This window comes from Streptomyces sp. NPDC033131, assembly GCF_055578365.1.
In genome coordinates, this window is record NZ_JBVIPA010000039.1 from 1 (window position 1) to 99,864 (window position 99,864).

Annotated in this window: 84 protein-coding genes and 8 pseudogenes; 52 read left to right on the plus strand and 40 right to left on the minus strand. The window is 70.0% G+C overall.

What is annotated here, in order from left to right; genetic code table 11:
• Positions 1-90 precede the first annotated feature (90 nt).
• Positions 91-615: a hypothetical protein gene (locus ACZ5XS_RS35645; protein WP_468658451.1), complete on the minus strand. Its 525-nt coding sequence runs from the start codon at positions 613-615 to the stop codon at positions 91-93.
• 397 nt (positions 616-1,012) lie between these two features.
• On the opposite strand from ACZ5XS_RS35645, the gene ACZ5XS_RS35650 reads away from it, so the two are divergent.
• Positions 1,013-2,257 carry a helix-turn-helix domain-containing protein gene (locus ACZ5XS_RS35650; protein ID WP_468658453.1) on the plus strand — a complete coding sequence of 415 codons (1,245 nt, stop codon included), beginning with the start codon at positions 1,013-1,015 and terminating at the stop codon, positions 2,255-2,257.
• 193 nt (positions 2,258-2,450) lie between these two features.
• Here ACZ5XS_RS35650 and ACZ5XS_RS35655 read toward each other — a convergent pair whose 3' ends face one another.
• On the minus strand, positions 2,451-3,269 hold the full coding sequence (locus ACZ5XS_RS35655; RefSeq protein WP_468658455.1) for an SGNH/GDSL hydrolase family protein: 819 nt from the start codon (positions 3,267-3,269) through the stop codon (positions 2,451-2,453).
• Complete coding sequence (locus ACZ5XS_RS35660; protein WP_468658457.1) at positions 3,256-3,489, minus strand: hypothetical protein; 234 nt, start codon at positions 3,487-3,489, stop codon at positions 3,256-3,258. Before ACZ5XS_RS35660 ends, ACZ5XS_RS35655 begins: the two co-directional genes overlap by 14 nt.
• A gap of 571 nt (positions 3,490-4,060) precedes the next feature.
• On the opposite strand from ACZ5XS_RS35660, the gene ACZ5XS_RS35665 reads away from it, so the two are divergent.
• Positions 4,061-4,768, plus strand: coding sequence for a restriction endonuclease (locus tag ACZ5XS_RS35665; RefSeq protein WP_468658459.1), 708 nt, complete (start codon positions 4,061-4,063; stop codon positions 4,766-4,768).
• Positions 4,769-4,938: 170 nt separating this feature from the next.
• Here the strand turns inward: ACZ5XS_RS35665 and ACZ5XS_RS35670 are convergent, their stop codons facing one another.
• Entirely contained in the window at positions 4,939-5,115 is a 177-nt protein-coding gene (locus tag ACZ5XS_RS35670; RefSeq protein ID WP_468658461.1) for a hypothetical protein, read from the minus strand.
• Positions 5,116-6,217: 1,102 nt separating this feature from the next.
• Here ACZ5XS_RS35670 and ACZ5XS_RS35675 point away from each other — a divergent pair.
• Positions 6,218-7,801: a TIGR03086 family metal-binding protein gene (locus ACZ5XS_RS35675; protein ID WP_468658463.1), complete on the plus strand. Its 1,584-nt coding sequence runs from the start codon at positions 6,218-6,220 to the stop codon at positions 7,799-7,801.
• A gap of 68 nt (positions 7,802-7,869) precedes the next feature.
• Here the strand turns inward: ACZ5XS_RS35675 and ACZ5XS_RS35680 are convergent, their stop codons facing one another.
• On the minus strand, positions 7,870-8,526 hold the full coding sequence (locus ACZ5XS_RS35680; protein WP_468658465.1) for a response regulator: 657 nt from the start codon (positions 8,524-8,526) through the stop codon (positions 7,870-7,872).
• Positions 8,523-9,674 (minus strand): sensor histidine kinase, encoded by a 1,152-nt coding sequence (locus tag ACZ5XS_RS35685; protein ID WP_468658467.1) that lies wholly within the window; start codon positions 9,672-9,674, stop codon positions 8,523-8,525. The genes ACZ5XS_RS35680 and ACZ5XS_RS35685 overlap by 4 nt, the downstream gene beginning before the upstream one ends.
• Before the next feature lie 242 nt (positions 9,675-9,916).
• On the opposite strand from ACZ5XS_RS35685, the gene ACZ5XS_RS35690 reads away from it, so the two are divergent.
• The 3 genes from ACZ5XS_RS35690 to ACZ5XS_RS35700 all read left to right on the plus strand — a co-directional run bounded on the left by ACZ5XS_RS35690 (position 9,917) and on the right by ACZ5XS_RS35700 (position 15,576).
• Complete coding sequence (locus ACZ5XS_RS35690; protein ID WP_468658469.1) at positions 9,917-10,324, plus strand: hypothetical protein; 408 nt, start codon at positions 9,917-9,919, stop codon at positions 10,322-10,324.
• A 742-nt stretch (positions 10,325-11,066) separates the two neighbouring features.
• Positions 11,067-13,385, plus strand: a complete 2,319-nt coding sequence (locus ACZ5XS_RS35695; protein WP_468658471.1) for a protein kinase domain-containing protein — start codon at positions 11,067-11,069, stop codon at positions 13,383-13,385.
• A 709-nt stretch (positions 13,386-14,094) separates the two neighbouring features.
• Positions 14,095-15,576: a ricin-type beta-trefoil lectin domain protein gene (locus tag ACZ5XS_RS35700; RefSeq protein ID WP_468658473.1), complete on the plus strand. Its 1,482-nt coding sequence runs from the start codon at positions 14,095-14,097 to the stop codon at positions 15,574-15,576.
• Between the two features lie 262 nt (positions 15,577-15,838).
• Here ACZ5XS_RS35700 and ACZ5XS_RS35705 read toward each other — a convergent pair whose 3' ends face one another.
• The 5 genes from ACZ5XS_RS35705 to ACZ5XS_RS35725 all read right to left on the minus strand — a co-directional run bounded on the left by ACZ5XS_RS35705 (position 15,839) and on the right by ACZ5XS_RS35725 (position 20,380).
• Entirely contained in the window at positions 15,839-16,204 is a 366-nt protein-coding gene (locus tag ACZ5XS_RS35705) for a VOC family protein (RefSeq protein ID WP_468658475.1), read from the minus strand.
• A 201-nt stretch (positions 16,205-16,405) separates the two neighbouring features.
• The gene (locus tag ACZ5XS_RS35710; protein ID WP_468658476.1) at positions 16,406-17,302 is read right to left on the minus strand and encodes an SDR family oxidoreductase; all 897 of its coding nucleotides are present in this window, start codon (positions 17,300-17,302) and stop codon (positions 16,406-16,408) included.
• A gap of 530 nt (positions 17,303-17,832) precedes the next feature.
• Positions 17,833-18,312 carry a MarR family winged helix-turn-helix transcriptional regulator gene (locus tag ACZ5XS_RS35715; RefSeq protein WP_468658478.1) on the minus strand — a complete coding sequence of 160 codons (480 nt, stop codon included), beginning with the start codon at positions 18,310-18,312 and terminating at the stop codon, positions 17,833-17,835.
• An 11-nt stretch (positions 18,313-18,323) separates the two neighbouring features.
• Entirely contained in the window at positions 18,324-19,385 is a 1,062-nt protein-coding gene (locus ACZ5XS_RS35720) for an alkene reductase (RefSeq protein ID WP_468658480.1), read from the minus strand.
• Between the two features lie 89 nt (positions 19,386-19,474).
• Positions 19,475-20,380, minus strand: a complete 906-nt coding sequence (locus ACZ5XS_RS35725) for an NADP-dependent oxidoreductase (RefSeq protein WP_468658482.1) — start codon at positions 20,378-20,380, stop codon at positions 19,475-19,477.
• 759 nt (positions 20,381-21,139) lie between these two features.
• On the opposite strand from ACZ5XS_RS35725, the gene ACZ5XS_RS35730 reads away from it, so the two are divergent.
• The 12 genes from ACZ5XS_RS35730 (at position 21,140) to ACZ5XS_RS35785 (ending at position 34,626) form a co-directional block, all read left to right on the plus strand.
• A complete protein-coding gene (locus tag ACZ5XS_RS35730) occupies positions 21,140-21,466 on the plus strand; it encodes a carboxymuconolactone decarboxylase family protein (protein WP_468658484.1) in 327 nt (108 codons plus the stop codon).
• A gap of 150 nt (positions 21,467-21,616) precedes the next feature.
• Positions 21,617-23,053 (plus strand): DUF2252 domain-containing protein, encoded by a 1,437-nt coding sequence (locus tag ACZ5XS_RS35735; RefSeq protein WP_468658486.1) that lies wholly within the window; start codon positions 21,617-21,619, stop codon positions 23,051-23,053.
• 214 nt (positions 23,054-23,267) lie between these two features.
• The gene (locus tag ACZ5XS_RS35740) at positions 23,268-25,964 is read left to right on the plus strand and encodes a winged helix-turn-helix domain-containing protein (RefSeq protein ID WP_468658488.1); all 2,697 of its coding nucleotides are present in this window, start codon (positions 23,268-23,270) and stop codon (positions 25,962-25,964) included.
• A gap of 203 nt (positions 25,965-26,167) precedes the next feature.
• Positions 26,168-27,796: an MFS transporter gene (locus ACZ5XS_RS35745; protein ID WP_468658490.1), complete on the plus strand. Its 1,629-nt coding sequence runs from the start codon at positions 26,168-26,170 to the stop codon at positions 27,794-27,796.
• Between the two features lie 18 nt (positions 27,797-27,814).
• Positions 27,815-28,348, plus strand: a complete 534-nt coding sequence (locus ACZ5XS_RS35750) for a hypothetical protein (RefSeq protein WP_468658492.1) — start codon at positions 27,815-27,817, stop codon at positions 28,346-28,348.
• A gap of 163 nt (positions 28,349-28,511) precedes the next feature.
• Complete coding sequence (locus ACZ5XS_RS35755) at positions 28,512-28,709, plus strand: hypothetical protein (protein ID WP_069925412.1); 198 nt, start codon at positions 28,512-28,514, stop codon at positions 28,707-28,709.
• A gap of 402 nt (positions 28,710-29,111) precedes the next feature.
• Positions 29,112-29,771: an HdeD family acid-resistance protein gene (locus ACZ5XS_RS35760; protein ID WP_468658494.1), complete on the plus strand. Its 660-nt coding sequence runs from the start codon at positions 29,112-29,114 to the stop codon at positions 29,769-29,771.
• A gap of 118 nt (positions 29,772-29,889) precedes the next feature.
• Positions 29,890-31,239 (plus strand): hypothetical protein, encoded by a 1,350-nt coding sequence (locus ACZ5XS_RS35765; protein WP_468658496.1) that lies wholly within the window; start codon positions 29,890-29,892, stop codon positions 31,237-31,239.
• A gap of 3 nt (positions 31,240-31,242) precedes the next feature.
• Entirely contained in the window at positions 31,243-32,106 is an 864-nt protein-coding gene (locus ACZ5XS_RS35770; protein WP_468658498.1) for a YhjD/YihY/BrkB family envelope integrity protein, read from the plus strand.
• 146 nt (positions 32,107-32,252) lie between these two features.
• Complete coding sequence (locus tag ACZ5XS_RS35775) at positions 32,253-32,720, plus strand: SHOCT domain-containing protein (RefSeq protein WP_468658500.1); 468 nt, start codon at positions 32,253-32,255, stop codon at positions 32,718-32,720.
• A gap of 30 nt (positions 32,721-32,750) precedes the next feature.
• Positions 32,751-33,236, plus strand: a complete 486-nt coding sequence (locus ACZ5XS_RS35780) for a DUF7144 family membrane protein (RefSeq protein ID WP_468658502.1) — start codon at positions 32,751-32,753, stop codon at positions 33,234-33,236.
• 139 nt (positions 33,237-33,375) lie between these two features.
• Complete coding sequence (locus tag ACZ5XS_RS35785) at positions 33,376-34,626, plus strand: diacylglycerol/lipid kinase family protein (RefSeq protein WP_468658504.1); 1,251 nt, start codon at positions 33,376-33,378, stop codon at positions 34,624-34,626.
• Between the two features lie 1,063 nt (positions 34,627-35,689).
• Here ACZ5XS_RS35785 and ACZ5XS_RS35790 read toward each other — a convergent pair.
• Positions 35,690-36,629 (minus strand): annotated as a pseudogene (locus ACZ5XS_RS35790) (TerC family protein); the annotation flags it as partial.
• Between the two features lie 585 nt (positions 36,630-37,214).
• Here ACZ5XS_RS35790 and ACZ5XS_RS35795 point away from each other — a divergent pair.
• Complete coding sequence (locus ACZ5XS_RS35795; RefSeq protein ID WP_468658506.1) at positions 37,215-37,694, plus strand: winged helix-turn-helix transcriptional regulator; 480 nt, start codon at positions 37,215-37,217, stop codon at positions 37,692-37,694.
• A gap of 467 nt (positions 37,695-38,161) precedes the next feature.
• On the plus strand, positions 38,162-38,986 hold the full coding sequence (locus tag ACZ5XS_RS35800; RefSeq protein ID WP_468658508.1) for an enoyl-CoA hydratase/isomerase family protein: 825 nt from the start codon (positions 38,162-38,164) through the stop codon (positions 38,984-38,986).
• Positions 38,987-39,329: 343 nt separating this feature from the next.
• Here ACZ5XS_RS35800 and ACZ5XS_RS35805 read toward each other — a convergent pair whose 3' ends face one another.
• Positions 39,330-39,758: a VOC family protein gene (locus tag ACZ5XS_RS35805; RefSeq protein ID WP_468658510.1), complete on the minus strand. Its 429-nt coding sequence runs from the start codon at positions 39,756-39,758 to the stop codon at positions 39,330-39,332.
• Positions 39,759-39,876: 118 nt separating this feature from the next.
• Between ACZ5XS_RS35805 and ACZ5XS_RS35810 the strand changes: the two genes are divergently transcribed.
• The 3 genes from ACZ5XS_RS35810 (at position 39,877) to ACZ5XS_RS35820 (ending at position 41,473) form a co-directional block, all read left to right on the plus strand.
• On the plus strand, positions 39,877-40,491 hold the full coding sequence (locus ACZ5XS_RS35810) for a TetR/AcrR family transcriptional regulator (RefSeq protein ID WP_468658593.1): 615 nt from the start codon (positions 39,877-39,879) through the stop codon (positions 40,489-40,491).
• Positions 40,492-40,967: 476 nt separating this feature from the next.
• Positions 40,968-41,201, plus strand: coding sequence for a hypothetical protein (locus ACZ5XS_RS35815; protein WP_468658512.1), 234 nt, complete (start codon positions 40,968-40,970; stop codon positions 41,199-41,201).
• Positions 41,201-41,473: a hypothetical protein gene (locus tag ACZ5XS_RS35820; protein ID WP_468658514.1), complete on the plus strand. Its 273-nt coding sequence runs from the start codon at positions 41,201-41,203 to the stop codon at positions 41,471-41,473. The genes ACZ5XS_RS35815 and ACZ5XS_RS35820 overlap by 1 nt, the downstream gene beginning before the upstream one ends.
• Positions 41,474-41,569: 96 nt before the next feature.
• Here ACZ5XS_RS35820 and ACZ5XS_RS35825 read toward each other — a convergent pair whose 3' ends face one another.
• Positions 41,570-42,463: an alpha/beta hydrolase gene (locus tag ACZ5XS_RS35825; protein WP_468658515.1), complete on the minus strand. Its 894-nt coding sequence runs from the start codon at positions 42,461-42,463 to the stop codon at positions 41,570-41,572.
• A 272-nt stretch (positions 42,464-42,735) separates the two neighbouring features.
• Here ACZ5XS_RS35825 and ACZ5XS_RS35830 point away from each other — a divergent pair, with 272 nt between their 5' ends.
• Complete coding sequence (locus ACZ5XS_RS35830) at positions 42,736-43,284, plus strand: hypothetical protein (protein ID WP_468658517.1); 549 nt, start codon at positions 42,736-42,738, stop codon at positions 43,282-43,284.
• A gap of 89 nt (positions 43,285-43,373) precedes the next feature.
• On the opposite strand, the gene ACZ5XS_RS35835 is transcribed toward ACZ5XS_RS35830, so the two are convergent.
• Positions 43,374-44,054 (minus strand): nicotinamide mononucleotide transporter family protein, encoded by a 681-nt coding sequence (locus ACZ5XS_RS35835; protein WP_468658519.1) that lies wholly within the window; start codon positions 44,052-44,054, stop codon positions 43,374-43,376.
• A 440-nt stretch (positions 44,055-44,494) separates the two neighbouring features.
• Here ACZ5XS_RS35835 and ACZ5XS_RS35840 point away from each other — a divergent pair, with 440 nt between their 5' ends.
• Entirely contained in the window at positions 44,495-44,962 is a 468-nt protein-coding gene (locus ACZ5XS_RS35840; RefSeq protein WP_468658521.1) for a nuclear transport factor 2 family protein, read from the plus strand.
• A gap of 163 nt (positions 44,963-45,125) precedes the next feature.
• On the opposite strand, the gene ACZ5XS_RS35845 is transcribed toward ACZ5XS_RS35840, so the two are convergent.
• From ACZ5XS_RS35845 to ACZ5XS_RS35880, 8 genes and pseudogenes are all read right to left on the minus strand, one after another.
• Complete coding sequence (locus ACZ5XS_RS35845; RefSeq protein ID WP_468658523.1) at positions 45,126-45,992, minus strand: AraC family transcriptional regulator; 867 nt, start codon at positions 45,990-45,992, stop codon at positions 45,126-45,128.
• 223 nt (positions 45,993-46,215) lie between these two features.
• Positions 46,216-47,112, minus strand: coding sequence for an RNA polymerase sigma-70 factor (locus ACZ5XS_RS35850; RefSeq protein ID WP_468658524.1), 897 nt, complete (start codon positions 47,110-47,112; stop codon positions 46,216-46,218).
• A gap of 145 nt (positions 47,113-47,257) precedes the next feature.
• A complete protein-coding gene (locus ACZ5XS_RS35855) occupies positions 47,258-48,463 on the minus strand; it encodes an NAD(P)/FAD-dependent oxidoreductase (protein ID WP_468658526.1) in 1,206 nt (401 codons plus the stop codon).
• 429 nt (positions 48,464-48,892) lie between these two features.
• Positions 48,893-49,126 (minus strand): annotated as a pseudogene (locus ACZ5XS_RS35860) (lyase family protein); the annotation flags it as partial.
• Between the two features lie 140 nt (positions 49,127-49,266).
• Positions 49,267-49,845, minus strand: a pseudogene (locus tag ACZ5XS_RS35865) (NAD(P)/FAD-dependent oxidoreductase); the annotation flags it as partial.
• A gap of 56 nt (positions 49,846-49,901) precedes the next feature.
• Complete coding sequence (locus tag ACZ5XS_RS35870) at positions 49,902-51,341, minus strand: NAD-dependent succinate-semialdehyde dehydrogenase (protein WP_468658528.1); 1,440 nt, start codon at positions 51,339-51,341, stop codon at positions 49,902-49,904.
• On the minus strand, positions 51,338-54,232 hold the full coding sequence (locus ACZ5XS_RS35875) for an FAD-binding and (Fe-S)-binding domain-containing protein (protein WP_468658530.1): 2,895 nt from the start codon (positions 54,230-54,232) through the stop codon (positions 51,338-51,340). The genes ACZ5XS_RS35870 and ACZ5XS_RS35875 overlap by 4 nt, the downstream gene beginning before the upstream one ends.
• Positions 54,229-55,497 (minus strand): aspartate aminotransferase family protein, encoded by a 1,269-nt coding sequence (locus ACZ5XS_RS35880; RefSeq protein WP_468658532.1) that lies wholly within the window; start codon positions 55,495-55,497, stop codon positions 54,229-54,231. The genes ACZ5XS_RS35875 and ACZ5XS_RS35880 overlap by 4 nt, the downstream gene beginning before the upstream one ends.
• A gap of 271 nt (positions 55,498-55,768) precedes the next feature.
• On the opposite strand from ACZ5XS_RS35880, the gene ACZ5XS_RS35885 reads away from it, so the two are divergent.
• The 4 genes and pseudogenes from ACZ5XS_RS35885 to ACZ5XS_RS35900 form a co-directional block, all read left to right on the plus strand.
• A complete protein-coding gene (locus tag ACZ5XS_RS35885; RefSeq protein WP_468658534.1) occupies positions 55,769-57,394 on the plus strand; it encodes a PucR family transcriptional regulator in 1,626 nt (541 codons plus the stop codon).
• Between the two features lie 427 nt (positions 57,395-57,821).
• Entirely contained in the window at positions 57,822-58,637 is an 816-nt protein-coding gene (locus tag ACZ5XS_RS35890) for an oxidoreductase (RefSeq protein WP_468658536.1), read from the plus strand.
• Positions 58,638-58,773: 136 nt separating this feature from the next.
• The gene (locus ACZ5XS_RS35895) at positions 58,774-59,463 is read left to right on the plus strand and encodes a hemerythrin domain-containing protein (protein ID WP_468658538.1); all 690 of its coding nucleotides are present in this window, start codon (positions 58,774-58,776) and stop codon (positions 59,461-59,463) included.
• 244 nt (positions 59,464-59,707) lie between these two features.
• Positions 59,708-60,398: pseudogene (locus tag ACZ5XS_RS35900) on the plus strand (class I SAM-dependent methyltransferase); the annotation flags it as partial.
• A 231-nt stretch (positions 60,399-60,629) separates the two neighbouring features.
• Here ACZ5XS_RS35900 and ACZ5XS_RS35905 read toward each other — a convergent pair.
• Together ACZ5XS_RS35905 and ACZ5XS_RS35910 are read right to left on the minus strand one after the other, a co-directional pair.
• Positions 60,630-61,667, minus strand: coding sequence for an SPFH domain-containing protein (locus tag ACZ5XS_RS35905; protein WP_468658540.1), 1,038 nt, complete (start codon positions 61,665-61,667; stop codon positions 60,630-60,632).
• Positions 61,668-61,671: 4 nt separating this feature from the next.
• Positions 61,672-62,103: an NfeD family protein gene (locus ACZ5XS_RS35910; RefSeq protein WP_468658542.1), complete on the minus strand. Its 432-nt coding sequence runs from the start codon at positions 62,101-62,103 to the stop codon at positions 61,672-61,674.
• A gap of 535 nt (positions 62,104-62,638) precedes the next feature.
• Here ACZ5XS_RS35910 and ACZ5XS_RS35915 point away from each other — a divergent pair.
• A complete protein-coding gene (locus tag ACZ5XS_RS35915) occupies positions 62,639-63,820 on the plus strand; it encodes a PP2C family protein-serine/threonine phosphatase (protein ID WP_468658595.1) in 1,182 nt (393 codons plus the stop codon).
• A gap of 336 nt (positions 63,821-64,156) precedes the next feature.
• Here ACZ5XS_RS35915 and ACZ5XS_RS35920 read toward each other — a convergent pair whose 3' ends face one another.
• Both ACZ5XS_RS35920 and ACZ5XS_RS35925 read right to left on the minus strand, forming a co-directional pair.
• Entirely contained in the window at positions 64,157-64,507 is a 351-nt protein-coding gene (locus tag ACZ5XS_RS35920; RefSeq protein WP_468658597.1) for a DoxX family protein, read from the minus strand.
• Between the two features lie 21 nt (positions 64,508-64,528).
• Positions 64,529-64,776: pseudogene (locus ACZ5XS_RS35925) on the minus strand (VOC family protein); the annotation flags it as partial.
• Between the two features lie 440 nt (positions 64,777-65,216).
• Between ACZ5XS_RS35925 and ACZ5XS_RS35930 the strand changes: the two are divergent.
• Positions 65,217-65,303 (plus strand): annotated as a pseudogene (locus tag ACZ5XS_RS35930) (dihydrofolate reductase family protein); the annotation flags it as partial.
• A 102-nt stretch (positions 65,304-65,405) separates the two neighbouring features.
• Here the strand turns inward: ACZ5XS_RS35930 and ACZ5XS_RS35935 are convergent.
• Positions 65,406-67,127, minus strand: a complete 1,722-nt coding sequence (locus ACZ5XS_RS35935) for a serine/threonine-protein kinase (protein WP_468658544.1) — start codon at positions 67,125-67,127, stop codon at positions 65,406-65,408.
• Positions 67,128-67,344: 217 nt separating this feature from the next.
• Here ACZ5XS_RS35935 and ACZ5XS_RS35940 point away from each other — a divergent pair, with 217 nt between their 5' ends.
• Entirely contained in the window at positions 67,345-67,707 is a 363-nt protein-coding gene (locus ACZ5XS_RS35940) for a hypothetical protein (RefSeq protein ID WP_468658546.1), read from the plus strand.
• A 46-nt stretch (positions 67,708-67,753) separates the two neighbouring features.
• On the opposite strand, the gene ACZ5XS_RS35945 is transcribed toward ACZ5XS_RS35940, so the two are convergent.
• Positions 67,754-67,999: a DUF5133 domain-containing protein gene (locus tag ACZ5XS_RS35945; protein WP_468658548.1), complete on the minus strand. Its 246-nt coding sequence runs from the start codon at positions 67,997-67,999 to the stop codon at positions 67,754-67,756.
• A gap of 228 nt (positions 68,000-68,227) precedes the next feature.
• Between ACZ5XS_RS35945 and ACZ5XS_RS35950 the strand changes: the two genes are divergently transcribed.
• The 5 genes from ACZ5XS_RS35950 to ACZ5XS_RS35970 all read left to right on the plus strand — a co-directional run bounded on the left by ACZ5XS_RS35950 (position 68,228) and on the right by ACZ5XS_RS35970 (position 74,338).
• On the plus strand, positions 68,228-68,779 hold the full coding sequence (locus ACZ5XS_RS35950) for a GNAT family N-acetyltransferase (RefSeq protein ID WP_468658550.1): 552 nt from the start codon (positions 68,228-68,230) through the stop codon (positions 68,777-68,779).
• 206 nt (positions 68,780-68,985) lie between these two features.
• Complete coding sequence (locus tag ACZ5XS_RS35955; RefSeq protein ID WP_468658552.1) at positions 68,986-70,464, plus strand: Y4yA family PLP-dependent enzyme; 1,479 nt, start codon at positions 68,986-68,988, stop codon at positions 70,462-70,464.
• Complete coding sequence (locus ACZ5XS_RS35960) at positions 70,461-71,780, plus strand: pyridoxal-phosphate dependent enzyme (protein ID WP_468658553.1); 1,320 nt, start codon at positions 70,461-70,463, stop codon at positions 71,778-71,780. The genes ACZ5XS_RS35955 and ACZ5XS_RS35960 overlap by 4 nt, the downstream gene beginning before the upstream one ends.
• A gap of 6 nt (positions 71,781-71,786) precedes the next feature.
• The gene (locus ACZ5XS_RS35965; protein ID WP_468658554.1) at positions 71,787-73,019 is read left to right on the plus strand and encodes an aminotransferase class V-fold PLP-dependent enzyme; all 1,233 of its coding nucleotides are present in this window, start codon (positions 71,787-71,789) and stop codon (positions 73,017-73,019) included.
• A 551-nt stretch (positions 73,020-73,570) separates the two neighbouring features.
• Entirely contained in the window at positions 73,571-74,338 is a 768-nt protein-coding gene (locus ACZ5XS_RS35970) for a class I SAM-dependent methyltransferase (RefSeq protein ID WP_468658556.1), read from the plus strand.
• Between the two features lie 608 nt (positions 74,339-74,946).
• Here the strand turns inward: ACZ5XS_RS35970 and ACZ5XS_RS35975 are convergent.
• Both ACZ5XS_RS35975 and ACZ5XS_RS35980 read right to left on the minus strand, forming a co-directional pair.
• Entirely contained in the window at positions 74,947-75,828 is an 882-nt protein-coding gene (locus ACZ5XS_RS35975; RefSeq protein WP_468658558.1) for a universal stress protein, read from the minus strand.
• Positions 75,829-76,555: 727 nt separating this feature from the next.
• The gene (locus ACZ5XS_RS35980) at positions 76,556-77,638 is read right to left on the minus strand and encodes an alpha/beta hydrolase family protein (protein ID WP_468658560.1); all 1,083 of its coding nucleotides are present in this window, start codon (positions 77,636-77,638) and stop codon (positions 76,556-76,558) included.
• Between the two features lie 112 nt (positions 77,639-77,750).
• Between ACZ5XS_RS35980 and ACZ5XS_RS35985 the strand changes: the two genes are divergently transcribed.
• Positions 77,751-78,395: a GNAT family N-acetyltransferase gene (locus ACZ5XS_RS35985; protein WP_468658562.1), complete on the plus strand. Its 645-nt coding sequence runs from the start codon at positions 77,751-77,753 to the stop codon at positions 78,393-78,395.
• Complete coding sequence (locus tag ACZ5XS_RS35990) at positions 78,392-79,267, plus strand: PaaX family transcriptional regulator C-terminal domain-containing protein (protein WP_468658564.1); 876 nt, start codon at positions 78,392-78,394, stop codon at positions 79,265-79,267. The genes ACZ5XS_RS35985 and ACZ5XS_RS35990 overlap by 4 nt, the downstream gene beginning before the upstream one ends.
• A gap of 136 nt (positions 79,268-79,403) precedes the next feature.
• Here ACZ5XS_RS35990 and ACZ5XS_RS35995 read toward each other — a convergent pair whose 3' ends face one another.
• On the minus strand, positions 79,404-80,207 hold the full coding sequence (locus tag ACZ5XS_RS35995; protein ID WP_468658566.1) for an SDR family NAD(P)-dependent oxidoreductase: 804 nt from the start codon (positions 80,205-80,207) through the stop codon (positions 79,404-79,406).
• Between the two features lie 730 nt (positions 80,208-80,937).
• Here ACZ5XS_RS35995 and ACZ5XS_RS36000 point away from each other — a divergent pair.
• The 4 genes from ACZ5XS_RS36000 (at position 80,938) to ACZ5XS_RS36015 (ending at position 83,289) form a co-directional block, all read left to right on the plus strand.
• Complete coding sequence (locus ACZ5XS_RS36000) at positions 80,938-81,348, plus strand: VOC family protein (RefSeq protein ID WP_217241218.1); 411 nt, start codon at positions 80,938-80,940, stop codon at positions 81,346-81,348.
• Between the two features lie 191 nt (positions 81,349-81,539).
• On the plus strand, positions 81,540-82,061 hold the full coding sequence (locus ACZ5XS_RS36005; RefSeq protein WP_468658568.1) for a helix-turn-helix transcriptional regulator: 522 nt from the start codon (positions 81,540-81,542) through the stop codon (positions 82,059-82,061).
• Between the two features lie 5 nt (positions 82,062-82,066).
• Positions 82,067-82,735 (plus strand): glyoxalase, encoded by a 669-nt coding sequence (locus ACZ5XS_RS36010; protein WP_468658570.1) that lies wholly within the window; start codon positions 82,067-82,069, stop codon positions 82,733-82,735.
• Positions 82,736-82,806: 71 nt separating this feature from the next.
• Positions 82,807-83,289 (plus strand): iron chaperone, encoded by a 483-nt coding sequence (locus tag ACZ5XS_RS36015; RefSeq protein ID WP_468658572.1) that lies wholly within the window; start codon positions 82,807-82,809, stop codon positions 83,287-83,289.
• Between the two features lie 439 nt (positions 83,290-83,728).
• Here the strand turns inward: ACZ5XS_RS36015 and ACZ5XS_RS36020 are convergent, their stop codons facing one another.
• Complete coding sequence (locus ACZ5XS_RS36020; RefSeq protein ID WP_468658599.1) at positions 83,729-84,811, minus strand: endonuclease/exonuclease/phosphatase family protein; 1,083 nt, start codon at positions 84,809-84,811, stop codon at positions 83,729-83,731.
• A gap of 23 nt (positions 84,812-84,834) precedes the next feature.
• The gene (locus ACZ5XS_RS36025; protein ID WP_468658574.1) at positions 84,835-85,497 is read right to left on the minus strand and encodes a M15 family metallopeptidase domain-containing protein; all 663 of its coding nucleotides are present in this window, start codon (positions 85,495-85,497) and stop codon (positions 84,835-84,837) included.
• 129 nt (positions 85,498-85,626) lie between these two features.
• On the opposite strand from ACZ5XS_RS36025, the gene ACZ5XS_RS36030 reads away from it, so the two are divergent.
• The gene (locus tag ACZ5XS_RS36030; protein WP_468658576.1) at positions 85,627-86,325 is read left to right on the plus strand and encodes a response regulator transcription factor; all 699 of its coding nucleotides are present in this window, start codon (positions 85,627-85,629) and stop codon (positions 86,323-86,325) included.
• A 34-nt stretch (positions 86,326-86,359) separates the two neighbouring features.
• Positions 86,360-87,451, plus strand: a complete 1,092-nt coding sequence (locus tag ACZ5XS_RS36035; protein ID WP_468658601.1) for a sensor histidine kinase — start codon at positions 86,360-86,362, stop codon at positions 87,449-87,451.
• Between the two features lie 53 nt (positions 87,452-87,504).
• Here ACZ5XS_RS36035 and ACZ5XS_RS36040 read toward each other — a convergent pair.
• Positions 87,505-87,684, minus strand: a pseudogene (locus ACZ5XS_RS36040) (transposase); the annotation flags it as partial.
• Between the two features lie 232 nt (positions 87,685-87,916).
• Here ACZ5XS_RS36040 and ACZ5XS_RS36045 point away from each other — a divergent pair.
• The 3 genes from ACZ5XS_RS36045 to ACZ5XS_RS36055 all read left to right on the plus strand — a co-directional run bounded on the left by ACZ5XS_RS36045 (position 87,917) and on the right by ACZ5XS_RS36055 (position 91,454).
• A complete protein-coding gene (locus tag ACZ5XS_RS36045; protein ID WP_468658603.1) occupies positions 87,917-88,819 on the plus strand; it encodes a Ppx/GppA phosphatase family protein in 903 nt (300 codons plus the stop codon).
• A 332-nt stretch (positions 88,820-89,151) separates the two neighbouring features.
• Complete coding sequence (locus tag ACZ5XS_RS36050; protein ID WP_468658578.1) at positions 89,152-89,817, plus strand: maleylpyruvate isomerase family mycothiol-dependent enzyme; 666 nt, start codon at positions 89,152-89,154, stop codon at positions 89,815-89,817.
• Positions 89,818-90,275: 458 nt separating this feature from the next.
• Positions 90,276-91,454: a Cmx/CmrA family chloramphenicol efflux MFS transporter gene (locus tag ACZ5XS_RS36055; protein WP_468658605.1), complete on the plus strand. Its 1,179-nt coding sequence runs from the start codon at positions 90,276-90,278 to the stop codon at positions 91,452-91,454.
• A gap of 696 nt (positions 91,455-92,150) precedes the next feature.
• Here the strand turns inward: ACZ5XS_RS36055 and ACZ5XS_RS36060 are convergent.
• Together ACZ5XS_RS36060 and ACZ5XS_RS36065 are read right to left on the minus strand one after the other, a co-directional pair.
• Positions 92,151-93,038, minus strand: coding sequence for an aminoglycoside phosphotransferase family protein (locus ACZ5XS_RS36060; protein WP_468658580.1), 888 nt, complete (start codon positions 93,036-93,038; stop codon positions 92,151-92,153).
• Between the two features lie 120 nt (positions 93,039-93,158).
• Positions 93,159-93,626, minus strand: a complete 468-nt coding sequence (locus ACZ5XS_RS36065; protein ID WP_468658582.1) for an NAD(P)H-dependent oxidoreductase — start codon at positions 93,624-93,626, stop codon at positions 93,159-93,161.
• 246 nt (positions 93,627-93,872) lie between these two features.
• Here ACZ5XS_RS36065 and ACZ5XS_RS36070 point away from each other — a divergent pair, with 246 nt between their 5' ends.
• Entirely contained in the window at positions 93,873-94,823 is a 951-nt protein-coding gene (locus ACZ5XS_RS36070; protein ID WP_468658584.1) for an NAD-dependent protein deacetylase, read from the plus strand.
• A gap of 447 nt (positions 94,824-95,270) precedes the next feature.
• Positions 95,271-96,563, plus strand: a complete 1,293-nt coding sequence (locus ACZ5XS_RS36075; protein ID WP_468658586.1) for an MFS transporter — start codon at positions 95,271-95,273, stop codon at positions 96,561-96,563.
• 446 nt (positions 96,564-97,009) lie between these two features.
• On the opposite strand, the gene ACZ5XS_RS36080 is transcribed toward ACZ5XS_RS36075, so the two are convergent.
• Together ACZ5XS_RS36080 and ACZ5XS_RS36085 are read right to left on the minus strand one after the other, a co-directional pair.
• Entirely contained in the window at positions 97,010-97,303 is a 294-nt protein-coding gene (locus ACZ5XS_RS36080; protein ID WP_468658588.1) for a hypothetical protein, read from the minus strand.
• Between the two features lie 117 nt (positions 97,304-97,420).
• Positions 97,421-97,591, minus strand: coding sequence for a hypothetical protein (locus ACZ5XS_RS36085; RefSeq protein WP_217241233.1), 171 nt, complete (start codon positions 97,589-97,591; stop codon positions 97,421-97,423).
• 843 nt (positions 97,592-98,434) lie between these two features.
• On the opposite strand from ACZ5XS_RS36085, the gene ACZ5XS_RS36090 reads away from it, so the two are divergent.
• The gene (locus ACZ5XS_RS36090) at positions 98,435-98,899 is read left to right on the plus strand and encodes an ATP-binding protein (RefSeq protein WP_468658590.1); all 465 of its coding nucleotides are present in this window, start codon (positions 98,435-98,437) and stop codon (positions 98,897-98,899) included.
• The gene (locus tag ACZ5XS_RS36095) at positions 98,896-99,642 is read left to right on the plus strand and encodes a GAF and ANTAR domain-containing protein (protein ID WP_468658592.1); all 747 of its coding nucleotides are present in this window, start codon (positions 98,896-98,898) and stop codon (positions 99,640-99,642) included. The genes ACZ5XS_RS36090 and ACZ5XS_RS36095 overlap by 4 nt, the downstream gene beginning before the upstream one ends.
• A gap of 138 nt (positions 99,643-99,780) precedes the next feature.
• Here ACZ5XS_RS36095 and ACZ5XS_RS36100 read toward each other — a convergent pair.
• Positions 99,781-99,864, minus strand: a pseudogene (locus ACZ5XS_RS36100) (MerR family transcriptional regulator); the annotation flags it as partial.

Here is a 99,864-nt window from a genome sequence, read left to right on the forward strand (position 1 = left end):
GGGGGACCCCCATCGCGGCCGCTCCGGCGCCTTGCGATGCACGGCACCAGACCACGCGACCTGATCGGACGCTCATAGTGAAAGGACCCCTTAGCGGGCGCTCGTGGTGTTGATGTCGGCGATGTGGTTATACCGCTCCACCAGCACGAAGAGCTTGGTCTTCTGCGTCGTCTCCCCGCTGCCGAAGGCCAGGGTGACGACGACTTCATGGCCCGTACCCACGGTGCCGTTGTCGGTCACCGTCCACCGCGCCGGGACGTTCTGGGCACGAAGGACGCCGTCCACTCCGTTCTTCTCCTCCCAGGCCGCCAGCCGCTTGGCGAAGTCGGGCGTCAGGTAGTGCTTGCGGAGCGCCGTGGCCAGCGAGACGTCCGGGTCCGTGTAATCGCCCTTCGCGTCGACATACGTGCCATAGAAGTCGGCGACCCGGGTCACCACGTGGCCGGACGTGCCGCTGACCGACTGGGGTGCGGCGGTGGACGCCTTTGCGGGGGCGGGGACGGACGCCTGTGCCGACACCTGTGTCGACACACCGAGTCCGACAGCAAGGAGGAGGCCGGCAGCGACAGCCGCGCGGCGGCCCGGACGACGGTGTGTGGAGGAGTTCCTGTTCATGTGTGTCTTCCTTTGCTGTTCCGTAAGTGGTTGGGCATTGAGTAGTTCGTCTGCCACGGCAGCTGCAGATCGTGATTCGCTGCGGATGCCGCTGGTCAGCAGAGCGAGGCCGGTGCTACGACGAGTACGGCACGGGGCACCGTGAGCGTGTGTGACGACGCATCAAACGCGGTCCCCATGGGAGCAGCCGTCGTTGGATGTGTGTCGAACGTCGCCCAACGCCGGTTGGCCCTGCCGCCGTGGTCGGTGCGACACCAAGAGCATCGGCGGTCACCGGAGTTCAGCACAACGACCGCCGGCCCTTTGGCGACGGTGGAACCATTCCAGCCCCTCTGACGTGCAGGAACATGAGTGCCTGGATTACGGGATCGCAGGCGGACGGCGGAGGAACGGTGCGATGCGGGACGATGTAGAGGAGTTCGCGGCCCTGCTGCGCGAGCTGAAGGACCGCACGGACCGGAGCTACGGCTCCCTGGCCCGCCGCCTCAACATGAACACCTCCACGCTGTACCGGTACTGCGCGGGCGAGGCGGTGCCGCAGGACTTCGCCCCCGTTGAGCGGCTCGCGGCCTTCTGCGAGGCGACACCGCAGGAACGGCTCGAGCTGCACCGAGTGTGGTTGTCGGCGGTGGCGGCTCGGCAGCGGGTGCGTACGGCCGGTTCGCCGGAGGCGACGGTTGCGGCGCCGGAGGTCGACGGGGAGGCGGACGGAGACGGAGACGGAGACGGAGACACGGAAAGGGACGGGGACGGGATAGTCGTGGAGGAAGCCGGTTCCGCGGAGCAGCCCAGGGACGATCCCGACGCGGCCGAGGCCGCTCCCTCCCTCGCTCCCCGTCCCTGGTACCGCCGCCCACGTGTTCTGGTATCCACCGCCATCGCCTGTGCGCTGCTCGCCACTCTGGGCAGCACGGCCGCCCTGTCGGACGACCACTCCTCCGAGGCCGACGCCTCTCGCTCCGCCGGCCCGCGGACGACCGCCCCTGGCGCCCCTTCCGCGAAGCCGACCACCGGCCTGCCCTTCACCTGGAGCACCGACTCCCTCGTCTGGGACAAGGGCTGCGACCACGACTACGTCATCGACAAGCCGCCCGCACAGGTGCCTTCACCGCCGGTGGAGCAGGATGCCGGGGCGTGGGCGGCGACGCAGGGCGCGCTGCACGGGCGGCAGACGAGAGTGCAGATCTCGGTACAGGGACGGTCGTCCACGGCCGTGGTCTTGAAGGCGCTCCGCGTCCGCATCGTCAGCCGCGGCAACCCGGCCGCCGGGAGCGCGTACGCCATGGACCAGGGCTGCGGCAGCGACCTCACGCCCCGCCGCTTCACCGTGAACCTCGACGCCGACCGCCCCATCGCCCGCCCGAAGGACGGCGCCGACAGCGGACACACCATTCCGGCCGTGCACTTCCCTTACCTCGTCTCCGCCGAGGACCCGGAAGTGCTGCTGGTCGCCGCGACGACACAGACCTACGATGCCCGCTGGTACCTCGAACTCGACTGGTCCTCCCAGGGCCGCACCGGCACGATCCGCATCGACGACGACGGCCGCCCGTTCCACACCACCAGCGTCAAGGGAATGCCGCACTACTGGTACGGCACGAACGACGCAGGCGGGCGTGCCTGGGTCCCGTACCACGGCTAAGTGCCTCCCATGCCACCATCTGCCGAGCTCACGTGACACCACCAAGCACTCGAGGACTTGTCCGGGCGATCACGTGCTCAGCGGGTCAAAGAAGAAGGCCGAGCGAGATGGCCTACCTGCGCGAGGTGTCCTCGGTGCCGCTGCAGCAGTGCCTTCGGCTTCTGCGGGGTGCGTTCGTGAACCGACGCTGTCGCTACGCAGGTTCTGGTTGACCTTTGTCCGCCGCGGAGTCGGGCGTGGCACTCAACGGCAGGAGCTGGAGGCGTTTCGCGGTGCGTCCGTCGCCGGAGGACTGACCGCGCAGACGGCGTCCGAGCCAGGGACCGAGGTATGCGGCCGCCCATCGCAGTTCGGCTCCTGCTGCCTGCCAGCCCGTGGGAACCCTCTGTGGCGGGAGGGGGAGCCTCCAGGTGTCGTCGCTGCCGGGCAGGTGGATGGCGTGTGCGAGGGCTGCGGCGATGCGTTCGTGGCCGAGAGGGCTGGCGTGGAGTCGGTCTGCGGTCCACAGCCGTGGGTCGGTGGTGACGGACGGTCGGCTGGTTTCGGCGACTGCGACTCCGTGCCGGGCGGCCGCTGCGCGGATGCAGCTATTGAGGTCGAAGACGCGGGACCTGATGGGCCGGGCGATGGGCGCGATCTTCCCGAGATCGGGGAAGGTCAGTGTCACCACATGGGTCCCGGCACCCGTGAGCGCGGCGAACATCTCTTCCAGGTCGCCGGCCACCTCTGCGGCGTTGAACCGGGGCCGGAGCAGGTCGTTGACCCCTGCGACGACGGTGGCCAGGTCAGGGCGAAGTGCCAGGGCGGGCCCCAACTGCTCCGTGCGGACCTGGTCGGCGGTATGTCCTCGTACGGCCAGATTGGCATACCTGAGGCCGGGGTTGACGGCTGCGAGGTGCTCGGCGAGCCGGTCGGCGAAGCCGCGTAGGCCGACGGTGTCGTCTCCGTCGCCCAGCCCTTCGGTCTGGCTGTCGCCCAGCGCGACGTAGCGCGAGTATTCACCGTTCGGCATGAGTCGTCCGCCTTTCCCGCAGGACAGCTGCGATCCGCAGGCACCAGGCCTGCTGGTCCTGCTCGAAGGCGAGGCCGCGCAGCAGGTACGGCCCGATCCTCTCGCCTCGGCGCAGGAACTCCTCTTCGTCGGCATCGCCGCGCGGATGCCGCAGCAGCTCGCCGAGAAGCCCGATCCGGGCCTCGGCCGCAGACGCTCGCCCTTCGAGCTGTTCGATCACCGGCGCGGTGCCGATGCAGCCCCCTCCCTTTCCTTGCCCATCACTGCATCATACCCAAAAAAGTGACTAGTAATATTTTTGAGTGTAGCGTCCTTCCCGGCCATGCAGGCCTTGGGCGACCGCCGAGCACAACGGGTCACAGCCGGGCCGGAACACTCACATCTGCGGTGACCTGGCCTGTTCCCCTCTGGCGTGATGACAGTGCGCGGTGATGTGCTGACCCGTTGTCAGTGTCTGCGGCAACGACGGACGGTTGTGCGGGGATCACATCGCCGAGGGGGAGGCAGACGTTGCCTTGGGTCAGGGGTTACGTGCCCGCGGAAGCCACACCGGTACGCGCGTATCCATCGTGGGCTCCGAGTGTGCGCCGGGAGACGGTGATCTCAGCCGGGGGCGCGTTGGCAGTCGTGGTCGTGGGCAACGGTGGTGGGGCCTCGGGGGGTGGGACCAACCCGCGGACGCAGTCGAGGATGCAGTATCCGGTCGCGTTCGACACACCGGTCGGCGAGGTGCCGCGACCGCGGCCCGGGGTGTCGTATCAGATTCCGTGGGTGTGTGAGGACGGTGGCCGGTGACGCGACGGCGCTCGACCCGGCCGGCGCGGCGGCGCCCTGGCCGGCGGAGCAGGCGGCAGCAACAGGCTCAGGCGCAACTGACCGGCCTGGCGGTCGGGGCGGTTGTCCTGACCAGCCTGATCGTAGGGGTGGTGAACTGGTTGCTGGCGCACTGGTGGCTGCTCGTCATCGCCGGAGTGCTTGCCGTGGCGGCGGGCATCGGCTGGTTCTACAGCCGGCAGCAGCAGGCCCGGTGGGAGGCCGTTCGCGCGCAGGCCCTGCGCTACGGTCTGCCGCAGCTGGATGCCCTGCACCATTCTCGGTTCGAGGACGCCGTGCGGGACCTGATGCGCCGGGACGGCTGTCGGGACGCTGAACGCGTCGGTGGTCGTGGTGACCTGGGGGCGGATGTGAAGGCGACGGACCCGTTCGGGCGGCGCTGGGTGATCCAGTGCAAACACCGCCGCAACGGTGCCCGCGGTTCAGCGGTGGGTACGCCGGATCTGCAGGTCCTCAACGGCACGGCCAGGCAAGTCCATGGTGCGGACGTCGCCGTCATCGTGACCAACGGGCGAGTGACCGCGCCGGCTGTCGCCTTTGCCGCGCAGCAGCAGCTGCATGTGGTGGACCGCCAGACGCTGGCTGTGTGGGCATCGGGCTCACGCCCCCTGTGGGAGCTCTTGCGGGCACTCCCGCCTCCCCGACGGCCGACTCCGCTGAGCTGAAGAGCAGGCAAGCGGGCCTGTCTGAACAGCCTTGTACGCCAGGCGTTGCTTGCAAAACCGTCCCGCTGTTGGTTGTGGGCGGCAGATCGGGGCAACGCCGGGGGCGTCACAGTCGGTTCAGACGGTGACGCGGTGAGGTCGTGGACGCGTCCGCTGCGGAGTCCGCATCCCTATCCGTTGCGGCCGGCCCCGGCGGTGATCGCTTCGCCTGCGTGGATGATCGAGCTGAGCATGGTGTGGGCGGCCTGGAGTTGTTCGATGGAGCGGCTCAGGCGCTCGCGTTCGCGCTTGAGGTCCTGGGCCATTTCCTCGCAGGTTGGCGCCAGGATGGCTCCCTCGTCGGCCATGCAGGGCAGCACCTCACGGATCGCGGCGCGACGGCTCCTTCTACGAACCCCGCGTCCCCCGGTACAGCCGCATGAACCATGCCCACGGACAGCTCGGCCCACATCACCATCCTGTGTCGTGGGCCCACGCCGTAATCTCCGCGGTACCCCGACGGACCGCTTCCTTTGGGTCCCGGGCGAGCTGCTCGCAGACCGCCGCGACGTCCAGCACACCGTCCGTTCCCGCATGCGCGTCCTGCACCCCGGTCTGCATCCAGTCGGCCTGACCGCCGTCAGCGTCGGCAACCGCGAGAGCGATGAGCCTTAGGGGTCCTTTCACTATGCCCGTCCGGGTCGCGCGGCCTGGCACCGCACCTCGCCGCGTTGCCGAAACGCCCACGTGGCTCCTCCCCCACGCTCGAACAACCTCGCGCGGGGGGACCCCCATCGCGGCCGCTCCGGCGCCTTGCGATGCACGGCACCAGACCACGCGACCTGATCGGACGCTCATAGTGAAAGGACCCCTTACTGAGGCCACCGTCCCCACCCGGGCCAGAGCCTCTGCCGTCTGCCGGGTCACCGCCGTGTCCTCAACGTCCAGCAGCAGCCCCAGCAGCGCTTCCGCAGCCTCGGGAACATCAGCGAAGGAAGCGAGGTCATGCCCTGCACGAACACGGTGCGACCAGGAAGGAGACGAGGCCCCGACCAAGGCCGCCTCCCAACCACTCATCATCTCCGACACGACAAGACAGTCTCACGCCCTCGACACAGATCGAGCCAGGGCCGAAGCGGCCCACGCACTCTACGAACGACGTGGAGGCACCCCCCGGCGGGCGGGTCCGGTCGGCGTGGGTTCGCCGACGAGCATCCACCCCCAGCCGGGTGCGCGGCAGCCGGGGCGCGCACCCGCTCCCGAGTGCGGTCACCGGTTCGATCGTCACGCCGCCCCGCCCTTCCGGCCGTGCCGCAGTACATGCGTACACCTCGGCCCGGCGACCGGAAGGGCCCGGCGCGGGACACGACGATCACGGCAGGGGCCCGCCGCAGTGAATCCGGCATCTGCTCCGGCAGGGATGGGAGGCTGCTTGACTCTCCCACGAAGGGAGAGTCGAAGGTGGAGCACATGCGCATGGACGACACGTCGCGGCCCACGTGGAGCATCGGGGCCGTGGCACGGCAGGTTGGGCTGCCGGTGAAGGTGGTCAGGCACTGGTCGGACGTGGGCGTCGTGGCGCCGGTCGGCCGGACCGCCGGCGGCTACCGCCGCTACGACACCGCCGGCGTGGCCCGGCTGCACCTGGCCCGAACTCTGCGGGACCTGGGACTGGGGCTCGGTGGAATCCGGGCCGCCCTGGACCGCGAGGACGGGCTCTCAGAGGTGGCGGCCGCGCACGTCGAGGCGCTGGAGGCACAGATCCGCCGCCTGCGGACCCACCAGGCCGTCCTGCGCACCGTCACCCGTCGCACCACCCATGAAGGACTCGCTCTCATGACCCGTACCGCCCACATGTCTCCCGACGAACGTCGCAAGCTGGTCCACGATTTCCTCACCGACACGCTTGGCGATCTGGATGTACCCCACTTCCGCGAAGGGCTCCTCACGGCCAGCTCCGACCTTCCCGAAGATCCCACCGATGAGCAGGTTGAAGCGTGGCTGGAGCTGGGCGAGCTGGTCGCCGGCGGGGAGCTGCGTCCCGCCATGCGTCGTATCGCGGAGTACGCCGCCCGTCATGGCCAGGGAGCGCAGGACTCCGCCGTGGCGGAGGAAATGCGCGCCCTCACCGACACCTGGACCGCACGCGTCCGCACGGCGATGCAAGCCGGCACGGCAGCGGACTCCCCGGCTGCCGACCAAGTCGTCGCGGACATCGTCGCCGCCTGGCTGCTCAGCCGCGCGAACACCGCCCCCGCCGTGACCTCCGACGGCGCCTCGGCACGCACACTCCTGCTCGCCCAGCTCACCGCGGCCGACGAGCCCGCCGTCGAGCGCTTCTGGCAACTGCTGTGCGTTCTCGGCGGCCGCCCCGCACCCGCCGGGATCGCCGAGGCAGGGCAGTGGCTGACCACCGCGCTGCGTGCCAACCCCGCGCCCGGCGCGCGCGACGCCCGGCTCGAAGCCCTCTACACGGACGACACCGACCCCTGGCCTGGCGGTGTCCTGGACGCTTTCACGCGCGTGCAGGACACCGTCGGCACGCTCGTGCGCGCAACGACGCCGGACCGGTTCGGCCTACCGACTCCCTGCGAGGACTGGACCGTACGGGATCTGCTCAACCATCTGGTGTGGGAGAACATCGTCTGGGGCGGCTTGGCCCAGGGCACGCCCCCCACGAACGGCCACACCGAGGACCACCTCGGTGACAACCACATCGCCGCCTTCGAGACCGCCGCCGCCAGGGCTCGCGACGCCTTCCGGCAACCGGACCTGCTGCACCGCTCCTTCGGCCCTGCCCCCGGCCGGCGCGTGGTCGAGCAGCTCCTCGTCGAGCTGCTCGTGCACGGCTGGGACCTCGCGACCGCGCTCGGCCATGACCGCGACCTGGAACCCAACATCGCGCGCGCCGCTCTACCCGTCGTCCGGGAGATCTACGGCGACCTGCCCCGCACCGCCGGCGGATCCCTCGCCTCAACGCAGCCCTCACCCGAACACGCCCCGGCCCTCGACCATGTAGCCGCATTCCTCGGTCGTCGCATCCCGCACTGTTGATGCACAACGGAGTTGTCAGTCGGTGTCGGTGACAGGCTGTGAGGGTTTCCCCGGTAGGAAACGCGCCTTCAGTGTCCCGGGATCACCAACCCCGATTCGTACGCCACGACCACGGCCTGTGCCCTGCTGTCCAGGTCCAGTTTGGTCATCGTGCGGTTGAGGTGGGTCTTGACGGTCGCCTCGCTGATGTAGAGGCGTTGAGCGATCTCCAGATTGGACAGGCCGCGTGCGATCAGTTCCAGGACCTCCAGTTCGCGGGATGTCAACGCGTCCAGACTGGAGGGCTGTTCGCACGCGGTCTGTCGGGCGTACGCCTCCACCAGGCGGCGGGTGACGCTGGGCGCGAAGAGTGCGTCCCCACCGGCGATCGCTGCCACGGCGGCAAGCAGCCGTTCCGGGCCGGAGTCCTTGAGGAGAAACCCGCAGGCCCCGGCACGCAAGGCCCCGTACACGTACTCGTCGAGGTCGAAGGTGGTCAGCATCAGGATCCGGGGCGGGGGGTCGTCGGCGCGGGCGAGGATGCGTTCGGTGGCCTCGATGCCGTTCATGCCGGGCATCCGGACGTCCATCAGGATCACCTCGGGGGCGGTCCGGGCGGCCAGGAGCACGCCCTCCGCGCCGTCGCTCGCCTCGCCGACCACCTCGATGCCGGGTGCGGCACGCAGCAGCCCCACCAGGCCCGCCCGGATGAGGAACTGGTCGTCCACGACGAGCACTCTGGTCATGTGGTGGCGTCGTCCCCCTGCTGTGCGGCCCGCGCGGAGGTCGGCAGGATCAGCCGCACGGCGAAGCCACCTTGGTCCTGCGGACCGATGTTGATCTGCCCGCCGTAGAGCTTGGCCCGCTCCCGCATGCCAAGCAAGCCGTGTCCGCCGCCGGTTCGTACTCTGTCCGGAATCACCCCCTCTCCGTCGTCCGTGACCGAAACCGTCACCTGGTGCGGTTCATACCTCAGCCGTACCTGCGCACTCGCTCCCGGCGCGTGCTTGAGGACGTTGGTGAGGGCCTCCTGCACCACCCGGTAGGCGCACAGTTCCACGCCGGGGGCCAGTGGGCGCTCGATGCCCTCGACGGTCAGGACGACCCGGGTCCCGCCGGCGCGGACGCGTTCGGTCATCTCGCTGAGGCGGGCCAGGCCCGGCATCGGGCCGGCGGGGGCACCGTCGTCGGACGCGCGCAGCAGCACGAGCATGCGGCGCAGCTCTTCGAGGGCCTCCTTGCCGGTGGCTTCAATGGTGTCGAGCGCGGTACGCGTGGTCTGGCGGTCGGTGTCGAAGACGAACCGGGCCAGACCGGTCTGCACGGTGATCACGGACATGTGATGGGCGACGACGTCGTGCAGTTCGCGGGCGATCCGGCCACGTTCCTCGGCCACCTCACGCCGGGCCCGTTCGGCCTGTTCCCGGTGCAACTGCCGGGCCAGTTCGGTCGAGCGGCGGGCAAGGACGCCGAACCGCCACAGCATCGCCGGGTAGACCACGGCCTGTCCGGCGACGGAAGCCCAGGAGTCGGTGTGGTTCACCGCACCGGCGTAGATCCAGACCCCGCCCATCAACGCGGCGCAGGGGGCTGAGACGCGCGGCGCCAGCAGGGAGGCGACGGTGTAGACGGCGAGCATGGGGCCGAAGCTGCACACGACGGGCCAGTAGCCGGCGGTGATGTACACCAGCCACGTCGCGTGCACGAGGCAGCAGACCACGACGGGAGCCAGGCCACGGAGGACGAGCGGCAGGTGGACCAGGACGACCAGTACGTAGGCGGTGGCGTCGAGCGGATTCTGCCCCTGGCGCGCGGCCTCCGGCCCCAGCAGTAAGGCCACGCCGGTCAGCGCCGCCACGATCATCGTGTCGACGGCGAGGGGGCGGATCCGCATCGCAGCAGCGTAAGGCCTGCCTGCCTGATGGGCGTCAACCTTCCGCGGTACCACGAGAGTTGCAGGAAACGGGCGGCTACCGCAGGAGGCTGCGCGGGAGATCAACCCTGTGTGGGACGCGGGTCGTTCACCGCGGACCGTACTTTCTGGATCACAAAGTCCGGGCGGCCGCCGACCATCGACGATCGACCGCCGTCGAGGTCTCCCGGACCTCCGCATGCCTTGAGAGAAGGAGCTGTCCCATGCCGAGAGCTGTCCTGGAACGTGGCCCGATTCGATCCCTCACCAACGCGCTTCTCGCGGCCGTCATGCTGTTCGGTGCCGGCGCCGCGATCGCGCCGGCCGCGCACGCCGCCGCCCAGGGGGAATGCGGCTGGAAGCCCACCGCCAACGGCGAGGGGCGCGCGACGATGAAGTGGGGAGTCAACCTCACGGACGGACCCTACGAGTCCGGGTGCGGCACCTGGGGATGGGTTTCGGCAGGCAGTACGGTCTACCTCCACTGCTGGACAAAAAACGCGTACGGCAACGTGTGGTGGCATGTCCGGCTCGCCGGATCCCAGCTCGACGGCTGGACCTCGGACGCCAATCTGCAGGGCACCTCGGTGGACGAGAACGGCGACGGACAGATCACCTTCTACCAGTGCTGAGCGCTCAGCCGGAGGTGCGGCGAGGTGCTGTCGGTCCGCTCCGGCGACTCGTGTGTCGTGTCTCGTGACCGGTCGTGCTCAGACCGAGTCCGACCTCCGACGCGCGGATCGCCCGGAGTAGGGACCAGGATCCGGCAACCTCGCTGCCGAGGAGCCCTCCGCCACCGCTGACGCGGCGGCGGAGGGCTCCTCGGCGGTCTTCGTCCAGATCGCCGGTGGATCGCAAGCCGGCCCTTTGTGACGGACCCCGGAACGGGGGCAGCACCTCGGCTCCCGATGCCTTCCACGATGACGTCGGGGAAACGGGCGAGTGAGCGCGGGCGGAAACGTGAGCGAGAACAGCGAGAACGCGGGGTGACCTTCGGCACATCGGAGGTCTTCCGCCAGGCCGGTGGTTTCAACCTGCATTTGTTTCCCTCCTGTTGCTCCTGGCGCACTGTTCTCGCAGGACGGGCACGTGTCACCCGATCTCTGACATGACGTCATATCGATGTCGTCGCTCACGAGTAGGGCGGAACCTCTTCGTCCGAGGGAGCGGCGACGGTTGCCGACAAGCACTCCCATGTGCCGTTCAAGCCTCTAGTCTGCTGCCAGCCCCCCACAGGGCCTTCCCCCGCGGCGTGGGCGGGACTCCCGCCCGTACCACCGAGAACAGGCGGCCGAGGGCATGCAACCACTGCACCCAGAAGATCCCGAGCAGCTAGGGCCCTACCGTCCGGTGGCCCGTCTTGGAGCGGGCGGGATGGGGCGGGTCTATCTGGCCACCTCGTCGGCCGGCCGGACCGTCGCGGTCAAGGTCATCCGTCCCGAGATGGCCGAGGACAAGAACTTCCGGATCCGGTTCCGGCGCGAGGTGGCGGCCGCAGCGGCGGTCGGCGGCGTCTACACGGCGTCCGTGGTGGACGCCGCGCCGGACGACAAGACGCCATGGCTCGCCACCGACTACGTACCCGGCCCCACCCTGGCGGAGGCGGTCGCCGCACACGGGCCGCTGCCGGTGGAGACGGTCCTCGCGCTGGGCGCCGGCATCGCCGAGGCGCTGATAGCCGTGCACGCCGAGGGGCTGGTGCACCGCGACCTCAAGCCGTCCAACGTGCTGCTCGCCGCGGACGGTCCGCGCGTCATCGACTTCGGCATCGTCCGGGCCCGGGACGGCTACCAGCTCACCGGCTCCAGCGGCCTGTTCGGCTCGCTCGACTACGTCTGTCCCGAGCAAGCCACCGGCCATCCGGTGGGACCGGAGGGAGACGTCTTCTGTCTCGGCTCGGTGCTCGCGTTCGCGGCGTCGGGACACGCGCCGTTCAACGGGGCCGCCGCAGCCGCCCTGCTCTACCAGGTGGTCCACGGTTCGGCCGATCTGACCCTGGTGCCCGAGCCACTGGACAAGATCATCAGCCTCTGTCACGCCAAGGACCCGGCCCTTCGTATCAGCCCCGACCGGCTCTCCGCGGCCTGCGCGCCCGGCGGTGCCGAGCAGGTGCTGACCGAGGGCTGGCTGCCCGTGCGGGTGGCCGCCATGGTCGACGACCTCCGGGCCGCCGCGACGGATCTCGACCGCCTCGCGCGGACCCTGACGCCCCAACGGCCCGCGGCCGACGCAGCCACAGCCACAGCCGGGGCTCCCACCGCGTCCGGCCGATACGGGTCGGGGCGGACGCCGGTGGGGCTGTCATCGCACGGGACCGATGGCGGAACCAGCGCGGCGGCGGACTCGGACCGCGTCCTCCCGGCCGGGGACGCCGACAACCGGACCGCCGAAGGAACCGGAGCCACCGGTGGAGCGTCGCCCACGGCCGAGCCTGAGGAGCGGAGACCCCCGGCGGCCGCGGCCGAATCGGCGCAACCGGCGCAACCGGCGACGGACCGCTCCGCCGTACCCGCGCACCGCCGTGCCCCCGAACGCTCCCGTGTCGGCCGGCGCACTCTCCTCGCCGTGACCGCGGGCGCGGCCCTCGCCGGTGGCACCGCCCTCGTCATCAGAGGAAGAACCGGCGGGCAGCGGGCGCGTCGGCCCGGCCCCGCCCCCGAACCGACCTGGGTCTACCGCGGCGGCCCGCTGCTCCAGACCCCGGCCGTCTTCAACGACGGCACGGCCCTGCTCAAGAGCCGCCCGGGCAACATGATCTGCCTCGACCTGAGGAACGGCTCCCAGCCCGAATGGGTCTATCAGGGCATCAGCCTCTCGCCCAGTCCCGTCCTGCTGGCCAACGACGCCGCGGTCGCCCTCGGCACCGGTGCGACCCTGATCGGCGTCGACCTTTCCGGCGGCACCGAGAAGTTCACCCTCGACTTCGGCCGGAACTTCCAGTTCGATCAACTCCTCGGTGGATACGACGGCTACGTCGTCTCGGTCCTCGGCGCCAAGCTGGACCGCCGGTCGGAGGAGGAGGGCGTCGCGACCTCCACCAGCGCGGTTTTCGGCGTCGACCTCAAGGCCCGCCGGGCCGTCGTCATCCCGATCGACCCCGCGGACGTCGGCGTGTCCCTCAAGCCCGTCATCACTTCCGACTACTTCGTCTACGCCGACGGGCTGCGCAATGTCACGGTACGCGGCACCCGCGACGGCGGTGGCCTGCGCTGGCGGCACCCGGTGGGCTCCGACCTGCGGCCGGGTCTCGCGGTGCTCGGCGGAACCGTCTTCGCCATCGGCTCCGAGTTCATCGCCCTGGACCTCGCCACCGGAAAGCTCCGCTGGAAGGCGAAGGCGGAACGCGGCACGTTCGCCTCCCTCGGAACGGGCGGCAACACGGTCTACGCCACGGGCACCGATCCCTCCGGCGTCCACGCCTTCAACGCGGCGACCGGCGCCCGGCGCTGGTTCTGCGAGACCCCCCGCCTCAACGTCGACCACCCGATCGCGGTGGGTGCGGACGCCGTCCACGTGCCGGCCTTCGAGAACAGGAACGGCTTCTACGCGATCGACGCCGCCTCCGGCCGTCTGCTGTGGAACTTCACCGACGGCCGCGAGACCGGCGTCAACGACTGGCAGCTCTCCTGCGACGGGGCCGGACACCTCGTGGCCCAGCACTTCGACCGGACCTACGGACTGACCGTCACCTGAGGACCGGGACCCGGGCAGCCGGATCACACCTGTACTACCGTTCCGCCAACAGTGCTCATCGCCGCATCCGGTGGGCACGGTGCGTTGGGCAACCCGGGGGCATCCGGGGCTGCGCATCGGGTGGGTCAACCGTGTTGTTCAAGCTCCGCGAGTTCGTGGGGATCGGCCCGGAAGACCTGGTCCGAGCCGGGCGGCGCGTGCTCCGCGGAATCCAGTACCCCGGCGACATCGTCGTCGGCTGCGTCACCGGAGGCTTCCCGCCCTCTCAGGAGTGCCGGTGGTAAGCCTTGTCGGCGATGCGCCAGCCGTCATCGACGCGGACCGGCAGGAAGATGTCGGTGAAACTGTCCAGTGCACTCCGACGGCCGCGAAGCCGGGAGCCACAAGACAGACGACACCAACGGAAAGTGCTCCGAGTCGTTCCTCCAGTGTTCGGAAAGCACGTTGGCCGGCCAACGGCCTGCCGAACAGCCGCCCTCGACTCCACCGGATCATGAGCCGCTCCGGGTACCGGGAAAAGAGTCCGTCGCGTTTCGGAAGCGTCACAAGTCTTGTCACCATGGCGGGCGTCGTGCCAGTGTCCGGGCCATGGTTACGTAACCATTGGCGGTTCACACGGGTCCGGGTGTCTGATCCAGGCCCTGGTTCATCTCTGCCTCGGCTCAGGTGACGAACCCCGCCCTCCGCGATTCCCGTCACTGGAGACGACATGCCCAAGACCCCGACGAGGTCGAGAAGACTGGCCAGTGTCCTCATGGCCGGCTTCGGCGCGACACTCATGTTCCTGACCGCCCCCGCCCCCGCCCTCGCCCAGTCGGCCGCCGAGACGTCAGCCGCCTCTTACGCGCCGGTGAAGACCGCGACGAAGGGCGGTACCAGTGACTTCCGCGGGGTGAACTGGGCAGACCCGCGGGACAACTACGCCAGTGACGCCGTGGTGCCCAGCGGGCTGTCGGTGACCGACGACTACCGCACCGTGTACCGCACCACGGGTCACATGGTGCGCGGGTTCAAGAAGAACCTGGGCGCCAACACGCTGCGACTGCCGATCAACCCGGCAAGCGTGGGCACCAACTGGTGGAAGTCGTACCGGGCGACGATCGACGCGGCCACGGCCTACGGCGACAAGGTCATCGTCAGCTACTGGGAGGCCAACACCAGCAAGGACGGCCTGGTCGACGACACGGCCGCCTGGAAAACGATGTGGAACACCGTGGTGCGGGAGTACAAGCACAACCCGCGGGTCTACTTCGAGCCCATGAACGAGCCGCACGGCTACACGCTGGACCAGTGGGTGTCCGTCACCAGTGGTTGGCTGGCCCAGCACAAGGATGTCCCGCGCGGCCGAGTCGTGATCAGCGGTACCGGTTACAACGACAACGTCACCGGTGTCGGCGCCGCACCCGAACTGCGGGGAACGCTGCTGTCGCTGCACTTCTACGGCTTCTGGGCCAGCCACACCCAGCAGGCGGACTGGGTCGCCGACCTCGAAGCCCGGATCGGCACGTACGCCGGCCGGACCATCATCGACGAGGCAGGCTCCCCGATGACCACCGGTCTGAACTACGGCGCATGGGACGGCAACATCTACACGTCGTATCTCGCGGCCGTCACCAACACCGCCCGTAGCAAGGGGATGGGACTGGTGTACTGGCCTGGGCTGAGGTTCGGCGACGCCTACTCGATCGAGTCGCTGGACTCCGAGGGCAACCTGGTGGACAACAACGCCAGCGGAGTCGCGCAGCTGCGCTGGGGCTACGGCTTCGGCACGACCCCTCCCGTCAACGACCTGCCGCCCGCGCCTCCTGGCGAGGTCCTGCGCGGAGTGGGCTCCAACCGCTGCGTCGACGTGCCCGGCTTCAGCACGACCAACGGCACCCAACTCGACCTGTGGGACTGCAACGACGGCGGCAACCAGTCCTGGAACTGGAACGCGGAGAAGCAACTCACGGTCTACGGCAACAAGTGCATGACGGTGGGAGGCACCGGAGCGGCGGGAGACCCCGTGGTCATCGACGACTGCACCGGCGCGGCGGCGCAACAGTGGAACGTGAACGCGGACCTCACGGTGACCAGCGTCGCGAACCCGGAGCTCTGCCTGGACGCGGCCGGGGGCGGCACCGGCAACGGCACGGCGGTCGATGTCTGGTTCTGCAACGGAAGCAGCAACCAGCAGTGGACCAGAAGCTGACGCCGGCACCTGTTCCCCTCGACCACTGATCCACCCGCACGGGCCCGGCGAGTACCCTCGCCGGGCCCGTGCGGGTCGGTAGCGCCTGACCAGCGCTTCGGTCAGCGCGGCACCATCGCCTTGCCGAGCTGACGGAGGGGTCGGCCGGGCGTGGTGAAGCCGGACCCGAAGATGGAGAGGCTCTACCCTGCGGTTCGCCGGGGTCAACCAGGTCGCCGACGTGTGGGTCCACAGGGCAGCAGACGAGCGGGCGTCGGACAGGTCACTCCCAGGTCCGCGCGGTCGCCGCGAAGAGGTTCGGATCGCTGTGGACGGGAATGACGCACAGCAGGTGTCCGCCCGGTGCCCGCAGCACATGGCACTGCAGCCAACGAGACACCTCGGTCGCACCGAGCCCCAGAAGGCGGTCGACTTCGGCATCGACGTCGTCGGTTTCGATATCGATGTGCATGCGCGGCGTATCGGCAACCGACTGGACCACGGTAGCCAATCCGTCCACGGCGCCGACCAGCGACGTGAATTGGGGCTCCGCCGAGTCGACACGGGCGGGCACGCCCAGAGCCGCCGACCAGAACCTGGCCGTTGCCGAGGCTTCCCGCTCGGGAGCGTCCACGATCAGCGCGTACATTCGTGACCGGTGCATGCACGCCACTGTAGTGATCGCAGCTCGCGCTCCAGAGCGAGCAGGGGCTTCCCCCGAAGCGCTCGCTGCGATCTCGGCACGTCCCCTTCCCCGTGCGGGAGGAACGTGTGGTGATCTGTCACAGCGGTTCCTCAACTCATCGGTTGACCCCGCCTTGGCGGCGGGGCCGGGATGCGGGTCCGCTCGTCACCGGTGCTGCGCCGTGCCCAGCTCGTCGGTGTACCGGGCGAGGGCGCCTTCGGCCGTGGGGACGGGGCCGAACAACTGCTCCTGGCGGCGGGTGTCGGCGACGTAGCGGCCGGTGTCGAACCAGCCGAACATCGCGGCCATGTCCTTGACCACCGGATTGAAGCGGCCGAGGACTGCTCCTGCGGCGCGGACGACGACGGAGGGGACGGCCCACACCTTGATCTTCTTTCCGGCCCGGCTGCCCATCAGGTCGGCCACCTCGCGCATGCTGACCGGACGGTCCCAGCCGATGTCGATGCGCTCACCGTTGTCGGCCTCGGCCGCCAGGCAGGCCGCGAGATCGGAGGTGTGGACGAAGGTCAGCGGCTTGGTGGCCTTGGCCATCCAGATCAGACGGCCCTTGTCGATCGGGTTGCCCGCCATGGTCGCGACCTGGTCGAGGAAGGCCCCCGGGCGCAGGGCGACGAACGGGACGCCGAGCTGTTCGAGCTTGTCCTCGGCGATCTTCTTGTGCCAGAAGTGCGGGACGTGGGGCGTCTGGTCGCTGGTGAGGATGCTGGTCAGAACGAAGCGTCGGATGCCGGCGCGGTGGGCGGCCTCGGCGAGGTTGGCGTTGCCGACGGTGTCGATGTCGTGCGCGTTCTTGCCGCCGCGGGTGTAGCCGGCAGCGGTGGTGATGACGGCGTCGGCGCCGTTCATGGCGGCGACGAGCGAGTCGAGGTCGAGCATGTCGCCGCGGGCGATCTCGACACCCCGCTTTTCGAGCCTGCTCGCGTCGGTGGTCGGCCGGACCAAGGCGCGGACGTCCTTGCCGCGCTTGAGCAGTTCGTCGACGACTTTGCCCCCGAGGGAGCCGGTCGCGCCGACGACGAGGACCGGGAGGGTGGTGGTCATCGGGGTCTCACTTTCCATCAGGTCAGGAGTGGGGGGAATCAGGTGGCGCAGACGTGGGCGCCGTCAGTCCTGGTCGTTAAGGGGGCGGGCCTGTGGTGGGCGGATCCGCGGCGCGAGTCGCCGCCGTCCCGGCAGGAGCTTGCCAGGGTGGTCACCGGACGCGGGTGAGGCGGCCGCCCTCGACGTACAGCCGGCGGGCGACGGGAGGACTCGCCGTCCTTGCGGGGGGCGTTGCCTTTCCGCGGACAAGGTCCCGTCTTGCTTGCGCCGGGGGCAGCTCGCGCTTGCCCGTGGCGCTGAGGCGCGCTGAGGCCCCGCGCACCTGCTGCCCCCTGGCGTATGGGGGTGAGCGGGCGGGTTCCGCCGCATGCTCCGGCTCAGCTCGCCTGGTTCCTTCCGGCAGTCGCGGAGCCCGGCTCCGTTCAACACGGGCCTGCGTGAGCCGAGTGCCCTGCAGCACTGTCCACTTCGCGGGAACGCCGGAAACGATTGGCACTCCAGGCAGGAACCCGGGTGCGAGCCGAGGGGAGTTACTCGGACTTTTCCTGCGGAAGGACGCGACTGTTGATCGCGTCGGCGATGGCATAGGCGGTGCTGACGAAGGCCTCTGCCTGTTGCGCCGAGAGGTTCCGCGCGGAGGTTTCCTCCAGGGCCCGCCACATGGCCGCGATGGGCTCGCGCATGGCACGGCCCTTGTCCGTGAGGTGGACGACCATGACACGCCGGTCGTGTGCGGCCGGCTCGCGGACGAGCAGGCCGGCGTCCTGCATGCGGCGCAGGGACTTGGACACGGTGGAGTGGTCCAGGCCGACGCTCTCGAGCAGCTCGGACTGGGTCTGGCCGTCCCGGTCGAGGAGTTGCATCAGCAGCAGTTCCTGTCCGGGATGCAGGTCCATCTCGCGGAGCATGGCGGCGGCGCGGGCGCGGTGGGCGCGGGCGAGCTGGAAGATCGCGTAGCTCATCGGTCCATCGCCGGCCGTAGAGGGGGTGCTGTGCGGGGAGGCGGGCATGATGCGGTTCCTCAGACGGTGTGGGTGGGGTAGTCGGTGTAGCCGGCCGCTCCGCCGCCGTAGAAGGTCGCCGGGTCGGGGGTGTTCAGCGGCGCGTCAGAGCGTAGCCGCTCGACCAGGTCCGGGTTGGCGAGCGCGAGGGCGCCGACGGAGACAACGTCGGCCGTGCCCTCGTCGATGTCCTTGGCGCGGGTGGGCAGGTCGGTGCCTGCCCGGTTGAGGATCAGCGTGGTCGGCCACAGCGCGCGCAGGGTACCCAGTAGCGCGTCGTCACCCGCGTGCATCACGTGGAGGTAGGCGAGACCGAGCGGGCTGAGGGCGCGCACCAGCGCCGGATACAGCTCGGCGGTGTCGGACTCGGCGATGTCGTTGAAGGGGTTGCCGGGAGAGATGCGGATACCGGTGCGGCCGGCGCCGATCTCCTCGGCCACGGCGGTGGCGACCTCGACGGCGAAACGGATGCGGCCCTCGATCGAGCCGCCGTAGCCATCGGTGCGCTGGTTGGTGTTGTCGGACAGGAACTGGTGCACGAGGTAGCCGTTGGCACCGTGGATCTCCACGCCGTCGGCGCCTGCCGCGACGGCGGCCGCTGCGGCGCGGCGGAAGTCGTCGACGGTCGCCGCGACCTCCTGCGTCGACAGAGCACGGGGTGCCGGCATCTCCTGGGGCCCGGACGCGGTGAACATCACGCCCTGCGGCCGGATCGCGGAAGGGGCGACCGGCTGTCGGCCGTGGGGGGTGTTGTCGGGGTGGGCGATGCGTCCGGTGTGCATCAGCTGGATGACGATGCGGCCGTCGGCCGCGTGCACGGCGTCGGTGACCTTGCGCCACCCGGCGATCTGCTCGTCATTGTGGATGCCGGGGGTGAGGAGGTAGCCCTGGCCGTCGGCGGAGGGCTGGGTTCCCTCGGTGATGACGAGCGCGTGGGAGGCCCGCTGGGCGTAGTACTCGGCGTTCAGCTCGGTCGGTACGCCTTCAGGGGTGGAGCGGTCACGGGTCATGGGGGCCATGACGAGGCGGTGCGGGAGGGAGATGTCCCCGACGGTGGTCGATGTCCACAGGGCGTTCAGCATGAGGGGTCCTTCGGTGCGGTGATGACAGGCGGCGAACAGGTGGTGACGGGGAAAGCGAGAGGGTGTGGCGGAAGGAGTGGCGGGCGTGGTCAGTCGAGGGTGAGGACGAGCTTGCCCTGGACATGCCCGGCGTCGCTGACCTGCTGGGCCGTGGCGGCCTCGGCGAGCGGGTAGGCGGTGACCGTGGTGACGACCTTGCCGGTCGCGGCGTTCTGGGCCAGCGTGGTCAGGTCGGCAGCGGAGCGTTCCCGGGGACTGCTGGAGAAGGTGACGCCGAGCTGGTACGCGCTGAAGTCGGCGATGGTGACGATGCGCTCGGTGCCGCCGCGCAGGGTGATGGAGTCCTCCAGGGCCCCCTTACCGGCCACGTCGAACACCGCGTCCACCCCGTCGGGGGCCAGTGCCCGGACCCGCTCGACCAGGCCCTCGCCGTAGAGGGTCGCGGTGGCGCCGAGCGAGGTGAGGTAGTCCTGGTTCGCGGGGCCGGCGGTGGCGATGACACGCGCTCCGCGGGCCGTGGCGAGCTGGACCGCCAGGGTGCCGACCGATCCGGCCGCGCCGTGCATCAGTACGGTCTCCCCGGCGACGACGCCGAGCAGGTCCAGGACCCGCTCGGCCGTCGCGCCCGCCACCGGCAGCGCGGCCGCGTGCTGCCAGTCGAGGCCGGCGGGCTTGGGAGTCACGGTGGTGGCCAGGGCGTACTCGGCGTACGAGCCGGTGTCCGACCAGCCCAGCACCTCGTCACCCACCTGCACGTCTTGCACCCCCTCACCCAGGGCGTCCACCACGCCGGCGAGCTCGCCACCGGGGACGGCGGGGAACGGCGTCGGGAACTTGGCCTCCAGCGCCCCGGAGCGGATCTTGCCGTCCAGCGCGTTCAACCCGGCCGCCTTGACGCGGACGCGGATCTGCCCGGGGCCGGGCTGCGGGACCTCGATGTCCGCCTCACGCAGCACTTCCGTGCCTCCGAAACGGTCGAACAGGATGGCTTTCATGACGACTCCTCTCGTGCCCCCACCCATTTAGGTGGCTGGACACATAAGTAACGTAGCAGCAAACATGTGGCTAGCCAAGTAATTGCTTCCGCGCGGGTCACGCAAGATCGGTCCCGGTCAGCTCGCCTGATCCGTGCACCGGTCGCGCCGAGCCTTCACCGCCCGCAGATGCCCCACGTCTGCTCACACATCAGCTCGGCCCGCCGACGCTCCGACGCCGGTTTGGATGACGAGCGGGTGTTGCGGGCGCGTGCGTTGGCGAAGCCGGCCGAGGACACTCCACCCCGGGCCCGAGGCAGAGGGCTGCCGTCCGGCGGCATGACCGAGGGCGGCCAAATCGCCGGGGCGGCGCCCATCGACGGCGCGGCGCCCATCGACGGCGCGGCGCCCACCGTCGGCGCGGTGGCCCGTCCGCCATGACCCTGCCCATGCGGCACTGCGGTGCGCACGCGGGTCAGAGGCCGGCCGATGCGGGGCATGCCCCGCATTACGCTCCGGCTGCGGCAGTGGGTGACTCCGATGTGGAGGCGACCGTCCTGGCGGACCTCAGCCCGAGGCCATCCCCTGCTCCATGTGCCATCTGTACAACCTGACCCTGTCGGCCCTTTCACGCCCGCCGCCATGGCGCGGCGAACGATGAGCGCGCCATGCGCGAGGCCGGAATGGGTTCTACGGTTGAGGGGCCCCACACTCGCGTAACTCGGTTCCTCCCGCCCCACATGTCTCTCGGACTCGAAAGCCATCAGGAGGCCACACGCCATGTCCACTGCATCCGACACCCCTGTCCTGGACACCCTCGCCGCCATGACGGTCGACTCGATCGAGCGGTGCGGGCTGGCCCCGGACATGCTCATCCTCACGCGCATCGCGGCACTCGCCGCCTCGGACGCCCCGCCCATCTCCTACGCGGCCCATATCGACCCCGCCCTCAATGCCGGCCTGACCGCCGAACAGCTGCAGGACGTCCTGGTCGCCGTCGCACCCATCGTGGGCACCGCCCGCGTCATGACGGCGGCGAGCAACATCGCCACGGCGTTCGGCATCGCCATCGCCGTCGCCGATGCGGAGATCGAAGCCCAGGGCTGAGACCAGCCGTCCACCCCGCACCGATGATCCGCGCGGCCGACATCGGACAGAAGGCCAAGGAACTGCCCGTCGGGTCCGAGGGGCCCGACGGGTCCGACGGGTCCTGTGGCGGTCCAGCCATGGTCGCAGGATCAGGCAGGAGCGCCTGTGATGTCCCAGAACGCGACCACGGCCATGCGCGCGGCGCCCCACACCACACCCGAGGAGCGCGCGGCTCTCGGCAAGGAGGCACGGCGCCGCTCGCCGCGGTCGGATCACGCCGTGTACAGGCCGTCTCCCGACCGGCCGGACCCGCTGGCGACCCTGGAGGCGCAGTCCGCGGCACGGGTGCCCGAACTCGTCCCGATCCGCTACGGCCGGATGATGGAGTCCCCGTTCCGCTTCTACCGGGGCGCCGCCGCGATCATGGCGTCCGATCTGGCCGGCAGCCCGACCTCGGGACTCACGGCGCAACTGTGCGGCGACGCGCACCTGCTGAACTTCCGTCTGCTCGCCTCACCGGAGCGGCGGTTGGTGTTCGACATCAACGACTTCGACGAGACGCTGCCGGGGCCGTGGGAGTGGGACGTCAAGCGGCTGTCGGCGAGTCTGGTCATCGCGGGCCGGGCGAACGGCTTCGATGACGCCGACCGCTCCCGCATCGTGAGCTCGACGGTCCGTTCGTACCGCGAGGCGATGATCCGCTTCGCGGGCATGGGCAACCTCGACGTCTGGTACGCGAAGATCGACGCGGATCTCCTGGAGTCCCTGGTCGCGAGCCGGCTCCAGGGAACGAAGCGCGGTCAGAAGAACCTGGCCCGCGCCATGGCCAAGGCCCGCACCCGAGACAGCCTCCAGGCTTTCGACAAGCTCACCGAGACGGTCGACGGCCTGCCCAGGATCGCGGCGGATCCCCCGCTGCTCGTCCCGGCCGGCGACCTGCTGCCGGACGTCGAGCGCAGCGCGCTGGAGCACCAGTTCCGCGGGCTGATCGAGCGGTACGGCCGCACTCTCGCTTCCGACCGGCGCACACTCCTGGCGGACTACCGTCTGGCCGACGTCGCCCGCAAGGTGGTCGGCGTCGGCAGCGTCGGCACCCGCTGCTGGATCTTTCTCCTGCTCGGCCGGGACGACCGCGACCCGCTCTTCCTCCAGGCCAAGGAAGCCGACGCCTCCGTGCTCGCGGCACACGTCGGCACCAGCCGTTACCCCAACCAGGGCGAGCGCGTGGTCTCCGGCCAGCGGTTGATGCAGGCCTCGAGTGACATCTTCCTCGGCTGGGAGCGGGTGGACGGGATCGACGGCAAGCAGCGCGACTTCTACGTCCGCCAGCTGCGCGACTGGAAGGGCATCGCCACGCCGGAGCGGATGCGGCCGAAGGACATGCAGGCGTTCGGCGAACTGTGCGGGGTCACTCTGGCTCGTGCGCACGCACGGTCCGGCGACCGCATCGCGATGGCCGCGTACCTGGGCGGCGGCGACTCGTTCGACCGCGCACTCGCCACCTTCGCGGAGGCGTACGCCGACCAGAACGAGCGTGACCACCAGGCCCTGGTCGACGCGGTGCGCGCGGGCCGGCTCCCCGCGGAGGAGCTGCCGGCAGCCTGACCCGGCAGAGGACACCCGGCTCGCCCCGAACGTGCCTCGCCGTGTCCGAACCGCTGGGCGTCCTCGCCGGGCGCCTGGTACGAGGCGCCCGGCGGCAGGAGAATAAGGGCTGGTGGGCGCGCCAGTGGCTCGGTGCGCCGCGCGCCGTGGCGGAGAGGCTGGGATGCTGGGGGAGGGAACGCCGCCCGTGACGTGACCCTGGCGGACAGGGGTGATGAGCGCCTTGGCCGAGATCAACGAGAACGCCCGAGGACCAGCCGTTCCGACGATTCCGGACGTTCCGTGCGCCGATCCTCAGGGAGACCCGTTCCTGCGCACCCGGTTCGCCCTCCCGGCGAGGCCCGCCACGTTCGTGCGGCGGCAGCGGCTCGTCGACCACCTCGAACAGGCTCTCGGGACCCCGCTGACACTGGTCAACGGGGCAGCCGGGGCCGGCAAAACCCTGCTCGCCGCCGACTGGGCCGCCGGACTGCCGCCACCGGTCGCCTGGCTCACCGTCGAAGTGGGGGACCGGCATCCCGGGGTGTTCTGGGCATACGTCCTTCAGGCCCTGCGCGCCTGCGGTGCACCGGCATCGGACGCGGTCGGCGTCCCCGCGGACGCGACCAGGGTGGACCAGAGGCTGCTGGCAACGCTCGCCGCCGAACTGAACGATCGCGACAGGCCCGTGATCCTCGTGCTCGACGAGTACGACCGCATGACCGATCCAGAGGTCACAGAGCAGCTGGGTTTCGTCCTGCAGCACGCCGGGCGTGGTCTGCGCCTCGTTCTCGTCACCCGCACCGAACCGTTGCTGCCGCTGCACCGTTACCGGGCGGCCGGCGAGCTGACGGAGATCCGCGCCGCCGAGCTGGCGTTCACCCCCGAGGAGGCCGTCGCACTCCTTGAGCAGCACGGTCTGAGCCTGCCGGTCGAGGCCGCGGGTGCCCTGGTGGACCGGACCCGGGGCTGGGCGGCCGGATTGCGCCTGTCCGCACTGGCCGCTCTGGAGAGCGCCGACCCGGAGCTCTACCTGAAGGAGTTCGAGGCGGACCGCAGTACGGTCGCGGACTTCCTGCTGGCCGAGGTCCTCAAGGGACAGCCGGAGGAGACCCAGGGCCTCCTGCTGCGGGTCAGCGTCCTCAAGCGCTTCTCTCCCGGTCTGGCCAACGAGCTGACCCTCCGGACCGATGCCGAGCCCATTCTCGCCGGGCTGCACCGCGACAACGCGTTCGTCGAGCACCTCGGGCACTCGTGGTACCAGCTCCACCCGCTGTTCGGAGAGATACTCCGGGCCCATCTGCGCGAGCGCCTGCCCGGCCTGGAGCCGGAACTCCACCGGCGGGCCGCGCGGTGGCTGCGTCGTTCCGGATTCCTGCCGGAGACACTCGTCCACGGCGCCGCCGCGGGCGACTGGGATTTCGCCGCCGACGCCCTCGTCGACGACCTGGCGATCGGACAGCTCTTCACCGGTCTGCGCTCAGGGGACCTGACCGAGTTGTTCTCCCCCATGGGGCCCGAGGCCACGAGTCCCGCGGCGCACCTCGTGCGCGCGGCCCGCGACCTGTCCCGCCACGACCTCGACCGCGGACTGGCCCACCTGCGCCACGCCGGGGAGCGGCTGGCCGACGACGCGCCCGGGCCGGCGACCGTCCAGCTGAGCTGTGCGCTGCTCGAGGCACTGGCCGCCCGGCTGACCGGATGTCCCCCACGGGCAGAGAGGGCCGCTGAAAGGGCCGATGAACTGTGGCAGGAGGTCCCGGCACATCTCCTGGACAAGCATCCCGAACTCACTGCCCTCCTGCTGACCCATCTGGGCTCGGCCCGTCTGTGGGCCGGGCGTTTCGAGGACGCGCGTGCCGCCCTGACCGCGGCGGCCGACGCTCCCGGCGGGACCTCCACCGTGCTGCCCCGTGAGGAGTCGATGGAGCACCTGGCCCTGCTCGACTATCTGAACGGCTGGCTCGGCCGGGCGGAGCGCAAGGCCCTGGCAGCGGTGCCCGAGGCGGAGCGGGTCGGCCGGCCCCAGCCGTCCGGCTCCGGCATCGGGCAGCTGGTCCTGGCCGCCGTGGCCGTCGACCGCCATGAACTGGACCGGGCCCAAGCCCTCCTCGACGAGACGGCACGGTTCTCCTCGGGAACGCGTGATCCGGTGGTGGCGGCGGGACGAGCCCTCGCCACAGCTCGCCTCCTGTCGGTCAGGGGCAAGTCACGGGCTGCCGTCGAGGCGGCGGGCCCAGCCGTCGCGGCCGCCGTCGCCTCACCCTGGGCGGCAGGCTACGAGGCACTCTTCACCTCTGCCGCCCACCTCGCCGAAGGACGGCCCGACGAAGCCGCCGAACTGCTCCAGGGCGTGTCCGGCGACCAGCCGGTGTGTGCTGTGGAGGCCGCGGCGATCCAGGTGGCCGCAGGCCGTGCCGGGGCGGCCATCGACCTGCTCGACAGCATCCGCACCGAGGGCCGGCCCGGACCGGCGGTGACCGTGCGGGCAGCGCTGGTGAGGGCCCAGGCCGCGGAGGGGGCGGGAGACACCGCCACCGCCCGCAAGCTCGTGGCGCGTGCGCTCCTCGACGCGCGGCGGGAGCGGCTGCGGCGTCCGTTCCTCGATGCGGGAGCGTGGATCCGGCCCCTCCTGGCCACGGCTCCGCTCCACGAGCTGGCAGCGGGCTGGCTCAAGCCCGGCCCGCCGCCACACGGGGAGCGACCTCGGCCGGAGTCGCTGTCCCCGCCGCTCGTCGCGGTGGAGCTGAGCGGACGCGAGCGCGACGTCCTGGAGCGGCTGGCCCGGATGATGTCGACGGAGGAGGTCGCCGCCGACCTCTATGTGTCGGTGAACACGGTGAAGACCCACCTCAAGAGCGTCTACCGGAAACTGGCGGTGAACCGACGAGGCGACGCGGTGCGCCGCGCGCGCGACCTCCGGCTGCTGTGACCACGCGGGGGGGGAGGGGGCGGCGCTCGTGCTCCCCCCGGCCGGACGTCACGGGGGTGTTGCCCTTCCCCTGCCTTTCCCCCGTGGCGGGTGAGGCACGAGGCGCGCACTTCGGATGCGATGGGCAAGAGCGGCGGGGCGTGTGCAGGCCACTGCCCGGCCCGCTCCGCCGGCGTACCGGCCGACTTGGCGAGGAGAACAGCGTGAAGCACTGGCGGGCTCTGATCGTCCTGGGTACGGCCCAGTTCCTCATGGTCCTGGACACCTCGGTCATGAACGTGTCCATCAGTCAGCTGGTCGAGGACTTCGACACGGAGGTCACCGCCATCCAGGCCGTGATCACGCTGTACGCGCTGGTCATGGCGGCGTTCATGATCATCGGCGGCAGGTTCGGGGACATCCTGGGGCGCCGCCGCATGTTCCTCCTGGGGCTGGCCGTCTACGGCGTGGGGTCGGCCCTGACGGCCGTGGCACCCACGTTGTGGGTGCTCGCGCTGGGCTGGTCCGTCATCGAGGGACTGGGCGCCGCCATGGTGCTGCCGGCCATGGCCGCCCTCGTCGCGGAGTCCTACCGCGGGAAGGACCGGGCCATCGCCTACGCGGTCATCGGCGGGCTCGCCGGCGCCGGGATCGCGGTCGGCCCGCTGCTGGGCGGCTGGGTGACGACGTATCTCACCTGGCGGCTGGTCTTCGCCGGCGAGGTCGTGGTCGTCGTGGCCGTCCTGCTGTGCCGCGGGGTGATCGTGGATTCCCCCCGGACCGGCCCGCGCCCCCGGCTGGACGGCGTCGGTGCCGTGCTCTCGGCGGCCGGACTGGGACTGGGCGTGCTCGGGGTGCTGCAGAGCAGCACCTGGGGATGGGTGCAGCCCCGCAACCCTCCCTTCACCGTCTTCGGCTTCGCACCGACGCTGTTCGTCGTCGGCATGGGGGGCGCCGTCCTGGCCGTCTTCCGGTGGTGGGAGCGGCGCCGGGAGGACCGGCGGACCGACCCGCTCGTTCACCTGTCCCTGCTGGGCAGGCCCGTGCTGCGGTCCGGCCTGCTGACGCTGCTGAGCCAGAACCTCATCCTGCTGGGGCTGTTCTTCACCATCCCGCTGTACTTGCAGGTGGTCCAGGGGTTCGACGCCTTCGAGACGGGGCTGCGCCTGCTGCCGGTGTCCGTCACCATGCTCGTGACGTCGCTGTGCGGGTCGCTGCTGGGTCGGGTGATGGGGCCGCGCCGGGTGGTCCGGCTGGCCCTGGTGACCCTGACGGCGGCCATCGTGTGGCTGCTGGCCACCATCGACCCGGTCATCGACGACGCGCAGTTCGCCGGAGCCATGGCCCTGCTGGGCGTAGGTGTCGGCCTGCTCGCCTCGCAGCTGGGCAACGTCGTCCAGTCCAGCGTCGGGGAGGAGGAACGCAGTGAGGCCGGAGGGCTCCAGTTCACGGCGCAGAACCTGGGGTCGGCGCTGGGCACCGCGCTCATCGGGTCGATCCTCATCGGCGCGCTGGCGCACGCCTTCACCTCGCAGGTGGACGACAACCCGCAGCTGTCCGAGGAGACCCGTGAGCAGGTCGGTGTCGCTCTCCAGGCCGGGGTCGCCTTCGTCACCACCGATCAGGTGCGCTCGGCGGCGGAGCGTGCCGGGCTGCCGCCGTCCGAGGTCGAGGCCGTCGCCGACTCCTACGCCTCCGCACAGCTGGACGGCCTCAAGGCGGCCATCCTGGCCACCGGCGGCATCGCCCTCGCCAGTTTCCTGGTCACTCCACACCTGCCGACCGGCCGGGACGGCCGTCCGCGACAGCCGGACGCCGATGCTCCGGCCGGAGCGACCGGATCTAAGCACTGATTCGGGAGGGAGTCACCGGTGCCCAGGAGCCGAACCAGGACCGGCCCGACCACGGCCGGCAGAGGGCGCCGCGCCGAGCAGCGGGGCCGCGAGGACTACACGGGCGGCGTCTACGGATCCATGCTCGCGGCCTCCGTGGTGATCGGCGCGGGCTCCTTGGGCTCGTTCCCCCGCATCGAGCTGGTGCTGCTGCTGTTGCTGACCGGCGTGGTGTTCTGGATCGCGCACGTGCATGCCCAGTTGTTCGGGGCGCGTCTGGCGCAGCAGACCCCGGACCGCCGGGTGGTGCTGCAGGTGTGCCGTGACGAATGGCCGATCGTCAACGCCGCTCTCCCGCCGGCCGCCGCGGTGGCCGTCAGCCCGCTCCTGGGCCTGGACGTGCGGGGTGCCCTGTGGCTGGCCCTCTTCGTCGCCGTGGCCGGACAGATCGGCTGGTCCGTGGCCGCGGCACACCGCGCCGGTGCTTCCCGACGGCTCGTGGCCGCCACCGCGTCGGTCAACCTGGTCCTCGGCCTGCTCATCATCTCCTTCAAGATCGTTCTGACGCATTGAGAACGCGTTGGTCCGTGCGGACGGTGCGTTCCGTGCGGTCCGTGTGGTCCGCCGCCGGGCCACGGGTCACCTGTACCGGGTGAGGCTCGAAGGGGCACGGGAGCGCACGATCGTAGGAGCAGTGCCGTCCGCCTGTCCCAGGCAGCCCGCGGGAGGACAGCTCGTGCGCTACGAGATCCGAGTCGAGGGACACCTGTCGGAAACGCTGGCCAAGGCCTTCCCTGAGCTGGGCCATGTGGTGATGTCCGGCCAGACCGTCCTGTTCGGCCCCGTCGTGGACGAAGCACACCTGTACGGGCTGCTAGCACGCTGCCAGTCACTGGGACTGCGTGTCATGGAGATGCGGCAGCTTCCGGAGTGACGGGAACGGGCGGTGCGCGGTGCCGAGCGGTGCGCGTGCCGGGCGGCCTCGCGTGGTGCCGGGGAGCCTCGCGTGGTGCCGGGGAGCCTCGCGTGGTGACCGGCGGGAGCCCAGCGCCCGCCGCGCCGCCCTTGACCCTGCCGGAGCGGCATGCGGCTTCCAGCGCCCGCGCCTCGTAGCTGCCGCCCAGACGGGTGGCGAGGGTAGCGGGATGTGCGAGATGCCCACCGCACCGCCACGGCCACGGCCACGGCCACGTCACCGGAGGTCACCCGCGGTGGGTGACCCCGGCGCCGGGTGACAGGCGTAACCCTGGAGCGATCAGGTCCCCGCACACCGCCCCGTCACACATCGCCCCGTCGGCGATCCGGAAACGACCGCTCGATCACGCGAGGAGGAGCCATGACCATGCCGCGTGGTCCGGCATCGCGCACCGGACAGGAACACGAGCCCGACGGGGCGGCCCCCGCCCCGACGGCCGACCCCGCACAGGCACTTGGGCGGCTCGGCCGTTCATGGACCTGGCTCCTGGGCTCGGCCGTCGCGACGCTGGTGCTGGGTGTCCTGGTGCTGGTCTGGCCGGAGGCGACCCTGCACGTCGTGGCCGTCCTCATCGGCCTGCACCTGCTGGTGGGCGGGGCGTTCCGGTTCGTGGACGTCTTCGCCCGGGCGGGACACGAACGGCTCCCGGGCCTGCTCCTGGCCGTGCTGTACGTCCTCGCCGGGGTGCTGTGCCTGCGGAACCCGCTGCAGACGATCAACGCGCTCTCACTCATCGTCGGGATCGTCTGGCTGGTGTCCGGCATCCTCACCCTCTACACCGCCCTCGCCGCCGAGGACCTGCCGCACCGGGGCGTCGTCCTGGGCATCGCGGTGCTCGGCATCGTCGCGGGGATCGTGGTGCTCGCGCTGCCGGCCGAGTCGGCCCGTGCCCTGACCCGGCTCCTCGGCCTGTGGCTCGTCCTGCTCGGCCTGGGCGAGGCGGTGGTCGCCCTCGCGTGGCGGGCCGCGCTCCGAAAGACGCACCCCACGGAGCCGCGGCCCTCCGCCGAGACGGCCTGACGTCGCACCCCCGCTCCGGCGGGCGCGGCGGACACACCGGACCCGTGATCGCCTCCCCCGACGTCATCCCGCGCGGCGACCGTCCCGGCCTGAGCGGCGCACAACGAAGGGAGCACCCATGAACCCGGCCGCGACACCGGATTCGCCGGACTCCGGCGGAACCTCACACCAGAAGCACGCCATGACCGCCGAGGAGCGAGCGGAATACGAGCGACTGCGCCGTCACGCGGCGGTGCGCCACCGGCGGGTACGCCGGGTCGGCTCCTCGGTCCTCCTCCTGCTGGCCCTGCTGCTCGCGCCCCTGGCCGTGGTCGCGGCCTGGGTCCAGGACACGGTCTCCGACACCGACCGGTACGTGGAGACCGTCGCGCCGCTGGCGTCCGAGCCGCCCGTGCAGGAGGTCGTGATCAACCGGCTCACGGACCGTGTGGTGGCCAACGTGGACGTCAAAGCGGTGACGGACTCGCTCACCAAGGTCCTCCGGGACGCCGGGGCACCGCCCCGCGTCGTGGAGGGGGCCGAGTCTCTCGAGGGTCCGTTGCGCAGCGCGGTCAGGTCCGTCGTGGACCGCACCGTGACCCGCGTGATCACCAGCGACGCCTTCCAGCAGGTGTGGGAGGGCGCCAACCGGCGTTCGCACGCCGCGGTGGTGAACATGCTCACCGGAGAGCGCGAGGGTGCCGTGCGCGCCGAGGGCGACACCGTCCAACTGGACGTGGGAGAGGTCGTCAACGAGGTACGGGAGCGGCTCGTCGACGCGGGCTTCGACAAGGCCGCCGCCATCCCGGACTCGGACCGGACCATCACGCTGTTCCACACCGAGGAACTGGGCAAGGCACAGGACACGATGCGGCTGCTGGACATCCTCGGCACCTGGCTGCCCGTCCTGACCGTCGTACTCGCCGCGCTCGCCGTGTGGACCGCTCCGGCGCACCGGGTGATGCTGATGATCACCGCGACGGGTGTCGGCGTGATGATGGTGGTGCTGCTCGTCGCGCTGGCCGTGGCCCGACGGGTCTATCTGGACTCGGTCCCGTCCACGGCGCTGCCCACCGACGCGGCCGCGGCGATCTACGACACGTTCGTCCGGTTCCTGCGCGACAGCACGCGCACCCTGCTGGTCGTCTCGGTGATCACGGCGCTCGTCGCCTATCTGTACGGTCCCGGACGTCCTGCCCGCGCCGTCCGCACGGCGACGAACAGGGGCACAACGGCGGCCGGCCGGGGCCTGCGGCGCGTCGGAGTGCACACCGGGTCCACCGGACGCTGGCTGGCGGACCACCGGGCATGGACCACCGGCGGCGTCATCGCGGCCGGAGCGCTGGCTCTGCTGCTCTGGAACCACCCCTCGGTCGGAGCGGTGGCGCTCGTGCTGGGCATCGCCGTGGCCGTCCTGATCGTGGTGGCGGCCCTCGCTGCCGCCGCGGGCCCGAGGGCCGGGCACGAGGGCCGAGCAGCGGCACCGTGAGCCATGGCAAGGACCCACGGCCCCGCCCCGGCGTCCCGCAGGCACACGGCGGTGGAGCGGGTCCGAGCGAGCCTGCGGGCCGGTCCGGTGGCCCGGCTGCTGCCCCGCCTTTCGGCGCTCAACGTCGTGGAGGGCTCCGTCAGGCTGGCCGCCCAGGCCTTCATCACCGCGCTCCCGCTGCTGATGACCGTCGCGGCGTTCGCGCCCCGAGGGGTGCAGGACCTGTTGGCCGACTCCCTCCGTGCGGTTCTGGGAGTGCGCGGTGACACGCTCGACGAGGTACGCCGTGCCTTTTCCGCCACCGGCACACCACGGGACGCCTCCGGAGCTGTGGGCGTGCTGGTGACTCTCGTGTCCGCCACGGCCTTCAGCCGGGCGCTTCAAGCGGTCTGCGAGCGGTGCTGGCACCTGCCCCGGGCACCGGTGCGGGCCGCGGTCTGGCGCTGGCTGCTCTGGCTGCTCGTCTGGCTGGGTGTCCTTCTGGTCCAGGCCCCGCTGCGCAGCGGGTTCGGCGGCGGCGCGGTGATCGGAGGGATGCTGTCCCTGCTGTCGGCGACCCTGCTGTGGTGGTGGTCCCAGCATCTGCTGCTGGGCGGCAGGATCGGCTGGCGGGACCTGCTGCCGGGAGCCCTGCTGGCGGGCACGGGCACGGTCGTGCTGAGCTGGGCCGCCGGTCTGTTCGTGCCCACGGCCATGGAGCGCAGCCTGCAGGAGTTCGGTTTGCTGGGGCCTGTCTTCACGTTCTTGTCCTGGTTGATCGCCGTGTTCCTGGTGGCCGTCTCGGGCCTCGCCCTCGGCCAGTACGTGGCCTCCTCCGACTGGTACCGGACCGCCGCCGTCCCCCGCCGTACACGGGCCGAGCCCTGATTCCTGCGGCACAAGGGCGCATCGGCCGAGTGCCGGGCCGCCCTCAGGTTCACCCGCGTCGGGTGAGGCCGTCCGCCCCTGACCGTGTCCACGCTGAAAGCAGCACGCAACGGCGGCCGGGCGAGCGCCCGGAACGGAGAAAAGACATGAGCGCGCAGACGTACCTGGCGTACGACTACCCCTTGCTGAGCGTCTTCTGGAGCATGCTCCTGTTCTTCCTGTGGATCATGTGGTTCATCCTGCTCTTCCGCATCGTCGTCGACATCTTCCGCGACGACGAGATGAGCGGGTGGGCGAAAGCAGGCTGGCTGGTGCTCACCATCGTGCTGCCCTTCCTGGGCGTCTTCGTCTACGTGATCGCCCGCGGCAAGAACATGGGCCGCAGGGAAATAGCGCAGGCCCGGGCACAGCAGGAAGCATTCGACGCCCACATCAAGGAGGCCGCGGGCGGCGCGGGCCGTCCCAGCAGCGCCGACGAACTCAGCAAGCTGTCCGAAATCCGCGCCCGCGGCGACATCACGGACGAGGAGTTCCGCAGGGCGAAGGAACTGGTCCTGACCGGTCATGGCCCGGCGGAGCACGTCGGCTCCACCGCTCGCACTCCCGGTCGCTGAGCATCCTCACACCATGAATCGAGGCGCAAGATGACCGCGACACACACGCGGCAGGCACACACGGCGAAGCAGGAATGGGCAACCGGCCTGACGGCATTCGCGGCCGTGATGCTCTTCCTTGTCGGCCTGCTCGACATCTTCCGGGGCATCATGGCCATCGCCGAGGACGACATCTTCGTCACGACGCGCAATTACGTGTTCGAGTTCGACCTGACCGGCTGGGGCTGGGTCCACCTCGCTCTGGGCGTGGTCGCCGTGATCGTCAGTATCGGGCTGCTCCAGACCGCGACGTGGGCGCGCGTCGCCGGTGTGGCCATCGCCGGACTCGTCATCATCGCCAACTTCCTCTCCCTGCCGTACTACCCGGTGTGGTCGGTCGTGATGATCGCGCTCTCGGGCTTCATCATCTGGGCCCTGTGCGTGGTTCCGCGCGGCAACCTCTCGGACCTGTCCGGGGAGCGTCCACTGTCCGAGGAGCGCCAACCGTCCGAAGAGCGCCGGTCGCACAGGGTGTGAGTCAGGAGAGAAGGGCCGGCCGGTGCAACGACACGGCGGGAACACGAGAGGATCGGGAGAGGCAGGGGCCGCAGCCGTACGCGAGGACAGTCCTGGACGGGCTCGCCTCGCACTGCTCGCCCTGCTGGGAAGCATCCTCGTGCCGCTCGTCGCCGCCGGTCTGCGGAGCGTGCTGTGGGCGCTGGTCGGCATCGCCGGACTGGCGCTCGCCGCTGTCGGGGTGTGGTGGACCCTGGCGCACACCGGAGCGGTCCGTGCCCTCGGGGTGGCTCTGTCGGTGACCGCACCGGTCGCTGCCCTCGCGCTGTATGCCGCGTTCGGCATGCTGGGGCCGGCCCTGCTCGCCCTGGCCCTGTGGGTGCTGGCGGTCGCGATGGCACGTACGGCCTTGCCACCCGGTCACGCCGCCTCCGAAGAGGCTGTCACCGAGGCGCCCCACGCGCCCTGGATCCTCATGAATCCCCGCTCCGGCGGCGGCAAGGTGGGCCGTTTCCAGCTCGTGGAGAAGGCCCGGGCCGCGGGCTGCCGGGTGGTCGTGCTCGACGGGCACCAGGACGTCGCCGGACTGGCCCGGCAGGCGGTCGCCGAGGGGGCGGATCTCCTGGCGGTGGCGGGCGGCGACGGCACGCAGGCTCTGGTGGCCGAAGTGGCGGCGCACCACGACCTGCCGTTCGTGGTGATTCCCGCCGGCACCCGCAACCACCTCGCCCTCGACCTCGGCCTCGACCGCGACGACCCGGCGGCCGCCCTACAGTCCCTGTCCGACGCCGTCGAACTCCGCGTCGACCTCGGGTACGCCGCGGACCGGGTCTTCGTCAACAACGCCTCGTTCGGAACGTACGCCTCCGTCGTCACCGACCCCGCCTACCGGGACGCCAAGGCCCGCACGACCCTGCGAGACCTCCCCGGCCTCCTCACCGGCGAGGAGGCGCCCCGGCTGCGGACTCGGACCGACGGAAGGTACGTCGACGGACTTCAGGCACTGCTCGTCAGCAACAATCCCTACGGACGTGCCGTCGACGCGGCCCGACCGGGGCGCAGGGAGCGGCTGGACTCGGGACTGCTCGGTGTGGTGTGCGTGCGGATCGGCAACACCGCTCAGGCCGCCCGCCTGGCACGCGGTCCGCGCTCCGGGGCATTGATCCGGCTGAGCGCAAGGGAGGTTGTCGTCGAAGCCGACACCGACACCCTCCCGGTCGGCATCGACGGAGAGCACGTTGTCCTGCCGTCACCCGTCGTGTGCCGCAGCACGCCCGGGGCGCTCCGGGTCCGCGTGCCACGCCGTCGCCCCGGTGCGTCGCGGGCGCGCGGGGCGGCGGCCGACTGGCCGCGCGTGGCACGGCTGGCGCTGGGCCGTCAGATGCCGGAAGAGCAGATGTCCCCCACGTGATTCATCAGCTCGCCGGTCGCAGGAGATCGGTCACGTCGCAGACCCGTGCCCACACTGGGGCCTCGCGTTCGGCGTCGGCGGGCACCCCTTGTCAGTGCGCAGGGCGTGGACCACACGGTCCGGCCCGAGAGGGATCTCCCGACGCGGTCGCCGGTGCGCCGCGACCGGTTGCGCCACCCCTCCGAGCGTCACGCGCCGACCTTGGCGTGCCGTGTTCACCAGCGCCACTCGCGGCGGATCGGGCCCACCGAAGTGACCGAGGCGGCTGTCGACCGGCCCGGAGACGTCGAGGACATGTGTGGTCGGTCCGGTCGTGACGCGACGGGGTGACCTCACCACCGACCGGACCGAGCCTCCCGCCCACCGCGTAACTGCCCGCACACTCACCACCGTTGGCGGGTGGCGGCGATACCGCGCCCCGGCTCCCGGGGCACGGTCGGCGCACGTGCGGTCGCGTCTGCCCGCTGGTACCGCGCGGCCCGGCCCCTCCCCCGGCGACGTCACGCTCTTCGGCAGCCCTGGAGAACCGATGCTGCTCCTGTGCTGAGCGTGCCTTCGGCAGGGCGTCCAGGGGACGGTCCCCCACTGACGTGCCCCACAGGCCCAGGGGCTCGGCGTGGCACAGGGCAGACCATCACCGGTCCAGTCCGGCGGTTCGACAGCGCGCTGTCGATCTCCTATTGGGCCGGAGGATGCTTGTGTCCGGGGTCCAGCCGGTAGTCGGGACAGTCGCGGTTCTGGCATGCCCCCGGGCCCCACACAGGAACGAAGACCCCGAGGGTCTTGTGACGATGTGCCTCGGCCGGCACGGACTTCTTACAGGTCGGACACACGTACGCGTCGACCTCACGCTTCGTCTTGACCATGTTTTTACGATATGCCCGTCTGGGTTCGTCGGGAAGTGCCCGACTTCCTTGCCGCCCCGAGTCCGGGCGGACTTCGCCGTCCCGACCCGCTGAACCGGATGGGTGCTCAGGGTCATTCACCCCCGGCGGTGCACCGCGGGCCTCGGACGGCTCGCCGGCCGCGGAGGCATCCATCTCCTCGTCCATCTCCTCCGGGACGCCTGTCGGGGCCGGCCTTCTGATGCTGAGCACGACAGAACCCGTCAGGACGATGACGATGACCGCGAGGCTGATCGGTGAAGCGATCTCCGGGATATCAGTGCTGATCATCTTGTGGGACGCCTGGAGAATGAGCTTGACGCCGATGAAGGCGAGGATGATCGCCAGCCCCTTGCTCAGGTAGTGGAAGCGGTCCAGGAGCCCTGCGAGCATGAAGTAGAGGGCCCGCAGACCGAGGATGGCGAACGCGTTGCTGGTGTAGACGATGAACGCGTCGTCGCTGACCGCGAGGACGGCTGGCACGCTGTCGACGGCGAAGATCAGGTCGGCGGCCTCGATCGCGGCGACGACCGCGAGCAGCGGGGTCCCCACGAGCTTGCCGGCTTCCCTCACGAAGAACCGGGCTCCGGCATAGTCGTCCCGAACCGGGATGATCTTGCGGAGCATTCGTACGGCGAAGCTCTTGCCGGGGTCGAAGCTCTCCTCCTCGTCCTTGAGGAGTTTGTAGGTGCTGTAGAAGAGCACCGCCGCGAACGCGAAGAGCACGGCAGTGAAGCGGCTGACCACGGCCACACCGAGGGAGAGGAAGATGCCGCGGAAGACGAGGGCACCGATGACGCCGAAGAACAGCACGCGGTGCTGGTAGGCCCGGGGCACCTTGAAGTAGGCGAAGATCACGGCGAAAACGAAGAGATTGTCGACCGACAGGCTCTTCTCGAGCAGCCAGGCCGTCGTGTACTCGGTGCCCGCCGTAGCGCCAAGGACGAGAAACACGACCGCGCCGAAGATCAAGGCGAGGCTGATCCACAGGCCACTCCAGGCGGCGGCCTCCTTGAACCCGATGACGTGCGCCGTGCGGTGGGACAGCAGGTCCACCGCCAGCGACACGACAACCGTCGCGGCGAAAGCCCCCCACAGCCACAGCGGGACCTCAAGCACACCAAACACCCTCAACGTGGCCCGCGCGCCGTACGCCAGCCCCTATACCGGAGTGTGCGGCATTACGCACTCCGGAGCACCTGGAGCGGATACGCCGCCGACCAGAACCTCCGCCAGGAAGACGGCGACAGCGCCTGAGCCGCGTTGTGCAGTGCAGGTCTCGCGGTGCTCGCCTCGCCCACCGGATGGCAGCCGCGGCCGACCGTCAGCATGCGCTCGGCTCCTGTCGACGCAGCCGGACGGTGGGCCGCCGTGAAGAGACGGGCGGTGACACCTCCGAGCATCGCGGCGTCGACCGCGTACTTGATGACACACCGCCGTAGGGCGGGACGCGTTCGCCGCCGCGGTCCGGGGAACCGAAGAAGGGATGGGGCCGAGCGGCGTCGGCTCAGCGGTGGGTTCCGCCCTGGGCGGCCCCTGGCAGGACCTGCCCGAGTCGCCTGCCTCCCGCTCGGCCGGCATACGAGCCCTCTGGCTGGTGATAGTAAACTCAGGCAGACGGTGCGGGCTGCGGGGCGTACGTGGCCAGCGGAACGAGTACCCGGCGTCGATGTGGAGGTGAGTTCTGTGCCGTCAGGAAGGCACGTGTCCGGCCCCATGGATGACGAGCCGGCCTGCTCCATGGAGCGGAGCCTGCAGGTACTCGGCGAGCGGTGGACTCTGCTGGTGCTGCGTGAGGTCCTCTACGGCAGGCACCGGTTCGCTGAAATCCAGTCATCTCTCGGCATCGCGTCGAACCTGCTCAGTGACCGGCTCAAAGTTCTCGTCGATGCCGGAGTGCTGCGGACACTGGCGTACCAGGAGGCCGGCAGCAGGCCCCGGCAGAGCTACCACCTGACGCCGGCCGGGCTGGAACTGCAGCCCGTCCTGGGTGCGCTGCAGCAGTGGGGCGACCGTCACCGTCCGCGGCCCGCGGGTCCCTCCGTTTGCCAGCGGACCCGCTCCACAGGGCGGGCCGTCCACGTGGGGTTCCTCGACGACGAGGGTCGCGAGGTTCCCATGGAGGATGTGTCGCTGATGGCAGCACCTGACCCTCGGAGCTCATCCCTCAGCCAGTCCGGCTGAACGCAGCCTCCGCCAACGAGCTCCAGGTCCCGCCCAGCCGAATGCGGCGGTAGCCGGAACGCGGCGGAACGGCGGGGAGCCGGCGGCCACAGACCCGCGCCGGGGCGGTACACGGACAAGCTGCCCGCACTGCAGTGAGCACACCTGGTCCATGGATCTCTTGAGGATCCGGGCAGCCACCGAGGCTCCCTCCTGACCCTCCTTGCTGCCGCGTCGGATGCGCGAGAGGCCGCGGGCTGCGCCAGGAACAGCAGCAAGAACCCCACCCGCATCACCCCTCCGGCGGCCTCCGCGGTGGCAGGCGGCTCCGCGGCGCCATCCGCCCAACCGGACGACGAAAGTGCTGCTCAGTGCCGATGCGGTGGCACTCCGGCGCCCTCGAACTCGCCGCCTCCCACAAAAGTCGGGTCACAGTCACATTCAGGCTGCCTTGCATTTTTAAAGTTAGACCGCCTAGGGTCGTCCCCATGAGCAATCCCTCGCAATTTCATGTACATGCGGTGTCGCCGTCCTACTGGAAGGTGACCTTCGAGAACGGCCCCATCAACCTCTACGATCCGGACACCATCGATCAGCTTGGCGATCTGGTGACCCGCATGGAGCAGGACCCCGATCTGACCGTCGCGGTGTTCCAGAGCGCCAACCCTGACTTCTTCATGGCGCACTTCGACCTCCTGTCCGACATCCAGCGCGTGTTCACCGACGCGCCGGGCCCCACCGGACTCCTCCCCCACCCGGACACCCTGCTGCGCCTCAGCAGGGTCCCGGCTGTCACGATCTCGGCCATCAAGGGCCGGGTCCGAGGAGCGGGAAGTGAGTTCGTCCTGCACACGGACATCCGCTTCGCCGGTAACAACGCCATCCTGGGACAGCCTGAGGTGGGCTTCGGCGCCGTACCCGGCGGCAACCCGATGGGGCGACTGGCCGAGCTGGTGGGCCGGGGCCGCGCGATGGAGATCGTGCTGGGAGGAGACGACTTCCCGGCCCAGCTCGCCGCCGAATACGGCTACGTCAACCGCGTTCTTCCCGAGGACGAGCTGGACGACTTCGTCGACGCCTTCGCCCGCCGTATCGCCGGCTTCAACAAGGCCGGGGTCGCCGGTGCGAAGGAGTTCGTCGACGCGGCCACCGCCATCCCGGCCGGGGACTACGCAGCCGTTCTGGCCGCTTCCAGGCGCACGGTGGGGCGTCCGGAGAACGCGGATCACGTGCGCAGCCTCTTCGAACGCGGCTTGCAGCAGCCCCAGGGAATCGAACTCGATCTCGGCAAGCACGTCGCCGAGAAGCATTGAGCCTCTCAGGAGTCTGTGCCGTCACCTGCCCCAAGAGGCACGCGCGGACGGATGATGCCCGCGAAGCGCAACCCAACCCGGAACACGGCGCCGCGCGCGAACGGCCGCCGCCGCGCTTCCCCGTCACAGCTGGGATCTTGCCGAGCAGCGACAGCAGTCGAGTGACGTCGCTACGGTTTCCACCGGTCAGCGACACCGCGAGTACGGATGCCCTGCCCGTCGGCGATCTGCCTGACATGAGGGGCTCTCGATGAGACAGCTGCGGTAGCCCACATCAACGGGGAACTGGCTGCGCGGGAGTCCGGCGGCTCGCCTTGCTCTGGATCTTGAAACCTCCCGAAAGTCAGACGTCGGTGTATTGGGCGGCGTACTCCTTGCTGGGCGGGACGACGGTGATGACGTCGATCAGTACGCCGTCGGGGGCGGCGACGATGAAGTGGCGCTGGCCGAACTCCTCCGTGCGCAGGGGCAGCACCTCGGGCAGGCCCGCCTCCGCCACGAGCCGCCGGTGCTCGGAGTCCACGTCGTCCACCTCGAAGTTCAGCAGCAAGCCGCCCCGCAGCGCGATCCGGTGGCCCTCGGGGACGGTCGGGTGAGCGTGGTCGAGGAGGGCCAGCTCGTACTGCGGAGCGTCGGGGCGGCGCAGACTGACATACCAGTCCGACTCGAAGGTCACCTCGAACCCGAGGTGACGTGTGTAGAAGTCACGGGAGGCCGGCACGTCCCGGGTGGCGAGCACCGGGTAGAAGCCGCCGAGCCTGGCTGTGGGCATGGTCGTGCGTCCGTTCGTCATGGCGGAGGGGCCCTTCAGTCATTTCACATACCTCGGGTATGTGAACGGTGGCGTTAGCATACCCCCGGTACGCGAAACGGAAAGGGCGGTGCGCGTGATGGCGGTCAACCGGGCGGAGCAGCGGGCGGCCACGCGGCAGGCGCTGCTGACCGAAGGGCGGCGCCGGTTCGCCGCCGACGGCTACCACCAGGTGGTGCTGGCCGACGTGGCACGGGCCGCCGGGGTGACCAAGGGGGCCGCCTACCACCACTTCGACAGCAAAGCGGGGCTTTTCCGTGCCGTTGTGGCCGAGGTCCAGCGGGAACTGGGCGATCGGGTCGCGACCGCGGCCGAGCGGTACGAGGATCTCTGGGAGCAGCTGCGGGCCGGCTGCCGGGCCTTCCTCGCCGCGGGCACCGACCCGGCGGTGCGACAGATTCTGCTGGTCGACGCGCCCACCGTGATGGGCTGGGAGGAGTGGCGCGCCCTGGACGAGGAGTCTGCCGCCCGGCACCTCGCGGAGGCCCTGACGGCGCTCGCCACGGCCGGGATCATCGCCGATCAGCCAGTGGAGCCCCTGGCCCGGCTGCTCTCGGGGGCGATGAACGAGGCCGCGCTCTGGATCGCGCGGGGAGGAGACCCCCAGGCTGCGGAGCAGGCTCTCGACCGGCTCCTGGCCGGGCTGCGCACCCCGGCCGGGGAATCTCGCGCCGTCACCTCGTACGCCTCCTGAACAGAACCCCCGAAGCCCCTGTCGAGACCACCAGGATCCCCGCACACCAAGCCAGTGCCACCCACGGTGTGGCTCCCACTGGCTGCCCGAGCAGTAGCAGCTCGTCTTCGAGCGGGTTGTCGAGAAGTCCGTCGAGAAGTCCGTCGCCCCACCGGGCGCGCTCCTGGCCGTACCGCTGCTCGAGCAGGGTTCCGACCCGGCGAAATCCGAGACGCCCGTGGCAGGCGATCGCCGCAGAGCTCGCGTCCGTGCGAGCGGGGCCCGGGTGGACCCAGCAACGGGCCTCAAGAACGCGAGTCCCTGGGATCCGAGACGGCGCCTTCGCTGGTGGACACGATCCGTGACGGCTGCTGGCTCCACCTGGGCCCCTGAGTCCCGCGCCATCGTGCTGCCGGGTTCGTCCGGAGTGGTCCCCGCGGGCCAGGGCGGCCGATACCGTTGGCGCAGAAGCCAGTTCAGCCCTCCTGGAGCCCTCGATGAGCGAACAGCCGGCCCCCGCCGACCACGCCCGGCAGCAGTTGGAGCCCGCGGCCGCCGACGCGGTCCGCGCGTACGCCGCCAAGACCCGCGAGAACGCCGACCGGTTCGCCGCCGCCCTGGAGGACATCGCGGAAAACGGACTGCCCTCGGTGGAGGACTGCACGCCGTGGGAGGAACTGCGCGAGGCCCACCTCACCCGCCTCGCTCGTCAGCGCCCGGCCGTCGCCTGATGGCCCCGCACCAAGGCCCACACCGCGCCAGGATCGCCTTCTCCGACGCCGCCGCGAAGCAGCTGGAGAACATCACCAGCGAGGCGGAGATGCACGCCCTGGACCGCGCCCTGGTCGTCATCTCCGTCGAACCGGACGCCGGCGAACCGATTCCCGACGACGCCACCGGCCCCCAACTGCGCCAGTACACCGACGAATTCGAGTCCGTCCGCGTCCTGTACTTCGTCACCGCGCTGCGCACCGTCGTGGTCGTCGCGTACATCGAGGTCTAGCCCGCGCAGGCCAGTGCGCAACCGCGCCTTGCCCTCGTGCCTCCGCACGCTCCGAGACCGGTCGACAGGAGGGGAGGTCGGGACACTTTTCAGGGCTCATGTGCTGAGTGCGGTGCGCAGGGTGGTGGCCATCAGTTCGATGGCCTCCTTGCCGGAGGGCACCGGGCCCGTGTGGGTGAAGTAGTGATCGACGGCCTCGAAGACGCGGTGGGTGACCGGGACGCCCGCGGCCTCGAGGGCCTTGGCGTAGGCGTCGCCCTCGTCGCGCAGGCGGTCGTACTCCGCGGTGATGACCAGGGCGGGCGGCAGCCCGGCAAGGTCGTCGGCCAGGGCGGGCGAGACGAGCGGGTCGGCGCGGTCGTCCGGATCGGGGACGTAGGCGGCATTGAAGAGCCGCATGAGGCCGGGACTGAGCAGCGGTTTGGCGAGGGGGGAGAACTTGGTGGAGGGTTCGGCGAGCTGGTCGAGCGGTGCGGAGTCGATGATCTGGAGCCGGGGCGCGAAGGTGCCGCGGTCCCGGGCCATGCGGCAGACCACGGCGGTGAGGTTGGCCCCGGCGCTGTGTCCGCCCACGGCGAGTCGCGAGCCGTCCCAGTTGTTCGCGTGGCCGTTCTCGGCGATCCACGCGGTGACGTCGTACGCCTGGGTGACGGCCGCGGGGAACGGCCGTTGCGGGGCGACGGCGTAGTCCACGTTGACGACGACACAGCCGGCTCTGGCGGCTATGTAGCGGCAGATGTGGTCGTCCTGTTCAGGGCGGCCGACGACGAAGCCCCCACCGTGGAAGTTGACGTACACGGGGGCGAGGGTTCCCGTGACGGCCGCGGGGCGATAGACGGTGCAGGTCACCGGTCCGGCGCCGGTCTCCACCTGGAGGGTTTCGGTGCGCTTCGGGATGTCGGTGAAGCGCAGGTCCTTGTGCACGCGGGACATCACGCCGCCGAGGAACAGCTGGATCCCCCTGGCCTGGACTCGCTGACTGAATGACATGCCTGGTCCGTTCGTCGTTACAACCTTAAAATAACAGGATTCCTGATAATGAATGCCCTCGCTGCGTCGCGCAAGAGTGGCGCGGAGTCCTGTGACAGGTGAGTCCGCGAGGGAGGCGGCGAAGAGCAGCACTGATCCATGACAGGCGGACAGGCGCCGCCACCTTGGACGTCGCATCAGGGCGCGTACGGCCCGACGGCGGCGTCAGGTGGATCAGTCAGAGGGACGGCGACACTAGACATACAGGTCTGAAGCGGAGCACTCTTGGGCACATGCCCCGGTTCAGGACCTTCTGGCAGATAGCTGACGCACTTCCGGACTCGCACCTCGTGCAAGCCCTCTGGACTCCCGTGCCGAGTGGCATCCGCAGCGATCACCTCATCCTCGTGGGGCATGTCTCTCCCACGCTGCTGGCGGAGCTGGACGAGTTCTTCCGGCACCTGGCGCACTCGAACCTGTACGTGCTGCGCCCCGAGCTGGCGGCCGACCCGCCGGAGTTCCGCGTTCAGTACGAGCGGGTGGATCCTGACCGGTTGCCTCTCCGTACCTTCGGCGTCCGGATCAGCCGGGATCACAAGGACTACACGTTCTGTGTCCGTGCGGACATGATGTCGGCGGCCCTGGTCAACGAGATCAACACGGACTTCCAGCCGCTACAGGCGGGCGCGCTGCGCATGCGGAGCAGTGTCCCCGAGGCTGCGACGCCGGTCGATCAGCAGGCGGTCGGCGCGCGCTTCGGGCCGCGCCAGGCGGTGCAGTGGGGCGTCAGCCCGGCCGACGCGCCGACCGTGGCCACCACCGTCCAGTCGTACGTCTCGTAGGACACCGGAGCGTCCCGCCCCTCGCCCGTCGCGACAGACGCGGGTGCGCCCCGGCCAGGTCGAGCGGCCGGGCCGGGCCGGCCACCCCTTTACTTTGACGCCCCCTCGGACATGTGACTGCCCGGCGGCTCGACTGCCCGAGCCGCACCGGGCTCCTGCAGACCCTTGCGGGAGCGCAGCCACCAGTCGCGCATGCCCCACAGGACGAGCGCGCCGTAGATGACGTAGACGAAGCCGGAGAAGGCGTAGCCGTTGGCGAAGTTCAGCGGGACGCCGACCAGGTCGACCAGCAGCCAGGCGAACCAGAACTCGACCATGCCGCGGGCCTGGGCGTACATGGCGACGATGGCGCCGACGAAGATGTACGCGTCCGGCCAGGGATCCCAGGACAGGGTCGGGTAGGCCTTGAACAGGAGGGCCACCGCGACCGTGCCGACTGCGGCGGCGGCCACCATCGCCGCACGCTCGCGCCAGGTGGCGAACCGCGGGGTGATCTGGCCGTCCTCGGACCGGTCCTTGTCGCGGTTCCACCGCCACCAGCCGTACCCGGCGACGGCCATGACGACGGCCTGCTTGCCGGCGCTGCCGGTCAGGTGGCCGTAGAAGGCCCCGAAGAGGACGAGGCCGGACAGGAACTGGACGGGCCAGGTCCACAGGGAGCGGCGCCAGCCGAGGGCGAGGGCGACCAGGCCGAGGATGTTGCCGACCATGTCCGACCACAGGATGTGCTGGCCGAAGAGGACGAACGCCTCTGAGTTCAGCCAGTTCACCGGGCGACCACGCTGGATTCATATGAGTGGGGTGTGAGCCCGCCGTCCGGCAGGTCGTCGGATATGAGGTTTCGGAACCGATTCATACGCCACAGCTTCGGCCGTTTATACCCCTACTGTCCAGACTTACACCTGAAAAGGCCATATTTACAGAAAAAAGGGACCCGCTCCGCCGGATCGGCGCGCCCCTCCGAAAACCGGCAGGCGTCCCAGTGGCGGGTCATGAGAGGGTGCGGTTCGATCCGGCATGGGGGGAAGTAGTGGGCCTGATCTGCAGCGCGGGTCACAGCGGAGTGGGACACCGGCCATGGCCCGATGTACTCCCGGCCCAATGACCTCGCCGCCTACTTCGACACCATCGCAATGGGCCTGTGACAGGACCGGATCACCAGCCCGATCCCCTTCCCCTACGCCCTCAGGAAGCCCGAGAAGAGGAACTGATGACTCGTCGCCCACCCCTTCCCCCGTTCACACGTGAGACGGCCATCGAGAAGGTCCGGCTGGCGGAGGACGGCTGGAACACCAGAGACCCCGAACGGGTGGCTCTTGCCTATACGCAGGATTCACGCTGGCGGAACCGGGCCGAGTTCGCCACCGGGCGCGACGAGATCGTGGCCCTCCTGCGACGCAAGTGGGCCAGGGAGCTCGACTACCGGCTGGTCAAGGAACTGTGGGGCTTCACCGACAACCGGATTGCGGTCCGGTTCGCCTACGAGTGGCGTGACGACGCCGGCAACTGGTTCCGCTCGTACGGGAATGAGAACTGGGAGTTCGACGAGGACGGCCTCATGCGAACCAGACACGCCAGCATCAACGATCTACCGATCCGGGAATCGGAGCGGAAGTTCCACTGGCCACAGGGACGCCGCCCCGACGACCACCCGAGCCTGAGCGAACTCGGCCTCTGAAGACCCGCCGGCTTGGCGTTGAGCGTCAGCTCGCCAACTCCGGTGAAGCACCGCCAACAAGCCTGAGCGGTCGCACGCGTGTGGCTGTGTGCTTCAGCTGGCATGTCCGGCCAACTGAAGCACACACAGGGTTCGTTCGGCGCCTATGAGCTTTGCGCCTTCCTCAGTCCCGTTCTCGCTCCACCGGAAGCCACAGCTCGGCGTCGGCTTCGGTCTTGTCCGGTGACAGGCGGGTGCGCAGGATCTCGGGGCCGGGACGGCTGCGATACGGGTTGGACGGGAACCACTGCGTGAACACGTCCCGCCACAGATCCTGGATGGCCTGCGGCGCCGGCCCGGAGGTGGTGAAGACCGCCCAGGTCCCGGCCGGGACAGGCAGGACGGTCGTGCCTTCCGGAGCGGACGCTGACGTGATCACCCCATGGTAGTAGTCGAGTTCGGTCCCTTCGGCACGGCTGGGGTCCAGGTCGTCGCAGACCGAGACGATGCCCTGCGGCTCCTGGTCCGACAACTTCTCCAGGCGCTCCGAGGCCTGCGGTTCGATCCCGCGAACGAAGTCGATGATCGCCTGGTTCGGCCCCGCGTGCACCAGAGGCACCCTGGCCTTGAGGCCGACGACGGTGAAGGCCGGCTTGTCCACTACGCGATAGCGCATGCTACTGCTCCCCTCGACGGTGAGACGGAAGGACAACCGGGGCTGGGAGACGAGCGCGGTGCCGCTGCGCCGGGCCTCGCCCGGCCCGACACCGTGCATGGCGCGAAACGCCCGGGCGAAGGTCTCGCCCGAGCCGTAGCCGTAGCGGACCGCGATCTCCAGCAACGACTCGCGCCGGGCGAGTACCTCGGCACCCGCGACGGTGAGCCGACGGCGCCGGATGTACTCCGACAGCGGCATTCCCGCGAGCGCGGAGAACATCCGGCGCAGGTGGTACTCCGAGGTGGCCGCCATGCGTGCCAACTCGGCCACGTCGATGGGCTGGTCGAGGTGGCGATCGATGTGCTCCATGGTCTGGTTGAGCCGCTCCAGCACGCCCGCTCTCCTTCCTCTTTACGATCACCACGCTAGGCAGCACCCATCCTTACGGACCCGACATCCTGTGCCCGATCAGGTCGGGTGCGGCCACAGCCCGCAGGTCGAGCACGGCGGCGCTCCGGTCTCCACTTCCACTGGCCGGAGACGATCTCCCACCGCCACTGCTTCCTGATCGGTCGTCAAATCCAAACGACGTCGTCTCGAAGGACTCTCATTGGATTCATCGCAGGGTGAGCGGGGTCTCGGAGTCGACGCGGGACAGCTTCTCCGGGTTGCGGACGAAGTAGAGGCCCGTGATGCGGGCGTCCTCGACCCGGATCGCGATGATGCCGTCGATCTCGCCGTCCAGGTGTACGAGGAGTGCCGGGTGGCCGTTGACCACGGTGGGGTCGAGCGTGAGCGAGATTCCGGGCTTGCCGGTTCCGCCGACGATGAGGCGGGCCACCTTGTCGGCGCCGATGATCGGCCGCAGCGCAGCGTGCTTGACGCCGCCGCCGTCGCCCATGTAGACGACCTCGGGGGCGAGCACGTCGAGGAGGCCCTGAAGGTCCCCGGTTTCCAGCGCGCGCTGGAACGACTCCAGGGCCGCCCGGGTCTCTCCCGGGGAGACCACCTTGCGAGGGCGGCGGGCGTCGACGTGCCGGCGGGCGCGGTGGGCGATCTGGCGGACGGCCGCGGGGCTCTTGTCGACGGCGGCCGCGATCTCCTCGTAGCCGACATCGAAGGCCTCGCGCAGCACGAACACGGCTCGCTCCGTCGGCGACAGCGTCTCAAGGACGAGCATCATCGCCATCGACACACTCTCGGCGAGCTCCACGTCCTCGGCCACGTCCGGTGCGGTGAGCAGCGGCTCGGGCAGCCAGGGTCCGACGTACGCCTCCTTGCGGCGCGTCATGGTGCGCAGCCGGTTGAGGGCCTGCCGGGTCGTGATCCGGACCAGGTAGGCGCGGTGGTCGCGCACCTGCTCCAGGTCGACGTTGACCCATCGCAGCCAGGTTTCCTGGAGGACGTCTTCGGCGTCGGCGACCGATCCGAGCATTTCGTAGGCGACGGTGAAGAGCAGGTTGCGGTGGGCGACGAACGTCTCGGTCGCCGGGTCAGCGGCGTGATCGCTCATCTCCCGCCCTCTCTCCTTCGCGGCCGGCCCAGGGTGCCCAAGGCCTTCAAACGTGCATCCACAACAAGGTCCTTTCCGTTGGCAGCCGTTCGATCTTGACTCATCTGTCCGGTGCGATCGAGAGTGGGACACCGCGAGTGCCTGCCTAGGCTGCCCGTTCAGCGGTGGCCGGCGCCTCGCCGAGCCCGGCCTGCAGCAACTGCCGGCGCTTGGCACCTCCTGACACGAGGTGCAGCCGGTACGAACCCGGCTTGCCTGCCTCGTCGGCCAGGTGCGTGGTGATGCTCTTGCACACGAACTCCTTGATCCTGGCGCCCAGGCGGCCGTCGATGTGGAACCACACCGCGACGTCATACCGGTGGGCGAACTGGAAGATGCCGGCGCCTCGGCCTAGGCTGATGCACTGGCCCGCGAACGTCTGGTTGAGGGTCGCGGGCTGCTCACCCGCGATACGGCTGAGCACCGTGTCGGCGGCCCGCGCGCCCAGCGGTATCGCTGCCTGGCAGCTCATCCGCAGCGGCAGGCCTGACGGCGCCGCCGAGTCCCCGGCCGCAACGATGCGAGCGTCGTCCGTGCTGGTCAGGGTCTCGTCCGTGAGCAGGCGGCCCAGGGCGTCGGTGCTCAGCCCGCTGCGCACGGCCAGGTCCGGCACGCCGAATCCGGCGGTCCAGATGGTCACCTGGCTCGGCAGCTCGCGGCCGTCAGCGAGCCGCACGGCGTCGCGGGTCACCGCCGTCACCTTCGTCTCGGGGCCGTCGAGCACCGTCACACCGAGCTTGGCCAGCCGCCCGGCCACCGAGCGTCGGCCCCGAGGGTGCAGGTACGGGCCGAGCACCCCTCCGCAGACCAGGGTCACTGCACGGCCGGCCTCCGCCAGCTCGGCGGCGGTCTCGATCCCGGTCGGACCGGCTCCAACCACTGTCACCGCGGCCGTCGCGGGGGCGGCGTCGAGGGCCGGCCGCAGCTGGCCCGCCTCCTCGAAGGTGGCAATCGGGTAGGCGAACTCGGCCGCCCCGGGCACCCCCGGATCGGCGCTGCCACTGCCCACCGCGTACACCAGGTAGTCGTAGCCGACCGTCCCCCCGGCCGCCAGCGTCACACTGCGCCCGGCCGCGTCGATCCGTGCCACGGTGTCGACCACCAGTCGGACGCGCTCGCCCAGGACCTCCCGGTAGTCGACGACCGCGCCGTGGGACCCGCCCACCAGTTGGTGCAGGCGGACCCGATGAACGAAGGTCGGGCGCGGGTTGATCAGTGTCACCGTCACGTCCTCGCGCTGCGTCAGTCGATTGGCCGCCATGACGCCGGCGTACCCGCCGCCGATCACGACCACATCGGTGTTCTCAGCCATGGTGTCTCCTCCGCTTCAAGGGTTCGGACACAAGACACCGCCTCATCGATCGCTGTGACAGCGTGTGAGGCAGATCACTCTCCGGGCGTGACCGCCTGGCCGGACCGGCCTGACGATGGAGACAGTCACCGGGCGCTGTCACGGCTTGGCCGGGTTCGCCGCCACGCAGCTCGTGGCGACCAGCGGCCGGCCGGGGCAGGGCGTCGACGGCTCGGGCAGCAGGCTCGGTGCACTGTGTCGGCGGGCCGCGGAGCGCTCCGACCCGCTGCGACGCGGATGAGTCCGCATCGATCACGGCGAGACCATCGGCCTGCCCTCGGGGTGCCTTGGCGCACCGCCCCTCTGTCGGACCAGGCCCTGACCGCTGCCCGCGACGGCCTCCGGGCGCAGCAGGGCGGCGAGCCGTTCTGCGCGCAGCAGGCCTCTCTCCAGGACGAGTTCCTCGTCGGAGGGCACGTACTGGTCGTGGCCCTTTTCGTGGCCCAGCAGCTCCAACGCCCGGTTGGCGACGACCTGGTTGGCGTTCATGTTCGTCGAGGTGTCGGCGCCGCCCTGGATGACGTCGACGACGAACTCGTCGTGCAGCTTGCCCTCGCGGATCTCCCGACAGGCCTCGACGATCGCGGCGGCCTTCCTCGGCTCCAGCAGGCCGAGCTCCTCCTCCCGGCCTTCCTGGATGCGGTTCAGGCGTGGACGTACGTGGGTGCGGCAACATGCCGCCGGACCGGAAAGCCGCGGAGACGTCCCAGGACCCTTGCTTGGGAAGTCCCCGCGGCTTCGACGCCGTCGGCACCGCCCTCGGCTCAGAGCAGCTTGTCCTTGGCCTTGTAGTAGGCGCCGCCGAACGGCAGGAACCAGGGGGTGCCGTTGTAGAAGGGGACGGGCACCTTCGGGAAGCCGAGGCCGCGCAAGGGGTTGGCCTCCGGCTTGCCGTCCATCATCTCGGCGACGGCGCGGCCCATGTAGGTGGCCATCTGGACGCCGTGACCGCAGTAACCCATCGAGTAGTACAGGCCGTTGACGTCACCCGCGTGCGGGATACGGTCCCAGGAGAAGCCGACCATGCCGCCCCAGACGTAGTCGATCCGCGTCCCGGCCAGCTGCGGGAAGATCTCCGTCATCTCCCGCTTGAGGATGTCGCCGCTCTTGATGTCGGAGGCCGGATTGGAGGGGGCGAAGCGGGCCCGGCCGCCGAAGGCGAGGCGGTTGTCGGGGGTGAGGCGGACGTAGTGGCCGACGTTCTTGTGCGCGACCAGCAGGCGGCCGTTGGGGATGAGCTCCTTGGCGCGCTGCTCCCCCAGCGGCTCGGTGACGATGATGAAGCTGCCGACGTTGATCAGCCGCTTGCGGAACCACGGCATCGACTTGTCGGTGTAGGCGTGGGCATGACGTGGCCCGCGCGGTGCGCGAGGAGGCGTATGTCAGGGCAGGACCGCCGTCATCGCACAGGCACCGCGAGGTACTGGTACTCCAGGAACTCGTCGAGCCCGACCCGGCCGCCCTCGCGGCCCAGCCCGGACTGCTTGACGCCGCCGAAGGGGGCGGCCGGGTTGGAGACGAGGCCGGTGTTGAGGCCGACCATGCCGACCTCCAGACGCTCGCTGACGCGCAGGGCGCGGTCCAGGCCCTCGGTGAAGACGTAGCCGACGAGACCCCAGGGGGTGTCGTTGGCCCGGCGGATCACCTCGTCCTCGTCGTCGAAGGTGAGGATCGCCGCGACCGGGCCGAAGATCTCCGTGTCCATCAGCCGGCTGTCGGAGGCGACGTCCGTGAGCACGGTCGGCGGGTAGAAGCAGCCCGGCCCCTCGGGCGTACGGCCGCCGACGAGCACCCGGGCGCCGCGCTCCACCGCGTCGGCCACCAGTTCCTCGACCTTGGCCCGTCCGACCCTGTCGATCAGCGGGCCGACGTCGACACCGTCCCGGGTGCCGGGGCCCACGACCAGCGCGCCCATGCGCTCGGCCAGGCGCCGCCCGAACTCCTCCGCCACGGAGCTGTGGACGAAGAAGCGGTTGGCGGCGGTGCAGGCCTCGCCCATGTTGCGCATCTTCGCGACCATCGCGCCGTCGACCGCCTTGTCCAGGTCGGCGTCCTCGAAGACGATGAACGGCGCGTTCCCGCCCAGCTCCATCGAGGTCCGCACGACCGCCTCCGCGCTCTGGGCGAGCAGCAGCCGTCCGACGTCGGTGGAGCCGGTGAAGGAGAGCTTGCGAATCCGCCCACCGCGCAGGAGCGGTTCGCACACCTCCCCCGCACGGGAGGTGGTGACGACGTTGAGCACGCCGTCCGGCAGCCCGGCCTCCTTGAGGATCGCGGCGAGAGCCAGGCTGGACAGAGGGGTCTGCGGGGCAGGCTTGAGGATCATCGTGCAGCCGGCGGCGATCGCCGGGCCGATCTTGCGGGTGCCCATGGCCAGCGGGAAGTTCCACGGGGTGATCAGCAGACAGGGCCCGACCGGGCGACGGGACAGCAGCATGCGGTTGCGGCCGTCGGGCAGGACGCCGTGGCCGCCCTCGATACGGACGGCCTCCTCGGAGAACCAGCGGAAGAACTCGGCCGCGTACGCCACCTCTCCCCTGGCCTCGGCCAGCGGCTTGCCCATCTCGGCCGTCATCAGGTGGGCCAGCTCGTCGGTGCGCTCGACGACGAGCTCGTACGCCCGGCGCAGGATCTCGCTGCGCACCCGGGGCGCCGTACGGGCCCACTCCTCCTGCGCCTGGACGGCGGCCTCCTCGGCGCGCTGGGCGTCCTTGGCGCCGGCGTCGGCGACGTGGGCGAGGATCTCACCGGTCGCGGGGTCGTCGACGGGCATGGTGGCGCCGTCCGAGGCGTCCGACCAGGTCCCGCCGATGAACAACTGCGTGGGTGTGTCGGTCATGGGGTTCCTCCTGGTAGATCGGCGGTGGGGTCGAGCAGCTCCGCGAGGTGCAGGGCCCGGATGCCCCGGTCGCCGGCGAGGTGGTCGATCTGGGTGGCGCAGCTGAAACCGTCGGCCACCACGACCGTCGGCATGTTGTCGTCGATGCCGTCGAGGCGTGGCTTCAGAGCCAGGTCGGCGACGGCCATCGAGGTGTCGTAGTGCTGCTCCTCGAAGCCGAAGTTCCCGGCGAGTCCGCAGCAGCCCTCGGCCTCGTCGACCTTGCGTACACCCAGGCGGCCCAGCAGGTCGCGGGGTTGGCTGCCCTTGAAGGTGGCGTACTCGTGGCAGTGGGTCTGCAGGACGACCTGGACCGGCACCTCCGGCGGGGTCCAGTCCGGCGCGGCCAGGTCGGTCAGGGCGCCGGTGAAGGTGTGGACGCGGGCCGCGACGCGCTGGGCGGCGTCGGTGCCGAGCAGTTCGGGCACGTCACGCTTGAGGGCGGCGGCGCAGCTGGGTTCGGCCACGATGATGGGCCGGTCGTCGCCGTTGTCGAGGTGGGCGACCGTACGGGCCATGACGCGGCGGGCGGTGGACAGCTGGCCGGTGCTGACCCAGGTCAGTCCGCAGCACAGGCCGTCCTGAGCCGTGCAGGGGATGCCGGCATCGGCGAGCACGCAGCTCGCGGCGCCCGCCACCTCGGGGCGGAAGGCGCGGGTGAAGCTGTCGACGAAGAGCAGGGCCTTGGCCGGCTCACCGGTCCTCGCCTTGAGCAGGGCCCGGCGAAGCGCGTGCCGGGAGGCGAAGGCCGGGATCCGGCGCTTCGTGGTCACGCCGCCGAGCCGGGCGAGCAGTGTGCCGACCCCTCCGCGCAGCAGCGCGTTGACCGGGCGGGCGGCGAATTGGGCGAGGGCCGAGGTCAGCGGCAGCCAGCCCAGCGAGTAGTGGGAGCGGGGCCGGATCCTGCCCTTGTAGTGCTGGTGCAGGAACTCCGCCTTGTACGTGGCCATGTCGACGCCGACCGGGCAGTCGCTGGAGCACGCCTTGCAGGACAGGCACAAATCGAGGGCGTCGCGCACCTCCGTCGAGCGCCAGCCGTCCTGGACGAGGTCGCCCCGCACCATTTCCTGGAGCAGCCGGGCCCGGCCCCGCGTGGAGTCGCTCTCCTCCCCGGTGGCCCGGTAACTGGGACACATCACGCCGCCCGCGTCGCTGCGGCAGCGGCCGACGCCGACGCAGCGGCGCACCGCGCCCGCGAAACCGTCCTCGTCGTGCGGGAAGGAGAAGAGGCTCTCGACGGGCAGCACGTCGGAGGGCGTGTGCAGCGCGAGGTCGGCGTCGAGGCGGGCCGGGGCCACGATGACGCCGGGGTTCAGCAGCCCTTCGGGGTCGAAGATCTCCTTGAAGGCGGCGAACGTCCGGATCATGCGATGGCTGTACATGACCTCCAGCAGCTCGCCGCGCGCCCGTCCGTCCCCGTGCTCGCCCGACAGCGAGCCGCCGTGCGAAACCACGAGCGCGGCCGCCTCACCGAGGAAACGGCGGGTCGCGGCCCGGCCGGCGTCCGTGGCGAGGTCGAAGTCGATGCGTACGTGGACACAGCCCGCGCCGAAGTGGCCGTACAGCACCCCGGTCAGGCCGTGGGAGGCCAGCAGCTTGCGGAAGTCCCGCAGGTAGGCGGCCAGGTCCTCGGGCGCTACCGCCGCGTCCTCCCAGCCCGGCCACGACTCCCCGCCGTCCACCAGACGGGCGGCGAGCCCGGCCCCGTCCTCGCGGACCCGCCACAGTGAACGCCGTTCGGCAGGGCTCTGAACGACCCGGCCTCCGGTCATCCGGCCCTGGGCCTTGAGCACGTCGAGCAGTTCGGCGGCGCGGGCGTCGACCGCCGCCTGCTCGTCGCCGTCGAGTTCGACGTACAGCCAGGCCCGCCCCTCGGGCAGTCCGGTCACGGAGCCCGGGCCGCGGCGGGCGCGCATGGTGGCGACGATGGCCTCGTCCATGCCCTCCACGGCGGTGGGGTTCCAGCGCAGGATCTCGGGGACGTCCTCGGCGGCGTCGACCACGTCGTCGTAGCCGAGCGTGAGGAGTGTGGAGGCCTGTGCGGTCGCCACCAGGCGGACCGTCGCGGCGGTGACGACCGCACAGGAGCCTTCGGTGCCCACCAGGGCACGGGCCATGTCGAAGCCGTGTTCGGGCAGCAGGTGGTGCAGCTGGTAGCCGGAGACCTGACGGGGGACGCGGCCCAGCTCGGTGCGGATCGGCGCCAGGCTGGCGTCGATCAGGCGCCGCACGTCCGCTTCCAGACGCGCGACGCGCTGCACGGCGTCCGGGTCGTCCGGGTCGACGGCGTGCAGGCCGGTGCGGTCGGCGACGGCTCGCACGCCGTCGGCCGTCACGATCTCCAGCGCCTCGATGTGCGTACTGGTACGCCCGTGCCGCACCGACCGGTTGCCGCACGCGTCGTTGCCGATCATGCCGCCGAGGGTGCAGCGGCTGTGCGAGGAGGGGTCGGGGCCGAAGGTGAGCCCGTGCGGGGCGGTCGCGCCGCGCAGCGCGTCCAGGATCACGCCGGCCTCGACACGTGCGGTGCCCGCCACCGGTTCGATGTCCAGGATCCGGTTCATGTACCGGGAGAAGTCCAGGACGACACCCGGTCCGACCGCGTTGCCCGCCATGCTGGTGCCGCCGCCGCGCGCGGTGACCGGGACGCCCGCCTCCCGGCAGGCCCGCAGCACCGCGACCACGTCGTCGGCGTCGCGGGGGAAGACCACGGCCCGCGGCGGAACACGGTAGTTGGAGGCGTCGCAGGCGTAGGGACCGGTGGAGCCCGCGCCCGTCTCCACCCGCAGGCCGGGAGCGGTCTCGGTGAGCCGCGCGACCAGCGGCTCCAGTGGCGTGGCGGTGTCCGTCATGGCCGTGCCGCTCCCGATGTGCCGGCCTCGACCGCGGCCGCCCACGACCGAAGGCCCTCGTCCACCGCCGTCTCGTCGATGACCAGCGCCGGGATCATCCGTACGACCTGGTTCCAGGCCCCGCACAGCAGCAGGAGCAGGCCCTCGTCGATCGCGGCGCGCTGTACGCGGGCGGCGGTGTCGGGGTCGGGGCTGCCGTCCTCGGTGACGAACTCGGAGGCCAGCATCAGCCCGAGGCCCCGTACGTCGCCGATGCCCGGCGTGCGGTCGGCCACCGCCTCAAGGCCCTGGCGCAGGCGCGCCCCCATCGCCTCGGCGTTCTCGACGAGCTTCTCGTCGCGTACGACGTCGAGGGTGGCGACGGCCGCCGCGCAGGCCACCGCGTTGGCGCCGTACGTGCCGCCCTGCGAGCCCGGCCACGCCCTGGCCATCAGCTCCTCGGAGGCGGCGATGCCGGACAGTGGGAAGCCGCTGGCCAGGCCCTTGGCGGTGACGAGGATGTCGGGGGTGACGCCGAAGTGGTCGTGGCCCCAGAAGCGGCCGGTGCGGCCGACGCCGGTCTGCACCTCGTCGAGGATGAGGAGGAAGCCGTGCCGGTCGGCCCGCTCCCGCAGGCCTTGCATGAACGTCCGGGTGGCGGGGACGTAGCCGCCCTCGCCGAGCACCGGCTCGACGATGATCGCGGCCGTGTCGGCGGGCGACGAGATCGTCTGCAGGGTGTAGTCGAGCTCCTTCAGAGCGAAGCGGGTCGCGGTCTCCTCGTCCCAGCCGTAGCGGTAGGCCGACGGGAAGGGGGTGACGACCACGCCGCTCATCAGCGGGGAGAAGCCGGACCGGAAGCGGGTGCCGGACGTCGTCATGGAGGCGGCGGCCACCGTACGGCCGTGGAAGCCGCCGTGGCAGACGATGACGTTGGGACGGCCGGTGGCCTGACGTGCCAGCCGCAGCGCGGACTCGACGGCCTCGCTGCCGGAGTTGGTGAAGAACAGGCTGTCCAGCCCGGCCGGCAGCACTTCGCCCAGCTTCTCGACGAGCTGCCGCAGCGGCCGGTGCATGACGGTCGTGTACTGGCCGTGCACCAGCGTGCCCACCTGCTCCTGCGCCGCCGCCACGACCTTCGGGTGGCAGTGCCCGGTACTGGTGACGCCGATGCCGGCGGTGAAGTCGAGGTAGCGGCGGCCGTCCTCGCCGTAGAGGTGAACGCCCTCGCCCCGGACCGCCACCACGGGCGTGGCCTGGCGAAGGTGCGGCGACAGTGCGGTCATGTTCGTCTCCCGGCCTCGATGTTCGGTCTGCTGCGGTATCCCGAGCATCTCCACGGACCAGGGGGGTGCCAACGTGCGATGTGTCCGGTCGGGCCGCGACATCCGGACGTTGTGTCAGTCCCTCCGAGGGCTGTGTGGAGTGCTCATCGGGGGCAGGGCGGGTTCCGACTGCTCATAGACCGCTCTTGCGCAGGTCAGCCACGCTTGTCACAGTGACCGGACACTCCCGGGCACGGAGCCGTGCCCGGGCAGGGGACCCCATGGAGACACCGTGAACGACAGCCATCCGGCCGGCCATGGACCCACGCGCGCACTCACCGTCGCCGACGTCCTGGCCCTTCCCGTCCTGGCCGCCGGACAGCCCCAGGTCGTCACCGGCGTGCCCCACCTGGAGCGGCCCGTCGGGTGGGTCCACATCACCGAACTGACCGACCCCGCGTCCTTCCTCAAGGGCGGCGAACTCGTCCTGACCACCGGAATGCCGCTCCCGGACGACGTGGCCGGCGTGCGCCGGTACGTCGACGAACTCGCCGACGTCGGGGCCGCGGCGCTGGTCATCGAACTCGTACGTCGCTATCACCGCCCGCCGGACGCACTCGTGGACGCCTGCCGCCTGCGCGGCCTTCCCCTCGTCACGCTCGCCAAGGACGTCAACTTCCTGGAGGTCACCCAGGTCGTGCACGCCCTCCTGCTCGGCAACCAGGCGGACGTGATGCGCCGCACCCAGCGCATCCACGAGGTGTTCACCGCCCTGACCCTGCGCGGTGCCGGCCCGGAGGACGTGGTGCGTGCGGCGGCGGAGATGTGCGGCCGCACGGTCGTCCTGGAGAACCTGGTGCACCAGGCACTGATCTGCGAACCGTCCGGAGGCACGGTGGAGGAGGCGCTCACCGGTTGGGAACAGCGCTCCAGAGCCACCGGGACCGACGACCACACGGCCACCCGCGGGCGGGCGGGCTGGCTCACCGCTCCCGTCGAGTACCAGGGCGAGCGCTGGGGCCGTGTGGTCATGCTTCCGGCCCGCACCGACGGCCCCGCCTTCGGGCCGGAGGACATCACCGTGCTGGAGAGGACCGCGATGGCACTGACCGTCGCCCGCCTCATCCATTCCACCCCCTGGGAACGCACCGCACACCGAAACGCCCTGCGCGACCTGGTCGACCAGCGCCACCGCTCCGCCGAGGACGCCCGCGCCCGCTGCGCCGCGCTGGGACTGCCGACCGACCACAGCCGGTTCGTCGCGACCCTGGTGGACCTCCGCGCAGGCAGCGGGGGAACCGAACCCGAGACCCGCCTGTTCCAGGAGCTCCGGACGGCCGGCGTCTCGGCCCTCGTCGGTGAGCTGGCCCCCGACCGTCTCGGCATCCTGCTGGCTCTGCGTCCCTCCCAGCCCTGGCGCCCCATCGTCGAACGACTCTGCACCACCGCCCTCAGCCTGGCCCCGCAAGCCGTGGTGAGCGTCGGCTCGGAGATCACGGACCTCTCCGACACCGCCCGCTCGTTCCGCGAGGCGGCCCGCGTCGCCGAGGCCACCCCACCCGGCCAGCCCCTCCCCCCGGACCGGTCCTTCCACGAGCTGTCCGACATCGGCCTGCACCGCCTGCTGTACGCCCTCCGGGAGGACACCCGGATCCAGGAGTACGCCGAACAGCAGCTCGGGCGACTCATCGATCACGACACCCAGCACGGCACCGACCTGCTGACGACCCTGCGCCACTACCTCGAAGCGGCCGGCAACAAGACCACCGCCGCACGCCGGGGCGGCCTCTCCCGCGAAACCATGTACCAACGCCTGCGCACCATCGAGCGTCTCCTCGACCGCGACCTGGAGTCCGGCGAACAGCGCACCGAACTCCACGCGGCTCTCATGGCACTCGATGTGCTGCGAGCCCACTGACGGACTGACGGGGAACAAGCTGCGGCCTCGGCCCCGAACGAGGCACGGGTTCAGTGAGTTGTCTGCCTCCGCAGTGGCGTGTCGCCCCCGTCGGCGCGGCGGGCTCGGCCTGGTGGTGGAGGTCCGTGACCCGGAGGTCACCGCACACGCCAAGGCGCCTTCGCCGCTTCGCCTGCGTCGCGAGGTCGGCGAGCGCCGCATCGAGCTCGGCGCGCCGATCAGGATGCGCCGCACCACCCGACGCGCCTGGAGCCGCCAGGAGGCCCGATTCACTGTGGCGGCGGCCGTCGAACCTGGTCCTCTCCCCTACCGCATCACATGGCTCTCCGATCGCCGGAGGTGACCTACTTGCCATCCGCCACCCGCCCCGATAACATTATGAACGTAAGCTAAATGACCGTAATCCAGTTAGCTCAAGGAGCCTGTGATGGCGACAACCCGGCCGGTGGCACTCGTGACGGGAGCGTCATCGGGTATCGGCAAGACAACAGCCGGCGCCCTCGTCGCAGCGGGCTTCGAGGTGATCGGCACCGGCCGGAAGACCTCGGGACTCACCCCGCCCTCCGGCGTGACGTATCTCGACCTCGACGTGGCCAGCGACGACTCCGCCGCCGCCGTGGTCGAGCAGGTGATCGAACGGTTCGGGAGGATCGACGTCCTCGTCAACAATGCCGGCATCGGCTCAGCCGGTGCCGCCGAGGAGAACTCCATTGCCCGCGCCGAGAGCATCTTCGACATCAACTTCTTCGGCCTCCTCCGCATGACCAAGGCCGTCCTGCCGCACATGCGGGCGCAGGGAGGCGGACGCGTCATCAACCTCTCCTCCGTCCTCGGGATCACCCCCCAGCCGTTCATGGCCCTCTATGTGGCGGCGAAGCACGCTGTCGAGGGCTACTCCGAGTCCTTGGACCACGAGGTCCGCGAGCAGGGCATCCGGGTCCTCCTCGTCCAGCCCGCCTACACCAAGACCAGCTTCGAGGCCAACGCCGCGCAGCCCGACACCCCGCTGCCCCTGTACGCGGAGCGGCGGCGCATCTTCGACGAGGTCATCGCAGCGGCGATGAAGAAGGGCGACGACCCCGCCGTCGTCGCCAAGGTCATCGTCACGGCAGCCACCGACCCGAAGCCGAAACTGCGCTACACCGCCGGCCCCCTCGCCTCACGCGTCAGCACAGCGCGCCGCCTCGTCCCCGCCGGCCTCTTCGACGCGCAGATCCGCAAACTCAACCGGCTGCCCGGCTGACACCGCCCCCTGCCCAGCGACCTCGCAGAGCACGACCGGGGCGCACAGCGCGCACAGCGAAATCCTCCCCTCGGGCACGTTGGGGGCGTGGCATCGGACGGGCGTCCCGGGCAGCACAACCCGGCCAAGGAGACGAATGATGACCACGAACGCCACGCCCGGTGACGCCCTGCACGGCCCCGGACTGACCGACGTTCGCGACATGGTCATGGCACATAACGCGTTCCGCCGTGCCCTGAGTTCCAGCGCATCACTGGTGAGCGCGGTCAACGACGGTGACCGTAAGCGAGCCGGCGTGGTCGCCGACCACCTGGAACTGATGCTCGACATGCTCGTCCACCACCACGAGGGCGAGGACGTGTTGCTGTGGCCGGTGCTGCTGCAGCGTGTGCCCGGGGAACTGGCTCCCCTGGTGCACCTGATGCAGTCCCAGCACGAGGCGGTGCACGGGATGCTCGACGAGGTCACCGCCCTGATTCCGTGCTGGCGAGTCAGCCCCACCAGCGCGGCCAGCAGCCGGCTGGCCGACCACGTCGAGCACCTCCTCGTCCTCCTGGAGGAGCATCTGCAGGACGAGGAGAAGCACCTCCTGCCGGTCGCCGCAAGCACCGTCACCCAGCCCGAGTGGGACGCCGTCACCGAGCACAACCTCCAAGCGCTCTCGCTGCCGAAAGTTCCCATGGTCTTCGGCCTGTTCATGGAGGTCGGTGACCCGGAGATCATCGGGCAGCAACTAGCCAAGGCGCCTGCGCCGATCCGTCTGCTGCTGCGTCTCACCGCCCGCCCAGCCTGGCGCCGCTACCAGGCCCGCGTGCTCGACGCCTGACGATCGCCCGGCCGCATCGACTGCAGCCCAATGGCCCGTTGAGCCAGGAGTATCCGGAAGGCTTCTCCAACCTCGCCTCGTGCCGACCAGTCGGGAGAGGCAGATGGCCGAGAGCAACGGCTGCAAGACGTGCATGTCGTCCATGAAGAAGGACGCCGTCACAGGGACCACGGCTTCGCGGACGGCGGCTACCTGAGTACCGCTTGACCATGGCGCGGAAGCGGACGGGGGCGGATTCGCTGCCGCTCTGAGTTTGGCCCACCTGTTCAACTAGGTCGTCGGAGTGGACCCGGACAGGGGGATGATCGACGAAGCCCGGCGTGGGGCCGCGGAGCGCAAAGTGACGGGGAAGGCGCAGTGGGTCCAGGCCCGCGCCGAGGACATGCCCGCAGGGCTGGGGAAGTTCACCGTCGCGACCTTCGCCCAGTCCTTCCACTGGATGGATCGCGACCTGGTGGCGGCAAACACCAAGGACATGCTCCAGCCTGGCGGGGCGCTGGTGCACATCGCTGACGTGAAAACGGAGACTCGAAGCGTCGACGGTCTGCCGTATCCAGCGGAGCCCTCCGCGGCGATCGAGGAGCTGGTCCGGCACTACCTCGGGGCGGTCCGGCGAGCCGGCCGGGGCGTGCTGCCCCAGGGGACACCGGGCGGTGAGGCCGCGGTGTTCGCCCGGGCGGGATTCTCCGGCCCATGTCGTTCCCGGCGGCCGGCCTCTGGAACGCACAGCTGACGACGTCGTCGCCGGGGTGTTCTCGATGTCATTCTCGGCCCTGCCCCTGTTCGGCCCTCGCCGCGCCGACTTCGAGGCAGACCTGCGTCGACTCCTGCGAGAGACCTCGCCGTCGGGCCGGTTCTCCGAACGCCAACCGAGCACCGAGGTCTTCGTATGGTGGAAGGACTCCGCCGAACCGGCACCGCTGCCCGCCGCATGACCTCTTCCGCGCATGCCGACTCGGGCGATCGCACCGTCCTGAGAACACTGGCCGCCTCCGGTTCCTGAAGAGGCGTTCCTTCCACGGCGCGGCCGAGAACTGCCATAGGTCGCCCTCGCGCGGCGTAGATCCGCGGCCTCGCTCGGGTCAGCCACGTCAGAGTCGATCAGCGTCTGCCTGCGCACCCTTCCCGGGTGAGAGCCGCGCAGGCACAGACGCCACCCGCCGCCGTCAGCGAGGCGGGTGAGACGGGAGGGCATCGGGAGTGACACCCTCCACCCTGGCTGCGTCGGCGAGGGCCGCGGCGGCCGCTTCTTCCGCCTGAGCCTTGTCGTTGGCGGCCTGGGCAACCATGTCGTCCGGGGGCTTGTCTCGGGTGGCCGGCGACTGGGGCAGCACCTCGGTGAAGGCGCGGGACACGCCCTGCAGGGCGGAGGTGATCTCGCTCGGGATCACCCAGAAGTTGTTGCCCGAGCCTTGCGCGAGCTGCGGCAGCGTCTGGAGGTACTGGTAGGCGAGCAGCTTGGGGTCGGGGTCGTTGCGATGTACGGCCTGGAACACCTCGTCGATGGCCCGTGACTGGCCCTCGGCCTGGAGGATCGCAGCGGTACGGTTGCCCTCCGCGCGCAGGACAGCGGCCTGTTTGTCGCCTTCGGCGGTGAGGATCTGCGACTGGCGCTGGCCCTCGGCGCCGAGAATCGCGGCCCTCTTGTCCCGCTCGGCTCGCATCTGCTTCTGCATCGCGTCTTTGATGGACTGAGGAGGGTCGATGGCCTTGATCTCCACCCGGTTGACCCTCAGCCCCCACTTTCCGGTGGCCTCGTCCAGCACGCCACGGAGCTGGCTGTTGATGGTGTCCCGTGAGGTGAGCGTCTTTTCCAGGTCCATGGATCCCACGACGTTGCGCAAGGTCGTGACGGTGAGCTGCTCGACCCCCTGAAGGAAATTCGCGATCTCGTAGAAAGCCGCTCGCGGGTCGGTGACCTGGAAGTACAGCACGGTGTCGATCTCGACAACCAGATTGTCCTCGGTGATAACCGGCTGCGGCTTGAAGGAAACCACCTGTTCGCGCAGATCGATCACTGGATGAACTCGGTCGATGTAAGGGATCACGAGGCTGAGGCCGGGAGTCAGGGTCCGGTGGTAGCGGCCGAGCCGCTCGACATTACGAGCACGTGCCTGGGGCACGATACGGACCGCCCGCACCACGGTGAAAACCGCGATCAGCGCGACGATCAGGCCGGCAATGAGGAACGCCGAGATTTCCATGTTTTCAGTCCCGGGGGTAGACGATCGCGGTGGCGCCGCTGATCTCCATGACGTCGACGGTCTTTCCAGGAGGAATCACCAGCGTCTCGTCGTAGGCGCGGGCCGTCCACTCGTCGCCGTCGATACGGACCCTGCCGCCCAGGCCCGTCACCTCCGAGACGACATACGCAGCCCTGCCGACCAGTGCGTCCACGCCGAACCGCTCCGTTTGAGGCTGGAGGACGTGACGCAGCGCGATGGGGCGCACGAACAGCACGGTGACGGTAGCGACGACGGTGAACACCAAGAACTGCAAGGGCAGCGGCAGGCCGACCGCCGCGGACCCCGCAGTGACCAATGCGGCCGCACTCAGCATTCCGAGCGCAGCGGTAAGGGTGAAGATCTCCGCCGCAGCCAGCACGGCTGCGATGATCAACCAGATCAGCCATGGATCCATTGCGTGCCTCTTCTGACCGGTGCGTGCGCGAAGGGCCCAACTCCCTACCATTGGACCCGATAGGGGATAGCCGCGATACCCCCGGGTAAAGGAAACCCCTCCGAACGATCGGAGGGGTGCCGGCGCAATATCCACCTCGAACAGAGTGTGCGGCCTGTTCGACGCCCCGAATCCGCTCACCACTTTCCCGCCCGGGTCGTGGCGTTTTGGTGACCTGGAGCAGGGGGCGCGTCTGGTGGTGGGTGAAAGCCGAGCGGCTTCGTGCGGCAGATGACCATCAGGCGGGCGACGTAGGGCCGGTGCAGGGCGGGAACCGCTCTGCGATCAGGTGGAGGGGACGACAAGGCCGGTCCTCCACTGCCGGCCTCAGCGGGGCCGAGGGCAGGCCATGTGCCCAGGTGCCGAGGGCGCCGACGAACGGTAGAACGTAAGGGTGAGGGACGAGAGCAGCCCTGATGAGGATGGACGGCCGCTGCGTGTGGCGAGGCCGGGCATCGACTACCAGGCGCTGTTCACGGTCACCCCCAGCCCTTGCATGGTGCTGGGCCCCGACCTGGTGCTCGCCGACGTCAATGCGGCGGCCTGTCGGGTGACGGGCCGTACCCCGGAGGATCTGATCGGGCGGTACCTCTTCGATGCCTTCCCCGACAATCCGGCGGACCCGGACGCTGACGGGGTACGCAACCTGCACGCCTCCCTGCACCGCGTCCTGCGCTCGAAGGAGCCGGACACGATGGCGCCGATGAAGTACGACATTCCTGTGGCCGACCGGCCCGGCGTGTTCGAGGAGCGGTGGTGGTCCGCGATCAACACACCGGTGCTCGGGCCTGACGGGCAGGTGAAGTGGATCATCCACCGGGGGGAGGACGTGACCTCGTTCATCCTCTCCCACCCTCGCCCGCGAGGAGGCGGGGCGCTCAGCGACGTGGAGGCGATGGAGGTCGAACTGTACGCGCGGGCGCGCGAGCTCCATCGACTGAACGAGGAACTGCGCCAAGCCCACGCCCGGGAACGCCAGGTCGCCGTCACCTTGCAGGAGGCCATGCTCCACTCGCCCCATCTGGCCCGGCACCGGGACACCGCGGTGCGCTACTTGCCCGCCGCCGGGTCACTCAACGTGTGCGGCGACTGGTACGAGGTGGTCGACCTGCCCGAGAACAGATTCGCCGTCGCGGTCGGGGACGTCGTCGGCCACGGCCTGGAGGCCGCCGCCGTCATGGGCATGCTCCGCAGCGCGTTGTCCGCCGTCATCCGAGCCGTGGAAGGGCCCGCGAGAGCCCTGGACGTCCTGGGCCTGTATGCCCGCTACGTGGAGGGCGCGCTGGCCACCACCGTCGTCCAGGCCGTCGTCGACACCCGCGCTCGCCGCATCATGTACAGCTGCGCCGGCCACCCACCCCCCGTCCTGCTCCACCCGGACGGCACCTGCGATCTTCTCGACCGGGCCACCGACCCTCCGCTGGGGGCACGCCCCGAACCCGTCCCCCGCCTCCAGGCCGACCTGCCCTACACCCCTGGCGACACCTTCGTGCTCTACACCGACGGCCTCATCGAACGCCGCGGCGAGGACATCGATGCCGGTCTGCGACGCCTCACCGACGCGCTCGCCCGCCATGCCCGCCACAACCCCGAACGTCTCGCCGACGCCTTGCTCGCGCACCTGGGCGTCAGCAGCGGCGCCCGCGACGACATCGCCCTGATCGTCCTCCGCCTGTGACCCGCGCGTGGACCGCTGAACGCCCAGGTGGCGAACCCCGTCGCCGATCAAGCGCACCAGCGGGGGCCTCCTGCGGCCGTTGCGGCGCCGGAGCCGGAGCCGGAGCGGAGCCGGATGCAGGTAACGACTGACGAACGCCTTGCGGCCCGCTGGGTTCCCTCCTGCGCTTGCGCCACGCCGCGCCGCCTTTCCCTACGCGGCATCCGCCACCGTCTCGACAGGGTCGAGCCGCGCGAGCACCACGGCGCCTCCCGCCACCTGCCTGGCTCTGGAGGGGCCTCGGGCCACCCCGCTCTACTTCGGCGGGGTGGCCTTTCGGGCGCCGGGGCGCCGAGGTCAAGCGGCAACCGACAGACCGGCGTACGCCACTGCCACCAGGGCCAGTACGACGGCGGGCAACGCCCGTGCGGGCGGGTCGCCGCGACGCAGATGAACCACGGCCGCCGCCACCATCAGCAGAGCGAGTCCCACCGCAGCGGTCGCGCCGAGGGGACCCCAGACCAGGCCCGCCAGCAGTCCGGCGGCCGCGGTGAACTCCAGCGCGCCGACGACGCGGTAGCGGCCCGGTGACATGCCGACGTGGGCTGCCGCCTGCCGCATGACCGGTAGAGCGGCGATCTTCGCCACTCCCAGTGGCAGGAAGACCAGGGCCAGTACGACAGCGGTGATGACCTGTGCTGTTCTCATGCCTCGGCGCTCCTGCGACTGCCGCAGCCACAGAGCCTGCTCACCGCGGGCGGCGATTCCGAAACCGAAGTCATGGGCGAAGACCTCGGCGCGGTCGAGGTGGGGCTTCTCGAACTCCAGCCAGGCCAGGTCGGCCACCTTGATGAGCGGTTGCGGGAGCGCCCGGAGTGCTCGTCACGCAGGGCGCCCTGCTCGCTGTGGAGGTCCTGGTGAGCTGTTTTGACGTCGTCGTCGACGTGAGTCTGGGACACGGTGCCTCCAAGCAACATTGCCGTAATGATGGAATCATCAACTCTGACGCTACGATCGTCAATAGCCGAGCCCCGGCGGAGGGACGACGCCGAGCCGACAAGACGAAGGCCGGAGCCATCACCCGGCCCCGGCCTGCACACTCACTCCGTCCGCAGACTATCTCCTGAAGCCTGGCGTCGGCGTCGGCGTCGGCGTCGGGGGCGGGGTCGGGGGCGAGGTCGGGGGCGGGGTCGGGGTCGGAGAGGTGGTGTCGATGTCCCGCCAGGTGCCGCCCCCGGTCACCCGCACCGGCGCGACGTAGGGCTCCGCGGTGAGCGTCCCGCCCGGGTCGGCCCAGAAACCGCCGGTCTCCCTACGCTCCGACTCGCCATCGTGTCCCCCCGAGGCGGCGCACTCATGAGGGCTGTCATGGGAACTGGAGCGATGAGTTCGGGCGGCGGATCAGGTCTGCCCTGGCATGACTCGAATCATCGCTGACATCTCGGTCTCCCTCGACGGCTTCGTCACCGGGCCCGACCCCGGCCCGTCCAATGGTCTGGGCACGGTGGCTGCGGTCGATCACCGGCCGGGCGTGCAGGGGGCGGCGGGCCGCCTGCCAAAGCGAAAACCCGACTCAGCCCGGACGCGGAGCGTGCAGCAGAACAGGTCAGTCCGCTGCGGGAAGCACCCTGGTGATCTTGCCCTCGGTGTCGGTCTGCAGATAGCCGCCCCCGTTGTACTTGTCCGACAGGTAGATGGCCATTCCGGCCGGGGTGTCGAAGACGTCGTCGGGCTTTTTCACCACCAGGTAGCGGGACTCCGGATCGTCGACGTTGAGCTTCTTTTCCGCCTCTTTGAGGAGCGCCGGCACCTTGTCCCAGTTGAAGCCGTCGAGACTGACCGGCGATTCGGAGCCGGACAGCGTGCCCGAGATGATGCCTTTCTCGACACCCCCTTCGGCACGGTAGGTGTAGGAGTCGAACTTGCTGGTGCTTCCGTTGACCATCAGCCGGGCCGACACGTACTCCGGGTAGACGGTGAAGTCGCCGAACATGTCCCGGCCGGTCTCCTCCTTGAACGCTGCGATGGCGGTGCGAATGCCGCCCGGCGTCAGCAGGTCGGTGGTCTCCGACTCCTGCGACTCCTGCGACTCCTGCGCGGCTGGGGACGCGGCGGTAGGTGCAGCGGTCGCCTGTGGAGCTGACCGGGAAGGGGAGGCACCCGCATCCGGTTCACCTGAGTCGCCTCCGAAGGGCAGCAGCCACCACAGCAGGGCCACGGTTCCGGCGAGCGAGGTCGCCGAAAGGCTCAGCAGGACAGTCGAGCCGGAGGTGCGTCGGCGTTCGGCCCGGACAGGCGCGGTCACCGGCTGGGGCATGGCCTGTCCCTGGTAGGGGTAAATCGGCGGCGGCCCGAAGCCGGCGAGGGCGCCCGTGTGCGCAGGAACGGCCGTGCCGGCGCCGGCAACCGGCATCGCCGAGGCCGACGGCGGGTTCAGCGGGTAGGAGGTGGGCTCCTCGCGCGAGGCAGCCGGGCCGGCCGGCCCCGACTCGACCTGGGCCAGCATGCGGTCCAGCACAGCGGCGGACGGCCGCGCCGACGGGTCCCGCACGAGCACCCTCGTCAGGGCGTCCTGCAGGGCACCGGCTCGCACCGGCGACGGCACGTCGTCGTAGAGGACCGCGGCGAGGGTGGCCAAGGTGGTGCCCCGGCGCATGGGGTGGTGACCCTCCACGGCCGTGTACAGCATCATCGCCAGCGACCAGAGGTCGGAGGCGGATCCGCCCTCATGCCCCGAGATGCGCTCCGGCGCCATGAAGTCGGGCGTACCGATCATGGACCCGGTGGCCGTGAGGCTGGTCATCTCACGGATCGCGGCGATGCCGAAGTCAGTGAGGACGGGACGCCCGTCGGGCCGCAGCAGAACGTTGGCAGGCTTGACGTCCCGATGCTGGACACCGGTGTCGTGCGCAGCGACGAGCGCGGCCAGCACTCCCCTTCCCATCCGGGCCGCCTCGATGGGCGGCATCGGTCCCTGGGCCAGCCGGTCGGCCAGCGAGCCACCGCTGACCAGTTCCATGACGATCCACGGGTACGTGCCGTCGCCGCCGTCGACCACGTGGTGGATGGTGACGACGTTCGGATGGTCGATCCGCGCCAGGGCCCTGGCCTCGCGCAGCACGCGTTCGCGCAGCATCCGCGCGCCTTCGGGATCGTATTCGGCCAGGTCCCGGTCGGGCGGGCGGACCTCTTTGACCGCCACCAACCGGTGCAGCACCAGGTCCCTGGCCCGCCAGACCGTCCCCATCCCGCCGCCACCGAGGCGGGACTCCAACTCGAAACGGCCGTCGACGACTCGTCTCCCGGCGCCTCTGTCTGCCTCACTCATGGACGGGAGCTTAGTTCCCGCCACCGACACCGATCGCCGCACACGGACGGCCCCACGACGGGCCGACCAAGCGCATCGGTTCCGCGTCGTTCCGCCGATCGTGCGCCGCCTGATCCGGCCATCGCGCGGGGCATGGGATCAGTCCACGATCAGGGTGGTCCTGCCGCACACGCCGAGCACGGTCTGAGCCACAACCCCTGGCAGATACGGTGACGGGATGACCGAGAGCCTGCCTGCCGACGTGGCCGACGTGCTTGCGGCAATTCTGAACAAGGACAACCCGGTTCATACCGCGCTTCGACGGCAGGTTCCGCACCTCAGCGTGCGAGCGCGCTGCACGTGCGGGTGCGGTACGGCCTACTTCGAACTCGACACCAGCGACGTCGAGCCCGCGCCCACCAGTCCTGGCACTGTCGTGGCTGCCGAAGCGCAGCTCGTCACCGAGGCCGGTGAGTGCCCCGGCGAGGTCCTGGCTTTCATGCAGGGCGGCTACCTGTCGTGGCTGGAAGTCTGTTCTTGGAGCGACGACATCGAGGTGACGCTGGCCGCCGCGCGTCATTGGCTGCAGCCACACTCTTGAGAGAGTGATCTGCCCTGACGCAGCGGAGGGCACAGGTTGATCAGTCTTACGCAGCCAGCGTCTCATCCTCTTGGGATGTGCTCACACGGCTCGCGCTGTACTGCTCCAGCAGTGCATCGGCCGCGAGCAGAGCCTCGTCAGCGGTGCGGGCTCCGGTCATCACGCACAGCGTGTACGTGGCGTCATCAAGATCCCGGCTGGTGCGGTCGGTGGGGCGCACGTCATGCTCGCCACGCGCCTGAGCGAACCGGGCCAGCACAGCACGCAGTTCCTTCTCCGCAGGAATGATCACGATACCTCTCCCTCAAAGCCCCTCTCGCAGGGCAGCCGACCGCGCTGCGAGGAACTGACTGCATCCAGGCTCTGACGCCACGGCTCACCACCGAGCACGTCAGGCAGGCCTTCAAGTGCCCCGCGACGGGAGGTATATGCCACCGTCCCGCAGCCCTTCGGCCGGCCTGCGCCCGACGAGGGCTCGGTGCTCAGGAGCTTTTCGTCCAGGTATGAAAACGTGATCGCCATGACGGTGCCCGACTCCCCCGAGTTCCTGCAAATCACCCGGCCACACGAGATCACCCCAGACCTGAGGAGACAGCTGGTCGACTGCTGGACAGCCGTCATCAACGCGGGCGGCGCGGTGATCGCACCCGGAATCCCCCTGCCTCCCGTCAGCGTGCGGGACGTCGGCCCGGCGGCGGAACGGCTCATCTCCGGACTCGATCCGGAGCGCAGCCGACTGCTCGTCGCGACCGTCGACGGAACACTCGCGGGCTGGCTGATCATTCACCGGAACCCTCATCCCCTGATCGCACACTGCGGGGTGGTCAACCACGTCCAGACCCACCCGCACTTCGGCCGACGAGGAATCGGCACCGGCCTCATGGCCCGCATCCGAGAGATCGCCGCAGAGGACATGAAGCTGGAGCAGTTGCAGCTCAGTGCGCGAGGGGGACTCGGGCTCGAGCACTTCTACCGGAGCCTGGGATGGACGGAAGTGGGCCGATGGCCAGGCGCTCTTCGCGTGGCCCCCGGCGACGACCGTGACGACATCCTGATGAACCTCAGTCTCTGAACCGTCCGGTCCGACGGTCCCCCGCGCGCGTCGTGCGGCCACGGGCTCCTCTACATACCTTGTTCGCTCGTAAAGCGAAGGTAAGGCCCATGCACCACAGGGCGTAAACAGACCGAGGAATGGAAAGGGGGTATACGGCAAAACCGCAGGAAGTGTCGGACGTGCCCCGATCGGGGCGCGGCAGCTCACGGGGAGGGGTATTGCGTGTGGGCGGAGGGCCCTTGTATCTGGAACCCCGGCTCGGGCCGCGGCTCCGTTCGCTGCTGGAGTCGGCCGAATTCCTGCACATGCTCACCGACGCGCTCGGCTCGCCAGTCAACCTCGTGGTGCCGGACCAGATAGCCGAGAACCTGGAGCGGTTCCGGTCCGTGTACCGCGAGCACCATCTCTCGGGCCAGGTCTTCTACGCCCACAAGTCCAACCGCTCCAGCGCCCTGTTGCGCCGGCTCGCCGCCACGGACGCCGGAGTGGACGTCGCGTCCCTGGGCGAGCTGCAGCACGCCCTCGGCGCCGGTTTCACACCCGACCGGATCATGGCCACCGGCCCCAAGAACCCCGAATTCCTGTGGCTCGCCGCTCGTACGGGCGTCACCGTGAGCGTCGATGGCGGATCCGAACTGGACCAGCTCGCCGCGCTGGTGCGCGCCCACAAGCTCTCCCCCGTACGGATCCTGCTGCGCCTGTCGGGATTCGAGACGTCCGGCGTCAGGGTCCTGAGCCGGCCGAGCCGCTTCGGCACGCCCGTACGGGAGTTGGACCTCCTGCTGAAAGCGGTCGAACGGCATGCCGGCGCGGTCGAACTGACCGGCGTCGCCTACCACCTGGACACGACCAGCGTCGCGGAGAAGGCGACGGCCCTGGAAGGCTGTCTTCAAGCCCTGGAGGTGTGCCGGAGCCGGGGCCTGCGCCCCCGAGCCGTGGACATCGGCGGCGGATTCGGCGTCAACTACCTTGCCGACGGGGAGCAGTGGGAGCGGTACACCACCGAACTCACCGCCGCGGTGCTGGGCAGACGCCCACCCCTGGCCTGGGGCGGGCACGGCTACGGACTGCGCAACGAGGCCGGTACGGTGCGCGGCAGCCTCGGGCTCTATCCCGGCCACCGGCCGGTGGCCGGGGCACGCTATCTCGACGAACTGCTGTCGCAGCCCGCCGCCTCCCTGCGCGGTCGCCCCCTGGCAGCACTGCTGCTGGAGCACCTCCACGACCTGTACACGGAGCCCGGCCGGGCTCTGCTCGACCAGTGCGGGATCACGGTGACCAAGGTGCTGGAGGTGCGCTCCTCGGACACCGGTGCCGAGCTGCTCGTACGGCTGGCGCTGAAGGCGAACGACGTCGCGCTGGAGGAACACGGCGTGCTCATGGACCCCGTCGTGATCCCCCGGAGCGACACCCGGCCCCGGGTGGACACCGGCGGGGGGCCCGTCGGCGTCCACCTCTTCGGCAGCCTGTGCCTGGAGACGGACATGATCACCCGGCGTACGGTCTTCCTGCCGCGCCGTCCCTCGCCGGGCGACCTGATGGTCTTCGCCAACACCGCCGGCTACGCCATGGACTTCCACGCCACCCGCGCCCAGCTCCAGCCCGTCGCCCGCCAGGCCGCCGTCTGGCAGGACGGCGACGCGTGGCGCTGGTGCCTGGACGACCAGTACTGGCCGATCACGCTCCCGGGAGAACGCCATTGAGGTACGACAGCATCACCGAGGCCATAGGCAACACCCCGCTGGTGCGCATCGCCCCGGACGTGCACGGACTGCGGAACATCGACCTGTACGCCAAGCTCGAACTGCTCAACCCCTTCGGCTCGGTCAAGGACCGGGCCGCCTGGAACATGGCGCGTCCGCACCTGAGTGAGGCGGTCGAGCACGGCAGCCAAGTCGTCGAGTTGTCCAGCGGCAACACGGCGAAGGCGCTGGCGGTCATCGCGGGCATGCACGGGCTTGGCTTCAAGAGCGTCACCAACCGGATGCGCGTTCCGGAGATCAAGGACCTCCTGTTGCTGCTCGGCGCTCAGATCGAGGAACTGCCGGGCCAGAGCGAGTGTCTGGACCCGACCGCGACCGACGATCCGCTGACTCTCTTCCACCGGACGCTGTCCGCCTCCGGCAGCGCGTACCTGCACACCGACCAGTACTTCAACCCGCGCAACACCGAGGCCCACCTCACCGGCACGGGACCGGAGATCGTGAAGGACCTGGACGGCCGTGCTCCGGACTGGTTCGTCGCCTGCGTGGGCACCGCCGGCTCCTCGACGGGTGTGGCCCGCGTCCTGCGGGAGACCGATCCGGCCGTGCGCGTCCTCGGCCTGGTCGCTGCCAAGTCCGACTTCATCCCCGGCATCCGCACCATCGACGAGGTCCAGGAAGTCGGCCTGTTCGATCCGGACACGTACGACACGATGGAGTCGGTGAGCGCCGACGACGCGATCGAGGGGATGCTCGCCCTGAACCGCCGGTGCGGCATCCTGGCCGGACCGACCGGCGGGGCCGCGTACTTCGGCGCCGTACGGCATCTGCGGCAGCTGGACGCGGAGTTGACTGAGCGCCAGGTCGCGGTGTTCATCGTCTGCGACCGCGTGGAGAGCTATCTGAGCTATGTGCGGCAGCGGCGGCCCGACCTGCTGGGCCGGCCGCCCCGGAAGAACTCGCCGGCCGACCTGTCCGACGCGGAGATCCGTACGGCTCCGGCCATCGGCGTCGGCGACGCCCAGGCGTGGATCACCACCGACCGTCCGCTCGTCGTCGACCTGCGCAGCCCCTACGCGTACGCCGCGCTGCACATCGACGGCTCGGTCAACATCGCCGACGAACTGTTCGGGGAACTCGTCCAGGGAGGCCTGCCGTTCAGCCGGCGGCAGCCGGTGCTGCTGGCGTGTCCGGTGGGCGAGCAGTCCGCCCGGTACGCGGCGCTGCTGACCCGGATGGGGCATCCCGACGTCCGCAGCCTGGCCGGCGGCATCATCGCGTGGCGCGACGCGGGCGCGCCCCTGGTACGGGACTGAACCGCCATGACCGCACCCACGACCCGTGACCACGGCCCCACCGACCTCGAGGACCTGCGCTCCTGGCAGCGCGAGGTGCGCGCGCAGTTCCCGATCCTCTCCGGACACCCGGCGCCGGCCTCCCCGGAGCCGGCCTACCTGGACAGCGCGGCAACGGCACAGAAGCCACTGGCCGTCCTGGACGCCGTGCGCACGTACCTCACCACCGTCAACGCCAACGCCGGTCGCGGCACCTACACCTGGGCCAACCGGACCACCGAGCTGGTCGAGCGCACCCGCGACCGGATCAAGGAGTTTTTGGGCGACCCGCACCCGGAGCGCTCCGCGGTCCACTTCACCAGCGGCACGACCGAGGGTCTGCGCACGATCGCGCGCGACTGGCTGGCCACCTTCCTCTCCGACGGCGACGAGATCGTCGTACCGGTCGCCGACCACCAGGCCAACATCCTGCCCTGGCTGGAGACCCAGCAGTTGCTCGCCCGCCAGGGTGTGCACGTCCGCGTCCGGCCCATGCCCTACCAGCCGGGCTCCGGGGACTACGACCACATCGCGCTCGCCGAACCGACCGGCCCTCGGACCCGGTTCGTCGCCGCCACCCACGTCCACCACGTCTACGGCGGCGACATGAACCCGCACCGCATCCGGCGAGCGGTCGGCCCGGACGCCGTCATCTGCCTGGACGCCGCCCAGAGCGTCGGCCACCAGCCGGTGTCCGTGGCCGACCTGGACGTCGACTTCGTCGTCTTCTCCGGGCACAAGGCCTTGGCCCTGCCCGGCACCGGTGCGGTCTGGGCCCGTCAGGCACGCGGGCCGGCCCTCGCCCCCGGCGGCTGGAGCGGCACCCCGAACACCGCCGGCATCGCCTCCCTGGCAGCGGCCCTGGACTGGCTGGACGCCACCGGCATCGACCGCATCGAACGCTGGACGGTCGCCCTGGCGGCCCGGCTCACCGAAGGGCTGCGCCACCTGGACGCCTACGAGGTTCTCGGCTGTCCGCTCAGCCTGGCCGCCGACTCCCCCGTCCAGCGCCGCCAGGGCATCGTCACCTTCCGCCACCGGTCCGTCGACTCGGGCGACCTCGGATTCATCCTCTTCAGCCACGGCTTCATGGTCAGGTCCGACAGCCATTGCCAGGGCAGCGCGGGAGAGAAGACCGACTCCGTGCGCGTAAGCCTGCACGCGTACAACACCCCGGAGGAGATCGACCGGTTGCTGTCCGTTCTCGCCGGACTCCCATGATGCGGACGGTCGATCGGACCGGCCGACCAGGTGGCAGGACCTGAGGGCTGATCATGGCGGCCGCCGCGCGGCTGGGTGGGGTGTCGGGGGCGAGGCGACAGCAGCAGCGGACACCGTCGACCGTGAGTCCGGTACCCGCTCTGGCAGGTACTGCTCCCGGCCTCCTCCCGCCCGTCGTCCCGTACTTGCTGCGCCGGCTCCCGGCATCGCCCCGAGCCTCGCCGCGCTCGGCTTCTTCGGGCTGGGTTCCCAGCCGCCCTCCCCCGAGCGGGCCCTGCCGCACTCCGACGACCCGCCCTACGCCGAGCGCCCCCCATGGGCGGTCCTGGCCCTCTCCGCCGTCCTCGTGCTCGATGCCGCAGCACATGCCCGGCCGGGCGCACCCGGGAGCGGTGCGGGGCTCGTGTACTGCGACGCAACCGCCGTTTCCTCGGCCGGCCGCCTGTACCGTGCTGACGGCCTCGATCCAGAAGGCGAATGGAAACCGTTTCCAATAAGGAGTAGGTTCTGAGCCTACCCGATAGTGAGAGACGGAAGAGGCGACGCGAAGCATGGGCGTAAGCATGGGGACGGCCAGGCTGTGGGTGGAGCGCTGGGAACTACAGCAGCAGCACTACGCCACCGCCCGCGAGGAGCGGTTCACAGTCATCGCCGACGTCGTCGAACACGTCGTCGCCCACCAGGATGGGCCGTTGGTCCTCGACCTCGGTTGCGGCCCGGGGTCGCTGGCCTCCCGGCTCACCGAGAGGCTGCCGGACGCGGAGATCGTCGCCGTGGACATGGACCCGGTACTCCTGGAGCTCGGCCGTGCTCATCACGCGGACGCCGCCCGCTACGTGGACGCCGTGATCGGGGACAGCGGATGGACCGACACCCTCGGCCTGGACCGCCCGCTGGACGCGGTCGTCTCGACAACAGCCCTCCACTACCTCTCCGAACAGACCCTGCTGCGGACCTACCGCCAGTTGGAGAGCCTGCTGCGGCCGGGGGGTGTCCTCGTCAACGGTGACCACTTCGTCCCGGACGACCGGCGTTGCTCGGAGCTCACCGCCCACGTGGGTCGACGACGAGCCGAACGGTCACGCACACACGACCACGAGAACTGGGACGCCTGGTGGAGCGCGGCCGCCCAGGAACCGGAACTGGCCGAGCTGTTCGCCCAACGCGAGAAGCTCCAGGCGGCCCTCGCTCACCACGGGAACGACAACGACCTGACACTGTCCCGCCACGTCGAACTCCTGGGACGAGCGGGCTTCCGCCACATCACCCCGGTCTGGCAGTTCGGCGACAGCCACGTCCTGGTCGCACTCAAGGACTGACCGACCAGCAGGTGGGCGCAGGTCTGCCTGCCTGCCCTGCGGGAACCGTCAGCTCGACCGAGTCCGCCTGCCGCTCCGGCACCACCCGGCACGAGGACGAGACGACTTCGGCAACCCCGACGCGTTCGTAAAACATGTCAAGGAGTCGGCGTCGAGGGGAGCCGTTCACCGTCACCGCGAAGGATCCCGCCGCCCTCAAGGCGCTGGAGAAGTGCAGCGGCCATCCTGGCGACGGGGGACTCACCGGTCAGCGTGGTTTTCTACGGCCTCGACCGACTCCGCGACGGCCAGACACCTGTGGCCGGGACACGGTCGCCGGCTTCCAGGAGAACGACATCACCGGGCACCAGGCGCCGGCCGGGACCGCCCTCAACCGACTGTCGCGGCGCGCGGTGGGATCAGCCTCTTGCGCAGAGCTTCCGGACTGCGGTCGACGCGCCGGTCCGGCCAGTTCGTTGGCTCCCAAGGCGGCGGCCAACCGCTCGGCGTCCGCCGCGGTCAGGCCCGGGGGCCGGGCCACGGCGAGCAGGTCCGCCACCTCGGTGGCTCCGTATTGACTGCCATTGACTGCATCGGCAGAGGTTCCCTCCGGGTCTGCTGAGGCGCGGTCACTTCTTGCCGCGTACGACGGTGACGGGGCAGTGGGCGTGGTGCAGCAGGGCCTGGCTGACGGAGCCGAGCAGCAGGCCGGTGAAGCCACCGCGTCCCCGGGCGCCGACGACGACCAGTTGGGCCCCCCGACTGGCGTCGACCAGCGCCGGGCGGATCCGGGAACGCACCAGCCGCCGCTCCACCGCGACCTGGGGAAAAGCCTTCTGCCAGGCGGTGACCGTTTCGTCCAGCAGGTTCTGTTCGGCCGCACGGTGATGGTCGACGTCCACCACCATGGCGTTCAGGGGATCGCCGGGGCCTTCGTAGGCGCGCTCGCCCCAGGTGTTCCACACGTGCACGGCCGCCAGCGGCGCCTTGCGCAGCGCGGCCTCGGCGAACGCGAACTCCACCGCCGCAGCGCCGGCATCGGAACCGTCCACGGCCAGCACCACCGCACCGGCCGGATCGGGGCGGCCGCGCACCACCATCAGCGGGCAGCGGCCGTGCGCGGCCAGGTGCACTGCAGTCGAGCCCAGCAGCAGCCCGGCGAAGCCAGTCAGGCCCCGGCTGCCGACGACCGCCAGCGACGCCGACCGTGACTCGACCTCCAGCACCTCAAGCGCCTCACCGGCTACCACCGACCGCGTGATCTCGATGCCCGGCGCCACCGCGTGCACCCGTTCCTCAGCCTGGGCCAGCGCCCCCCGCGCCATCGGCTCAAGGCCGTGGTCGGCCGGGTTCCACGGTGGCGCACCAGTCGTCAGGTGGCCGGGCGCGTGGCCGAAGGCGTGCACGATGCGCAGGGGCGTCCCGCGCAGCTGCGCCTCACGGGCCGCGACGACGACCGCCTCAAGGCTGGACGCGGAACCGTCCATACCTACGATCACCGGATCCGTCACGGGGTTCCCTCCTCCCGGAACGCCACCGACGCGCGGCCCTTCGGTTCCCCAGCCTCGGCACAGCCACCCATGGCGCACAGGGGCCATCAGACCGTCCCAAGGGCCACTCGTGCCCTGCCGAGTACCCCCGGGCGGACAGGACACCGCGCGGGTCGGAGACCTGCGGCACAGGGATGACGCTGGGCCGGTCACACGCCTTCCCGGCGATGCGCCCGCCGGTCGCGGCGGGGCACCCGGTGCGGGTGACCTGGCTCGCCTCCGTACGGGCCGACCTGCCGACGCAGGCGCCGGACCGGATCCGCTCCGACCGGGTGCCGCGGCTGACCGAACCGCCCGGGCGCCCGGCGCCACCGGCCGACCGCCCGAGCACAGCCCCGCCTTCGCCCTGCCCCAGCCCGCCACACGCCCGGGGTCGATGCCTTCGCCGACAACGGAACCGCAGAAGTCACCCGCCTGCAGGCATGGCGACTGGCATCCATCTGGAAGTGACCCGTCCCGGGTGTACTGCCCGGCACATCGCTGCCCGGGCCACACACCCGCCACGGCGAGGCTCTTGACGAGGGTGCCGTCCAGCCCCTTCCGGACAGTGACCTGGTCGAGGAACCCGCGGTGCTGGAGGCGGTGACAGAGCTGTCCGATCGCGCGGTCGAAGAGACTGGGCCGGGCCGGGCCGAGCGGGCGGGAGTGGAAGCGGTCGCGGGGTGCCAGGACCGACCTTGCGGCACTGTCACGGAGTGGCGTTTCGGCGTCGGCCGAGATCCTCCAGGAACCGTCGCTGGTCGTCCAGAAACCCGTCCGCGAAGAGTGAGCGGGGGGAGAAGAGCGCGGTGAGGGTGATCTTGACGTCCGACTGCTCGATGGACTGCCTGAGCAGTGAATGACTCGCGTCCGGGTAGCGTCTGACCGTCAATGCGCCGCCTGCGTCCAGCACGTCGCGGTGGACGCGCTCCGTGTCGGCGGTGTCCACGTTGATGTCATGGCCTGCGAGGGTCAGCAGCACGGGTGTGCCGCGCAGGGCGCGCAGGTCTTGCGTGGCGTCCGCGGTGTAGTTCTTGGAGATGAAGCCCCAGCGGTCGGCGGTCATGCCGTCCGGGTCGCCGCGCATGGTCTTGACGTACTCCTCGAAGGTCGCGTGGCGTGCGAGCAGTCGGCGGGTGGTGTCGCTCTTGGCGATCGCGGCCTTGGTGCGCGCTGCCGACGCGCCGTCCGCCCGCAGTTGGGCGAGGAGATGGTGGCGGCCCTGCCGGAGCCAGTTGATCGCGGGTGAGACAGCGATGACGAACCTCACCGGAGTCTTGGCGGCGACCTTCGGCAGGACCCAGCCCGCCTGGCTTGCGCCCCAGAGCCCGATCCGGTCGCCGTCGATGTCCGGGCGGGCGCGCGCCCAGGCGACGGCGGCGGCGGCCTCGTCGGCCCGGTCCTCCATGGACTGGTCGAGCCAGTTGCCGGGTGCGCCTGCGACGCCTGGTTTGTCCCAGGACAGAGCGGCGTATCCGGCCTTGGCGTTTGCTTCCCACAGCGGTTTGTAACCGTCGTCGTGAGTGGCGTCGATGGGACCGTCGCCGTGGAGGTAGACGACCAGGCCGTGGCGCTTACGGCCGTCCTCGGGGATGGCCAGGACGCCGTTGAGGGTGTGGCCTCCGTAACGGATCGTGACTCGCTGCTCGTCCATGTCGTACGAGTGCTGCCACAGCACCACGCCGACGAGACCGGCGGCCACGACCAGGACCATGACGAGCGACCACACGGTTATGCGGAGTCCGCGCTGTCGGGGCTGTCGGGGCTGTCGGGGCTGAGTCTTGGGAGACATGAAGTGACCGCCTCTGCTCGGGTGTACGCAGCGGTGAAACTATCATTGCAGAAACGATCGTCACGAGTACGATAGATTCAGGATTCGATTTCAGCGAACCAGGGGGCACGGCATGCGACTGGACGAGACAGGCCCCGGGGCCGGACGCGTGGTGCTCCGGCGAGGCGTCCCGGCCGGAGCCGAACGGCGGGTGGCCGAGCTGTACTGGCACGCCTTCGGCCGCAAACTCGGACCCGCGCTCAATCCGCCGGGCAAGGCGGTGCCCTTCATCGCCGCCCACCTGAACGCCGATCGCGCGGTCTGCGCGCTCCTCGACGGACAAGTCGTCGGCCTCGCCGGCTACCAACTCGACGGGCGGGCCCTCACCGGGGGGTCAGCCTCCGCCGTGCTGCGGTCGTACGGACGCCTGGGCGGACTGCCCCGACTCCTGCTCCTCGCCCTGTTCGAACGCCGACCGGCCCCCGGACAGCTCGTCATGGACGGCATCGCCGTTGCGCCGAACGTGCGCGGCCGCGGTGTCGGAAGCCTGCTCATCGAGGAAGTGGCCGCCGTCGCGGCGGAGCAGAACTGCCGGCAGATCAGACTGGACGTGATCGACACCAATCCGCGCGCCCGAGCCCTGTACGAGCGGCGCGGCTTCACGGCCGTACGGACCGAGCACACGCCCTACCTCCGCAGGTTGCTGGGATTCGGCGCGGTGACCACCATGCACCGCCCCGTCGAGGCGGATGGGACGAGAGGACTGCGTACACCATGACCGACCGCGTCGAGATCCCCACCCGCATGCTCGTGCACGCGCTGATCCGGGAGGACGGCACGGTCAGCGCGGACGAGCTGTACACCGTCGCCGCGACCCTCGGCATGAGCGACCAGCAGGTACGCCTGTGCATCAAACGCCTCGTGGCCGAGAGCCGGTTCACCCACGAAGGCCGCGGCCGCAGAGCAGTGCTGCTCGCCACGGAAGACACCACACAAGCCCTGGCCCCCAACGCGGACTTCCTGCGGCACGCATTCCGTCAGGACGCCGGACTCGCCCCCTGGGACGGCGTCTGGCACGTGGCCGCCTTCGCCGTACCCGAATCGGCGCGCACGGCCCGGGACGCCCTGCGCGAGACCCTCGTCCACCTCGGCGGCGCCCCGCTCCAAGGCGGACTGTACGTCTGCGCCAACGCCTGGGAACCGTACGTCGAAGACGCCGCGCACCGCCTCGGCGCCCACAGCACGCTCACCCTCCTCAGCACGACGGACCTGCGCAGGGGCGACACCGAAGAGCCTGCCGAACTCGCCCGCCGCCTATGGCCCTTGCAGGAAATCGCCGACCGCTACCACCGCCTCAGCCGCATCGCCCAGCCCCGCCTCGACCGGCTCACCGGTTCTGCCGGACTCACCCCGTCCGAACTGCTCACCGTCGCTGTCGAGTTGGCGGCCGAACTCACCCGTGCCATGGAGCCCGACCCGCTGCTGCCGCAGCAGCTCCTGCCCCAGCCCTGGCCCGGCACCCAGGCACGGGAACTCATCGCCCGATGCTGGGCGGCCCTGCCCGAACCCGACCCGGGCGAAGCCCGGCCGACCCTCTTCCGCCTCTACACCGACATCACCCGACAAACAGCCGAGCGGGCCACGCGCTGAAGACGCCACAGACCACACCCACGCCCGAGCGGCCACGGGATTCGACGTCAACACGGCCTGCTCCACCCAAGTCGCCGCCACTGATTGCGAGTTACAGGGCCGAGGTGTCTACCCCGCAGCCGACACGTGCTGCATCTCAGATCGGAATCATCGACGAGATGTCGGGCCCGGTGCGCATGTTGTTACCGCCGTCGACTGCGATCGCCTCGCCGGTGATCCACCGCGCCTCGGTACCGAGAAGGAAACGTACGAGATTGGCGACATCGGTCATCTCGCCGACCCCCGGCAGCGGAGTGTTCACGACGTAACTCTCGCGGACCGGGTCGTCGGCCGGTACCAGGGACGCCATCTTCTCGCTCATCGTGAACCCAGGCCGTACGGAGTTGAACCGCACGAGCCGGCCTCCGTACTCATCAGCCGCGTTGCGCAACAGCACGTCGACCGCGGCCTTCGCTGCCGTATACGCCCCGAAGTAGCGACTCGTCTGGTGTGCGGCGCCAGAGGAGATTCCCACGAACGACCCGCCCCGACGTTCGATCATCAACGGCACGGTGAATTTCAGCAGATTGAACGTTCCGACCACATTGAGGTTCAGCACCGACGCGATGTCGGCAGCGCTGATCTCGTGCAGCAGGCGCATCTGCCCGCTACCACCTGCGTTGGCCACTGCTCCGGTGATGCCGTTCCCGGCCTCGGCGGCCCTGGCCACGGCCTCACCCATAGCCCGGTCGTCGGTTACGTCGACGGCAATGGCGAGGACGCGGCCCGGGCCGGAGCAGGCGGAGTTCAACTCGGCTGCGGTCGCTTCCAGGACGTCGGCACGACGACCGCAGATCGTGACGGTGGCTCCGTCATTGACCAAGCGCCGGGCGATGGCTCGGCCGATGCCCGAGCCGCCGCCAGTGACGACGATCGAGGAATTCTCAAGTGTGGTCTCCATCGCTGGATGGTACCGACACCGATCCCGACTGTCTCCAATGACATGACGACATCTCGCATAACGATATTCGCTCCGGGCTGGCGGATCCACCCGGCCTCGGCCCCGCCCAACGGCCGGTTCCCCCTTGAACATCAGGACCAGGTGAACGCCCGGCCTGGCCCCGGCGAGTTGGACTGAACTCCCGGCCCGGCTCCACCCGAGTGTTTGAGCCCGGTCGCGAGCACGGCCTTTCCGCCCCGCGGGTTCTCGCCTCGCAGCGGCGCTGCGCCGCCTGCCCGGCTCTACCGCGCGGGGGCACCGCGTCGAGACGGTGAGCGTGATCCCTACCGCGAAGAGAACGCCGCCGACCGAAGCCCCTGTCCGAGCCCGGCACGCGACCACCCACGCCCTGCCGGCCGAAGAGCTCGGCATCCGCGGGGTCGCCGGGAAACATCCCGGTTTGGGCTTCCCCTTTTCAGCGACCGTGAGCACGATCTTGCCTTGGATGTGCCCTCGGGCCGCGCGCTCATGGGCCGCTCGGGCGTCCGCGAGCGAAAACGTGCCCTGGCAACGGGCGAGCTTCCGCCGGCCCCTCGGCACATCGAAGGCCACAAGCTCGGCACGCCCCCGAGCGGTCACCTGCCGGACACGACCCGTTGCGCGGTCGCACTCCTCTGGACCACCTGAAAGCGGCCCGATCGATCAGGAATCGAGAAGCGGGGGGCAGGGATTCGGTTCTAGCCTGCTCGTCATGGACATCACCATTCACACGAGTTTCCTGCCGCACGACGACCCGGACGCGTCGCTCGCTTTCTACCGCGACGTCCTCGGCTTCGAGGTCCGCAGCGACGTCGGGCAGGGCAGGATGCGCTGGATCACGGTCGGTCCGGCCGGTCAGCCCAGCACGTCCCTCCTTCTGGCGCCGCCTGCCGCCGACCCGGGAGTCACCGAGGAAGAACGCCGCACCATCACCGAGATGATGGCCAAAGGCACCTACGGCTGGATTCTGCTGGCCACGCCGGACCTCGACGCCACGTTCGAGAAGGTGCAGGCCGGTGACACCGAGGTCGTCCAGGAGCCGATCGAGCAGCCGTACGGCATCCGTGACTGTGCCTTCCGTGACCCAGCGGGCAACTTGATCCGCATCCAGGAACTTCGCTGAGCCGTGCGGGGATGATGCGGCCCTGCCGGCCGGCCACTGTCCGGCAGTCGCCAGACCGGCTGGTGGCTGGTCATGGCCCCGGCGGGCCGGTTCTGACCACCGAGCGTCCGGGACGCCTGTCTCACAGGTACGTCAGGCGCTGATAGGCGTCGGTGGAATCGGTGGAAGAGGAAAGGGAGGGGAGTGCTTTCATGTGTCAGCCCGAGTGGCGGCGTGCACGCATTGAGGCGCAGCGCCTGGCCGATCTCGCGCTGTTGCGCCGCGTCCGCGACCGGATCGACAGGGAGTATGCGCAGCCGCTGAACGTGGAGGCGCTCGCCCGCGGTGTGAACATGTCCGCCGGGCACCTCAGCCGGCAGTTCCGGGCCGCGTACGGCGAGTCGCCGTACGCGTACCTGATGACGCGTCGCATCGAGCGCGCGACAGCGCTGCTGAGGCGTGGAGACGTCAGCGTCACCGAGGTCTGCTTTGCGGTCGGCTGCGCGTCGCTGGGCACGTTCACCACCCGATTCACCGAGCTGGTCGGCATGCCGCCCGGGGCCTTCCGGCGTCGCGCGGCCGATGCCGCTGCCGACGGTGCCGATGCCACGAGTACGGCCGCTGATGCGGGGCCTGCGGTCACGGTGGAGGGGATGCCGGCGTGTGTGGCGAAGCAGGTGACCAGACCGGTCAGGAATCGAGAAGCCCCGGCCGCCGCGCTGCCTCTAGCGTGATGGCCATGGCAACCACCGCAACCGCCGCGTCCATCACCTCCGTCACCCTCGAGGTGGCTGACCCGGACGCCGCCCGTCACTTCTACACCGCCTTCGGCGTGGACACGCACATACGCCTGCGGGCATCCGAGGCGCACTCCTCCGGATTCCGCGGCTTCACCCTGGCGCTCACGGTGTCCCAGCCGACCACCGTCGACAACTTCCTCGGCGCCGCCGTGGAGGCCGGCGCCGCTGTGCTGAAGCCCGCCGCGAAGTCACTGTGGGGCTACGGCGGGGTCGTCCAGGCGCCGGACGGGACGATCTGGAAGATCGCGACCTCGGCGAAGAAGGACACCGGCCCGCCCACCCGCGAGATCGACGAGATCGTCCTCCTGCTCGGCGTCGAGGACGTGAAGGCCGGCAAGCAGTTCTACGTCGGCCGGGGCCTGACCGTGGCCAAGAGCTTCGGCGGCAAGTACGCCGAGTTCACCTCCGGCGAGTCCAGCCCCGTCAAGCTGGCGCTGTACGAGCGCCGCGGCCTGGCCAAGGACCTCGGCGTCCCCGCCGAAGGCACCGGCTCGCACCGCATCGTCCTGGGCAGCACCGCCGGCCCCTTCACCGACCCGGACGGATTCGCTTGGGAGGCCGTCACGTCGCTCACCCCGAAACCGTCCACGGCGTCTGGACTGGCCTGACGCCCAGCCCTGGACTCCCGTCCCGAACTCCCGCCCCGACCTGCCTCATCCCTGTACGAGAGGAAACTGCGATGCAGCACACGAAGTCGTCCGCCGAGAACTCCGGCACGGCCGCCGCGGAGTACAACGGATTCACCGCCGAAGAGCGGGCCGCGATGAAGGAGCACGCGCACGGGCAGAAGCAGGCGGCGGCACGGCGTGGTTCGAAGGCGGAGAAGGAGGCGGCAGCGGAGCGGGACGTGCTTGCGAAGATCGCCGAGATGCCGGAGGCGGACCGGCTCCTCGCCGAGCAGATCCACGCCATTGTCAGGGCCGCCGCTCCGGACCTCACGCCCAAGCTCTGGTACGGAATGCCCGCCTACGCCAGAGACGGCAAGGTCGTCTGCCACTTCCAGAGCGCGCAGAAGTTCACGTCGCGGTACGCCACGCTCGGTTTCAGCGACCAGGCGGCTCTCGACGACGGCACCATGTGGCCTGTCGCCTACGCCCTCAAAGAGTTGACCGCAGCCGACGAACAGCGCATCAGCGCGCTCGTCAGGAAAGCGGCGGGCTGAGACCAGCAGGGGCGGAACCGGCGGCAGGACCGACCGAGCCGCGGACGAGGGGCCCGACCGCGGACAGCGACCCCACCGACGGGCGGCCTGCACCCCCCGCACGCAGGCCTGTCGGACCAGGAAGCCTCCGCCTGGTTCTCGAATACCAGGCCCACCGCAAAGCGGCCTGGGCGGCATTCCCGATGCCGAGCCCGCATTGAGGAAACTCGCACCCGACTACCGCTAGGCATCGTGTCCACCTGTCCACCTCATCCGAGCATCTTCGTCACCGGCTGCACCTCCCTCGGCTGCCGACTGGCCCACCGCCACGGCGGTCCGGTGACATCTGACTGCGTGTCGGACACGCCAGCGGGCCCCGGGCAGCCATGACGTCCCGAGGCCCCGGCCCCGCTACGTGGAGTCCTGCAGGAGTGGAGCGCGGCCGGCGTCCTTGCGACGTTCACCAGCTGATTCCGGCCGCCACCGGCAGGTGGTCACTGCCCGTGGCCGGCAGCGACCACGAGCTCTCCGGTTTCACACCTCTGACCAGGATCTGGTCGATCCGCACCATGGGGAACCTTGTCGGCCAGCTGAATCCGAAGCCGTCCCCGGCCGCGGCCTGGGTCGAGTGCAGTTGCGAGGTGATGTCGGCGAACGCGCGGTCGTCGAGGGTGCCGTTCAGGTCGCCGAGCAGCACCACCCGCTGGTTCTGCTCGGCGGCGATGGCCTCGCCGAGCGCCTGTGCGCCGCGGTCCCGGTGGTCCGTCGCGAAGCCTCCCCTGGGATTCACCCGGGCGGAACCCAGGTGAGCCACATACACCGCCAGCGGACCCCGGTCCGTGGCCACCGTGGTGCGCAGCGCACGGTTGTAGGTCATCTTGATGTCGGCCGGTTTGGTGTCCGCCAGCGGCCCGTAGTCCGTCTTGATGTCGACCGGCTGCGTGTCCGACAGCGGCGGCTTGCTCCACAGCCCGACCGTGCCCTGCACCGTGTGGTACGGATACGCCTTCGCCAGTTCCTTCTCGTACAGCGGCTTCGCCCGCGGGGTGATCTCCTGCAGGGCCAGCACGTCCGCGCCGGAGGCGGCCAGGTCGCGGGCGGTGTCGGCCGGGTCGGGGTTGTCGGCGGCGACGTTGTGGCTGACCACGGTGAGGTCGCTGCCCGGGTGGGACTTGTCACTGAGCAGCCCCCCGAAGAGGTTCAGCCACACCAGGACCGGCAGGAGCAGCGCGGCCACCGCGGAGGCGGAGCGGCGCCACAGCGCCCCGGCCAGCAGCACCGGGATGAGCAGGCCGAACCACGGCAGGAAGGTCTCCACCAGGCTGCCGAGGTTCCCGATCCGGTTCGGGATCTTCGCGTGCAGCAACATGAACAGGCCCAGCAGCAGCGCCGGCGCCGCGAGCACCAGGCCATGCTTCCACGGCCCCGGCCGGGAGCCGATACGGATCGCCCGGCGGATGCCCTTGCGCCAGGCGCCGGAGCCGGTTCCCCGGCGTCCGGAACCTTCCGGTCCGTTCCGCTCCGCCGTGTCGACCTGCACCATCGTCTGTCCCCGTTCACTGCCGGTCACTGCTGCGTCCTCGGGTCCTGGGTGGGGTCGGCGAACATACGCGGGCAGCCACCGTCGAACGCATCGGTGCGCAGTTCGTAGTGCCGGGGTTCGTTCCGGTGGATCCGGCACAGCCCGTACTCGGCGCCGTGCTCGGACAGCCACGCCGTCGCGTCGGAGCGCCCGAGGCCGGCCGCGTCTCCGGACACGTGTGGAGACGTCTCCGCGGTGGCCACCCGTCGGGCGGCCCCGTCTTCGGACCCGTACGTCGAGACCGCCTCGCGAAGAAGCCCATCCTGGCACTCCGGGGAACGCCGGACGCTGTTGACGTGGAACTCGACTCCGTCGTCCGCGGCGTCCGTTGCCGCCTGGCGGAGGACCTTGAGCAGATCCGCATCGAGGTTGACCACGGCCGGAATCGCGTCGTCGAAGACCGTCACGCCGTCGGGGACGGCACCCTCCGCCTCGCCGGGCGCTCCCCGGTGCTCACCGCGAGACGCATGGGGTGCTGCTTTGGAGGACGGCTTCAAGGGCGGTTCGGCCGGGGATGACGTCGAGAGTGGTGCGGCCGAGGAGGGCATGGCAGCCGAGAGGGACGAGGACTTCGGCACCTGGTAGCCGAGGGCTGCGGAGATCACTGCTGTGACGACGAACAGGCTGACGCCGAAGAGCCGGCGCATCCGGCGGCCCGTTGTTCGCGCTGAGGGCGGTGTTCGATGCATGCCGCCAGTCAAGGCAGCTCGGCGTTGCCGGCACGTATGCGGTTTTCGATATGCCGACGATAGGCACCGACTCGTAGCCTTGATGACATGCGTGTGCTGATCGTCGAGGACGAACCCTTGCTGGCAGAAGCCATCCGCGACGGTCTACGCCTGGAGGCGATCGCGGCCGATATCGCAGGGGACGGTTATACCGCTCTGGAAAGACTGAGTGTCAACACCTACGACATCGCCGTCCTCGACCGCGACATTCCCGGACCGCCCGGTGACGAGATCGCCCGACGCATCATCGCCTCCGGCACCGGCATGCCGATCCTCATGCTCACCGCGGCCGACCGGCTCGACGACAAGGCCTCCGGATTCGGACTCGGCGCGGATGACTACCTCACGAAACCCTTCGAACTCCCGGAGCTCGCACTCAGGCTCAGAGCCCTCGACCGCAGACGCGCCCATGTCAGGCCTCCCGTGCGGGAGATCGCAGGGCTGCGCCTCGACCCTTTCCGCCGCGAGGTCTACCGGGACGGCCGCTACGTCGCCCTGACCAGGAAGCAGTTCGCGGTGCTCGACGTCCTCGTCGCTGCCGAAGGCGGTGTCGTCAGCGCCGAAGAACTCCTGGAACGCGCGTGGGACGAGAACGCCGACCCGTTCACCAACGCCGTACGCATCACCGTCTCGGCCCTGCGCAAGCGCCTCGGCGAGCCCTGGATCATCGCCACGGTGCCGGGGGTCGGCTACCGCATCGACACGCAGGCAGAGCCCGCCAGAGACGACGGCGGAGACCGTGGATAGGGCGTCCTGGACCGGGGATTGGGCGCCTGGGACCCTGGACAGGGCGCCCGGGTTGAGCGTTCGCCTGAAGCTCACCCTCAGCTACGCCGGATTTCTCCTGCTCGCCGGTGTCCTGATGGTCGCGGCGGTGTGGGTTTTCCTGCTGAGGGACCTGCCCGAAGTGAAGGCCGGCGTCGGCGGATTGCAGGTCCGTTCCCAGCTCGCACTCAACTTCGCGTCGGGGGCGGCTGGAGTCATGGCGTGCCTGCTGGTGTTCGGCCTCCTGGGAGGCTGGATCCTCGCCGGCCGCATGCTCGCCCCCCTGACGAGCGTCACGGACGCCACACGGATGGCCGCGACCGGATCCCTCTCCCACCGGATCCGGCTACCGGGCCGCAAGGACGAGTTCCGCGAACTCGCCGACGCCTTCGACGCGATGCTCGCACAGCTCGAAGTACACGTCGCCGAACAGCAGCGATTCGCCGCCAACGCCTCTCACGAACTACGCACCCCGCTGGCGATCTCGAAGGCACTTCTCGACGTGGCCCGCACCGATCCGAACCGTGACACCGGCGAACTCATCGACCGCCTGCACGCCGTCAACACCCGAGCGATCGACCTCACCGAGGCACTGCTCCTGGTCAGCCGCGCCGAGCAGGGATCCTTCACCAGGGAACGCGTCGACCTGTCTCTCCTGGCGGAAGAGGCCACCGAGACCCTCCTGCCCTTCGCGGAGAAGCACGGAGTCACCATCGAGACCAGCGGCGACATCACCCCCACGAGCGGATCGCCCGCGCTCCTGCTGCAGCTGACCATGAACCTCGTGCACAACGCGATCGTCCACAACCTGCCTGGACAGGGCACCATGTGGGTGCATACCAGCGTCCACCCCAAGACTGTGGTGCTCACTGTCGAAAACACCGGCGAGCAGATCACCCCGCAGCGCGTCTCGATCCTCACCGAACCATTCCAACGCGGCACCGAACGCATCCACACCGACCACGCAGGCGTGGGCCTCGGTCTGGCCATCGTCAAAACCATCACCCACGCACACGACGGAACACTCACCCTCACCCCACGTCCTGCCGGCGGGATCCGCATCACTGTCGAACTACCCGCGACAGTCCCGCACGCCGACGACAGGTAGCAAATGCGACCACGCAGCGAGACCAGCCCAACTTCGACATCGCGACCAGCTCATCAGCGGCACCTCGCGCAGCCGCTGCCAGTCGCCGGCTCATTCCGGTCCCGCAGCCGCCTCCCATACGTCCTGCCCGAGCCGAACCCCAGGTCGTGCGGCAGGTACTGCCACTGGATCCCGGTGCGCAGCACGTACAGGATTCCGCGCCGAACCTCTCGGGCCGGCCACGGCATACGGCCCGCGTAGTGAGCGCCGCTCCCCGCTGCGACGACAACGGGCTACGGGCCGGGGCGGAGGGTACACGAGCGGTAACGATATGCTCACTCGGTGGGCCGGAGTCCCCGTCGTACCGTCGTCAGGCTGTCGGAGGATCGGGGAAGGGCCGGTCCGGTCGAGTGCGGAGCCAGGGGAGGCGATGGGATGCGGCAGGCGGGCGTGCTCGATGTCGGGTGCCACAGTGCTCTGTTGACGGTGGTACGGCGGCGTCCGGGTCCAGTGCTGGAGCCGGTGCTCTCCCACAAGGTGCGACTGAGGCTGCACGAGACACTGGACCGCAAGGGGCGGTTGGACAAAGCCGGCATGCAGAGCGTCGAGCGGGCAGTGGCCGAGGCCGTCGCCGCGGACTCGCGTCTGCGCGGGACGGACGTCTTCGCATTCGCGACCTCGGTCATCCGGGACGCACCCAACCGAGACGAGATCATCGCGCGGGTGGCACGCACCACGGGCACCCGCCTGCGCGTACTGACCGGCGAGGAAGAAGCGCGGCTGGCCTACGTGGCCGCCCGCCAGTGGGCAGGCCCGACGGCCGGGCAGCTGCTGGTTCTGGACATCGGCGGCGGCACCGTGGAGATCGCCTCCGGCGTCGGAGAGCAGCCCCACACCGTCCACTCGATGCCGCTGGGCGCCCGGCGGATCACCCGTGACTGGCTCCCCGGCGGCACAGCACCGTCCCAGCGCCGCCTGGCCGAGATCCGGCAGCATCTGCGCCGGACCCTGGAAGCCGTCCCCGGCCTGCCGCAGGCCGAACCGGGCGGGCGGGTGCTGGCCTCCTCCAAAACCTTCGAACAGCTCGCCCGGCTGGCCGCCGCCCAGGGCAGGACACCGCGAGACAGACGGCAGCTCGCACTACCCCGGCTGCGCACGTCGGTCTCCCTGCTGGCCGAGGCGGGACCGTCCCGCCGTGCCAAACTGCCCGGCATCTCCCGCCACCGCGCCGAACAATCCCTGGCCGGAGCCCTGATCGCACAGGCCCTCATGGAGGCTTGCGGAGCCAAGCACGTCGAGATCTGCCCCTGGTCCACCCGGGAAGGGCTCCTGCTCGAACGCCTCGGCGTGCCCTACACCACCAGCGGGCGCCCTCGCCTGGCCGGCTGAACCCAACGGGCCGTCCAAAGCGCAGAGCGGTACGTCACCGCTGCCAGGGGCGGGCCCAGCGGGTGGCAGACCGCTTGGTGTCGAGGATCAGGGCGTGAGCATCGCACTGGGCGGTGAGCGCGTGCGGGGCGGTGAGGGTGTACAGCGCCGTCGAAGTGCCGCCACTGCCGGTGCAGACCAGGGGCCCATGGCGATCTGCCCTGAGAACAGTTCACTCACGGGCGATGACTTTCCTCCGGGGCTGCGGTCTCCTCCTTGAACGCCCTGCCGGACGCCACCTGTTCCGGCCAGGTGCGACGCAGAGCACCACCCGTGACAGGAGACGCTGCCGCATGACTGATCCGAGGCTGACAGCAGACCGCAGCCGGAGGGCTGAGGTCTGGCCCCTGATCCACGCTGAGCGAGCGGCGCTGGCGGCTGACCTCGCAGACCTGACTGTCGAGCAGTGGGCAACACCGTCGTTGTGCACCGAATTGGCGGTGCGTGAGGTGCTGGCACATCTCACCGCGGGCGCGAGCCTCAACTCCGTGCGCTGGCTGGCGGGTGTGATCCGCTGTCGGTTCGACTTCGACAAGCAGGTGGCCATGCGGCTGGCCGAGCAACTGGGCGCCACCCCGGCCGAGACGCTGGAGAGATTCCGGCGCGTGGTCCCGAGCACCACCAAACCGCCTCTCCCTTCCATAGCCATGCTCGGCGAGACGCTCGTGCACGGAGAGGACATCCGGCGCCCGCTGGGCATCGGCCGCGAGTACCCGATCGAGGTGGTGACGCTGGTGGCCGAGTACTACCAGGGCTCGGACACTGTGGTCGTGGCCAAGGGACGCATCGGCGGCCTGAGACTCGTCGCGAACGACGGCCCCTTCACCACCGGTTCCGGACGGCTCGTCTCCGGCGCCACCTTGGCCCTCGTGATGGCGATGACCGGGCGCTCGACCTACTGCGACGATCTCGAAGGCGACGGCGTCGAACTCCTCCGCGGGCGCTGCGGCATCGCCTGACTGCGCTGAGTCAGCCTGGCCAGAAGGAGCCTCGCGGCGGAATTTTCGTTGAGCCGGCCGGCCACGGAGCGGGCTGACCGACAAGGTTGGCTGACCGACAAGGCTCCCCGGCGAGCTCGCCTTACGCCAGTAGTCGAGTCGACCGCGGTGATCGCAGCCGTCAACGCCCTGAATTCGGTTGTACGTATGTCCAGTCGTTGCGGCACATGACGTTGGTGAGACAGGCCGGTGCCGGGGAAAGCGAGGTGCCTCGACGGGCGTCGGTCGGGTAGCGTGCGGGCCATGTCGAGTCCTGAGTCGGACAAGGTGGGGGCTTTCGGTCACGCCGTCAGCCCCCTGAACCACTGAGCCCGTAGCCCTGTCGTCGCGCCGCATTTCTGTGGCGGACGGGTGTGCCCAGGGGCTGGCCGCGGTGACGAGATGACCTTCTCGTGCTTCTCCTCACCTCGGAGCCATCGATGCCTTTTCCGCTGTACCTGCTTGCCATGGCGGTCTGTGCCATGGGCACCTCGGAATTCATGCTTGCCGGCCTCTTGCCGGACATCGCCTCCGATCTCGACGTCACAGTCGGGACAGCAGGCTTGCTCACCTCGGCCTTCGCGATCGGCATGATCGTCGGCGCCCCGCTCGTGGCCGCGCTTGCCCGCGACTGGCCCAGGCGCTCCGGCCTTCTCGTCTTCATCCTCGCCTTCGCGGCGGCTCACGTCGTGGGCGCCGGCACCACGAGCTTTCCCGTTCTGCTCGCCACCCGGGTCGTCGCCGCGCTGGCGAACGCAGGATTCCTTGCCGTCGCTCTGACGACGGCCGCCGCGTCGGTCTCTCCCCTCAAGAAGGGACGCGCGCTGGCCGTGTTGCTGTCAGGCACGACGGTGGCCACGATCGCCGGTGTCCCCGGTGGGTCGGTACTCGGCGCGGTGCTTGGCTGGCGGGCCACGTTCTGGGCCGTCGCCGCTCTCTGCCTGCCTGCGGCCCTCGGTGTCCTGAAGGGGATCCCAGCGGGACGTACGAAGGACGAGGCGACTGGCGGGCCGACCTTGCGAGCGGAACTCGCCCAGCTCACGAGGCCGCGGTTGATCCTGGTGATGCTGCTCGGCGCACTGGTGAACGCGGCGACGTTCGGGAGTTTCACCTTTCTTGCTCCCGTCGTGACCGACACCGCCGGGCTGAGCCAGTTGTGGATCTCTGTCGCTCTCGTGCTCTTCGGCATCGGATCCTTCGCCGGCGTCACTGTGGCCGGCCGGCTGTCCGACCACCGCCCCCACCTTGTTCTCGCAGCCGGCGGTCCACTGCTGCTCGTCGGCTGGCCGGCCCTGGCGGTGCTGGCCGACAAGCCGGTCGCTCTGCTCGTCCTCGTGTTCGTCTTGGGCGCGCTGTCGTTCGCGCTGGGCAGCACCCTGATCACGCGGGTCCTCTACGAGGCGGCAGGAGCCCCCACCATGGCCGGCTCCTACGCGACCGCAGCACTCAACGTCGGCGCCGCCGTCGGACCACTCGTCGCCGCCACCACCCTCAGCACCGCAGCCGGGAACGTGGGGCCGCTTTGGGCAAGCGGGCTCCTGATCGCTGTCGCGCTGCTCATCGCATTCCCCGTCCGCACTGTGATCGCGGCCCGCCACAGCACCGACGTGCTCCGGTGACGCCTGCGAACCCCCGCTTGAACATCGGGGGACGCCGAAGGCTCCCGGAGCGCTGCCGCACACGCCCGACCCGGCACGTCGCCGCCGACACCAGCGTCTCCCGCACTTGCCTGTCCACGTGGAAGAACCGATACAGCACCTACGGCGAGACCGGGCTGCAGGACCGCTCCAGCGTCCCGGTGCGATCTGAGCCCAGCGAGCTACCGAGCTGCACGACCGGGGGCCGCGGTTCGCGGTCCCGGCGGGCGACTACGGTTGCGCCAGCCTGCTGGGACGGCACGCTAGTCATCGGCGATGCGTCCACAATGCGGTGTCCGGCCTGTTCCTTCGGCCAGGACGTCGCCGAGGCCGACGTCAGCGCCGCCGTCATGGGCGGAGTCGTCGCCGCATCCGCCGTACTCGGGCGCGTCGCGCTCGACCACCTGCCGCCGCCGGTAAGCGACACTCGATCGAGTCGCAGAACTGCATTTCAAGGACGAGGCGTTGTTGACGGGGCGCAGTTGCTTTTGGGAAGGCCGCACCCTGCCATCCCGGACGATCCTCGAGGACCGCCAGCCCTGCGCGGAGGCCGAGGGCGGAGGCCACCTCATTCACGTCGTGCACCAAGCCGCAAAGATCACATGTGGGGTGACGTGCGCGAACGCCGGGCCGGCAGCCGGCGCCGCGCGTCGTCCCCCGACGCGCGTCCCCATGCGGTCAGTTCGCCGCGAGGACCCGTTCGAGCGTGGCGTAGCCTGCCGGTTCCCACGTCGGTTTACCCCCTGGCAGACCGAGCCTGCCGTTTCGTCCGATGTCGATCAGGCCCAGGGCGCGCAGGACGGCCCAGCCGCGGGCCCGGGCGATGGTGGCTTCGTCGGCGTGCTCGTAGGCGTCGAAGAACCGATCCGCCGCCCCGGCAGGCAACAGGATCCAGGCAGCCGAAAGATCGGTCGCGGGATCGCCTGCGCACATTTCGCCGAAGTCGATCACCCCGGCGAGCATCCCGTTCCGGACGACCGCGTTTGCCGGATGCAAGTCGCCGTGCAGCCAGAGTGGCGCGCCCTGCCAAGGAGCCGCTGCGATGGCCTTCTCCCAGACCTCCCGTGCGGCGTCAGCGGTAGCGTCGTCGTTGATGACCTCGAACCAGCGGTCGCGCTGCACCGGCAAAACGGCCAGAGGGACGCCGCGCGTAGGGTTGGCCGGGGCGTCGGCGGGCGCCTTGTGATGCAGTACGCCAAGGAACTTTGCGAGGATTTCGGCCGCATCGACGCGGGTGATCGGCGCGTGATCGGCCGGCTCCCCCTCGACCCAGCGCGCGATCGTCCAGGTGTGCTCGAACAGGCTCGACGGCTTGCCGATCCGCATCGGAGTGGGCGTCGGCAGCGGCAGGAGCTTCGCCAACACGGGCAGCCATGTCTGCTCAGTGTGCAGCAGGGCCGGCGCACGCTCGGTGCGCGGCAAGCGGACGGCCAACTTCTCCCCTAGGCGCCATTGCTGGTTGTCCCAGCCTCCGTTGACGTCCCGAAGCTCGAGGCCTGCGAGATCCGGATGCTGGTCCCGCAGTAACGCCCGCACCAAGTCCTGCTCGAACGTGAACTCGTCCATCAATGAGCCTCCGATCACCGGTATGCGCAGGCACGCTAGCACCGGCCGAACACGGCAGACGGAGGTTACGTACGCCCTGGGCCGGCTGACGACGTCGGCGCCGCGAATCACCGGGAGGCACTACTGACAGTGACCCGGAGGCCTGTCCCGGCAAGCCGGTCGGCGTTGCGAACCTGGCGGTGACGCGGCCAGGTCCTCGCCGGAGAGGTCGAAGGCGGTGCCGTGGACCTTGACCATCGGCTGCTGGATGTCGAACTGGCACAGCCGCAGGGTCGCGTGCCAGGTGCCGAGGAGGGTCTCGATGGTGGCCTGGTTCGAGCCTTCGGGGGTGTAGTGGTCGGCGGGGACGCCGGCGGTGACGGCGACGACGGCCTTCTCGCCGGCCGGCTGCGAGGCGCAGCCGTTCATGGTGAAGGCCCAGCCCAGGGTGAAGACCTTGTCCTGCCACTGCTTGAACAGTGGGGTGGTGTCGTACCAGAACACCGGGTGCTGGAAGACGATCACATCGTGCTCGGCCAGCAGTGCCTGCTCCGCGGCGGTGTCGGCCGACGACTCCGAGCCGACCGACACGTCCCAGCCAGCCGACACGTCCGAAGCACCCGACTGACCGACCCATGACGGCGTTCCGGAAGCACGCGGTTGCGGCGCAACCGGACATCCCAGCGCACAGGGAGACCCGGTCCGAGGTGCTGCGGAGTGTCGTGCTCTCTCGCCGCGCGGGGAGAATCGCTGTGACGCGGCTCCCCCGACGCGGATCGTCCACGGCAACTCCCAGCCGACGGCTCCAACGACAGCGGAAACGGGTGGCGGCAGCCAGTTCCGTACCCTGTCAGCATGCGCATGCGCCCCACTGTGAGCTGGACCCCTACCGCGGACCTGCCGCCGGGCACCACAAATCTGGAGCCGGTCGCCGGTGTGCTGAGCACTGGTGGTGTGCTGGTGCTCAGCGGGGCGGGCATCTCCACGGAGTCGGGCATCCCCGACTACCGAGGCCAGGGCGGGAGCCTGAGCCGGCACACTCCGATGACCTACCAGGACTTCACCGCCGGCACCCAGGCCCGCCGTCGGTACTGGGCGCGCAGCCACCTCGGCTGGCGCACCTTCGGCCGTGCCCGTCCCAACGCCGGACACCGGGCCGTGGCCGCGTTCGCACGGCACGGCCTGCTCTCGGGTGTGATCACCCAGAACGTCGACGGCCTGCACCAGGCCGCCGGCGCCGAGAGGGTCGTGGAACTCCACGGAAGCCTGGCTCAGGTCGTCTGTCTGTCCTGCGGCGCCTTCAGCCCGCGCCGCGAACTCGCCCGGCGGCTGGAAGAGGCCAATGCGGGCTTCGAACCGGTGGCCACCGGAATCAACCCGGACGGCGACGCCGACCTGACCGACGAACAGGTCGGAGACTTTCGCGTGCTGCCCTGCACGGTCTGCGGAGGCATCCTCAAGCCGGACGTGGTGTTCTTCGGCGAAACCGTACCGCCGACACGGGTCGAGCACTGCCGCAGACTGGTCGATGAGGCGGCCTCACTGCTTGTCCTGGGCTCCTCACTGACGGTGATGTCCGGGCTGCGGTTCGTCCGCCAGGCAGCCCAGGCCGGGAAGCCGGTGCTGATCATCAACCGGGACCCGACCCGGGGCGACCGGCACGCCGTCACCCGAGTCGAGCTCCCGCTGGGAACAGCCCTCTCCACCCTCGCCGGCCGACTGGGCATCCCCGTCGACGACGAGGCGACCCCCGGGCGAGAGAGTGACGATGACAGGCGTCACCGGAGTGCATCGCATCAGCCCTGAATCCCCACCCCTGCTCCCACGCGAACGCTGTACTCGTAGACAGCCGCGGCCTCGAGCGCCTGCCGAAACGAGAGGGCGAGAGCCGCGCCGCAGTTCCTCGACGAGGCCGACAGCCGCGAACCCGACTGCCGTGTGTGAGTGATTGTTCGTCCAGGGCTGTGCGAGTTCCGCACCGCGCCGGAACGGGATCTGACCGCCTGTCCCGAACCTGACTGCCTTTCACATGGAGCCATCGAGCGCTAGTGTCCGGGTGCAGCGAGTGGACCCACGAGGAGTTGCACACATGGTCGGTCACCCGAGCGCGCGTTGACGTTGTAGGCCGATCGGCCTGTCATCGCGTGCTGCCCTTTCTGTTGCGGCACAGCGAGCCTTCTCCTGCCTGAACCGTCGGCGCACCTGTCGTGTGCCCGGCAGCGGGCCTCGTTGTCGGCAACCCGAAGGATCCCCGTGCCGTCCCTTTCCTCCGCTGTGTCCGATTCCGGTCGCCCGGTTCCGTCAAGCCTGTGGCGGGACGGTGACTTTCGCAGACTCTGGGCGGGGCAGACCGCCTCCCAACTCGGGGAACACACAGCCCTGGTTGTGCTTCCGCTTTTCGCCGTGCTGACGCTCAACGCCAGTGCCACCCAGCTCGGCGTCCTGCGCGCCGTGGGTCAGATGCCGATCCTGTTGCTCTCGCTCTTCGTCGGCGCATGGGTGGACAGGTGGCGCACCCGCACGGTGATGGTGCTGACTGACGCCGGCCGGACTCTTGCCCTGGGCGCCGCCGCCGCGGCCGGCCTCTTCGGCTGCTTGGGCCTGCCCGCGCTATTCATGACCGCCTTCGCCGTCGGGGTCCTGTCCGTGTTCTTCGACGTGGCATACCAGACGTCTCTCGTACGTCTGGTGCAACGCGATCAGCTGGTACGGGGCAACAGCGCGCTCGAGGGCAGCCGGTCCGCGGCGCAGATCGGCGGTCCCGCCCTCGGCGGTGCGTTGGTGTCCCTGCTGTCGGCGCCGATCGCTGCCGCCTCCAGCGCGCTGTTCTTCGCGCTGTCGTTCCTGTCGATCCGACGGATCCGTCGGATCGAGGCAACACCGGAGTGCCTGGAACGTCCCCCTCGAGTCTGGCGGCGGATCCTTGAGGGCCTACGTTTCGTCGTCCGCGATACCTGCCTGCGGACTGTGTGCCTGGCCTCGGCCGCCTTCCAGTTCTCGTTCGCGGCCGTAATGACCGTCTATCTGCTCTTCCTGCCGCGGCAACTGCACCTGTCCGGCACCGCCGTCGGGCTGGCACTCACGGCAACGGGACCAGGCGCGCTCCTGGGATCCATGCTGGCCGCCCGCCTGCCGAACCGGTTCGGGTACGGCCCGGTACTCGTTGCCGCGGCGGCACTCGGCGACGGCGTGTTCTTGTGCGTGCCCGCGCTGCACGGTTCGTCTGCGGTGACCGTTCCCGTGCTCATGGCGATCAACTTCGTGTTCGGGGCCGGCGGCCAGTTGGTGAATGTGGCGATCATGACGGTCCGGCAAAGTGTCACCCCAGACGCGATGCAAGGCCGCGCGGCCGCGACGATCACGTTCGTCGGCATGGGGTTGTCCCCACTGGGCTCCCTGCTCGGCGGGTTCCTCGCTGAGGAGTGGGGGCCGCGGACCAGTCTCATGGCGGCGGCCTCAGGCATGATGCTGTCCCCCCTGGTGATGGCTTTGTCCCCGCTCGCACGCCTTGGACGGACTCTTCCGGCCGAGCCGGAGACGCCCTGACGGCCGGTCGCCCCGATACCAACTCGTGGTGCCGAGGCCTGCGGTGCTTGATCGGGCCCCTGTCATGAGACAGACGTGGCAGCTCGCAGGAGCGGTGAGCCAGTCGTGTAGAAGGAAGGCCGACTCGCCTTCGAACGGCTGCAGGTCGGACTTTATGAACTGCGGCGTCTGCGCCGCGCGGACCAGTTGACGGCCAAGAGACACGACCACAAGAGAATTTGACAGGCCGCCACCGCGATGCTCGCCGTACTGGCACCGTCGGTCACTCGCCACACCAAAAGGCCGGTACTTATGCAGAGCATCGGCCAGTAGAGCCATGGCCCCCACCGGGCACCCGGCCTCACCCACGACGGCGGGGGCAGAGAACTCGAACGCTGTGGCATACAGGTCTCCCTTCCCCTGGTCACCTCTGGCAGTGAGTGGCGCGGCCCGTCAAGTGCCAGACCTCAGGCATTCACCTGACGGCGAGCGGTCATCCTTCGAGGAGCGGCGTGGTGCGCCGGCTTGTCCGCGTCGGCACCCTGAAGGCGCCGCAGCCACAGGGACGTCACGGACAACAGGCCGGTAAAGACCAGCAGGAAGAGGCCAGACACCCACATCTGTCGACTGCCGGGATCCTCCCGCCCCAGCCAGGCAGTTGATGCCGCCCACATCAGGACGGCTGCCGTATAGAAGGTGCGCATCCTGTGCAGTTGCCGCGCGGCCCGCAAGGACGTGGAGTGGTCATTCTTCGGTGCCATGCCGCCCCGTGTACCCCGGCACTCGCGTTTCACCAGCTGAGTTCACGCCCTGTCGGAGGCCACGAGGTGGGGTGAGGCGCCATCACGGGCCTCACCCCACCTGAAGGTTCCGCTCTGTCAACGTCTGCGGCTCGACCAACCACTCCCGATGCCCGCGACGTGCAGGGCCAGAAGCATCAGGCCCAGCAGCATGACGTTCGTGGAAGCGAAGACATCGTTCGTCGTGATCTCGGCAGCGTTGATCAGGAACGCGATGAAGAACAGTACTGCTGCGGCTATACCAAGCATGGAGCGGTTCCTCTCGAATAGGTGAGGCCCGTATGCCCCCGTATCCCCCTGGCAAGCCGTGGATTGTCAGAGATGACGCGCTGCTGCCTGTTGTCTCGCCTGCCCTGTGCCTGCCCCGTGCCTGTCCGGTGGGGCCGGGACTCGGGCGCACGCGCTCGCTCACGCGGGCGGCCTGCTGACGCCCAATTGCCGGAGCCCCTTCCTGGAAGAAGAGCCAGTGGCGTGGTCGGACGGGACGGGGCCGTTGACGAGCCTCGGCAAAACCTGGCGAGCGGCCTCCTCACCCGCCCGAACGCGCCTGCGTGACATATCCAGCGTCCGATGCGCTGTAACGGATAAGCCGTACCTACGGCTCGCAAGACCCGTTCCCCCCGCGCGGGTCATTGCTCCCGGGGCGGGAAGGCGCATTCCCCCCGTCGCCTGCCCGCCCCGCGCTTCCCTTCCCTTCCAGGCTGCGGACTGTCCCGTCAGAACGGGTCGATGTGTTCCGTGCGGACCTGCTGGGCCGAGGCCCAGGTCGCGGCGGCCCGTGCCACGCGACGGCGGCGGGCGAGGCCGGCAGCCAGCCCGCAGTCGCGATGCCCTTGCTGACGGCTCCGAGGCGGCGTGCGTACAGGTTCAGCCCGCCGGAGCCCTCGTCGTCCGTACAGAACAGGAAAGTGCGTGGCCGTCGACCCGGCTACGCGCAATACCTGCTCATTGCCGCTGTTCAGCGCGTGCCGTTGGGAGGCTTCATGCAAGTGGCCGGGCCTACCGGCTGCCGGAGCGGGTAGACGCGGCGTCACGGGCGCGCACATGGGGTACGGACGTGGCGCTCTGATCTACCAAAGAGGGGTACCACGCATGACCAGCCCGCTTATGCAGCAGGCATCGCATGGGCACCACCGCTCGGACCACCGCGATCCGCTGCCTCGGCGCCTGATCTGGCAAGACGGTGCGGCGACCAGCGCAGCAGCCCGTCAGGCAGCTCTCGCATTCCTTGACGAAGCCCGATCCGCGGGCTTGGCCCCGCCGACGGACTGCGCCGCCGAGACGGTCCAACTGGTGGTCAGCGAACTGGTGACCAACGCCCGCCAGCACGCGCCGGGTCCCTGCGGCCTGCATCTGGAACTGGAACGGTCCGCCGCCTGCCGCCTGGCCCGGGTAACGGTCTGGGACACCTCGCCCCACCCGCCCGCTCCCCAGCCCCCCGACCCACAGCGGATCGGCGGACAGGGCCTGCGGATCGTCCAAGCCGTCAGCCGGCGCCTCACCGTGGACGCCCATCCGGCAGGCAAACGCGTCCAGGCAGATATCGAGCTTGCATGAGCGTCCGACCACGGCCCTCCGACCGCAGACCGCGCCCCTCCGCACCAGCATCCTGGGAAACGACGGCCGACCAGCTGGCCGCCATGGCACGCGACCTGCTCGAACAGGATTCGTTACAGGCCACTATGGACCGGATCGCCGCCTACGCGGTGGACCTCGTCGACGGCTGCGACGCCGCCGGCATCCTGACCGTGCGCCACGGCGCGGTGCAGTCCCTGGCTGCCACTGCGGAGGTGGTCCGGAACTCCGACCGGATCCAGGGCGAGCTGGGCGAAGGCCCCTGCTTCAACGCCGTCACCGACGACGAGCCGGTCCAGCGCCTCCCTGACCTCACCACCAGCGCAGACCGCTGGCCCCGCTACGCACCCCAGGCCCGCGCCCTCGGCATAAAAAGCGCCCTGGGATTCCGCCTGTTCACCCGCCACAACACCTTGGGTGCCCTGAACCTCTACTCGTTCCGTCCGCATGCCTTCACCGAGGCCGGCGAACACCTCGGATGGCTACTGGCCTCCCACGCCGCGGTCGCCTTCGCCTACGCGCGCACCGAGGAGCAGCTGACCACGGCCCTGCAGACGCGTCACGAGATCGGAACGGCCCTCGGCATCCTGAGGGAGCGTTTCAACCTCGGTGACGACCAGGCGTTCGACCTGCTGAAGAAGACCTCGCAAGACCTGAACATCAAACTCCGCGAGGTCGCCCGCACGATCCTCAACAACGAAACGATCCCGCACCGGCCGCGTTGACCTTCGATGCCTGCTCGTACGCAGGCTGCCCGGGACGCAAAGCGTTCCGGGCACCTTCGTCGTCATCTTCAGGCACCCCGCCGCCGGTGCGGAAATGGCAGCCCTACGGCTTCTGGGCAGGTGCGGGTCTCAGGCGGGTCAGGCTGCGGCCGTCGGGTTGGCCGACTGGGCGGCGTGGCGGTGTTCGGCGTTGATGCGCTTGGCTTCTTCGAGTTGGTCTTC

Excerpts from the sequence above, each read along its gene's own strand:
- ACZ5XS_RS35685 (WP_468658467.1), bottom strand. The coding sequence starts at position 9,674 with ATGCGGATCCGCCCCCTCGCCGTCGACACGATGATCGTGGCGGCGCTG.
- ACZ5XS_RS35780 (WP_468658502.1), top strand. The coding sequence starts at position 32,751 with ATGACCGCGACACACACGCGGCAGGCACACACGGCGAAGCAGGAATGG.
- ACZ5XS_RS36050 (WP_468658578.1), top strand. The coding sequence starts at position 89,152 with ATGACTGATCCGAGGCTGACAGCAGACCGCAGCCGGAGGGCTGAGGTC.
- ACZ5XS_RS35720 (WP_468658480.1), bottom strand. The coding sequence starts at position 19,385 with ATGCTGAACGCCCTGTGGACATCGACCACCGTCGGGGACATCTCCCTC.
- ACZ5XS_RS35810 (WP_468658593.1), top strand. The coding sequence starts at position 39,877 with ATGGCGGTCAACCGGGCGGAGCAGCGGGCGGCCACGCGGCAGGCGCTG.
- ACZ5XS_RS36025 (WP_468658574.1), bottom strand. The coding sequence starts at position 85,497 with ATGCGCCGGCTCTTCGGCGTCAGCCTGTTCGTCGTCACAGCAGTGATC.
- ACZ5XS_RS35965 (WP_468658554.1), top strand. The coding sequence starts at position 71,787 with ATGACCGCACCCACGACCCGTGACCACGGCCCCACCGACCTCGAGGAC.
- ACZ5XS_RS35770 (WP_468658498.1), top strand. The coding sequence starts at position 31,243 with ATGGCAAGGACCCACGGCCCCGCCCCGGCGTCCCGCAGGCACACGGCG.
- ACZ5XS_RS35815 (WP_468658512.1), top strand. The coding sequence starts at position 40,968 with ATGAGCGAACAGCCGGCCCCCGCCGACCACGCCCGGCAGCAGTTGGAG.
- ACZ5XS_RS35850 (WP_468658524.1), bottom strand. The coding sequence starts at position 47,112 with ATGAGCGATCACGCCGCTGACCCGGCGACCGAGACGTTCGTCGCCCAC.
- ACZ5XS_RS35655 (WP_468658455.1), bottom strand. The coding sequence starts at position 3,269 with ATGCCGAACGGTGAATACTCGCGCTACGTCGCGCTGGGCGACAGCCAG.
- ACZ5XS_RS35735 (WP_468658486.1), top strand. The coding sequence starts at position 21,617 with ATGTCCCAGAACGCGACCACGGCCATGCGCGCGGCGCCCCACACCACA.
- ACZ5XS_RS35985 (WP_468658562.1), top strand. The coding sequence starts at position 77,751 with ATGCGACTGGACGAGACAGGCCCCGGGGCCGGACGCGTGGTGCTCCGG.
- ACZ5XS_RS35725 (WP_468658482.1), bottom strand. The coding sequence starts at position 20,380 with ATGAAAGCCATCCTGTTCGACCGTTTCGGAGGCACGGAAGTGCTGCGT.
- ACZ5XS_RS35935 (WP_468658544.1), bottom strand. The coding sequence starts at position 67,127 with ATGAGTGAGGCAGACAGAGGCGCCGGGAGACGAGTCGTCGACGGCCGT.
- ACZ5XS_RS35650 (WP_468658453.1), top strand. The coding sequence starts at position 1,013 with ATGCGGGACGATGTAGAGGAGTTCGCGGCCCTGCTGCGCGAGCTGAAG.
- ACZ5XS_RS35980 (WP_468658560.1), bottom strand. The coding sequence starts at position 77,638 with ATGTCTCCCAAGACTCAGCCCCGACAGCCCCGACAGCCCCGACAGCGC.
- ACZ5XS_RS35880 (WP_468658532.1), bottom strand. The coding sequence starts at position 55,497 with ATGACCGCACTGTCGCCGCACCTTCGCCAGGCCACGCCCGTGGTGGCG.
- ACZ5XS_RS35990 (WP_468658564.1), top strand. The coding sequence starts at position 78,392 with ATGACCGACCGCGTCGAGATCCCCACCCGCATGCTCGTGCACGCGCTG.
- ACZ5XS_RS35730 (WP_468658484.1), top strand. The coding sequence starts at position 21,140 with ATGTCCACTGCATCCGACACCCCTGTCCTGGACACCCTCGCCGCCATG.
- ACZ5XS_RS35690 (WP_468658469.1), top strand. The coding sequence starts at position 9,917 with ATGCCGAGAGCTGTCCTGGAACGTGGCCCGATTCGATCCCTCACCAAC.
- ACZ5XS_RS35840 (WP_468658521.1), top strand. The coding sequence starts at position 44,495 with ATGACTCGTCGCCCACCCCTTCCCCCGTTCACACGTGAGACGGCCATC.
- ACZ5XS_RS35970 (WP_468658556.1), top strand. The coding sequence starts at position 73,571 with ATGGGCGTAAGCATGGGGACGGCCAGGCTGTGGGTGGAGCGCTGGGAA.
- ACZ5XS_RS35645 (WP_468658451.1), bottom strand. The coding sequence starts at position 615 with ATGAACAGGAACTCCTCCACACACCGTCGTCCGGGCCGCCGCGCGGCT.
- ACZ5XS_RS36030 (WP_468658576.1), top strand. The coding sequence starts at position 85,627 with ATGCGTGTGCTGATCGTCGAGGACGAACCCTTGCTGGCAGAAGCCATC.
- ACZ5XS_RS36005 (WP_468658568.1), top strand. The coding sequence starts at position 81,540 with ATGTGTCAGCCCGAGTGGCGGCGTGCACGCATTGAGGCGCAGCGCCTG.
- ACZ5XS_RS36055 (WP_468658605.1), top strand. The coding sequence starts at position 90,276 with ATGCCTTTTCCGCTGTACCTGCTTGCCATGGCGGTCTGTGCCATGGGC.
- ACZ5XS_RS35760 (WP_468658494.1), top strand. The coding sequence starts at position 29,112 with ATGACCATGCCGCGTGGTCCGGCATCGCGCACCGGACAGGAACACGAG.
- ACZ5XS_RS36015 (WP_468658572.1), top strand. The coding sequence starts at position 82,807 with ATGCAGCACACGAAGTCGTCCGCCGAGAACTCCGGCACGGCCGCCGCG.
- ACZ5XS_RS36060 (WP_468658580.1), bottom strand. The coding sequence starts at position 93,038 with ATGGACGAGTTCACGTTCGAGCAGGACTTGGTGCGGGCGTTACTGCGG.
- ACZ5XS_RS35875 (WP_468658530.1), bottom strand. The coding sequence starts at position 54,232 with ATGACGGACACCGCCACGCCACTGGAGCCGCTGGTCGCGCGGCTCACC.
- ACZ5XS_RS35830 (WP_468658517.1), top strand. The coding sequence starts at position 42,736 with ATGCCCCGGTTCAGGACCTTCTGGCAGATAGCTGACGCACTTCCGGAC.
- ACZ5XS_RS35805 (WP_468658510.1), bottom strand. The coding sequence starts at position 39,758 with ATGCCCACAGCCAGGCTCGGCGGCTTCTACCCGGTGCTCGCCACCCGG.
- ACZ5XS_RS35705 (WP_468658475.1), bottom strand. The coding sequence starts at position 16,204 with ATGTACGCGCTGATCGTGGACGCTCCCGAGCGGGAAGCCTCGGCAACG.
- ACZ5XS_RS36020 (WP_468658599.1), bottom strand. The coding sequence starts at position 84,811 with ATGGTGCAGGTCGACACGGCGGAGCGGAACGGACCGGAAGGTTCCGGA.
- ACZ5XS_RS36090 (WP_468658590.1), top strand. The coding sequence starts at position 98,435 with ATGACCAGCCCGCTTATGCAGCAGGCATCGCATGGGCACCACCGCTCG.
- ACZ5XS_RS35700 (WP_468658473.1), top strand. The coding sequence starts at position 14,095 with ATGCCCAAGACCCCGACGAGGTCGAGAAGACTGGCCAGTGTCCTCATG.
- ACZ5XS_RS35950 (WP_468658550.1), top strand. The coding sequence starts at position 68,228 with ATGACGGTGCCCGACTCCCCCGAGTTCCTGCAAATCACCCGGCCACAC.
- ACZ5XS_RS35670 (WP_468658461.1), bottom strand. The coding sequence starts at position 5,115 with ATGGCCGACGAGGGAGCCATCCTGGCGCCAACCTGCGAGGAAATGGCC.
- ACZ5XS_RS36010 (WP_468658570.1), top strand. The coding sequence starts at position 82,067 with ATGGCAACCACCGCAACCGCCGCGTCCATCACCTCCGTCACCCTCGAG.
- ACZ5XS_RS35820 (WP_468658514.1), top strand. The coding sequence starts at position 41,201 with ATGGCCCCGCACCAAGGCCCACACCGCGCCAGGATCGCCTTCTCCGAC.
- ACZ5XS_RS35890 (WP_468658536.1), top strand. The coding sequence starts at position 57,822 with ATGGCGACAACCCGGCCGGTGGCACTCGTGACGGGAGCGTCATCGGGT.
- ACZ5XS_RS35765 (WP_468658496.1), top strand. The coding sequence starts at position 29,890 with ATGAACCCGGCCGCGACACCGGATTCGCCGGACTCCGGCGGAACCTCA.
- ACZ5XS_RS35680 (WP_468658465.1), bottom strand. The coding sequence starts at position 8,526 with ATGACCAGAGTGCTCGTCGTGGACGACCAGTTCCTCATCCGGGCGGGC.
- ACZ5XS_RS36095 (WP_468658592.1), top strand. The coding sequence starts at position 98,896 with ATGAGCGTCCGACCACGGCCCTCCGACCGCAGACCGCGCCCCTCCGCA.
- ACZ5XS_RS35855 (WP_468658526.1), bottom strand. The coding sequence starts at position 48,463 with ATGGCTGAGAACACCGATGTGGTCGTGATCGGCGGCGGGTACGCCGGC.
- ACZ5XS_RS35775 (WP_468658500.1), top strand. The coding sequence starts at position 32,253 with ATGAGCGCGCAGACGTACCTGGCGTACGACTACCCCTTGCTGAGCGTC.
- ACZ5XS_RS35995 (WP_468658566.1), bottom strand. The coding sequence starts at position 80,207 with ATGGAGACCACACTTGAGAATTCCTCGATCGTCGTCACTGGCGGCGGC.
- ACZ5XS_RS35695 (WP_468658471.1), top strand. The coding sequence starts at position 11,067 with ATGGGGCGGGTCTATCTGGCCACCTCGTCGGCCGGCCGGACCGTCGCG.
- ACZ5XS_RS35800 (WP_468658508.1), top strand. The coding sequence starts at position 38,162 with ATGAGCAATCCCTCGCAATTTCATGTACATGCGGTGTCGCCGTCCTAC.
- ACZ5XS_RS35915 (WP_468658595.1), top strand. The coding sequence starts at position 62,639 with ATGGTGCTGGGCCCCGACCTGGTGCTCGCCGACGTCAATGCGGCGGCC.
- ACZ5XS_RS35940 (WP_468658546.1), top strand. The coding sequence starts at position 67,345 with ATGACCGAGAGCCTGCCTGCCGACGTGGCCGACGTGCTTGCGGCAATT.
- ACZ5XS_RS35905 (WP_468658540.1), bottom strand. The coding sequence starts at position 61,667 with ATGGAAATCTCGGCGTTCCTCATTGCCGGCCTGATCGTCGCGCTGATC.
- ACZ5XS_RS35715 (WP_468658478.1), bottom strand. The coding sequence starts at position 18,312 with ATGCCCGCCTCCCCGCACAGCACCCCCTCTACGGCCGGCGATGGACCG.
- ACZ5XS_RS35675 (WP_468658463.1), top strand. The coding sequence starts at position 6,218 with ATGCGCATGGACGACACGTCGCGGCCCACGTGGAGCATCGGGGCCGTG.
- ACZ5XS_RS35740 (WP_468658488.1), top strand. The coding sequence starts at position 23,268 with ATGAGCGCCTTGGCCGAGATCAACGAGAACGCCCGAGGACCAGCCGTT.
- ACZ5XS_RS36080 (WP_468658588.1), bottom strand. The coding sequence starts at position 97,303 with ATGGCACCGAAGAATGACCACTCCACGTCCTTGCGGGCCGCGCGGCAA.
- ACZ5XS_RS35710 (WP_468658476.1), bottom strand. The coding sequence starts at position 17,302 with ATGACCACCACCCTCCCGGTCCTCGTCGTCGGCGCGACCGGCTCCCTC.
- ACZ5XS_RS35825 (WP_468658515.1), bottom strand. The coding sequence starts at position 42,463 with ATGTCATTCAGTCAGCGAGTCCAGGCCAGGGGGATCCAGCTGTTCCTC.
- ACZ5XS_RS36070 (WP_468658584.1), top strand. The coding sequence starts at position 93,873 with ATGCGCATGCGCCCCACTGTGAGCTGGACCCCTACCGCGGACCTGCCG.
- ACZ5XS_RS35870 (WP_468658528.1), bottom strand. The coding sequence starts at position 51,341 with ATGACCGACACACCCACGCAGTTGTTCATCGGCGGGACCTGGTCGGAC.
- ACZ5XS_RS35895 (WP_468658538.1), top strand. The coding sequence starts at position 58,774 with ATGATGACCACGAACGCCACGCCCGGTGACGCCCTGCACGGCCCCGGA.
- ACZ5XS_RS36000 (WP_217241218.1), top strand. The coding sequence starts at position 80,938 with ATGGACATCACCATTCACACGAGTTTCCTGCCGCACGACGACCCGGAC.
- ACZ5XS_RS35910 (WP_468658542.1), bottom strand. The coding sequence starts at position 62,103 with ATGGATCCATGGCTGATCTGGTTGATCATCGCAGCCGTGCTGGCTGCG.
- ACZ5XS_RS36085 (WP_217241233.1), bottom strand. The coding sequence starts at position 97,591 with ATGCTTGGTATAGCCGCAGCAGTACTGTTCTTCATCGCGTTCCTGATC.
- ACZ5XS_RS35920 (WP_468658597.1), bottom strand. The coding sequence starts at position 64,507 with ATGAGAACAGCACAGGTCATCACCGCTGTCGTACTGGCCCTGGTCTTC.